Here is a 115,343-nt window from a genome sequence, read left to right as displayed (position 1 = left end):
GTCCTCACGGACCTCTACCTCATCTATGTAACGGCGTCCTCCCCATGGGTCGACCCAGACAACGGTGCCCCCGCCCGGTTCATCGGGCAGTCTGCCGCTGCAGAGCGCAGCATCGAACAGCAGCACTCCATTCGTGCCGGGGCCGCCGAGAAATTTGTGAGGGGAGAAAAAAACAGCATCGAGCTTCTCCAGCGGAGAGGAGGGGTGCATATCGATATCCTCATAAGGGGCGCTGGCGGCAAAATCCACAAAGCATACTCCGCCGTGGCGGTGCATGGCGGCAGCAAGCTTAGCGTAGGGGGTCTGAATCCCCGTTACGTTGGAGCAGGCGGTGAAGGAGCCGATCTTATAGCGGCGGTTCCGGTGGAGACGGAGCAGATCCTCAAGCGCATGCAAATCGATGTTGCCGTCCGCTCCGGCCGGTACCGTAACCACATCGCCTATCCCCTCCTGCCAAGGCAGCAGATTAGAGTGATGCTCCATATGGCTGGTGAAGATCACCGGACGTTCCTCCGGGGTACAGCGGAAATTCCGGCGCTGCCATTCCGGCAGCTTCAGGCCCATCAGCCGCTGCAGCTTGTTGATCGCACCGGTCGTGCCGTTACCGCAGAAGAGCAGGACATCTTCCGGTCCCGCGTGTACATGCTTTCTTATAATATTTCGTGCCTCGGTATAGGCCAGGGTCATGGTCAGCCCGGTAGTATTCGACTCGGTATGCGGATTGCTCACATAAGGGCCGAATACCTCCTGTACGGTTCGTTCAATCGGCTCGTATAAGCGGCCGCTGGCTGTCCAGTCGGCATAAAGCAGCGGTTGCCGTCCATAAGGCGTAGTGATTTGATGCCGGATGCCGATGGTGTGCTCCCGGAAAGCAGCGAAATGTGCCTCAAGTGAAGCCGGCGCCTCTTCTGAAAAGGCATGGTTGATGCTTAGCACAGACAATCCCTCCAGCCGGTTAGTTCTCGCAGACACGGGTACTGGTAACGAAGAAAACAGGCGATAAGGAGTATCGCCGCATCCTTTTTCACACAGCGGTGTCTTCCTGGCTCAGTATATGCCCGGCGGAGGGAATAGGTTAAAGCCCATCAGCTCTTATATGAACAGCTGCATATCACTTTCCAGCGCATCCTTCAGATAAGCGGAGGCATCTATAATCTCAACCTCCGGCAGGAATTCCTCCGGCTTGAACCCCATAATCTCTACAGACAGCTTGCAGGCGTAGAATTTGATGTTCTTTTTGCGGGCGCCCTTAAGAAAATGAATCAGCTTCGGCGCGTTATTGTCCTCCATCATTTCCTCCAGCATCATCCGTCCCAGGCCGCTGAAATTCATCCGTGAGAGCGGCAGCTGCTGCGGGCCTTTCGGGGTAATGACGTCCATCAGCTTCTCATAGATCGTTTTGTCCTCCAGCGTCATTTTTTCTGGATCCCGAACCAGAAATAATCCCCAGAAGGCGAAAAACATCGTAACCTCCACCTCAATATCCCGTGCCGCATTGGCCAGAATCAGCCCCGCCATCGCCTTGTCGTATTCACCGCTGAACATCAGCAGGTTCAATTTCTTAGCCATCTCTGCATTCCTCCGTCATCTCGTAGAATGTAATTAGTATGGTTGTGGCGGCGAGAAGTATGCCTGCTGTCACAAAGATGTACCGGGAGAGAACGGGCGGCTTAATACATTAACTTATCGTTGATATAAAAAAAGGCAAGCTTCCTCTTCACGGGAAGCTTGCCGCTTACGTAAACCTAATCTAACACGGCTGCAGGCGGTATAACACCGCGCCGTGCGGAGCAACTACGCTAGCCAAACCGTCCCCGGTAAGCGGCACTTCTTCTCCGCTCCACAGCTCCTTGACGGACAGCGGGCCTTCCAGATTCAGCACTGCCAGCTGCACGGAGACTGTTTGCGCCGCTTCGCCTGTATTGAACAGCGCAATGTACTTCACGCCGCCGGTACCCTCCGCCGACCATACAACCCGGTCGTTCTCACGGCTGACGAGCCGGGCGCCGGTGCTGTTGCTGTGCATATCCAATACATCACTGTTAGTCAGCAAGCCCAGGGTCCATTCGTCATTGTCGCGCAGCTCCCCGCCGAAGAACAGTGGAGAACGGAAGATGCTCCACAAGGTCATCATCGTAGTCTGTTCGTCTCGTGTAAACCGCGTCCAGCGGTCTGCCCCGCCGCCGTCTACCGAGCGGATGCCGATATGGCCGAGCGGCAGCATATCGCAGTCCGGCCAGCTACCGTCCCCGGCTTTGCCCTGCCAGCGCTCGCAGCGGTCGAACATATCCAGCAGCAGCTCCCAGTGATCCCAGAAGTCATCGGTGATCCGCCACATATTGGCGTGCCCGCCGAAGAAGTCGGCGTACTCTACCGGTGCCGGTCCGGGCGAGAGGCTGAGCACCATCGGGCGGCCGCAATGCTCAATCGCGTTATGGATCAGTGCGATCTCCGGCTGGTGGGTATCGTATAGTCTTGACGCTGCGATATCATCGACTTTCACGAAGTCTACACCCCACTCGGCGTACAGCTCGAACAGCGAGTTGTAATAAGCCTGTGCGCCTTCCGCAGCGGCATCAACCCCGTACATATCCGTATTCCAGGGACAGATCGAGTTCTGATGGGCAATATCGCGGGCGGTAGCCTGGGAGCCTTTGATAGCGGATGCCGCATGAGCGGCTTGCCTTGGAATGCCGCGCATAATGTGAATCCCGAATTTCAGGCCCAGGCTATGCACGTAATCCGATAACGGGCGGAAGCCCTGCCCGCCTTCAGCTGAGGGGAAGCGGTTCACGGCCGGCATCAGCCGGGAGTATTCATCCATCTCCAGCGGAACAAAGGCCCGGTACTGTGAGGAAACGGCTCCCGGCTCATACCACTGAATATCTACAACGACATATTCCCAGCCGAATTGCTGTAAATTCGCCGCCATATATTCGGCATTCCCGCGGATTTCCTGCTCGGTAACGGCTGCCCCGTAGCAGTCCCAGCTGTTCCAGCCCATCGGCGGTGTCTTGGCATACTGTAAATGATTCATTAAGATGTCGTCTCCTTAAAGCCCCTTAACCGGAGCGATAAAATAAAGTTGCTGTTATAGAGACATCATAATTCCTTTGTACATACAGTTCTACAGTAATATAGGCATATGAATAGCACTAAATTGCTGTTTGCACAGGTTCTAATCAAAAAACAGGCGGTTATAGTGCAGACTGCCGCTCCCGGAACGGAAAGCGCCAGGTGTTTGTCCGGTCAGCTTCTGAAAGACCTTAATGAAATAGCTGCCTGAGGAGTATCCGAGCTCGGCAGCAATGGCTTCAATGCTCCGGTCGGTGGTTCTCAGCAGTTCTACCGCATGCCGGGTCCGCACCCGGTTTAAATATTCATTCGGGGTCACACCGACATGTTTGCTAAAGATGCGGAGCAGATGGAATTTAGATAGTCCCACCTGCTCGGCCAGCTGTTCCTGGCCAATCATCGAATGGTAGTGTGCTTCGATGAAGCTGACGGATTGCCGGACTGCCGGCGGCCATTCCGCCGTATGATGCGGTCCGCTTGCGGCCAGCCGGCCCAGCTCCATCAAGAACTGGTAGAGCAGTGAAGAAGCGATATACGGGTCGGTTATTTTGCCGTCATGAGCTTCACGGGCGATGTCGCGCAGCAGGCGGATCGGAATACTTCCCGGGTCAATGGCCGGAGCAGGGCCGAGCTTGGACTTGATGTCTTCCCACAGCGGCAGGGCCAGCTGCGGCCGGAACAGGATGAAGTAGAACTCCCAGGGCACCGCTCCGCCGGGATGGTAGTACCGGTGGTTGCCGGGAATTTCAGCCAGGAAGCCTCTTCCGGGGCCGATCCTGAAGCTCTCGCGTTCCGTATCGAATATGCCTGTGCCCTCTGTCGTATATTGAAAAAGCAGCAGCGGTCCGTCACTGCGCTCCATTCCGTTCCAGGAATACGCCGGACTCGTCTCCAATTGATGTCCCACGGCGAAGAGGCTGAGCAGCGGCAGCCGCTCAGGCTCATTGAAACGGAACCCGTAGACCCCGTAACTGTGGTCATGTTTCACGATACCCCTCCTGACGGTCGTCCCTGATTAGTAAAAAAGCTCCCCTAAGGGAGCTTGAGATGGTGTGGTCTAAGGCCTGGGCCATGCGGTTTATTCGCCCGGGGTATCCTGCCCGGAGGAATCTGCTTCAGGCGGACGGCGCATGTCATAATACCGGGCAGCCCACCAGACACTGCCGGTAAACAGCACGATCAGCCCCAGGATGATTGCAAACCGCCAGTCGCCGGCCTTGAAATTCAATTGGAGGACGGTCAGCACCAGTGCAACCTGAGTCCACACCAGAGTTCTTTTACGGAAAGCGGTAATATTTCCTTCCATCTTCGGCATGCCGCGGATAATCCGGTAGGCGAGAATAGCAAGAATCAGCGCAAAGACGGCTGTTCCGATTAATTCTGAGGTGGAAAACGCATTCATTTTCTCGAAATCCTTTCGGTTTAACATCATGTTCTTGTTTATTATAGCGGTCCGCAGCAGTTTTACCAAGCGCGGGCCGCATTTTTGAGAATCAAAGTTCAGGATAGCCGGGAGCTGCTCAGGAAGCCAGCTTGATGATCTCCTCTGCCGGCAGCGGAGGGAAGAAGTAGAAGCCCTGAATATGCGGGCAATCGTGTTTGACCAGGAACTCCAGCTGTTCGACGGTCTCGACGCCTTCTGCAATCAGATCATAGCCCAGCTGCGAAGCGACAAACACAATCGACTTGATAATCGTCTCGTCAATCGAGCTGATGCCGATGCCGGTAATGAAGGTTCGGTCAATCTTGATCTTGTTGACAGGGAAATGCTTCAGGTAATTGAGCGATGAATATTTAGTACCGAAATCATCAATAGAAACGATAATTCCATGGTCGCGCATCTGCTGAAGCAGCGGATAATGTTCTTCCAGCAGTGCCGTGCTTTCCGTGATCTCGAACTCTAGCACATTCGTGCCCAGCCCGTAATGATCAAGCACAGACAGCAGATTCTCGATCAGGTTGCGGTTATAGAACCAGCTGTTGGAGATGTTGATGGAAGTACGCAGCAGCGGTATACCCATATTTCTCCATTCGCAGAGCTGCCGGCAGACCTCGCGGAGCACCCAGTCTGTCAGCTGAATCATCAGGCCAGCTTCCTCTACGGCGGCGATGAAGGTACCGGGCCCGATCAGCCCCTTCTCCGGATGGTTCCAGCGGATCAGCGCCTCCATCCCGATCATTTTGCCGGTAACGGCGTTAATTTGCGGCTGGTAATGAAGCACGAACTCCTCACGCTCCAGCGCAGAGTGCAGATACTTGGCGATCATCGTCTTCTGTTCCAGCTTCTCGCGCAGCTCCCAGTCGAATATAAAGTAATTGCGGTCCTCCTGGGATTTCGCCTGGTACATCGACATATCAGCAAATTTCAGCAGATCGTCTTTATTGAGAGAGTGTTCGGGATACAGCGAGACTCCAATGCTTGTAGACAAGCTGAGGTGGGCACCGGCAATCAGCAGGGTCTCAGAGATCAATGCGCTGATTTGTCCGGCCAGCTTCGGAATCTCCTCCTGGGCCAGATCGGAGAATATCATGACGAACTCGTCGCCGCCGGTACGTGCGAACAGCTTGAAGGGCAGAGGGCTGTTTTTGAGCCTGCCCGCCAGTATTTTGATAACCTGATCGCCTGTAGAATGGCCGAGTGTATCATTGATTTCCTTAAACCGGTTCAAGTCGAAAAAGAACAATGTATAGGTCTGCGCCGGATCTGAACTTTGCAGGAGGCGCTCAAATTCATCCATAAAGTACAGCCGGTTTGGGATTTCAGTCAGGCTATCATAATGAGCGAGCTTCTCGTACAGCCGCTTGGAGACACGAAGATCACGGGTGCGGATATTAACCACACGCTCGAGTTCAATGTTAAACCGGCCCTGGTGCCAGAAGTAATATAGAATAAAGGCGAAAATAAGTAAAAATGCAATGTCAATCCAAAGGACGCTGCGGAACACTTCCCACTTTTTTTGTACCGGAAAAGGGGTCCCCATCAGCCAGTGCTGATTATACACTTCAATGGGAGCGGTAACCTGCTCGCCTGCTATTTTTGTATGATTGCTGAACAGCAGCGTGTGGTCCTGAGTCATTACATAGACCGGGGAATCCTGAAGCTGCAACTGCTCTGCGATGTCATCCGCCCGAACGGTAACCGAGACAATGCCGGCAAAAGTGTTTCCGTTATAAATAGCCTGTCTGATCACCATCCCGTAATCGCCCTGGGCGAGTGTCTTGGGACCGTCAATGGTAATGCCGCGTGAGCGGATCGTTTCTTGAATCATCCCGGGTGAGGACAGAACAGGATCGAGCAGCAGGCTTTTATTGAGAATGGAAGTATTGCCGGTGAGCGGATAGAGATAACGGATGGTTCCGCCCGGCGCGATCATGATATTCATAACCGTTTGACTTGAGTTGTTATAGGCGGTGATCAGGTACTGGTTAATAATAGAGGGCGTTGCATCAAACCCTACTGTTTGAATAAAGGAACTTACGCCTTTGACAATCGATACTTTCTCTTCAAGGTTCGATGTGAGTGTGACTGCATGTGAGGACAGATCGGCTTTTTCAGCCCGGTATTCCCGGTCTACCGATAAGGAGTAGTAATAGAACAGAGAGAGTTGCAGCGCGACTAAGAAGCCGAGGATGATCGTTAAAGGCTTTTTATTAATGAAAGCCATGAAGTGCCTCCGATATCAAAAAATTCAACATTATATTAGCAATTTGACCAAAAGTGGTTCCTGCCCACCGAAAAATGTCGAGATATGTCGTAGGTGTCTCTATAGCATGTCATTTTTAGCGTCATTGCGCAAGGGAAAACCTTATAGCGGGCGTGAAAAAAAGAAAAACGGATAGACACATTCCGCCAAAGGGCAGCTTGTGTTTATCCGTTGCTCTTGCAGGTGTTGCTTTATGGATTTTTACATAGGTTGCGTAGGTTTATTTCTTGAAAATACGCAGTGGTGCGCCGATCGGCAGGAAGGTGCGTCCGAAGTGAGCGTTAAGCACAGAAGCACCGCAGCCATAGAGTGAAACGATACCGATGGCCATTTCCGAAACGGCAGCCAGCTTGTGGAAGAACTCAGCAGCGACGCCGAAAGCATCCATAGACAAGCCGAGGAAGAGGAAGTCAATCAAGGTAAAGATGATCAGCAGTACCCGGTTGGCTTCGACAGCACCGAGGGTCATAAATAAGGTGAATACCAGATATCCCAGAAAAACAAATCCAAGCTGCTTGGGATCCACGCCTTCGGCCAGAACTGTACCGAATACGCCGAGCTTGATCAGCCAGCTTGCACCCATGCCGAACCAGAAGAAGGCATATGCGCCAAAAGCAGTCATGCCGAACGTGTTGTTGTGTTTGGCATCCTGAATGGAAGCGAACAGCTGGGCGAAGGCTCCGAGGAAGATGGCCCAAGGAATACAGTAGCTGAGACCTGTTGTAATTTCGAGCTTTTGTGAAGAAGCGACCAAGGTGACGATAGCAAGTCCGAATAAGCCGATGGCGCTGGGGTCGGCAGTGACGATTTTGACGGATTGCGTTGTTTGCGGTTGCGCTGACATAGCAATAAATGCCTCCAATTTTCAAAAGTGTTCGCATAGGATAACAGCACCCGGAGCGGGTGCTGTTATCAGCTTGCCTATCATATCATATCGTCAAGAGCTTGCCTATAAAAGAAGTAGTCATTTTTTGTCGTTAAACAGATAATTTTGTGATAAAAAAGTAGGGATATGGATGGCCCGGATCGGCTTGCTGATGAAGTAGCCCTGCAGCTCATCACTGCCGAGCCGGCGGAGCAGGTCAAACTGCTCCTGAAGCTCTATACCTTCGGAAACCACCTTCAATCCGAGGTTATGGCTCAGCTCAATAATGGAATTAACGAGTACGTCGCCCTGCGGCTCCAAGGTCATCTCGGAGATAAAGGAACGGTCGATCTTAATCACATCTACCGGGAAGCGGCGAAGGTAGCTTAGGGAAGAGAAGCCTGTACCGAAATCATCGAGGGAAATGCGGAACCCGCAGTTCCCCAACTCCTGTAAGGATAAGAGAATGTTGTCCCCTGAGACCAGCACGCTCTCCGTTATTTCCAGCTCCAGGCTGGAGCTTGGCAGCTTATACTCTTCAAGCAGCCCGAGCAGCAGCCCGCGCAGGTCTGACTGCATCAGCTGCACAGCAGAGATATTGACCGCTGCCGTCAGCTCAAGGCCGTTCTCACGGAAGCCCTGCAGGTCGGAGCAGACCTGCCTCAGCACCCAGCTGCCGATGTTTATAATGGAGCCGCTGGTTTCGGCGAGCGGGATGAACTCAGCGGGAGAGACAGGGCCGTAAGTGGGGCTGGTCCAGCGCAGCAAGGCTTCAAGCTTCGAGACCTTCAGGTTGTCTGAACTTAGAATCGGCTGGTAATGAACCTCGAATTCATCATTGTCTGCGGCGGACAGCAGCTGCTGGGACAAAGTTTTTCTGCGTCGGATGCTTTCCTCCAGAGCCTCCGAGTAGTGAAGGATACTGTTGCGGCCCGACTCCTTCACATGAAACATCGCCAGATCGGCCTGCTTGACCAGATAATCTGCGTCTCCGCCGTTCTCCGGATAAATGCTGACGCCGATGCTTGCGGTATTATAGAGTAAATGCCCCTGAATACGATGCGGCAGCGAGAGAGCCTCCTGTATTTGTGACAGCTGCATTGACATACTGGCGGCATCGGGAACGTCGGATAGCAGAATGGTGAATTCGTCACCGCCTAGCCGGGACACCACATCATTCCTGCCGATAACCCTGGAGATCCGTAAGGCAATTTCTTTGAGCATATCATCCCCGAAATCATGCCCCAGTGTATCGTTAACGGTCTTGAAATGATCCAAATCAATAAAGACCAGTACAATCTGTTTGCCGGCGCCTGATGCGGAGGCTATGGCTTCATTGAGCCTGTTGAAAAAAAGCGAGCGGTTTGGCAGCTGGGTCAGCGGATCGAGCATCGCCTGCTGCTGCAGCTCTGCCTGAGCCTGCTGCAGGGAATCTATCATCCGGTTGAATTCATGCTCGACATCGCCGAATTCATCCCTGCTTGAACTTCTGATTCTTATGGATAAATCTTTGCTGTTGCCGATAGCGCGGATATTCCTCATGAGTGCATACATTCTTCCCAGAATGAACCGTCTGACAAAAAGAAGGCTGGCTATGCACAATACCAGCGTGAAGGCAAAGAAGAAGCGCCTGAAGTTTAGAATCGACTCCATTCCGCTCTCATAAATCTGCCGCGGATGCTTAAGGGTAATCATCACTCCGGGATCGCCGAACAGGTCGTAGATCACGGTGTGAATCGACATCATCCGGCTGGAGCCGGAGCTCATCCAGACTGGCTGGCCCTGGCTTTCGGCAATTGTGCCTGAGGTGATGCGGGTCATCTGGAGTGAAGAGGTCGTTTCGTCCCAGATACGGGTCACTTCCTCCTGCTGCAGCATTCTTCCGGCGATTGCCGTCCCGATTACAGGCTTGTCTTTGTTGTTGTTAACTATAGGAGTAAGGGTAATCAGCATGGGGCCTTTATCCAGAAGGACTACGCCGGCCTTGCTGTCCTCTGCGCCCGAAAACTCCGGGAGCCTGCGGTTGATAAGATTAAATAGGGTGAGGTATTCAGATTTTAGCGGAGATACCTTGCCGGAGTCCGGATGATATTCGCCGCCATATAGCGGAAGTCCGGATGAATTCAGCAGGGCCATTATATCGAAATGATTAATTTCATAGGTTACCGGGCTGAAATTTCGGTTTAGATAGGCTTGGCCGATTGGATCCGCACGCCCAGCTGGCGCAGCCGATTCCATGAACTGATAGGTTTCATCCCAGATCGAATATTTTAGCAGGCCTGTCTTCATATTCATCAGCTCGCTCTGATAAGAAGAGACTACATCATCCATCTTGTCCCTTAATGCTTCTTGATCCAGCTTCTCGAAACGGTTCAACAGAATGAGGTGCAGGAGGAGATAGGTGACTCCTAATCCGAGCAGGGCTACAACACTTATGAAGATCATTATTTTTCTGCTCAGCTTCATGATGCTCCCCTTTTAGTAGTTATAGACTTTTATGGGAAATAAGTACCACCTAATCCAGTGTACCATGATTAGGTAATATTTTGCAGCGGATTTCTCTCCAAAGTGTCGAATTTTGATGTATAATAGTTGTGCAATAATATTAATCACAGGAATATAGAGAAGGGGATATCTCTCGGCATGGATAATTGGAAATTATTTAAGAAGATCACACGGTTTGGAACGATTCCCGTGATGCTCATTCCGGTTGTTTTGGGAACGGTTGGGGCATATGTATGGGAAGGGAGTTTCCATCCTTTTTTGTTTGTTATCACAATTATCGGTGCAGTTGCAGCCCATTTGTTCTCGAATATGGTGAATGATTTATGGGACTTCCGTAATGGAACCGATACTGAAGCGAAGAATACGCCGGGAATGATATCGACGAATTCCGGCTTTTTATCAGGTGGGCTGATGTCGGAATCCCTTTTTGCTTCATTGACGTGGGGGCTCCTAGCTGTAGCTGTGGCCTGCGGCCTGTTTCTCAGCATTTCCAGCGGCTGGGAGACACTCTGGTTCGTCGCAGCCGGCGCACTGATTGCCTATTTCTATGTCGCTCCGCCGCTTCGCTTCGGATACCGGGGCAAGGGCTACAGTGAGTTTGCGATCTTCGTCGCCTTTGGCATTATGCCTGTGCTGGGCTCTTATTTCGTGCAGACCGGTGAGTTCAGTCTGAAGCCCGTGCTGCTGTCGGTGCCTGTAGGCCTACTTACGACCCTGCTCTTATTCAATCATCATTTCCTGCACTGGAGAGCGGACAAGCAGGCCGGAAAACGTACCTTGGTTGTAGTCTGGGGCGAACGCAGGGCGCTGGTGTTCTCGCAGATCCTGCTGCTTATTTCCTATGTATCACTGATTGTATGCGTGATGTTTGGCGTGCTGCCGGTCTATGGCCTGCTTGCGCTGCTTACCGCAGTTGCACCGGTGCATGTGTACCGCGGACTGCAGCCGCAGAATGCTTCACCGGCATACCTGCCGCTTATGGGAGCTTCACAGCAGGCTTCCGTGCGCTGCGGTGCGATCATGGCGCTGGCTCTGCTGATTCAGGGCTTCATCTAACATTTAACCGCTTAGCATATCCTAATAAATACAGAAAGAGAGCGCGATTATGGACAAGAACAAAGAAATAACCGGAGAAGTACAGCCTATCTTAAACGGTCAAACTGTAATTGGAGATTTCCATACCATTCTGACGGAAGGGAAAGTGTGGAAGACCGGCGGATTCACGTTGCCTGACGGCTCTTTCTGGGCTTACCGTGAGCCTGAGGCTGTAGTGATTGTGCGGAACGGCTTCCTGTATGTCCGGGCACAGCTAAGCCGCCAGCATAACCATGTCCAGATTCTCGACAATGCGAAGCATATGTATTATTCGGCTAAGCCGGTAGAGGTGCCGGAGGATGGGGAGATCAGCTTCGAGCTGCAGATCCGCGCCCGTACACAGGGGACAGCGCCGGGGGATCTGTATGACGGATACGTCTCGCTGAATCTGCTCGATTTCACGACAGGTGCGGCGCTTGATTTTTTTGCCGGGAATGACAAGTATGCCAGTGTGTACGGTGTGCTTCCCTTCCCTGGCGTTACGGTTCCTGAGACAGGCGGTACGAAATATTTCTGTATTTTTAAAGAGGCTGCCGATTTCAAACCGCGGGAGTTCAACACGTATAAAATCACGTATCACCGCGGCAAGGACGAAGCTGTGTTCTACGTAAACGGCCAGGAGGTGCGCCGCGAGCAGAATGTGCCAATCAAGTTTAACAGCTTCACCATTGCCCTCGGCATTATGACAGAGAAGGATCTGACTCCGGAGGGCAGCGTATCGGCACATGGGCAGACGGTGATCGCCGAATGGTCACCGATGACCGTAACAACCACCGCAAAATAAGGTGCATATTTGATGAATAAGGGTGATTTGCGGTGAATGTAAGGAGCTTCCTGAGGTTTGTCGAGCTGCCGACCAAGGTGGCCAGTGTTATCCCGTTTCTGCTGGGGACGCTGTATGCCTTATACCGGTTTGAGGATTTTTATGTTCTGCGTTCGATCCTGATGTTCGTGTCCCTGCTGAGCTTCGATATGGCGACAACGGCCATTAACAACTATTACGATTTCAAAAAAGCGGCCAAGAAGCATGGCTACGGCTATGAGACTCATAATGCGATCGTTCACTATAAGCTGAAAGAAAGCACCGTGGTAGCGACCATTGCAGTTCTGCTCCTTCTGGCTGTCGGGTGCGGAATTGCTCTCGTGGCCCAGACCGGGCTGATTATCTTTTTGCTGGGCGGACTGTCGTTTCTGATCGGCATTCTGTATTCATTCGGGCCGATTCCGATCTCGCGGATGCCGCTGGGCGAACTGTTCTCGGGTCTCTTTATGGGCTTTGTGATTATCTTTATCTCCGCCTATATTCACTCGGATCAGAGCTTGGTCACACTGCTGCTGCGGGACGGCTGGATCGATCTGCACATTAACTTCATTGAGGTTCTGTATATCTTCTGGTTCTCCGTACCGGCCATTCTGGGGATTGCGGGAATTATGCTGGCCAACAACATTTGCGACATCGAAGATGATCTGGAGAACCGCAGGTATACCCTGCCGGTCTACATCGGGCGCAAGAATGCGCTTCTCCTGTTTAGAATGCTCTATTATGTCTCATATCTTGATTTGATTGTTCTGCTGATTATAGGTGTGAATCCGGTGCTGGTAGCGCTGCTGCTGATTACGCTGGTTCCGCTGCGCCGCAATATTTCCCTGTTCTATGAGAAGCAGGAGAAGGCTGTAACCTTTATTCTGGCGGTCAAAAACTTCGTACTGATGAGCACGGCGCGAATTGTTGTGCTGGGTATTGCCGTTGTACTGAGCAGCCTGGATCTTTTGACGTAAACGCATAATCCTCTAAGTATATTAGCAGCGCCCTGACGGAAAGAAGCCCAGGCGCTGCTTTTTTGGGTTATCACCGGCGGCATCAAAAAATAGAGTAGCGGCGTTTTCTGTGATATGGTGTCAATAGATATAATGACAATCTTATATAAGGAAGGTGTATATCTATGACGCAGAAACTCCGGTGGGGAATTATCGGATGTGCCCAGATTGCGACGGGTTCTGTCATGCCGGCCATTCAGGAATCAGAAACCGGTATTATCGCAGCGGTGGCGAGCCGGGGACTTGAAAAAAGCAGTGCTGTAGCCGCGGAGTTTGGCATCGGGAAGGCCTACGGCAGCTATGAGGAGCTGCTGGCCGATGAAGAGATTGACGCGGTCTATATTCCGCTTCCGAATCATCTTCACCGGCAGTGGGTGATCCGTGCGGCGGAGGCGGGCAAGCATGTGCTCTGCGAGAAGCCGATTGCCCTGAACAGCACCGAAGCCGCGGAGATGGTAGAAGCCTGCCGCAAAGCGGGTGTGCATTTGGCAGAAGCTTATATGTACCGGCATCATCCGCGGATTGCCGAACTGCGGGAGATCATATCGCGGGGGGATATAGGTGAGCTGCGGTCGATCCGCGGAACATTCACCTATAATGATGCCGGAGATACTTCGAATATCCGCTTCAAGTCGGCATGGGGCGGAGGCTCGCTGTACGATGTCGGCTGCTATCCGCTCAGCGCGGCGCGCTTACTGTTTGGTGCAGAGCCGGAAGCGGTAACAGTGCAGGCGATTTTTTCACCAGAGCATGACAATGTGGATATGATGGCCTCGGGCCTGGTCGAATTTCCCGGCGGAGTGAGCTTGATCTTCGATTGCGGCATGTGGGCCTATAACCGCCAGCTGCTGGAGGTCCTCGGCACAGAGGGGCGGATTGAGATTCCTATGCCGTTCAATGCCAGATTCGAAGACGCCGAGTTCTTCGTGCATACCGGTGGGGAAGTGAGCCGTTTTGCGACTACCGGAGCCAACCCGTATGTCCGTCAGGCTGATAATTTTGCCGCTGCCGTCTTCGGGGACAAGCCTCTAGTTGCCGATGATGACCCGGTGCAGAGTATGAAATTGATTGAAGCCTGTCTAGAATCTGCCCGCCGCCGCGAGCGGATCAGCCTGCTGTAGGGTATTGTCACTACAAAACCTCCATCTCCGCATGTGCTTGCGGGTATGGAGGTTTTTTGTATTCTGCCTTATAAGGTATAAAACCTAATAGATATATAGAGTTAAATTTTGATAATATAGTAATACTATTGAAGAAATTTCTATAAAGTTTCCTATTACAGATTCTGAGAGGAGCTTCTCTAATGAGCCTTGCGGAAGAACCGGTGATATCGATTGCCGGCCTATGGATGAACTACAGTGACAGGATGGTGCTGCGGGGCATCGATCTTGCGGTCTACCCCGGACAAATTATCGGGTATATCGGTCCCAACGGGGCAGGCAAAAGCACGACCGTCAAAATTATGCTCGGCCTGGTAGAAGGGTACACCGGCACGGTGAGTATTTTTGGCAGGGATATCGCAGACGGTGATGCTGCTTACAAAAAACGGATCGGTTACGTCCCTGAAGTTGCCGAGATGTACGACAGCCTGACCGCCAGAGAGTATCTGACCTTTATCGGCGAGCTCTATGGAATGAAGCGGGCTGAGGCAGATGCCAAGGCGGAGAAGCTGATGGGACTGCTGAACCTGGAGAGGGCATACGATATGCGGATCGCTTCCTTTTCCAAGGGAATGAAGCAGAAGGTGCTGCTGATCTCCAGTATGCTGCATGATCCTGATATTTTGTTTCTGGATGAGCCGCTGAGCGGGTTGGATGCCAACAGTGTAATGATCGTTAAGGAGATTTTTGCCTCCCTTGCTGCAAGGGGCAAAACGATCTTTTACTCCTCGCATATTATGGATGTCGTTGAGAAGATCAGCAGCCGGATTATTCTGATTGACGGCGGTGATATTGTGGCGGACGGAAGTTTTGCTGAACTCAAGGAACAGAGTAAGGAAGGGTCACTTGAAGGGATTTTCAATGAACTGACCGGATTTGATAAATACCGGGATATTGCCGGTGAGTTTGTTGCGGTCATCGGAGAAGGTGCCCGGCATGAATGATTTTTTCGTGCTGAGGCTGTTGGACCGGCTGCAGGGCGGCTTTCGGAGAATGGGAGTCGACTACCCGGTACTACGCAGTATTCTCCAGCTTAAACTGACGATGGACGGCAGGCGGACACCAACCGTGCTTGCAGGGGGGAAGGAGAGTAAGCAGAATACGGACGGATCTCCTTTTCGGATACAGTGGATCTATTTGCTGCTCGGGCTGGCGCTGATCGCCTTTGTGGTGCCGGAGGGTAATTATCTATTTTCAATGAGCATCGCCTTCGGGATTGCAATGTTTATGATATCCACTACGCTAATCTCGGATTTCTCGTCGGTCATGCTGGATTTACGGGATAAAAATATCCTGTTTGTAAGACCGGTGAACCGCCGGACATTAAATATGGCCAAAAGCTTACATATAATGATCTATCTGTTTACGTTAACGCTGACCATCATGGGGCCTTCGCTCTTAGTCTCCTTGTTCAGGCAGGGGGTGCTCTTTTTTCTCATCTATGCCGCAGAAGTTATCCTGATGGACTGCCTGATACTGGTGTTTACGGGCCTCATTTATCTGCTGATTCTACGGGTATTTGACGGGGAAAAGCTGAAGGACATCATTAATTATGTACAGATCATTCTGTCCATCGGGATTACGGTGGGGTACCAGCTGATCTCCCGGCTGTTCGATATGGCGGATCTCAGCATTTCCTTTAAACCGGCCTGGTGGCAGTATTTCCTTGCACCTGTCTGGTTTGCGTCCCCGTTCGAACGTTTGCTGGGCGAGACCCGTTCATCCAACCTCACGGTAATGGCGGTTCTGGCGCTTGTGATTCCGGTACTGCTGCTTGCGGTTTACATTAAGCTGATGCCGCTGTTTGAGCGAAGCCTGCAGAAGCTGGCGGAACAGGGGGTTGGCGGAAAAGACAGCGGGCGCCTGCCGCGCCGGTTGTCAGAAATCGTCTGCCGGAGTAAGGAGGAGGCCATGTTCTTCCGCTTCACCTGGTCGATGATGCGTAATGAGCGGGATTTCAAGCTCAAGGTATATCCCACCTTTGGGCTGTCCCTAATTCTGCCGTTCATCTTCATCTTTAACTCGCTGAGCAGCGGGAAAATGGATGCCGTCCGCAACTCCAGAGCCTTTTTGTTCATCTATTTCAGTGCTCTGCTGATGATGACCGCTGTGCAAATGCTGCGATATTCAACAAGCTACAAAGCCGCCTGGATTTATAAGGCTATTCCTATACGTGAGACGGCTCCGGTCTACCGCGGCATGCTTAAGGCTGCTGTTCTCCGTCTGCTGCTGCCGCTTTTTGTTATAGAGTCAGCAATATTCCTGTGGCTGTTCGGAGTACGGCTGGTGCCGCATCTGATTATTGTGCTGCTCTCCCTGCTTGTGTACTCTGTACTGTGCTTCCGTCTTTTACCGAAGGCACTTCCTTTCTCGGAAAAGTACAGTGCGGCCAGACAGAAGGATTTTACAGGGAGCGCGTTTTTGCAGCTGTTTATATTGATACTTTTTGCAGGACTGCATTATCTGGTCACCCTGATACCGTTCGGAATTTACATCTATGCTCCAATTCTGGTGATCGCCAACTGGTGGATCTGGAGTGTTTCTTTCTCGGATGCAGTCTCGGAGCCGCGGCAGATTCCAACCTTGCGCTTGTAGGACCTGGACAAATATGGACAATTATTGCCTTCGGCAAAAAAAGGGTCAAAGTTCCAGTATTTACTTAGACAGTATAGCAAATACAAGGTAGAATACAGCTAAAGTCACTTCTTATGGAACTCTATAATCTTTCTACACTCTTCCATTTATCTGATATTCGTAAATAGGTTTTTATACTTGAGAATGAGCTGCGGCGATAATGATAATATAACCGGTGAAGAGGTCAACTATGGATCAGATGGGAACCCACTATAACACATGGATTGTTTTACTATCTTTTGCACTTGCTGTAATAGCGGCTTATTCAGCGCTTAACCTGATTTCTCAGGTTTCCCATTCCAACCGTAAAATCCGCAGGTTCTGGCTTGCATTGGGTGCAGTTGTGCTTGGGGCCGGGCTTTGGGCGATGCACTATGCCGGCATTTCCGCTCTGGAGACAGAAGGCGATTTCCATTATGATCCTGTTGCCCAAGGTATCTCCGTAATCGTCACCCTGCTGGCATCTTATGTCGGTATATTTTTATTCAGGAAATTCAGGGGACAAGGGAGTTTTAATTTCTGGAAGCTTGGCTCCGCATTGTTCATCGGATTCGCTGTTACAGGCATGCATTTTATCAGTCTAAGAGCGAGCAGTTTGGAGCTTGACAGCTGGCTTGGAACAAAGCCATTTGCCATGGAGAATGTTATCCTGCTGACCGGAGTTTCACTGGTTGCCCTGTTTATGCTTGCTATCTCCGGAGGGGCTGTTTTCCTCGATCGTCATGTGCTGGAAATTATGGCCTATAATGATCCGCTGACGGAGCTGCCGAACCGGCATGGCCTGGAGCGTTATTTCAAGGATGAGTTTTTCGGGGTGAATTCAGGTGCGGTGTTTTTTGTGGATCTGGACCGCTTTAAGTCGATTAATGATACGCTCGGACATGATATCGGTGATTTGCTGCTGCAGGAGGTCGCAGACCGGTTAAGAAAATGTGTCTCCCTGAAAGGCAAGGTCTTCCGGCTCGGCGGTGACGAATTTCTGATTGCTCTGCCCGATTGCGATATGGAGGATGCCCAGGAGGCAGCACAACATATTCTGCGGGAGATTAAGAAATCCTACAGCGTCGAGGGCAACGAGCTGTATGTGACAGCCAGCATCGGGATCAGCATGGCTCCGGTGCACGGCACGGACCGATCTGCGCTTATGAAAGCCGCTGACACGGCACTGTACACTTCCAAAGACTCCGGCAAGAATAAATTCAGTGTATTCGACCAGGAGATGAACCGTCATCAGGTGCGGCGGATGTCACTGGAGAAGGATCTGCGCAGGGCACTTGCCCGTTCTGAATTTATGGTAGTCTACCAGCCTAAGTGGGATTCACTCATGAATGTCACTGTCGGTCTTGAGGCACTGCTGCGCTGGAGACATCCGGAGCATGGAATTATCTCGCCGGCGGAATTCATTCCGATTGCCGAGGAGACGGGACTGATCGTGCCGATCACTTACTGGATGCTGCACGAAGTATGCGGCCAGAATATGCTGTGGCACCGGGCAGAGGTAGCGAACGTGCCTGTATCCATCAACATGTCGGCGCGGATGTTTGAGGGCGGCAGCCTATATGATGTAGTAGAAGAGGCGCTCATCCGCTCAGGGCTGGAGCCGCATTTCCTGGAGCTGGAGATCACCGAATCGATTGCCATGAACAATATGGAAGAGACGGTTGCCCAGCTCTCCAAACTCCGGGCCCTTGGGGTACGGGTCTCGCTGGATGACTTTGGTACCGGCTTCTCGTCACTCGGCAATCTGGATGAGATTCCGGTTAATACGCTGAAGATTGATCAGGTCTTCATCCGCAAGAGCAAGATGCACTCCAAAAAAGCGATTATCAGCAATATAATCGCCATAGCCAGCAACCTCAATATGGAGGTCGTGGCCGAGGGTGTGGAGACACCGGAGCAGATCGAGCTGCTGCAGTCCTTGGGCTGCCGGGTCATGCAGGGCTTCTACTACGGCCGTCCGATGCCGGTGAATGAGCTGGGCCAGTGGTTTATTGAGAATACGGCTTAGACTAAACTATTAATATTCCTGTTTTTGTCTTTGGACATTAGGATAAGGGACGGTTTGGGGTGGATCATTCACCTTCAAGCTGTCCCTCTAATCTTTAATCTGAGGCTGCCCCGTGCGTGATCCATTCATGCGCGGGGCAGCTTTGTTGTTTATAAGCACTAAAAAAGCAGCCAAGTCCGATGAAATAGGACTTGCTGCTTTGGTGTTCCCCCTCTTTAAAAAGGGGGATTCTTTATAAATCTTATACTAAAAAAAATCATTGGTGGTAGCGGAGGAGGGGGAGTTTGGAACTGTAGGAGCGGTAGCGTCCGCCTTTGTCCCCGGATTTCTACCGCTCAGCGGTATAATGAAAGAAATGGGGGGACAACAGCGGCCGGAAGTCCAAACATTCCCCGCAGCTGCGTCCTTCACCTGAAATTGTTTTTAAGTATTTTTATAACAAATCCTAAATTTTAAAGTTCTCGACAAGAACCTGCAGCTTCTCCGCAAGCGAAGAGAGAAAGGCTGCGGAGGACTCCACTTCCTGCATCGCTGCAAGCTGTTCCTGCGAGGAGGCGGACAATGTCTCTGCACCCTCGGCGGTTTGGTTGGAGACGGCCACAATGCTCTGGATCGCTTCTACGAGGCCCTCGGAGATCAGCGCCAGCTCGCGTACGGTTTCCGAGATCTGCCGGCTCTGCGAGGACATATCCGATACAGAGTCTTCAATCTCGGAGAATGACTGTCCAGCGGCCATAATCATTTCTCTGCCTTCCACCATTTCACCGGTAGACCGTTTCATCGTCTCTCCGGCCTTGTCCATTTGGGTGACAATGAGGCTGACCAATTGGCCGATCTGGCCGGCGGACTGAGCGGAGCGTTCTGCCAGCTTGCGTACGGATCCGGCAACTACGGCAAAGCCTCTGCCTTCTTCTCCGGCACGGGCAGCTTCGATGGCTGCGTTCAGAGACAATAGATTCGTCTCTTCCGCGATGCCGGCGATCGTGCCCACAATGTTCTCGATCTCCTTGGAGTGACTGCCGAGGGATTCGATGATTTCGGACAGGTCAGTGATGCTGTCACTGACAACCTGCATCTGCGAGGTGGTGGAATCCATAGATTCCCGGCCTGAACGAGCCTTAAGGGCATTGCTGGCAGCCGTATTCATTGCGCTGTCCGCATTATTGGCGATCTCAGTGATGAACCGGGACATCTCCTGAACGGACCGGTAGCTTCCCTCCAAATTCCGCAGCTGGGTATGAGCCCCGTCGGCTAATTCGAGGGTTACATTGACACTATGCTCACCGGCGCGGTTCGTCTCCTGTGCACTGGCGGACAGCTCCTGTGATGAAGAGGCTACCAGCATGGAAGTGTCGTTGACCTGAGTGATAAGAGTGCGCAGGCTCGTTGTCATCTCATTGAAATCACGGGCCAGTGTGCCAATTTCGTCCTTGCTGTCAAACAGGAGCGGATCATGGGAAAGATCACCCTTAGCTACGGTGTTTACGGAGCTGGAGAGCTTAGTCAGCGGACTTACCAGGCGGCGGATGAACAGGTATGCGGCAAGGATCGCCACGGCCAGAATAGATATACCGATAATGAAGGGCTGAACAATGATATCCTGTGTCCGTTCCTGAATTAGAGAACCGTCGAAATTGATAGCCATGAGTGCAATGATAGGTTTGGTTGGGTCGTGATCCTGGTAGATGGGGCCGTAACCGGTTTTAAGAGAGGTACCTTGATATGTATAAACTTCGGAGTATGCGGAATGCTTCATGGTAGTAATCATATCTTTATCTTTTTGTGAGAAGTAAAAGGAGTCTCCTGCTTTATATCCCCTCTTTTTGAAATTAGCATCTGCGGCAAGAACTTTGCCGTCCAAGGAGAGGATGAATGCTTCCTTGAAAATCGGTTTATGCGCATTAATCCAGCCAATACGATCCTCGATGGCGGAAAGTTTACTGTTGTCTCCTGCGGCAAGAGCCGCTATGTCAACGGGGTCAACGAGGCCGGTTGTGATATTGGCGCAGCCTACCAATTCAATACCGGCGGCTTCATCTAATTGATTGTACGCAGCGCGGTATCCGAAGAACCCGATGGATGATCCGACAAGAAGTAATACAATGAGCATCATCCAAGTTAATTTTGTTGCCAATTTCATTTTTAGCACCACCAACCCTGACTATAGTTAATTTTATGTGATAATTGCTATCACTGCTAAGATTATAGCGCATCGCTGGGCCCATAGAATGTAGTTTTTTTGTGTCGAAAAAGAACGGATTTGTCTGAAAAAAGCAGCCTTGCAATGATACTTGTCATACCAAAGACAAAAAGCATTGAATCATAACCTGTAAAAATGATACGCTAGATGCAGGACAAACGGACTGGGAGTGAAAGGAATGCCGCAGCAAATTGATCCGTTGGTAGAATCCTTGGGATTATCCATGTGGAGAGTACAACGCAGAATCACATCACAGATGTCTTTGCATAAAGAAATAGGTCTTACTGTTCCGCAGTTTCACCTGCTGCATATCATTGCACAAGAGAAGCAGGCGAGGGTCATCCAGCTTGCCGAGAAGCTTGAGGTGAAATCGAGCGCGGTTACCGTCATGCTGGATCGTCTGGAGCTGCTGGAGCTTATCGCCCGTGTTCCGGATGAGAATGACCGCAGAGCCGTCAGTGTGACGCTTACCACGAAGGGCGAGGAACTGCTCAAAGAAGCACAATACCGGTCGCTGCTTCTCTTGACCGAACACTTATCGATTTTAAAGCCGGAGGAATTGAAGAATTTTGCCGAGTATTATACCTTGCTGGAGAAGCAGGAACGATAACCGGCCGGCTTATACCCGTTGAAATGATAAACAGCCACGCTCCAACAAAGGAGCGTGGCTGTTTGTGTAATTATTACCTAAGCTTATTCTTTGTCCGGCGCTTTATCCGGCAGCTGTGTAACATAGCTGTCCGACAGCTGGCGTAATCTCAGCGCACGGGTGTATTCATCTTCGGTTCCGGCAGGGGATTTCCCTCCGGCTGCCAGGGTGTACTGCGTGTTGTCCTCAAAGCTGTTGCCGGGGATGAGCAGTGCGGAACTGGCGATAAAGGACCCGGTTGGCAGATAGTAACGTTGCGGCAGCAGATTGTATGTCTGGGCGGTGATATCCTGGCCAAAATGAATGGTGTCAGCCATTGGTACACCCAGGAGGCTGGCTGCTGTCGGCATAATATCGACTTCTCCGCCGACTTGTTCGAGTGTCTGCGGTGTAAGGCTGCCCTGTTCATGGATAATGAGCGGAATGTTAAGCATGTCGGCATACCCGTATTCATGCCCGTAAATTTCCTCCATTAATTGCTTGTCGTCATGATCCAGTGAATATATCGGCAGCCCCATATGGTCTCCATATACCATGATCAGACTGTTATCCCAGAGGCCGTTGGCTTTGAGCTCCTCAACAAATTGTCCAAAGGCATAGTCGGCATAATTTTGGGACCGGACATAGTCACCGACAAAAGTGCCTTCATAACGCTCCGGCAGCTTCATCTGGTATTTCTCTGCAGGAATCGTAAACGGATGGTGGGCAGACATCGAAATCACTTGAGCGTAGAACGGTTTGCCGTCCCCTTCCATTTCTTTGAGCTTATCAGCCGTTTTGCGGTAGAGTACTTCATCGGATGCCCCGAAGAAGAAGGTATCCTCATTACCGAAGAACTTATGGTCATAATAATGCTCCCAGCCCAGCGCACTGTATAGCTCGCCGCGGTTCCAGAATTCCACATCATTCGTATGGAAGGTTGCTGTCTGATAACCGTTTGCCTGCAGGAGACGGGGCAGACTCGGCAGCTCTTTATCGACATAAGACATCGTTGCCGCACCTTGCGGCGGAATATAGAAGGAAGAGTTGACTACGAATTCAGCATCGGATGTATTCCCCTGGCCTACCATCTGATAGAAGTTAGGGAAATACAGGCTGTCTTTCATCAGGCTGTTCAGGTTCGGTGTAATTTCCTTACCGTCGATCGTGAGCCCCAGCAAAAAGCTCTGGAAGGATTCCAACTGGATAATAATCAGGTTCTTGCCTTTGGCCGTACCCTGGAACGGGGAGACCGCAGCCGTATCGATGCCCTTGACCTGGTTAATGACATCCTGGGTAATCTCGCTGGCCTTCACCAGTTCCGGTTTGTCTTGAGCAAAAATGGTATAAGCCTCATAATTGAGGAGACCCATTTCCTGGGCTTTCTTGATTTCATTCATGCTGGCCTTATTGGGCAGAATATTGAACAGGCACAGCCCGAATGACACCGCGAACAGCAGGCTGTACGAGAACTTTGAGGTTCCGGTGCGGCGATTGATGTTTTCCTTTTTATAGTCACGGCCTTTTTTATTAAAGAAGAAGTACACGCCAAGAAGAATGATATCGGCAAAAATCAGCAGATAATACGGGTCCATTAATGAAAATACACTGTTGCGCACAGCGGTGACCTGATTCACCTGCTCGGCTGCATGGTATGTGACAATGACACCATAATATTTGAAATACATAATGGCTGCAAAAAAGATAGCGGTAACTAGCAGGTTCACCAGCATGTAATACCCGAGCTTCCGTTTGGAGGCGAAGGCCTCAATAAGACAAAAAAGGGCCCAGACAAAAGGGATTTCAGTAATTATAGATTTCCAGGACAGCAAATCGCCGAAAATAACGCCCCAGGCCAGGAAACTTTTGAGGATAAAGATGATCGTGAAAAAGATGAATGGTTTGACCAACCACCGTCTAATTGTTAAAGATGACACAGCTTCGCCTTCTTTCTACGGGATGAAACGCCGCTTCCCGGCTGGGAGGATGCAGCGTAAAGACAAGAAAATTCCATATTAATAGAACTTATTATGCAGCGCTGGTCGTTGAATGTCAAAAAACAGAATTGCCGTATAAGCCCCGTGGAATGCGTAAGATCAGATGCGCATCTATGCAGCGGAGATTATCGTACTCAAATGAGGGTATACAGGGGAAAAAGCATGAAAATGACTGCCTGCGCCAAAAAGGGCAAGGCGGATAATGGAGGTGGACTCTATATATGCAATACGCGGTGTTTTCCCTTTCGGTAAGGACTTTGGTGGAATATGTGTTCAGCAGCGGCAGCCTGGAGCCGGGATTCCGCAGCGGTGCGGCCATGGCAGAAGGGACACGTATTCATCAGCATATCCAGAAGCAATATAAGGAAGGAGACCGCAAGGAGGTCTACCTTAAGACGGAGATTCCCCATGAAGGGCTTCTATTCGTCATCGATGGGCGGTGTGACGGCCTGTTAACCGGAGAGAATGGGGCCATTACGGTGGAGGAGATTAAATCTACGGCCGAACTGCTGGAGCCGGATTTCGCAGGACGGGATGTTCACTGGGCGCAGGCGCTTATGTATGCCTACATGATTTGTCTTGAGCAGGAGCTATCCGGTATAGAAGTGAAGCTTACCTATGTCCGGCGCGGCGGTGAGGAGCAGCAGAGCCTGTACAGGAATGTTACGCGGGAGGAACTGGTCGCTTTCGCTGCGGATACAGTTGCCAAGTACGCTCCTTATGCAGAGCTGATGGTCCGCCACGGGAACAAGAAGGATATCAGCATCCGGCAGTTGTCGTTTCCTTTTCCCGCTTACCGGGAGGGACAGCGGCATTTCGCTGCTGCAGTCTATAAGTCGGTTTCGGAGGGCGTCAATCTGTTTGCACAGGCACCGACGGGCATCGGCAAAACCATGTCTACGCTCTTTCCGGCGCTGAAAGCGCTGGGGGAAGGCAAAGCGGCCGGGCTGTTCTATCTGACGGCCAAGACGGTGAACCGGCTGGCTGCCCAAGCGGCGATAGCTATGCTGGTCGATCAGGGGCTGCATCTGCATGCCATTACACTTACCGCCAAGGACAAGGCCTGTTTCCGTGAGGAGGGCCTCTGCAGCAAGGAATTCTGCCCCTATAGAGAAGGTTATTATGACCGGATTAATACGGCGCTGCTGGATATGCTGGAGCATGAGACCCTGATGACACAGGAGGTTATTGCTTCGTATGCCAGGAAGCATGAAGTCTGCCCGTTCGAGTTCTCGCTCGATGCAGCCTATGCCTGCGATGCTGTCATTTGTGATTACAACTATATCTATGATCCCAGGATCAGCCTTAAGCGGCTGCCGGAGGAACGGAAGAAGAAAACGGTCCTGCTGGTGGATGAAGCGCATAATCTGGTAGACCGCGGGCGTGAGATGTATTCAGCCAGCCTGTCCAAGGCGCCGTTTCTTGCGCTGCAGCGGCAGTATAAATCGGGCAATAAAGCCCTCAGCACAGCGGCCAAAGCCGTCAATGCCTTCTTCATCGCCTTGCGCAAAAGCTGCAGTGAAGCAGGCGAAGGGGAATGGAGCACCTATCCGGAGGAGCTACCGGCCTTACTGGAGACCTTTGCTCTGGAAGCGGAAGCGGAGCTACTATCCCCCTCTCCGCCGCTTATGGCACCGCCCGGGGAAGACGAAGACGGAGACGGGCTGCTGGATACGTATTATGCGGTACAGGGCATGCTGCGCACATTTAAAACCTACGATGAGCGGTACATTACCTATGCCGAGGTTCAGCGCGGGGATGTATATCTGAAGCTGTTCAATCTGGACCCTTCCTACCTGCTGCAGCAAATGGGCAAAAGCTTCCGCAGCCAGATTCTGTTCTCGGCAACGCTGTCTCCCCTCTCGTATTACAGGGACATGCTGGGGGCGCGGGAGGAGGATTACAGCCTAATGGTTCCTTCGCCTTTTCATAAGGAACAATGGCAGGTATCCGTGCTTCCGGTGTCCACCCGTTACCGTGACCGGGAGGATTCCCTGTTCCCGCTCTGTGATGCGCTGAAGGGAATGACAGCCCGTAAAGGCAACTATCTCGTGTTTTTTCCTTCCTATGCTTATCTGCAAAATATATATGCGCTGTTTGCCGAGAAATATCCGGAGGTCCCCACGCTTGTGCAAAGCACCGGTATGAGCGAACCGGACAGGGAGAGCTTCCTCGCCGCCTTCCGCCCGGATAATCCGCAGACCCTGCTTGGCTTCGCCGTGCTGGGCGGGATTTTCTCGGAGGGGGTTGATTTGCCGGGCGACCGCCTGAACGGTGTAATGGTCGTGGGCGTCGGGTTGCCGCAGGTGGGGCTTGAGCGTAACCTGCTGCGTGCGTATTTCCAATCCCAGGGTAAGAACGGCTTCGATTATGCCTATGTCTACCCGGGCATGTGCAAGGTGCTGCAGGCGGGAGGCCGGTTGATCCGCAGCGAGAGCGACAACGGAACGATTATACTGGCGGATGACCGGTTCCTCCAGCATCCCTACCGGGCGCTGCTTCCTGAGGAATGGCGGGACTACCTTGTCATAACGTAAGCGCTTATAATTGTTTATATAATTATAGGAAACGCAAACTATAATAGGCTGTAAAAGAGGCAGAAAAAAATCGGCTATATAAACTGGGCTTTTGAAATTCACCTGAATGGGCAGCAGAAACGGAGGGGAAGTTTGGAACTGTAGGAGCGTCAGCGGCCGAAAGTCCAAACATTCCCCGCAGTTTCGACTGAAGCCTATTCATTAGATTTTCAAACCACCTTATATAGAACCCAGGAGGGAATAATATGACACTTAATATCGGAATCGTAGGCACCGGCTGGTTCTCCAAAGTACATGCGGATTTGCTGGCGGGAATGGAGGATGTGACGCTCAAAGCCGTATGCGGCAGCAGCCAGGCCAAGGGGGAAGAGATGGCCCGCCCTTACGGGGCTGAAGGCTATGGGGAAATTACGGACATGCTGGATGCCCAGAAGCTGGACGCAGTCTATATTTGTGTGCCTCCGCAATCGCACGGGGCGATAGAGCGGGCGCTGATTAGACGGGGGATTCCTTTCTTCATCGAGAAGCCGCTGGGCTCGAGCACGGAAATTCCGGCCAGCCTTTTGCAGGATATCAAGGAGCATAATCTGCTGACCTCGGTGGGCTATCACTTCCGCTATCAGGAGAATATCCAGCGGCTGAAGGCGGCGCTGGAAGGCGATAAGGTAGGCATGATCGTCGGACAATGGATGGGCGATATGCCGGGCGTAGCCTGGTGGCGCAATCAGGAGCAGTCCGGCGGACAATTTACGGAACAGACCACTCATATCGTGGACCTGCTGCGGTATCTGGCCGGTGAAGTAACGGAGGTCTACGGGCTGTTCGGCAACCGGATCATGCATGAGCGGCATGAAGGAGTGACCGTGTCCGATGTGGGCACAGTATCGCTGAAGCTGGCAAGCGGTATTATCGCGAACATCTCCAATACCTGCGTGCTACCGGGCGGGGTGGGCCACTGCGGCATCAGCTTCTACAATGACAACGGGCTGCTGGACTGGAATCCCGAGCGTCTGCTGGAAACGCGTAGCGGTGACAGTAAAGAATATGCGAGCACAGGGAATCCTTACCTTACGGAGAGCGAAGCGTTCCTGCATGCGGTACGGACCGGAGACCGTTCGCGTATTCTGAGTGATTATGAGGACGGCTATAAGACGCTGAAAGTGACCTGCGCAGCTTTTGATTCAGCGCAGAGCGGGCTGCCGGTTAAGCTGTAACCGAGCCGAAACGGCTATACCGTCCTTTAAAGACGGTAACGTATACTTTCTTATATTTAGAAAAAAGCCCTGCTAATCCGTATTACGGATCAGCAGGGCTGTGGCCCAAGCGGGGTCGGCCTAGTGGAGGAAAACAGAGAGCAGCGCAGGCGCAAGGCCGATGGAGAACAGCGCTGTTAGAATCATAGCGATACTTGAGATGGTGCCGGTCAGGGAGCTGAACTCGAAGGCCTTGGATGTACCGGTACCGTGCGCAGCGGTTCCCAGCGATACACCGCGCGCAATTTCATTGTCAATGCGGAAGAGGCGAAGTACGGAAGGTCCCATCATCGTTCCCAGTACACCGGTCAGGATGACAAAAACAGCCGTGATGCTCGGGACGCCGCCGATGCTTTGCGAGATGCTCATGGCGATCGGTGTAGTTACCGACCGGGGCACAAGACTGGTAGCCAGTTCACCGCTTAAATGCAGCCATTTGGCCAGCATCATGGAAGAAAGAACGGCAATTACCGTACCTGACAGCACGCCAGCCGCAATTTCGGCGGCGTGCTTTTTGAGCACCTTGAAGTTTTTATGTAGTGGGATCGCAAAGGCGATAGTCGCCGGCTGCAGCAGCTTAGTCAGCCACTGGCCCCCCGCATTGTAAGAGTCATAAGGAATTCCCATCACCAGCAGAATGCTGATAATAATCAGCGGGGTGATGATGAGCGGAGAGAAATACATTTTGCCGCTGGAAGTATAAATCCGTTTCGCCAGCAGATAGACCAGCAGCGTGAGGCCGAGCAGAAGCATTCCTGTAATCATGAGTCTCTACGCTCCTTTACTTTATAAATTGCGCCGGTAAGCAGTCCGGAGCCAGCCATGACGGCAAAGGTTCCGACAAGGACCACCGCCAGCACCTGAAGGCCGTCCGCCTCAAGCAGTCTTGAATATTTCATTACTCCCACAGCGGAGGGAATAAAAAACAGCAGCAGTTCGGCAAGCAGCCAGGAGGCACCGACCTCGACCCAGTTCAAGCGGACCGTACCGGATTCCAGCAGCAGGAACAAAATGATCATCCCGATGATACTTCCGGGAATGGGAATATGCAGCATAGGAGTTAGGGTATTAATAAGCATGGAGAAGGCCGTAAGTCCGGCAACCTGCAGCAAGCCTAGAGTTATTTTTTTCATAAGGCTTCGCTCCTTTCATTCTAATGAAAGTTTACAACAATTATTTTCATAGGTAAAATGAATATAACGAATAAGTGACATTCCTTTTGTCTATACATGAGGTGAGGATATGGAAATCAGACAGCTGCAGTATTTTGTGCAGGCGGCAAGGTTGAACAGCTTCTCCAGAGCGGCGGAATCCTTGTTTATTACCCAGCCAACGATCAGCAAAATGATCCGCAATCTGGAGGAAGAGCTTGGGGCAGACCTTTTTTACCGTGAAGGCAAAAGCATAAGATTAACCGATGCGGGTGAAATCCTGCTGGCAAAAGCGCAAAATATTGTAGAGTCCTTCGTCAGCCTCTCTTCCGAGTTGGACGGTCTGCGCAATCTGCAGCGCGGCCATATCCGTATCGGTCTGCCGCCCATGGTGGGGGCAAGCTTTTTCCCTGCGGTCATCGGGGAGTTTCACCGGCGTTATCCCGACGTGACCATCCGGCTGCATGAAGACGGAGCCAAAAAAGTAGAAGATGACGTGGAGACGGGCCTGTTGGATATCGGGGCCATTGTGCTTCCTGTAAATACGGCTAAATTTCACTGCTTTACTTTTGTGGAAGAGAAGCTGGAGCTTCTGGTGCCGGTAGGGCACCGTCTGGCAGGTGCAGACTTTGTTGCCCTGAAGGAGCTGGAGGCGGAGGAGTTTGTGCTGTTCCGTGAGGATTTTGCCCTGCATGACCGGATAATCACCGAATGCGTGAAGGCTGGTTTTCAGCCGAAGGTCGTATATGAGAGCTCGCAATGGGACTTAATCAGCCGGATGGTGGCAGCCGGAATGGGGATTGCCTTGCTGCCGGAGACGATCTGCCGGGATATGGACCGTACACGGATTGCGGTTATTCCGTTGACAGAGCCGGTCATTCCCTGGCAGCTTGGCATGATCTGGCGCAGAGACCGCTATTTGTCCTTCGCAGCGAAGGAATGGATTGCTTTTGCGATGCGCGTGCTTGGGGAACGTTACCTTCCCCCGGAACAAGCGGGAAAAAATGAATAAATGTAAATTTACACTTGTAATATCTTCGACAATTTTTTCTTTTTTTTCAAAATATGTTTTTTGGCATCATGCCTTATGATAGTGGAGAAGTTGATAGAGGGCAGGTGACTAAACGTGAATTTTTACCGGACTTCCCATGAAGAGCCTAGAAGAGATTATAGAGAAGATGAGTTATTTATTACTATAGAGAGCCTTAGAAGCGAGCTGCTGGAGGTAGCGCAGGAACGCAGCCTCAGCGACCATACGGTTGTGGAGCTCAGCCAACGGCTGGACGGATACATTGTCCTGGCCCAGAACAAAATGATGGAGAGTCTGCGGAGCCGTCAAAATGAAGACGCCCCGTACGGGAAAATCACCAAAAGCAAGCGGGTTAGAAGCAAAGCAGCCTTCCAGCAGTAGTGCTTACTGCAGCTGCAGCCTTAATTCTGTAATAGAGATATAAGGTGCCATTCCTTCACTGCTTTACCAGGATAAACCATTAAATTTAATTGAGTTTTTATAATTAAGGTCCTGCTGCCGCAGGGCCCTTTTGTTGTGCTTTCTATAGTCATCCCCTATAATGGCAATTAATAGAAGAGTCTATTTAAGCTGCTGAGGAAGGTGCCGGGTGGAGATGAAACTGACAACATTACGCTCCGAAATCGAGAATAATCTGTTCCGCTCCGGGTATAACCTCGCCTCATTTGCGAAAGTATCCGGCCTCAACCGGGGGAGTCTGAGCGCCATTCTTCACGGTAATCCGCCTAAGCCGGTTTCCCTGGGACAACTGGATGCGCTCACGAAGGCCTTTGGATTCCCGGAGGGATGGTTCTATACACTTTATGTAGATGAATGCTTCAGTGAAGACAAGGTCTCGCGCCGCAGGGTGGAGCCCTTTTTAATTCGTTGTGTGGAGACCGGTAAACAGCAGTGTGTCGATGAAATTATAAACAGAATCATGGAATTTCCCAAACCGCTGGATGTGGTCTACTCGGTAGCGGAGAAATTATTTGCCGGCGGGAAGATTCAGGAAGCAAAGGCCTTTTATAAAATCATTGTTGAACATGAGCAGGACAGCTCTTCCGAACGTCTGGCCATCAGCCAGTACCGTATCTTTAAATCGCTGGAGTCTGTTGTGGATATGGAGGAAATGCTGCGGGCGGTCATCACCTTTGAGCCGTTCCGTGGCCGTATTCCAGATCATCTGCAGCTGGACGGGCTGCTTAAGCTGGCAAGTGTCTGCTTCACGCTGCACCGGTGGTCAGATATGGAGAGATACACTGATGAGCTGAGGGCACTGGCCGACGGGATTTACCGGGAGCAGCTGCGGAAGAAGACGGGCAGACGTACGGAAGAGTTACATCTGCTGCGGCCGCTCGTGCTGTATTACGCCCATGGACATTTGATGAAGGCGACAGCGCTCACCAAACAGGGGAAATATGAAGAAGCCCAAAAGTTTACGGCTATGTATGCTGACCTGGGCTGGTTTGAACTCCTGGATGAAGAGGGGCTGCGCATTGTCGATGCCTTCCGTTCCTTTGCCGTTGGCAATAGCTTTACCCTGGAAATGCAGGTGGGGAATTTTGCGGTTCTGCCGGAGTATACAGCATATATGGCGAAGCTGCCCAGTGAGATTCTGCCCGGCCTGGTGAGTATTCTGGAGGCTGCCAACCGTTTCGGTTTTTCTGTAGATCATGTACTGGAACAGTTTTCGGCGGAAATGCCCCGGTTTGAACAGCTTCAGGATCCCCTCAACATCGAACGGATCTACCGGCTCGGGTATCAGCTGGCTTTATATTATTCAGAACGCGGACAATATACGCGGGGTATCGATTATATTTTGCAATGTCTCAAGGCAGCAATTCAGCTTAACAGCGCCAAAGACATCCTCGAGTGTGTAACGTTATTTGAAGAGAGCCGTGAGAGTGCGGGCGGACAGCAGCTGCTGCGGTACGGTGAACTCCTTAAAGGACTAAGAAAAAATCAGGAGCTGGCTGCGAACAGGGAGCGGCGTTCTGCCATGGCGGAGCGTTCCTTCTAAGCGGGTCTCTTATATGAAACAAAGCGCTCCTCCGCCCCCGGCGGGGGAGTTTTGGCGTGCTGCAGCGCTGCTGATTTGTTCGTCATTCCGTAATATTTGATAGCGCATTCAATGTTTGACAAAGATTTGTATTGAAAATATAATTAGGTTGCCTAATTAATATTGTATTTAATTATTAGTTAACCTAAGTAAAATAAGGGGATGGGAAGCATTGGGATAAACAATGAAAATCCAGTCGCACAAAAGCTATTTATGGCTCTGCGGCAGCTGCGAAAAGCACATGTGCATCAGGCTGTTGAGGGGCATAAGCCAAGTGAAATGACTTTACTGATATGCCTTGCAAGAAAATCGCGTTCTGCCGAGGAAGGGCTCAAAGTATCCGAAATCAGCCGTTTGCTGGGGATAACGCCTCCCACAGTTACGCAGCTTATCAACAGCCTTGAGGCCAAGGACATGGTCGAGAGACAGCCGGATCCTTCTGACCGGAGAGTGGTGCGCATCCGGCTGACGGAGCAGGGCAGAGTGATCACAAGAAAAGCGAGAGAGCATATGGATGCTTCCCTGAACAAGCTGGTGGAGTATTTGGGTGAAGAAGAGAGCACCCTTCTGGCGGATCTCTTGCTGAAGGTACATGGGTTTATAGAAAATAATCCGCGGCCTGACTTAGACCGGTTACAAATGAACGGAGATGAGAAACTTGATTAAATTGTTAAAAGGACTTAAGCCCTTTCGGTGGGGCGTTGCAGCTGTATTAATTCTAATCTTTCTGCAATCCATGGGCGATTTGTATCTTCCAACCCTGATGTCCGACATCGTGGATAAAGGAATCGTACATGGCGACCGCGACTATATCTGGCGGATCGGTGCCTATATGCTGCTTGTGGCAGGCGGCGGTGCGCTTTGCTCCGTGATTGCCAGTTATTTGTCGGCGAAGGTAGCCGCAGGCTTCGGGAAAAACACCCGCTCGAAAATGTTCAAACATGTAGAGAATTTTACGCTGCATGAATTTGACAAAATCGGTACAGCTTCACTGATTACACGCACAACTAACGATATTACACAGGTACAAACCGTATTGACGATGATGCTCCGCATGATGGTCGGTGCTCCGATGATGATGATCGGGGGGATTATTATGGCGGTGTCGGAGGATGCCAAGCTGTCCCTGATCTTTGTAGTTGTAATTCCGGTGCTCGTAGGAGCGATTTTCTTCATCGGAATGAAGGGGCTGCCGCTGTTCAAAGCGATTCAGGTCAAGCTGGATACCTTGAACCGTGTGCTGCGCGAGCATTTGACCGGTATCCGTGTCATCCGTTCATTTAACCGGATCGATCATGAGAACAGAAGGTTCACTGCAGCCAACCAGGATCTGACGGGAACTGCCATTAAGGTTAACAAGATCATGGCTGGTCTAATGCCTGTAATGATGCTTGTCATGAACTTCTCAATGATCGGCATTCTGTACTACGGCGGTATCCGGATTGGCGACGGCGACCTGCAGGTCGGTTCGCTGATGGCGTTTATTCAATATGCGATGCAAATTATGTTCTCCCTGATCATGGTATCCATGATGTTCGTGCTGATTCCCAGAGCTTCCGCTTCCGCACTGCGGATCAACGAAGTGCTCGATATGCAGCCTGAAATCAATGATCCGACTAGAGGAGAGCTTCAGACTACAGCTACAGCCACCAAAAAAGACGGACGCGATGGAATGCATGGCTTTGTCGAATTCGACAACGTGTCCTTCTCCTATCCGGGAGCCGAGCAGCCGGCGCTGTCTGGTATCAGCTTCAGTGCCCGCCCCGGCGAGATCACAGCCATTATCGGCGGTACCGGATCGGGTAAATCTACGCTGCTCAGCATGATTCCGCGCTTCTATGATGTCATTGAAGGCGCCGTACGGGTGGATGGTGTGGATGTCCGTGAGATGACACAGGAGGATCTGCGCAGCAAGATCGGTTATATCCCGCAAAAGGCGGTGTTGTTCACCGGAACGATCAGCGAGAATATCCGCTACGGTAAAGATGACGCTACCGATGAAGAGGTTATTCATGCAGCTAAGGTAGCGCAGGCGTATGACTTCGTCTCGGCGATGAAGGAAGGCTTTGGCTCGGAGATCGCCCAAGGCGGCAGCAACGTCTCCGGCGGCCAGAAGCAGCGGCTCTCCATTGCCCGGGCTCTGGTAAGAAAACCGGAAGTATATTTGTTTGACGACAGCTTCTCCGCACTCGACTTTAAGACGGACGCTAAGCTGCGGGCTGCACTTAAAGAGGAGACAACGGAATCAACGGTGCTGATTGTCGCCCAGCGGGTCAGCACGGTTATGGATGCCGACCGGATTATTGTTCTGGATGAAGGCACCATTGCCGGAATCGGCACTCATCGCGAACTGATGGAGAATAGTGAAGTGTACCGCGAGATCGTATCCTCGCAGTTGTCAGAGGAGGAAATAGCATGAGTGAGCAAAATCGGCAAATGAAGCCTCCGGCCCGCCGCCATGGCGGCATGGGCCCCGGTCCTGGCGGACCCGGTATGAGAATGCCTGCAGAGAAAGCCAAGGATTTCAAAGGCACGCTCCGCCGGCTGATCCGCTATTTGCGGCCACGCCAGGTACAGCTGCTAATCGTGTTTATTACGGCCATAGCCAGTACGGTATTCAGCATTTTCAGCCCGAAGGTCATGGGTAAAGCTACAACCAAGCTGTTCGAAGGAGCTTACGGGCTGCTGATGGGGGTCCCGGGTGCTGCGATTGATTTTGATTATGTGAATAAAATTCTGCTCATTCTGGGCGGCCTCTACCTGTTCAGCGCTTTGTTCAGCTATATCCAGCAGTATGTGATGGCTGACGTTGCCCAGAAGGTCGTGTTCGATATGCGTGAGCAGATCAACAGCAAGCTGGAGCGCCTGCCGCTGAAATACTTCGATTCCCGGACCCATGGGGAAATTCTCAGCCGCGCAACCAATGATGTGGACAACATCAGTACAACGCTGCAGCAGAGCTTAACCCAGCTGATTACGTCCATCGTGACCATTATTGGCGTTATCATCATGATGCTGACGATCAGCCCTTGGCTGACTCTGATCACCATAGTTACCCTGCCGCTTAGCTTTGTAGTTATTATGGCGATCACCAAACGTTCCCAGGGATATTTCATCGGCCAGCAGAAATCGCTCGGCCAGTTAAACGGTCACGTGGAGGAAATGTATACCGGTCACCGGATTGTAAAAGCCTTCGGCCGTGAGCAGCAGTCGCTTAACGAGTTCAACAAAATTAATGATGATCTTTATAACTCCGGCTGGCGCTCCCAGTTCATGTCCGGAATGATCATGCCGCTAATGATGTTCATCGGTAATCTGGGGTATGTGCTGGTCTGTGTGGTCGGCGGGATTTTTGTTACCAAGAAGGTTATTGAAGTCGGTGATATTCAGGCCTTCATTCAATATTCGCGCCAGTTTACAATGCCGATTACCCAAACAGCGAATATAGCCAACATAATACAATCCACGATTGCTTCAGCAGAGCGTGTCTTTGAACTGCTGGATGAAGAAGAAGAAGTGCCGGAAACCTCAGTCTCTCTGGCAAAGCAGGCTAAAGGTGCAGAAGAAGGTGCTGTGGAGTTCCGCCATGTGAAATTTGGATACAAACCGGATGCGATTCTGATCGAGGATATGAACATTGATGTCAGTCCCGGACAGACGATTGCAATTGTAGGACCGACCGGTGCCGGTAAAACGACGCTGATCAACCTGCTGATGCGGTTCTATGAAATTAGCGGCGGAGAGATTATCATCGACGGCGTGAATATTACCGACATGAAGCGCAGTGAGCTGCGCAGTAAATTCGGTATGGTGCTGCAGGATACCTGGCTGTTTAATGGTACCATCCGCGACAATATCGCTTATGGCCGGGAAGGCGCGACCGAAGCCGATGTTATCCGGGCTGCCAAAGCTGCGCACGCGGATCACTTTATCCGGACACTTCCGCTCGGCTACAACACGATCCTGAATGAGGAAGCCTCCAATATCTCACAAGGACAGAAGCAGCTGCTGACCATTGCCCGGGCAATTTTGGCCGATCCTTCGATTCTGATTCTGGATGAAGCGACCAGCAGCGTAGATACCCGGACTGAAGTGCAGATTCAGAAAGCGATGAAGACGCTGATGACCGGCAGAACAAGCTTTGTTATTGCCCACCGTCTGTCAACCATCCGCGACGCTGATCTCATTCTGGTGATGAATCAGGGCAGTGTGATTGAAAAAGGTACGCATGTCGAGCTGCTGGAACAGGGCGGATTCTATGCCGATCTCTATAACAGCCAATTCTCAGGCGATGACCTGCCGGATGCAGGCTAAAGATAGAGATGCCTAACCCGATTAATTAGAATAGTTATCACAAAGGACGAACGCCCTTCTGTTTACAGTAGACTTATACTACTAAGAACAGAGGGGCGTTTCTTGTATCAGAATAAAAAAGATTTGCTTAAAAATTTTAGGGTATATATGATAAGGTTAGTAAAATGACCCACGGCTCATTTTTGAGGGGCCGGGGTAAAGAGAGGATTGATTAAATGTCGGGCTACGGGAAATGGGTGGCAGGCCGTACTACCAAATGGATCACTCTGCTGATATGGATTGTGCTGGTGGGGATACTTACAGTTCTGTGGCCTTCCGTAAATTCACAGGTGCTGAACAATGCGCAAAATCTTCCCGAAACCGCTCAGTCCGTGCGGGCAGCTGCTGTTGCAGAGCAGGAGTTTCCAGGCGGTAGCGGTGTGCCGGCACTGCTGGTGTGGCACCGGGAAGGCGGATTATCAGAGGAGGATTTAGTACATATCATCGCGGTATACGGCAAGCTGGAGCAGCAGCCGCTTCCGCATCAGAATTATGTGCCGCCGCTCGGACAGCTGCCGCCGCAGGCGCTGCAGGCTTCACTGTCGGAGGACCGCAGTACCCTGGTCACACCGGTGCTCTTTGACAAGTCCGCAGACAGTGATCAGCTTGGTGAAGCTATTAAGGAAATGAAGTCAGTTATTCATACGGAGACCGGTGGTGACCCGGCGGCGGCCAAGGTGGACGGCAGTGAACTCAGCCTCCGGGTGTCCGGACCTGTAGGAATCTCCATTGATGCAACCGGTCTGTTCAAGGACGCGGATGTCTCCTTATTGATTGCGACAGTCGTTCTTGTGCTTGTATTCCTGCTGCTAATCTACCGTTCGCCGATTCTGGCGCTGATTCCGCTTATAGCGGTAGGATTTGCCTATGGTGTTACCAGTCCGCTGCTTGGACTTATGGCCCGGGAGGGCTGGATTACGGTCGACTCCCAGGCCGTGTCGATTATGACGGTGCTGCTGTTCGGCGCGGGAACCGACTATTGCCTCTTCCTGATCTCGCGGTTCCGTCAGATGCTTAAAGTGGAAGAGAACAAAGGGCGCGCACTGCTTAGCGCGATCACCCATTCTTCCGGAGCGATTGCGATGAGCGGCTTCACGGTCGTGCTTGCGCTGTTTGCATTGCTGCTGGCGAAGTATGGAGCCTATCACCGCTTTGCGATTCCGTTCAGTGTATCGATTCTTATCATGGGTATCGCTAGCCTGACACTGGTTCCGGCACTGCTGGCGATCTTCGGGCGGATGTCGTTCTTCCCGTTTGTGCCGCGTACACCGCAGATGGAGGCAGAGCGCGCAAAAGCCAAAGGCAAACCGGCTCCAAAGCCCAAAACCCGCAAAAAGGGGATCGGCGGCCTGGTGGTCTCCCGTCCATGGACGATTGTGGCGGTAACCATTATCGGTCTTGGCATTCTGGCCTCCTTCTCCAGCGGGATTAAGTTCACCTATGATATTCTGTCTTCTTTTCCGGAGGATATGGAATCCCGGCAAGGCTTTGATCTGATCGGCACGCAATTCTCCCCCGGAGAGCTGGCACCGGCCAAACTGATCATTGATACACAAGGAAAAGTAAGCGGAGAGGATTTCAAGTCTGTTTTGGGCGGGATATCCTATATAGATACGGTATCCGACCCGCAGCAGGGTGCGGTTAATAAGGATATTGTAGGCTTTGATATTGAGTTCAAGAGCAATCCGTATTCCCTTGAGGCAATGAGCCATATTCCGGCGCTGCTGAAAACAGCTGAGCAGGCGCTGGCTGAATCAGGCCTGGATCATGCGGAAGACAGTGTATGGATCAGCGGGCAGACGGCAACCCAGTATGACACCAAAGAGCTGGGTGAACGCGATACCGACCTGATCATACCGGTGGTCATCGGAATGATTACCCTGCTGCTGCTGATCTATCTGCGGTCGGTGACGGCAACCGTCTACCTGGTGGCAACCGTCATTCTGTCCTTCTTCTCGGCCCTTGGGCTCGGCTGGATTATCATTCACTATGTAATGGGCGCCGATGCGATTCAGGGATCGATTCCGCTGTATTCCTTCGTCTTCCTGGTTGCACTCGGTGAAGATTATAATATCTTCATGATCTCTAACATCTGGAAGAAGCGCAAACGGATGCCGCTGAAGCAGGCGATTGCCGAAGGGGTCAATGAAACCGGATCGGTCATTACCTCCGCCGGGCTTATCCTGGCAGGAACCTTCGCTGTCCTTGCCAGCCTGCCGATTCAAGTGCTGGTGCAGTTTGGCATCATTACCGCGATCGGGGTGCTGCTAGACACCTTCATTGTCCGGCCGTTTCTCGTGCCGGCAATTACCGTGCTCTTTGGCCGCCTGGCATTCTGGCCCGGCAAGCATCAGGAGCTGGAGAAACCGCTGCCTGCGGGCGCCGATGAACATTATTAAGGCTGCAGCTTAAGCCTGAACAACAAAACAGGGATGCCTTCGCTTAGACCTTTAAGGTCTAAGGCTGGCATCCCTGTTTCTGTATTCCCGCTGCGGTATGCAGGGGGGAATTTATTGCTCCGGCTGGCGGCTGATCACAAGCTCGTATTTGTCGAGCGAAGCGCCCAGGATGACCTCATTTCCGCCTGCCCCGCGGTGCGATTCGCGGAAGGCGGGGCTGGCTGTCCAGCCCTTGAACGCTTCCTCGTTCTCCCATACGGTGCAGACTTTCAGCTCTTCCACGCCTTCCTTGGCGGCACTATGCCATACTTCCAGCCGGACAAAGCCGGGCATGGCCTGTACACCGTTTGCCCCGCCAAAACGTTGGGCCAGGGTTGCCCCGTGGCCTTCCTTGACCTTTATTGTATTGGTGACGACCAGCATAATAGCAGTTCCCCCTCAAAGTCAAAGTATCGTAAAGTATCAGCTAAGGCTAAGCTCATTTATTGCGGATTAGTCGTCCAGATGCCTGCGGTTTTCAGGAATACGCGATCCGGCAGCTTCAGTGCCGCTAAGGTCAGCTCGGCTACATCCTCCGGCTGCATCATCCGGTCTTCATCGCCGATCTTGAGGCCGGCATTTTCGGCCAGACCTGTATTAACCGTGCTTGGCGTCAGCGCTACGACCCGGATATTGTGCTTACGCACCTCCTGGGCGAGCGCTTCAGTCATGCCCATGAGGGCAAACTTGGAGGCACAGTAGGCCGAACCGGTGGCAAAGCCGCGTTCACCGGCCGTAGAGGAAATGTTGATGATGTTACCGCTGCTGCGCTCAATCATGGCCGGCAGAGCTGCACGGGTTACATAATAGGTACCGAACAGATTGACCTCCATGTGCTTCTCCCAGTCAGCCGGATCCATCTCCAGGAAGGTGCCGAATTTGGCGATCCCGGCATTATTAATCAGCGCATCGAAGGCGCCAAGCTCATGCTGCAGCGAGACAACGGCCCGCTCCGCCTCTTCACGTACAGAAATATCGGCTACAGCAATGCTTACCTTAACATCATAGACTTCGGTCAAGGCTGATTTCAGTGCCTCCAGATCCGCAGATGTTCTGGAGATCAGGCCCAGGTTTGCACCCTCCTTGGCTAATGCCATCGCTAATGCTTTGCCGATTCCTTTGCCGGCACCTGTGATCACAATGCTTTTTCCTCTTAAATCCATGACTGTTCTTCACGCTCCCATTCGCTCTATTATTGAGGTTCCTTTACAACCTTATTATACCTGAGCGGAAGCGGACAATCACTTTTCCGGCGTAAGCTTCGTAAGCGCCACTGTAGCCGGGCCCTCCAGCACCTTACCCTCATAGGAGAAGCGGGAGCCGTGACAAGGGCAGTCCCAGGAACGTTCGGCGTTATTCCACTCGCATTCACAGCCCATATGGGTGCAGGTCCGGTCGACCAGATGCAGCTGTCCTTCAGGGTCACGGTAAGCCCCGACGCGTTTGCCGTCATGAAAGACAACCGCGCCCTCATCCGGTTCAAGCTCGCTTGTCTTTTTGTGGATAATCTCCACCTTGCCGGCTACCAGCTCTTTGGCGACATTGGCGTTCTGAACAATGAAGTTTTTGATACCTGGGTTCGCTTTGAAGTGGGAAGGATCGTACAGGCTGCTGTATGGATTCGTCTTCCCCTGAATCTGATCCGCGATCATACGTGCAGCCAGCGTCCCGCTGGTCATACCCCATTTACCGTAGCCGGTGGCGATATAGATTTCTTCATCTTCTGCTGCCCGCCCGATGTAAGGGACTCTATCCAGTGTAACGAGGTCCTGTGCTGACCAGCGGAAGGGGATTTGCTTAATCCCCAGCAATTCTCCAGCGAATAGCTCCAGCTTCTCATAGTGGCCAAAGGTGCAGATCCCCTGTCCGGTCTTGTGGTTCTCTCCGCCTACAATCACAAGTCTCTTGTCGCCCCATTCCACGGCACGCAGAGAACGTTTAGGATTTCCGGCGCTGAGGTACATGCCGCCCTCAAAGTCCGTTTCCGGCTCGATTGCCAGAGCGTAGGAACGGTCAGCATGCAGGCGTGTGAAGTATAGCCCGCCTCCGTCATAGAACGGGAAATGGGAGGCGGAGATGGCGTGACGGCAGCGGATTTGATGCTCGCTGCCTTCGGTGTACAGCGTGAGGCGGTCGCCTTTGTCCACCTTTTCGCCGATCGTGGTGTGCTCGTAAACAACGCCGCCTTTGTCGAGGACAGCCTGCAGCATCCCCTTAAGGTATTCCAGAGGATGGAAACGTGCTTGCCCTGCCAGTTTGATGGCTCCTCCGGCCATCAGCGGGAGCGGGACATGGTCCAGCCATTCCCCTGGCAGACCGAGCTTCTCGTAAGCCTTGAACTCCTTTTCCAGCTGCTTCAGCGTTTTTTCGTCTCCCTGATCGGCATAAAGATAGGCGGACTCATGATGAATTCCGCAGGAAATATCCAGCTCTCCGGCTGTAGCAAGGATCCACTCCAGCGATTCACTATGAGATTGGAAGTAAGCCCGCGCCTGCTCCTCACCGAAATGACTCAGCAGATCATCATAAATCATTCCGTGCTGTGCAGTGATCTTGGCCGTGGTAAATCCGGTAGTTCCGGTAAGAATCTCTCCTGCTTCCAGCAGCGTGACCTTATAGCCAGCATTACTAAGGAGATAGGCCGCCGTAATCCCCGTTATTCCCGCACCCACGATTGCCACATCTGTAACATGGTCTTCCGCAAGCCTCGGAAAGGAAGGCAGTTCAGTCGTACCTCTCCATAACGATTCCGGAAATTGGGGAAGACCTTGTGAGTTAATATTCGATGTATTCATTATCCGATCCCTCCATATGCAATATTTCATTTCATTTATTACCACATTACTGGTAAAAGAAACCTGGCAGCGCCAGGTGCATGAAATAAGAACTGCTGTGCCAAAATAAGGTTTAGCTTCCGGAGAATTAGGCAGAGGAGGATAATGATGCCTGCGCAGCAGATCGTGGAGGAAGTATCCGTACAATGGATCAAAGAGCAGCTGGACCATTTTGCGGACCTGGAGGAAAGAATGCTGACGGCGCCTTCGGGGAAGGCGGGCTTACTGTATATCAAAAGCATCACCGACCCGCAGATCATTAACCGCAGTATTATCGCGCCATTTTACGAGATAGATAACACGCAGGTCTATTCAGATTATCTGAGCTCCTATCCCGGCAGCGAAGAGGGAAAGACAGGGCAGCATGCACTGGAGCTGATGCTGGGCGGTTATGCCTGTGTCCACATCGAGGGGAAATTATGCTTCTTCGATGCGCTGAAGGCGGAGACCAGAAGTGTCAGTGAGAACATGACGGAAAGTGTAACACAGGGTCCATCCGATGCGCTGACCGAAAACCTGGCTGTGAACCTGAATCTGATCCGCCGGCGCTATCAATCCACCGAACTTAAAATGGAGTCGATGCTGATCGGAAACATTTCAAGAACAAAGGTAGCGATCCTCTACGATGACAGCCGGGTGAACCATCAGGTGCTGGACGAGCTGCGGGAGAGGCTCGGGACTCTGAGAATAGATATTCTGCAGGCTTCAGGAGAACTTGAGAAATATATCAGAAGCGACAAGCTGCGTATCTTCCCAAAAACAATAGTGACTGAAAGACCGGACCGGGTTGTATTCAATCTGGCCGAGGGGAAAATTGCGGTGATGCTGGATACTACAGGCTACGCGATCCTGTTGCCGGTAATCTTCAATGATTTTTTTGTGGCGATGGATGATAAGATCCAGCTTCCTTTTGTAGGACGGTTCTTGAAGCTGCTGCGGATCACAGGCGTAGCCATGACGTTGTGGCTGCCGGCGCTGTATGTAGCCTTTACCTCCTATAATCCGGAAATTGTACGTGTGCAGATTGCGCTGCTGATTGCCGGGAGCCGGGCAACCGTCCCTTATCCTTCCTTTGTGGAAGTGCTGATTATGCTGGTCATGATGGAGTTTCTGACAGAGGCGAGCCTGCGGCTGCCCCGTGCGATCGGACCGACGGCAACGACAGTCGGCGGTCTGATTCTTGGGCAGGCCGCAACGGCGGCAGGACTGGTCGGTAATATTATGATCATTCTGGTGTCTGTGGTGGCGATCTCCAATTTTATGATTCCCCTGAATATGATGAGCTTTTCGATCCGTGTGCTGAAATATTTATTTATCATAGCCGCAGCTGCTCTCGGCCTGGTCGGCGTCGTGGTCTGCCTGGTCGGATTCACGATGTATCTGTGCAGCCAGCGTAGCTTCGGCCAGCCGTATTTCAAAATGTTCTTCCTGGACAGCCTCGGAAACTCAGGCAAGCAGAAGGGCGGCGGGCGCTGATGACTCAGAACCGCTATTTTTACTGGCTTTTTATAATGAACAGCCTGATCAATATTATCAATTTTGTCCCGAGAGAACTAATGGATACACGCTTTAAGGGAGCACAAACCTCGATCCTTGCGGCAGTAGTGCTGGGAACAGCGTTTGTCTATCTTTTCACCGCACTCATGGCAAAGTTTCCGGGCAAAGGCATTCAGGAGATCCTGGACACCGCCTTTTCCAGAGTGTTCATTATTCCGCTGATGGTTATTTTTGCTGCTCTATGGTGTGCAGCCGGACTGATTACGATCCTGTCGTTTATCGATATTACGCTGCGTTTTATCAGTCCGGATACCGGCCCGTATCTGGTAGTGCTCGGCTTTCTGGTGGTTGTCTTTTTTTGCGCCCGCATGGATTCTCTGTCCCTGCTGTACGGGCTGGAGGTGATGCTGGGAATCAGCGTGCCGTTAATTTTATATACGCTTTTCAAAGCGGTGACTAATCCGGATTTCAGCTGGGATGCGGTTCTGCAGATCATCACTTATTTTCCTCATGCACCGGATGTCAAAAGCATGGCCGCAGCCACTTTTTCCTTCAGCGGTTACATCAATATGGCTGTATTCAACCGGGTGTTACCCAAGCTTCGGCTGAAGCACCGCTGGATCTTGGGGGTTCAGGGACTGGCAGTGCTGCTGCTGACCTTCTATGTTCCAATAGGATATTTCGGCACGGTTGCGGTGGAGAGGCATGTCTATACGTGGTTTTCTACGGCCGACAGTATCGGGATTAATACCTTTATAATTGAGCGGATGCTGTTTATTTTTTATTTTGCTTATCTTAATCTGTCGCTGACCAGTGTGATTATCCATTGGCATGTAGGCAAGGAACTGCTGACCGGGCTGTTCCCCTCCCCCAAAAACCCAAAGTCCAAGGCGAAAGTATGGAGGGAGCTAGCTATACTTGGCTTGTTCAGTGCAGTCACTCTGATCTTAATGAGGCTTGATCAATACCAGCTCAATGCTTTGGGTATATGGTTTCTGCTTGCCCGCTGGTTAGGGGAGTTACTGCTGATTATGCTGCTGTTCTACTGTTACACCGTGCTGAGGAGGCGGAATCCGTGAGGAGATTGCTGTTAGGGATCGGTCTCCTGCTATTGTGTCTGACAACAGGCTGTGAATACAAGGATATTGACCGGCGGATATTTGTGGTGGCGATTGGCATTGATCCCGGGGAGAAGGCGGGTAATTTCAAGGTTAGCCTGAAGCTTGCGATCCCCCAGGGAGATGTGACCAAGATTGACGAAAAGATGCAGATTCTCACCGAGGAATCCTCCAGCATTTCCGAGGCGCTGCGCAGAATGAAATCCAAGGTCGAGAAGGAACTGGACTACGTGCATTGTAAATCACTGATCGTAGGGGAAAAACTTGCGGCGGAGGATATTAGGCATGTCCTGGACTGGGCCGTGCGCCGCAGGGATATCCAGCTTATTCTTAATTTTGCCGTTGGCCGCCCGGAGGCACTTCAGGTCATTGAGGTAAAACCCCCGTCAGAGCGGATTCCCTCCAATTCGCTGATCATGGCCATGAGCGGACAAGGAACAGAATCCCCCTTTATTGCCAGTGTATATGCCTATCAGCTGATGAGGGATATCTATGAGAACGGGAAGAACCCCATTCTGCCGGTTATTGAAGCACAGGGCAAAGAACAGTTTTTGATTAATAAAATCGCCCTGCTGGATAAACAAAAAATCCGGCTGGTGCTGAGTGCAAATGAAACCAGGCTGTTTAATCTGCTCACCCGCTCAAATCTGCGTACTAATTTTCCGGCTACGGTGGATGACGGGAAATACCAGTACTATACAGAGAGCAGCTCCTCCAGCTACCGGATTATCACCACTAAGGAAGGCGAGCCTGCTATCCGCTACAAAATCAAAATCAAAGGCATTCTAGAGGAGAGCAGCACGCAGGAGATCGTCACCCACAGCCTGCTGCGGCAAATATCTGACGCCGGGGCGGAAGCCCTGAATCAGGAAGTCGGAGCCTTGCTGTATAAAGTACGGGACAGCGGACTTGACCCTTTCGGCTGGGGGATCCACTACGGAGCCCGTCACTGGAATAACAGCACAGAAATGAGGGATTGGGAGCGGTTGTATCCCCGGCTGAAGTTTCAGGTGGAAGCTGACGTGGGGGTGAAATATTCCGGAATGATCAGATAGGCGGTAGAATGGATTGACGCTGGGGTATTCAGGATTTATACTTGATCTAAAAATAAGTTAAAGGATGATAAAGATGAGAAACCTGAATTTGACCTCACAGCGGCAAGCCGTTTATGATATCGTCCGTAATTCGCATGACCATCCGACTGCCGCAGAAGTGATGAACCGGCTGGTAGAGCAGGGACATAACCTGGCCTACGGCACGGTGTATAACTCGCTGCGTTATCTTACCGATAAACAGATGATCCGTGAGCTGAAGCTGGGTGAGGCCGCCAGCAGATACGATGCCCGCCTGGACGATCACCAGCATATCCTTTGCGATGTTTGCGGTGCTGTGGATGAAGTAATGACCCATGTGCCGGAGGAATGGATGAATACAGTGGCTGAGGAAACCGGGTATACGATATCCCATGCCCATGTAGTATTCGGAGGCGTATGCCCGGCCTGCAAGAACAAGACGGTGAATTAAGAGCGGAACAGGACCTGCAGAATTTATTACGTGCGCAGGAAGGTTAATATATAACAAAAGACCGTTTTCATATGAACGGTCTTTTTTTGCTTTTCTATCAAAATTCTCAGATATTATAGGAATATAAGAATAAATAATGCTCAAAAAAAGGGATTCCACGTGCGATATATAATTATATATATCCTATACTAAACCACTCGTACTTAAGACCCAGAGGAAAGAGAGCGTGAATCCCCATGACTAAAAAATTCAACATAAACATCCGTATGAAGCTTATTCTTACATACCTGCTTGTCCTGCTGGTTCCCAGCATCATCATCGGCTGGCAGACCTATCAATCCGCAAGCAGCAGGGTAGAAGCACAGCTGATGAATAATGCTGCGGAGAGCGTAGCGGCGGTCAATGAGATCATCAATGCCAACATCCAGTCTAAAATAAACGATATCAATTATTTCGCTGCACAGCTTACTGCAGATGCAGTCAATGCAGAAGCGGGAGGAGCCCCGGCTGACATTACTGCCCGGTTGAAGGAATACGCAGCGCTGCACCCCGACGTACTTGATATTTATGTTGGAACGAGCCGGGCCGGTACGTTACATGCATCTGAGGCTAAACTGCCGGACGGGTATGACCCGCGCAAGCAGAATTCCTATGTCAGCGCCCTTAAGCACGGCAAGGGTATCGTAATTTCACCGGCGTTTGAGACCGTAAATAAGGTGACAGCGATCGCTATCTCGGCTGTGCTTGAAGGGGGTAACGGCGTGGTGGCGCTCGACCTTGATCTGTCGGCACTGGCTGATCTGACCAATATTAAAGTGGGCGAGCAGGGGTATATCTTCATTGTCGACAGCAGCAAAAAGTACCTTGTACATCCTACAGAGACGCTAGGACAGGAATCCTCAGAGGATTTTGTGAAGAAGATGTTCGAAGCCGAAAGCGGCTCCTTTAATTATGTCTACAAGGATTTACCTAAAAAAATGACGTATAAGCTGAATGATCTAACCGGCTGGAGAATCGGGGGCACCATCAGTAAAAGTGAGGTATCCAGCGCGACTGCCGACATCCGTAATACCGCTATTCTTGTAATCGGGATCTCGGTCTTGCTGGCAATGGTACTAATCTACCTCAATGTGGAGTCCATTCTGCGGCCGCTTAACAGGCTCCGCAAAGCTACCGCGGTCATTGCGAAGGGAGATCTTTCAGAGGATATTGGAGTATTCCGCCGGGATGAGCTCGGCATGCTCGCCGACAACTTCCGGTCAATGGTCGCGAGCCTACGTGAAATGATTATCGGTGTGCAGGAGATGACCGACGATGTGTCCTCTTCCGCTGAGGAGCTTGCAGCCGGCGCTGAGCAGACAACCAGAGCCATTGAGCATGTTACTCTGGCGATTCAGGAAGTAGCGGCAGGCACAGAACGCCAGGCGGACAGTGTGGAAAAAGGAATGGAGAGTACAGCAGCCACAGCTGGTGAGGTTCAGAATATTTCCGGCTTCATGGAGCAGGTCTCTGCAATGATGGACAAGACGTCGCAGTCTGCTTCCGAGGGTAATGATTCGGTAATCAGTGTGGTGGATAAAATCAATGGCATTCAAGAGACCGTGGAGGAGCTGGGCGGGGTAATCGATAAACTGAATGAGCGCACCGAGCAGATTCACGGTATTGTCGGCGTAATCACGGGAATCTCGCGTCAGACCAATCTGCTGGCACTGAATGCCTCCATCGAAGCCGCCCGTGCGGGTGAGCAGGGGCGCGGTTTTGCAGTGGTCGCTTCTGAAGTACGCAAGCTGGCGGAAGAATCGGAGAAGTCGGCCCGGCAGATCTCGGAGCAGATCTTCTCCATTAACGAAGAGATGAAGCAGGCAACAGTGACGATGGAAAGCGCGAAGAGCAAGGTGTCGGACGGCATCCTGGCTGTGGATACCACCGGCCGTTCGTTCTCGCGGATCCGCAGGGCAGTTAAAGGTGCTGCGGAAAAAATCGAAGCCATGGACGGGGCCGTACGCTCCCTGACGGCCGAAGCCGTAAGCATGGAACGGGCAATCGGCGAGATTGGCGGCATTTCCAGAGAGGCTGCCGGGAATACAGAGACGATCTCTGCCGCTGCTCAAGAACAGCTCGCTGCCGTAGAGGAAATTTCATCTTCGACGATGAACCTGAGCCATCTGGCGGAAGAGCTGCAGAAGCTGGTAGGCCGCTTCAAGCTTTATCCTGAGCAGGGGGGTTCCGCTGCAGTTCAGGTCAAGTCTGAGAATACCGGCAGTGCTTCTGGTCAGGAATAACCCGTCAGGCACTTTTCTTTTCCCGCTCTTTGCAAGTATACTGATAAACAATAATGCAGGGTTACGAGGGGAGAGGAGTTCATGGCAGAGCAATTAAAGGGGATTACTGTCGCTCTGGCAGGTCCGCGCAAATCAGAGGAAATGGCCAAGCTTGTGGAGAATATGGGCGGCACCGCAGTGTATCGTCCGGCCCAGGGCACGGTGTTTCTGGATGATGAGGCGCTGCGTCAAGGGCTGACCGCCTGGACCTCACAGCCACCGGATTGGGTCATTCTGACAACAGGAATGGGGCTGGATGCGATATTCGGCATGGCTGAGAACATGGGAATCGCCAGCCGGTTTCTGGAGATTCTGGCCGGATCACCTATTGCTGCGCGGGGCTACAAAACGGTCAATGCCCTGAAGAAGCGCGGACTTGTCCCGGCTGTCCGTGACGACGACGGAAGCACCAGCGGACTGATCCGCGGGCTGCAGGAATTCGATTTGCAGGGCAAAGAGATCGTGCTGCAGCTGCATGGCGAATCCGCCCCCAGGCTCACAGCCTGGCTGGAAGCGTCCGGAGCAAGGGTCCGTGAGGTGCAGCCTTACCGCCATACCCCGCCGGAGCCGGGAGCGCTGGATCTGCTGCTGGCCGACATTCTGGCGGGCAAAGTAGATGCTGTAGCTTTTACCAGTGCGCCGCAATTCCGGTTCCTGTCCGGGCACGCACGGGAGCAAGGCAAGCTGGAAGAAATGGTACAGGCCTTCGAACATGGAGTGCTGGCCGTTTCTGTAGGGAAGATTACTTCCCAAGCCCTATTAGAGGAAGGCGTGCAAAGGATCGTGATGCCCGAACATGAACGGATGGGGAGTATGTTCGTTGAACTGGGGCGTTATGTAGCCGCGAGGCGCTGAGTCAGGCGAAGAAATTCATTCCCGCCCCTGGGCGGGTTTTGTTTTTATGCCTGAGCATGGACATCCTGAGCAGTTTTACTTAGAATAGTAGCAACATGTGCGACGTTTTAAACCGAAGAACCTTGAAGGAGGATACCTATGGACAAGAGAAAATGCCTGCTGCTGGGCGATTATACCCATCCCCGTTTCCACCCGCTGCAGGGCGTGGACAAACAAATCAGCGAAATTCTGAATGACCTGCTGACCGTACAATGCTCAGAGAATAAAAAGCTGCTGCTCGGAGAGCATTTAGCCGGCTATGATCTCTGTATTTCCTATAATGAGTTGTGGAACGAGACGGTTTCTCCCCAGCAGACCGCAGGTCTGCTTAGTTATGTGAGCGGAGGGGGAGGACTCATTGTGCTGCATACCGGCATATCATTAGCCAAACGCTATGAGTTGGCCCAGCTGATCGGCGGCAGATTTACCGGCCATCCGCCGTATACTTCCCTGAACTTTAAAGTGCACGAGCATGATATTACCGAGGGCATTGAGGACTTTCAGCTGGATGAGGAGCCGTACCGCTTCGAGTTTGACCCCTTTACAGAAAAAACCATCCTGCTTGAATACGAAGCGGACGGCGAAACGCACCCGGCAGCGTGGTGTCACAGTTACGGGCAGGGACGCGTAGTGTTCCTCATGCCCGGCCATCATGAGCCCTCCTTCCGCCATCCTGCAGTCCGTGAATTGATTCTACGGGCGGCAACTTGGGCAGCCCGCATTCCCAGATAATCTCATATTGTCATTAAACCTGCCCCTTGCAGCCTGAATTTTGTGAAATAGGCCGACAAGGGGTATACTTTATCCATAACTGGAATCTTTGGGAGGAAAGTGCCATGAGTGATCTGTTCAAAAAAGCAATCTCTTTAGGAGTAGGCCTCACCATTGTCAGCAAAGAGAAGGTCGAGAAGGCAGTAGATGAGCTGGTTAAACGCGGGGAGCTCGCTCCCTCAGAATCCAAAGCGCTTGTTGACCGGCTGGTGGAACGCGGCGAAGAAGAACGCGGTGCGTTCAAGAGCGCCGTACAGGAGCAGGTTCAGCGTGTGCTCAAGGAGCTGAAGATTCCTGCACAGAGCGATATTGCAGCACTGGAAACACGGATTGCCGCACTTGAGCGGCGTGTAGCCGAGCTGGAGGGCACCTCTCCCCAGGAGGATACTATGACGGATAACGTTACGGATTAAATGGCAGTTCGAATCAGACATGCCGGGCGGTACCGGACCATTGCCATGGCGCTTATGCGTCATGGCTTCGGCTATATGGTGGAGGAGCTGGGGCTCTACCATCTGCTGTCATTGCCGCGCCGGATTATGACGCAGGAGGTCCATACGAGTCTGACAGTTGGGGAGCGCATACGGCGCGTGCTGGAGGATTTAGGACCGACCTTTGTGAAATTGGGCCAGCTCGCCAGTACCCGTTCTGATTTGCTGCCCGAGCCCATTATAGCGGAGCTGGTCAAGCTGCAGGACAATGTGCCGCCGTTTTCGGCGGAGACCGCGCGGAGTATTGTGGAGCAGGAGCTGGATCAACCGCTTCATGAAATTTTTGAAAGGTTTGAGGATACCCCTATCGCTGCGGCCTCGATTGGCCAGGTGCACCGGGCCATTCTGCATGGCGGCCAGAGCGTAGCGGTTAAGATACAGCGTCCGGGTGTGACGCGCACGATGAACCGGGATCTGGAAATCCTTCAGGATTTGAGTGCCTTGGCCGAAAGACGGCTGGACTGGGCGAAGCAATATGGACTGACCCGGATGGTGGAGGAATTCTCACGCTCACTGCTGGCCGAGCTGGATTACGCCCAGGAGGGCCGTAATGCCGAGCGTATTGCAGCCCAGCAGCCGGAGCAAGCTAAGGCCAAGGTTGTGATTCCCGCGATCTATTGGGACTACAGCTCGGCCAGGGTGCTGACAATGGAATTCGTCAGCGGGATTACACTGAACCGCCGGGATGAGCTGCTCGGACGGGGGATGAAGCTGAAGACCATTGCGCAGCAGCTGGTAGAGATGATGCTGGACCAGATTTTTATTCACGGCTTTTTTCATGCCGATCCCCATCCCGGCAATGTGATGCTGCTGGAGAATGGCAAGCTGGCACTGATTGATTTCGGGATGGTCGGGCGGCTCAGTGAAGAGATGAAGGACAGCCTGTCTGCACTGGTCATTGCGCTGATGCGCAGGAATACCGATTCGATGGTACGGGCGATTCTGCGTCTCGGGGTTATTCCCGAGGATGCCGACCGTGCCGCGCTGCGGGACGATATGGACCGGATGCGGGAGTCCTATTATGACATCCCGTTCAATCAGGTCAGTATCGGCAAGGCGTTGAACGATTTGTTCGGCATTGCCCGTAAGCACAGGCTGGTCATTCCTCCGGACCTGGCGATGCTGGGCAAAACGATGCTGACGCTGGAGGGGATTGTGGCGAATCTGGACCCTTCCTTCAGTATTGTGCAGATGGCTGAGCCCTTTGGCAGGCAGCTGGTGAAGCAGCGCTTCAGTAGCAGCCGGGTGCAGCGCAAGCTGCTCGGCGGTGTCGCTGATCTGGCTGAAAGCCTGGTGGAGCTGCCTTCACAGGCCCGCCAGCTGTCAGCGCTGATCAGCAGCGGTAAGCTGAAGGTGGAAGTGGTGGTTCCCGAGCTGAAGGGTCTGGAGCATAAGTTCAGCCGGGTCGGCAACCGCCTGTCGTTCAGCATTGTGCTGCTTGCCTTCAGCATCATTATGGCCGGGCTGATTATCGGCTCATCGCTGCGCGGCGAACCTTCTGTGCTGTGGGATTTCCCCACCGTGGAGATCGGTTCAGTCATAGCGCTGCTGATGGTGATCTGGCTGCTGCTGTCGATTTTTAAATCAGGCAGATTCTAGATGCAGCAGGTCCCGGAATAATTATTCTCGCGCAGTTACACACAAATGCCCTGATATCAAGTACAATAAGAAGGATAACTTTCTAAGCTTACTGTTTCCGTGCGCCAAAAGCCGGACAGACTATTGTATAGAGTGTAATGGAACGCAAAAGGAGTGCCGTCATGAATGTCCGGTGGATCGCTGCTGCCCTAGAAACCGAACTTTGACCGCACACCTGCAGGGCAAGAGGCGGCAAAGGGACGGAAGGACCTGGGTAGACGGGTTCTTCCGCTTTTGTTTGTCCCTTAAAGAGGGAATATGAACGTACATTACTCCGAACATGGATGCCTATAAGTTATGTAAGCAGAATAAATCCAAGAATTTAGTGAGGTGGAGCAATTGTCAGGTTTTAAGGGATTAGGAGTTTCTGAGGTATTGACTGATCTGCTAAAAGGACAAGGCATCGTCAAGCCGACGCCGGTCCAGGAAGAATCCATTCCGCCGCTGGTGCAGGGTCTGGATGTCATTGCCAGAGCAAAGACGGGTACAGGGAAGACACTGGCCTTCCTGCTGCCGATTATGGACAAGATCCGCGTAGAGGCGGCTTATCCGCAGGCGCTGATTCTCGCGCCGACGCGCGAGCTGGCACTGCAGATTACCGAAGAGGCGCGCAAGCTGGCGCGTCATACGGGTGTGAAGATTCTGGCTGTATACGGCGGGCAGGATGTAGAGAAGCAGCTGCGCAAGCTGGAAGGCGGCAGACATCTGATTATTGGTACGCCGGGAAGAGTGCTTGATCATATGCGCCGCGAGACGCTGGATCTGAACGGAGTGAAGATGCTCGTCCTCGATGAAGCAGACCAAATGCTGCATATGGGCTTCCTGGAGGATGTGGAGACGATTATCACGGCTGTGCCTTACCGCCGTCAGACGATGCTGTTCTCTGCGACGATGCCGGATCCGATCAAACGTCTGGCTGCGAATTATATGAAGGAGCCGCTTGATATCATCATCAAGAGCGGCTCGCCGATCCCGCTGGACAATATCCGCCAGCAGGTCGTTGAATGCTCAGACCGCAATAAGGAAGAAGCGCTGCAGGCACTGATTGAGCGGGACCGTCCGTACCTCGCGATTATTTTCTGCCGGACCAAGCGCCGGGTCTCGAAGCTGAATGAAGCGCTGCAGGCAGCCGGCTATGACTGTGACGAGCTGCATGGCGATCTGTCCCAGGGCAAGCGCGAAGCGGTCATGAAGCGGTTCCGCGATGCCAAGCTGCAGCTGCTGGTGGCAACGGACGTTGCCGCCCGGGGCCTTGACGTGGAAGGCATTACCCATGTTTTCAACTATGACCTGCCGCTGGATGCGGACAGCTATATCCACCGGATCGGCCGGACCGGCCGGGCCGGCGGCAAAGGCCTGGCGATCACCCTCGCCTCGCCGCGTGAATACAACCTGCTCGATCTGATCGAGCACGGGATTTCCCAGCGGCTGGACCGCCGCCGCTACGAGAAGGATGAATTCGGCGTAGGCGAATTCACCGCTGTGCAGGGCGGCGGCTCCCCGCGGGGCGGCCGCCGGAGCGGCGCGCCGGAACCGGCGCGTGCCGGCCGCGGCGGGCGCGGCCAGGGACGCAGCGGCGGAGCGCCGCGTGCGGAAGCCGGTGCACGTCCGGGCGGACGCGCACGCGGCAAGGAAGCAGGCAGCTGGGACGCGCCTGCTGAGAACCGCGGCCGCAAGGAAGCGGCCGGGGGCAAGCGCAGCGCTTATGGCGCAGCTGCGCCTAGAGGCGGGGAATCCGCCGGCAAAGGCGCGGCGAAGCCAAGACCGGGCGGCGGCTACGGCAGCTTCGACCCCCGCAGTAACAGCACGGCTGCAGGCTCTGCAGCCGGAGCGAAAGCCGCCGGCCAGCGCGGCGGCAGAGGGGCCGCCGGTTCAGGCGGCGGCCCGAGCAGCGGCTACAGCACCAATGTAGCCCGTGGCGCGGAAGCCGGCGGCTTCAGCTACGGCGCTTCCAAAGGTGCAGGCTCCGGCAGCGGCTACAACCCGGGCGGGGCTCAGGCCAGCCCTAAGCATAGAGCCAACGTGGCCCGCAGCAATGAAGCAGGTGCCTGGAGCTCGTCCGCACCGGCTTCGAAAGGCGGCGGTTCACGCGGCGGCTCCAAGGGCGGCAAAGGCGGCTTCGGCTCCGGCGGACGCAGCGGCGGAAGCGGCAGCCAGTCCCGTGGCGGCAGCCGCGGCAAGAACGCTGGCGGCTCTCGCGGCGGACGCGGCTCATCCAGATAAAGGCGCTGGATCTCATCTTTAAAACTTGTTACCATAGGGCGGTCTGCTTGCAGCTGACGTTCTGTGGTAACATTTTTTTTCGTCTGCTAAGCAGGTGCGGGAAGGTTTTTAAGAATTTGAAACATTTTGGACGCAAAGCTTGTCTATAATGTACAGCATGAAGCATTCATAACTTACTTGAGAGGAAGCAACAGCATATGTCTAGGACTGTCAAAATCGTTATCTTGTTTATCGCCGTGATTGCCGTGGGCTGGGGGATCGGTAAATACACCTCTCCCTCTCCATCGGCTTCCATAGAAGAAGGCGCGTCCGCAGGGGCGGGAAGTGATCTTCAGGCTCCGCCTAAGTCATCGTCCGAGCCATCCGTCGAGCCATCGCCCGAGCTATCGCCTGAGCCTTCGGCTGTAGCCTCGGACGCTCCAGAGGCACCCGGCACAGGAAGCGAGCCTACAGCTGCACCATCGGACAAGCCGGACAATTCCGGCAGTCAGGCTAGCGCGGAGCCTTCGCCGGCCGCAACCGCTAAGCCCACTGACGCGGGCAGCAGCGGTTCAGGCGACCCTGCGGCGGAGCAGACTGCCGCAGAACCGGACAGTATGACGGTTATGGTCAACAAACAGTATCAGCTGCCGGACGGGTACAAGCCTGCAGATCTGGTGTATCCGGATGTGCCGTTTATTTTCTCGGAAAAGATTGAGAAGCGGATGATGCGCAAGACTGCAGCCGGGGCGCTGGAGCGGATGTTCGCAGGTGCGAAGAAGGACGGTGTCTATCTGGCAGGTGTGTCCGCCTACCGTTCCGAGAAGACGCAGACCACGCTGTTTAACAACTATGTAGCCAGAGACGGCGAAGAGAAGGCCCGCACATACAGTGCAGTGCCCGGACACAGTGAGCATCAGACAGGTCTGGCGATTGACGTATCGGGCAGTGACGGCAAATGCGCCGCTGAGAGCTGCTTCGGGGGAACGAAGGAAGCCGACTGGCTGGCTGCCCATGCGGCCGAATACGGTTTTATTATCCGCTATCCGGAAGGCAAGCAGGGAATTACCGGTTATATGTACGAGCCTTGGCACATCCGTTATGTAGGTCAGGAGATTGCCAAAGAGATCGCTGCCAAAGGCATTACCCTGGAAGAATACTACGATGCCGTTCCGGTATCGAAATAACAGGCAGGCGGTTCCGGATAACGGGCCGCCTGTTTTTTTGTGTACAGCTGGCGCTGAAGCTGGTTGAAGGGGATCTGCAGGTGGTTCACCCCGGAACCGGCTGGTTAAGTAGTGGGAAACCCTATTCTTGGAGAGCGGGAGGCGGCAATATGTCCGAACATAATCATGTGGTCAGCAAGGACGGAAATGTCAGCATTAACCGGGTGAATGATGCCCTGGAGCGGATTGAACCGGAACAGAAAGAGCGGATTTTGAATAACTTTGAGGATTTTAAAGGTTATTTGAGTAAGCGCATTCAACTGGCGCAAAAAATCGGACTGGACGAAGAACAGCTCGCTGTGGCAGCCGAAAAAATCGCTGATTATCTGGCCGCTCACGAGGAGCCGCGCAATAGTGAGGAGAAGCTCCTGCTGGAGCTGTGGAAGGTCGGCAGCAAAGAAGAAAGACACCGGCTGGCGCACATGCTCGTGAAGCTGGCGCAGCAGTGAAGCATGGCCTGATTTTGTATTCATGTGCCTGCTTACGGTATGATGTGGTGGACACATGAGGCAATGGAAAGGATGAAGAGCGAATGTCGATCTACAGTTTTGCCGGAGTGACCCCTTCGGGTAAGGAAGTGCCGCTTAAGGATTATGAAGGTAAAGTGCTGCTGATAGCCAACACGGCCAGCAAATGCGGACTTACACCGCAGTATGGCGATCTTCAGAAGCTTTACGAACAGTATGGCGATCAAGGACTTGTGGTTCTGGGCTTTCCCTGCAATCAATTCGCCGGCCAGGAGCCGGGTACGAGCGAGGAAGCAGAGGAATTCTGCCAGATCAACTATGGTGTTAAATTCCCTATCTTCGCCAAAATTGATGTGAACGGACCGGAAGCCAGCCCGCTGTTTCAATATTTGAAGGGGCAGCAGCCGGGTGAGGGTGAAAGCAGTGACATCCAGTGGAATTTCACCAAGTTTCTTGTGGACCGCAGCGGTAACGTGACAGCACGGGTGGAACCGAAGGAGTCACCGGAAACGATGAAGGGGCTTATTGAATCTTTGCTGTAACCTGCTGCTTATCCTGGTAATTCCCGGAGAAACGGATACCGTCCTACAAGGACGGCTATGCCGTTTCTTTTTGTTTGGGGATCTGAAGGCTACACTAAGGATACACAGTGAAAATAGTCCTTGAAACTTTTCAGGGACACTGTATTCTTTGAAAGAGGAACATTAACGCTTAGGATGACATTCGGGTATAAACAGGGAAGCTGAACAGGATAATAACGGCAGGAGGGTTTTTAAAAAGTTATGAGGTTAATTACAGAGGTGGCATCGGCAGCAGGGATCAATGAGGAGCACTTGGAGCTATACGGTAAATATAAAAGCAAGCTCGCCCCGTCCTTATGGGAGGAACTCAAGCATAAGCCGGATGGCAAGCTGGTCCTGGTTACCGCAGTTAATCCTACCCCCGCAGGGGAAGGCAAGACGTTAACTACCATCGGGCTGGCCCAGGCGATGAATGCGACAGGAGTTAAGACGGTAGCCGCGCTCCGCGAACCTTCGCTCGGGCCATGCCTGGGGATGAAGGGTGGAGCTACCGGCGGCGGCAAAGCGCAGATTGTTCCGGCCGATGAGATCAATCTTCACTTTACAGGCGATATCCACGCGGTTACATCTGCGCATAATCTGCTGTCGGCGATGATTGATAACCATATTTTCCAGGGCAACAGTCTGGGGCTTGATCCGCAGCGCATCGTCTGGAAACGTGTCCTGGACATGAATGACCGGAGCCTGCGCAGCATTGTGACCGGGCTGGGAGACGGCAATGGTCCGGTACGCGAGAGCGGATTCCAGATTACAACGGCTTCTGAGATTATGGCCGTGCTCTGTCTGTGCAACGATCTTGCCGACCTGAAGCAGCGGCTGAGCCGGATGCTGGTCGGCTATGACATGCAGGGCCAGCCGGTGACGGCCAAGGATATCGGCGCGGTGGAGGCCATGACTGCGCTGCTAAAAGAAGCGGTGAAGCCTAATCTGGTGCAGACGCTGGAAGGAACGCCGGTGATTGTCCACGGCGGGCCTTTCGCCAACATCGCCCACGGCTGCAGCAGCGTCATCGGTACCCGCTATGCACTCAAGCTGGGCGAGGTGGTCGTGACGGAAGCCGGCTTTGGAGCAGATCTGGGTGCAGAGAAATTCATGGATATCAAATGCCGCCAGGCGGGCCTTGCCCCTTCGGCAGCCGTGCTCGTTGTTACGGTGAAATCGCTGAAGTACAACGGCGGTGTGCGCAAGGAAGAGCTGTATGCCGGCAACCGGGCCGCGCTGCTCTCGGGAATTGCGAACATGGAGCGCCATATTGAGAATCTTGGTAAATTCGGTGTGCCGGTACTGGTGGCGCTGAATCACTTTGAGGGCGATGCGCCGGATGAAGTGAGCGATGTGCTGGAGGCCTGCCGCCGCTTGGGTGTACCTGCTGCGGTCTCTAAGGTATGGGCCGAAGGCAGTGCGGGCGGGCAGGAGCTGGCAGCCGAACTGAAAAAGCTGCTGGGCCAGGATCAGGCCGTAAAGTTCGCTCCGCTGTATGAGGATCACCTGGACATTCCGTCCAAGATCAACAAAATCGTCACCGAAATCTATCACGGCTCAGGGGTAGCCTTCTCACCGGCGGCGAAACGCAGTCTGGCTGTCATTGAGAAGCTTGGCCTGCAGCAGCTTCAAGTATGTATGGCCAAAACCCCGTATTCCTTCTCTGACCAGCCGAGACTGCTTGGCGCCCCTGAGGGCTTCACAATGGGCATCCGGGATATTACATTGTCGCTGGGTGCCGGCTTTGCTGTTGTGATTACAGGCAATATCGTCACCATGCCGGGGCTTCCGGCCAAGCCGGCAGCTGAAGGGCTGCGGGTGGACGAAGACGGTGTACTTCACGGTCTGGAATAGTCTTATTATTATAGAGTGCATATCCTGTAAATTCCCAGTGCTAAGCGAAGTCCGCTTGGCACTGTTTTTATTCACAACTGAATTCCCCTCCGCTTCCTCCTGCTCCCTGCTGCATAAGGACATAAACTGCGCCCATCCGGAGAAACTAAGGCAATCGAAGCAGGGCACAGGCTGCAGCTAACGCGGCATCAGACGAACCTATTTGTGAACAATGTGAGAAAAATCACAATTATACTTGTAATGTGATAAAAATCACAATATAATCAGTGTATAAAGTGAAATTAATCACAAACGAAAACAAATAAATATGCTTGTCAATTTGGAGGAGGAAGAAATCATGAAAGTAGCAGTCATTGGATGTACCCATGCCGGAACCGCCGCAATTGTTAATACCGCACAGCTTTACCCGGACGCCGAGATTACGGTTTACGAACGCAATGATAATATTTCCTTCTTGTCGTGCGGTATTGCTCTATATGTGGGCGGAGTCATTAAAGATCCGCAAGGCCTGTTCTATTCGTCACCGGAAAAGCTTGCTGAACTCGGTGTTACAACTAAGATGCGCCATGAGGTCATCAAGGTAGACACAGCCGGCAAAACACTGCGCGCCCGCAATCTGGCGACCGGTGAGGAATTCAATGATTCTTATGACAAGCTCATCATGACGACGGGTTCATGGCCGATTGTTCCGAAGCTGGAAGGCATGGAGCTGGACGGCATTCTGCTCTCGAAGAACTATAACCATTCCAATACCATTATTGAGAGAGCACAGCAGGTCAACAGAATTACGGTTGTTGGTGCCGGATATATCGGTGTAGAGCTGGTAGAAGCTTTCCAGATGAACGGCAAGCAGGTAACGCTGATTGATGGCGAAGACCGCATCCTGAGCAAATACCTCGATGAGGAATTCACCACTCCGATCCAGAAGTCGCTTGAGGATCATGGTATTAAGCTGGCTCTCGGTGAAAAGGTCAGCTCGTTTGCCGGAGAGAATGGTAAAGTAACCAAAGTGATTACGAGCAAAGGCGAGCATGAGACGGATCTGGTTATCCTCTGCATCGGCTTCCGTCCGAATACAGAGCTGCTGAAGGGACAGGTTGATATGCTTCCTAACGGCGCAATCATGGTCAATGATTATATGCAGACCAGCCTGCCGGATGTCTTCGCTGCCGGTGACAGCTGTGCAATCCATTATAACCCGACCGGACAGCATGCCTATATTCCGCTTGCAACGAATGCGGTCCGTATGGGAACACTGGTTGCCCGCAATCTGGTGGAGAACACTATTCCTTACATGGGAACACAGGGAACTTCGGGAATCAAGATCTATGAGGATAACATCGCCGGCACCGGCCTGACTGAGGATGCAGCGAAGCATGAAGGTATGGATGTAGAAAGTGTAATGATTACCGACAACTACCGTCCGGAATTTATGCCAACCTTTGAACAGGTGCAGTTGAAAGTAGTCTATGCCCGCGGTACCCGCCGGATTCTCGGTGCGCAGATTATGTCCAAGATGGATCTGACCCAATCGATCAATACCGTATCGGTCTGCATTCAGAACCGCATGACCGTGGACCAGCTGGCCTTCATTGATTTCTTCTTCCAGCCGCATTACAACAAGCCTTGGAACTTCCTGAATACAGCGGGCCTTCAGGCCTTGCCGAAAACTATCGAACGTAAAGAACCCGTAACAGTATAATAAAAAGCTGAAAACCGGAGTGGTAGGCTCCGGTTTTTTTGTGCTGTCTGCACAGGCCACGAAAAAGTGACCCCGTGTGTTTTTTATCCTATGCACCTTCTCCTTACTAAGGTAAATTTGACATGTCAGTGAAAACTTTCACGAAGTCTTTCTTGAGGTGACATTTATCACGTAAATGTGATTGGGATCACGCTACAATGGCATAAAGGAACAAATTTTAAGTAAATAGAAGGGGATAGGAATCATGGCTTATAACAAACCGCAGCAGATCGCCGAGGTCACGGTAGAGAACGGGATCAAGAAAGCCCACAACCCGCTTGCCGCCGTACTCATTCTCGGTTTTCTGGGAGGAGCGTTTATTGCGCTCGGATTTTTACTGGATATTCGCGTCATTGCCGGCGCTCCGAAGGAATGGGGCTCCATCGCTAACTTTATCGGGGCTTCCGTCTTCCCGGTAGGGCTTATTCTGGTGCTGCTGGCCGGAGGGGAACTTCTGACAGGCAATATGATGGCAGTACCGCTGGCGTTCATGGCGAAGAAGATTTCGTTCTGGGAAGTGATCAAGAACCTGGTGCTGATTACGCTTAGCAATCTGGCAGGTGCATTGTTCGTTGCTTATTTCTTCGGTCACGTGGTCGGTCTCACGGCAGATGGAGTATACCTGGATAAACTGGTCGATATGGCCGGACATAAGATTGATGCAACCTTCCTGCAGGCTTTTGTCTCGGGGATTGGCTGTAACTGGCTGGTAGCACTGGCAGTTTGGCTCTCCTACGGAGCAGATAATTTCAGCGGCAAAATTCTCGGGATCTGGTTCCCGACGATGGCCTTCGTAGCTATCGGCTTCCAGCACGTTGTAGCTAACATGTTCCTGATCCCTGCTGCAATATTCGAAGGACATTTCACCTGGGCCCAGTATTTCGGCAACTTTGCTCCGGTCTGGCTCGGCAATCTTACCGGGGGAGCCATTTTTGTAGGGGCAGCCTATTATATGGCTTACCTGCGCAAAGCGCCTGCGGCTGTTCAAGCGGTAGAAGGCGTAGCTGCTTCCGGTGTGAAGAAACACGCTTAAGTTACAGACTCAGGCAGCCTGAAATGAACTTATAAGATACACTTACTGTCATAGACATTCCTTACGCTTGTTTATCTCCAGTCCGGTTAATGCGGATATGTGGGGATAAACGCTTAGGGAATGTCTTTTTATTATGGGGATTTATCAACTACGGACAACACAAAATTCGCCGTGCATATCCGACTCGGGGGAACGAAATCGGGCTCACGGCGAATAAATAGGGAGTGTTTCATATGCTCTATTACCCGGGGATTCTTAGAACGAAACAGGGCGTTTACAGCTATTTTCTTTACGCCCGGAAGAGCTGGGCTTACAATGAAAAAACAAGCAATTTTATGAATTCAGTGAATATCAAAACCAAAGATAAAAGGGAGGACTATAGCCTTGAAGCATAGCAAGGACGGTATATTTCCAGCGGTATGTCCACTGGATTGCCCAGACACCTGCGGACTGCTGGTGCATAAACAGGACGGAAAAATTGTAAAAGTAGAAGGTAATCCCGAGCACCCGGTGACCCGGGGAGCCATCTGCAATAAAGTGCGGAACATGGCGGAGCGCGTACACCATCCCGAGCGTCTGATGCATCCCCTCCGCCGCACCGGCCCGAAGGGCAGCGGAGCCTTCGAGCAGATCAGCTGGGATGAAGCAATCACGGAAATTGCCGGACGCTTCAAACAGCTGTCGCAGGAATACGGGCCGGAGAGCATCCTCCCGTACTATTTTTACGGCAATATGGGCGTGCTCAGCGTGGGCGGCATGGACCGGCGCTTCTTTAACAGACTGGGCGCAAGCCAGCTGGATGCCAAAATCTGCAGCGCGGCCGGCACGGCCGGCTGGGTGTACACTATGGGAATGGACGGGGGAGCCAGCCCGGAGGATACGGTAAATGCCGATCTGATTATCGTCTGGGGCGGCAATATTGTGAGTACCAACATGCATCAGGTCGTATTCGCGGAGCAGGCGCGTAAGCGCGGAGCGAAGGTAGTAGTCATTGATGTGCACCGCAACCGGACAGCCCAGTGGGGGGACTGGTTCCTTCCGCTCTACCCCGGTACAGATACCGCACTGGCGCTGGGACTGATGCATATTCTGTTCCGGGACGGGCTGACGGACGATGCCTTTCTCGAAAAGTACACCGTAGGACATAAGGAACTGCGTGAGCAGGCGCTGGGCTATCCGCCAGAACTGGTATCGCAGATTACCGGCGTGGCCGTGCAGGATATCGAACAGCTTGCCAAGCTGTACGGCGAAGCGAAGGTGCCGTATATCCATATCGGCAACGGTCTGCAGCATCACGACAATGGCGGGATGAATGTCCGCAGCATCGCCTGTCTGCCGGCGCTGGTCGGCGCGTGGCTGAAGCCGGGCGGAGGGGCGGTCAAGTCTAACGGCGCCTATTCCTCGACCAACGGCCGGGCGCTGGCCCGTCCCGATCTACGGAGCAATCCGCGGGCGCGTAGCATCAATATGAACCGGATCGGCGAGGCGCTGGAGCAGAAAGAGCAGCCGGTTATGAGCCTGTTCGTCTACTGCAGCAATCCGCTTGTGGTTGCCCCTAATGCCGATAAGGTAAAGGCAGGCTTTGCCCGTGAGGATCTGTTCACGGTTGTGCATGATCTGTTTATGACCGACACGGCGCTGTACGCCGATATCGTGCTGCCGGCAACTTCCACTTTTGAAAATACGGATTTATTCGGTTCTTACTGGCATCATTATATGCAGCTTCAGGAGCCTGTTCTGGAGAAGCAGGGCGAGTGCAAAAGCAATGTGGAGCTTTTCTCGCTGCTTGGACAGGCCATGGGCTTTGAACCGGAAATCTTCGGCCAGTCCGAGCTTGAGATGATCCGTGAGACACTTGACCATCCCCGCAATCCGTATATGAACGGGGTCACGCTGGATCGGCTGATGGCGGAACGGTTCGTCAAGCTGGACATGACACCCAAAGAGCATTATTTGGAGAACCTGCCCACCCCTTCAGGCAAAATCGAGCTTTATTCCAAAGCGATGGAGCAGGCAGGCTTGCCTCCGCTGCCTCAGTATACCCCGCTGAAGGAAGGGTATGACGGGATGCGGCGTCCCGAGCAGGGCGCAGCGTATCCGCTGATGTTCATCTCTCCGCCGAACCATAATTTCCTGAACTCGACGTTCGGCAATGTGGGCAAGCATAAGAAGATGGAGAAAAAACCGGCACTGCAGATTCATCCGGAGGATGCGGCGGCACGGGATATAGCGGACGGTGATGATATAACCGTGTATAACGGCAGAGGTATAGTAGAACTCACGGCTATGGTGACGGAGAAAATGCTGCCGGGTACAGTGATCAGTCAGGGGCTGTGGTGGGAAGGCCAGGGGACAAGGCAGCGGGTGAATGTGCTTACGCCGGACCGGCTGAGTGACATGGACGGCGGGGCGACTTTTTTCTCGGCCACCGTTGAAGTGAAGAAGCGGGAGCAGGCCTTGGCTTCACCCGATCCTATGCAGCTTTAGATCAGGAGGCATCAATAATTCTGTGTTTGTGTGACGCGTCAGAACGTCAATGCATAAGCTTGCCCTTCACCCTGTTTTGGGCGGATACTGGATGGAATTAAGACATATATGTAACAGGGGATGAAAGACAAGTCATGAAGTTTCTGCAAGACTATCCGAAGGAAGTCAAAGTATTTTTGATCGCAAGTCTCGTCAATGCGACCGGCAGTGCACTCATGTGGCCGCTTGTGACGATGTATGTATTCGATGAGCTGGGGCGCAGCATGAAGGATGCTGCACTCGTTATTGTTATTCAATCGCTCGGGGGAATCGCCGGACAATTGTTGGGCGGATCGCTCTATCATAAGGTCGGTGTGAAACAGCTGATTGTCGGCGGTCTGGCCATGAATGCCCTCGCTTTGTTCGCCCTGCCTGCGGCAAGCGGAAACTGGCATATGTTCATGGTGGTTATGGGTCTCGTGGGGCTATTCAACTCCATGTCGCAGCCTGCGATTCAGGCCTTTGTCGGCTTCCGCTTTGCAGAGCGGCGGGGGGAGCTCTTCAATGTAATCTATGTTGCGAATAATATCGGGGTGGCGCTGGGCACGGGGCTCAGCGGGGTGCTGGCTGATCTTTCCTATAAGCTGAGCTTTGTGATGAACGGGCTAACCTCGGCTATATTCGCTGTGTTTTTTCTGGTCTATCTGCGGAAAATCGGTAATGCTCCGGCTCATAATGAACTGCAGCAGAGGTCCCGTCACCGGGACCAGTCCGGCTGGAAGCTGATGGGGAACACCCGGATCTATTTGTATATGGCGCTTGGCTCCATGTTCCTCCTGCTTGGCAACTCGGTCTGGAATACAGGCGTATCGCCGTTTATTATTTCGGAAGGCTGGTCTAAAAGCCTGTACAGCTTTCTATGGACGCTCAACGGTATCCTGATCTTTGCCGCACAGCCGCTGGTCAGCCTCATCAAACGCTGGTTTGCCCGAACTTCAACCGCCCAGATGACGGCAAGTGCCGTATTCTATTTGAGTGGATACGCAGTTATTCTGTTAATGCCGAGTTATCCCGGCATGGTGCTGGCGATGGTGCTGGCAACGCTGGGCGAGATGCTGATTTCACCGGCAACCCCGGCCTTTATCTCGGATTATGCCGGACGGAATGCCCCTTTCTATTTAGGCCTCAGCGGGGGCATCGGTGCTGCCGGCAGAGTTATCGGGCCGTATCTAATGGGCAGCCTGTATGATACCGGCGGGCTTGCGCCCACCGCCTGGCTCGCCTGCGGAATGGCAGTACTTGCGGTAGGCTTCTTTATCATCCATGCATATGTTAACCGTTCAGCCCGTACACTGGAACAAAATACGGTATAATGGATGCAAAGGGAATGAACTGCGGAATGGTGAACCTAGAGATATTTTAAAGGTAAGGCAAGGGGTGGAAGAGCTATGCAACAAATTAATGGAGGCCAGCTTACGATCCGGCCCTCCGAAATCAAGGATGCCCGGGAGCTGATCGTGCTGGACAACATGATCTGGACGGAGGATACGACGCCGGGCCCTTTGATGTGGCGCTCCCGTGAGGATTATCTGCTGCATGCGCCGCCAGGCTCCCAGCTGGTCGCCCTGCAGGGAGGGGAGCTTTGCGGGTATGTCGGTTTTGGCTGTCCGAGCGGCATGGAGAGTAACCGGCATGTGTGCGAGGTGAATATCGCCGTGCATCCGCGGTTTCAGCGGCAGGGCATTGGCGGCATGCTGATCGAAGCTATCAAACGTCATGCGGCAGCGCACGGAATCCGCAAGCTCCGTCTGCGGGTGTTGTCGAGTAATGAGCCGGCCTTAGTCTTTTACCGTAAATGCGGGTTTCACGAGGAGGGCCGGCTGAAGGATGAGTTCTATCTCAGCGGACATTATGTGGATGAAGTCTTTATGTGCTGTATGCTGACTGGAGGGAATGAGGATGGAAGTCATTTCGCTTAATGTAGGTAAGCCGGTAAAGGTGGACTACCGCGGTAAGCCACTGGAAACGGGGATTTACAAGCTGCCCGCGATGGGGCCGGTTCGTCTTCATACCGTGGGTTTCGACGGGGATGGACAGGCTGATCTGGTCAACCACGGCGGTCCGGACAAAGCGGTTTGTGTGTATCCGGTTGAGCATTATGCTTACTGGGAGGAGCAGCTGGGCAAGAAGCTGGAGTATTCCGCCTTCGGTGAGAATCTTACAGTCAGCGGACTGCTGGAGACGGAGGTCTGCATCGGGGATGTATACGAGATCGGCTCCTGTCTGCTGCAGGTCAGCCAGCCCCGGTTCCCCTGCTTCAAGCTCTCTCAGAAGCATGGTCCGGCCGATATGCCGGCCCAGGTGCTGGCTACAGGGTACAGCGGCTTCTATTTCCGGGTACTGCGTGAGGGCATGATTACTGCAGGTGACGCGATCGTTAAGCGGGAGTTCGGTGCAGGCAGCTTTCCGGTCAGACGGGTACTGTACCTGATGGAGCACGGGCGCACGGACCGGTCCGATTTGCCCGAACTCTCGGAGCTGGAGACTCTGTCTTTGGTAACCCGGGAAAAGTTCCGGAGATGGCTGGGTACAGAAGAGAGTTAGGTCAGAGGTAGCTGATTCCTGAGGTCTGTCAGGAAATAATTAAAAATGCCTGGAGTGACAAAGCCTCCAGGCATTTTTGTGCGCTGCTCAGCCGAGCAGCTTCCACTCGCTACGCAGCAGGCCATATACGGCGTGGTTCACATAGCCACCCGGAAGCTTTTCAGCTTGGCGCAGGACACCTTCGAACACAAAGCCTAGCCGTTCGGGGATCGCCCGGCTGGCTTTATTGCCGGTCGCACAGCGGATTTCGATCCGGTTCAGCTCCATTTCCAGCAGGGCGTAGTCAATGAAGGCCCGGCAGGCGCTGGTCATGTAGCCGTGACCCTCGTAGCCTTCGCCCAGCCAGTAGCCGATGCCGACTGAACGGCTCTGCCAGTCGATCTGATGATATCCGATAATGCCGGCCAGCTCATCCCGGACCCACAGTCCGGCGGTGAAGCCGCCATTTTCGCTGCCCTGCTTGACGGCATTTTGAATAAATGATGCGATATGGGCTTGTTCGGTTACTCCGTCGACCCAAGGCAGCCATTGCCGCAGCCGCAGCCGCGAGCGTTCGACCAGGGCGAACATCTGGCGGGCATGCTCCGGCATCAGCAGCTTCAGCACAAGCTCATCATCTATCACATAATTAAACATGCGGCTGCCTCCTTGTACGGCACAAGGCCGGTATGGTGCTTAACGCTTTTTCCATTCGAGGGCGTAAATGTCCTCCTCCAGTGACTGCATCCGTTGTACTGCAAGGGTGCGGCAGTCGCTGAGTGCGCCGTTATAGATGGCCGGTCCCAGTTCTTTCAGGAAGAATTCGAGCAGGTTATCCGCAGCGAGATGGCCGATCGTCTCTCCGCGTTCGGCTTCGAAGTAGGCACGGATATTTTCTGTAATCAGGTCGCGCTGCTCTTTAGGCAGCTTAATTGGCTTCATTGCGATAAGTCCCCCTTTTTAAATATCAGAAAGTATAAATGAGCAGATGAATGACAAAGCTTTATGATTTCCATGCTACTCCATCGCCTCGAGGGAAGTCAAAGGGCTATCCGGGATGGCTTAATTCCCCATTTCATTGATCATTCTACGGTTAACGGGTATATTAATAGGAAACATGTTCATACAAGGTAGAAGTAATATTACAGAACGAGAGGTTGATAGCTGTGGAGAACCGTGGAACACCCTCCAATTTCATCAAGAATGTCATTACCGAAGATTTGAGCTCAGGTAAAGTAAAGGAAGTGGTTACCCGCTTTCCGCCGGAGCCGAACGGTTATTTACATATCGGACATGCCAAGGCGATCTGGATTAACTTTACACTGGCTGATGAATTCGGCGGCAAGACCAATTTGCGCTTCGACGATACGAACCCGCTGAAAGAGGATACGGAATATGTAAATTCGATTCAGGAGGACGTGAAGTGGCTCGGTTACGAATGGGATGAGCTGCGGTTTGCCTCTGATTATTTCGGGGAAATGTACGAACGCGCTGAACTGCTGATCCGGAAGGGCAAAGCCTATGTGGATGACCTCTCGGCCGATCAAATCCGTGAGCTTCGCGGCACATTGACGGAGCCCGGCAAGAACAGCCCGTACCGTGAGCGAAGTAGCGAAGAGAGCCTGGATCTGTTCCGGCGCATGCGTGCAGGCGAGTTCAAGGACGGCGAGAAGGTGCTGCGCGCCAAGATTGACATGGCTTCGCCAAATATCAATCTGCGTGACCCGGTGATTTACCGGATTTCGCACTCCCACCACCATAATACAGGCGATACCTGGTGCATTTATCCAATGTATACCTTCGCACATCCGCTGGAGGATGCCATTGAAAGTGTGACCCACTCCCTGTGTTCCCTGGAGTTCGAGGATCAGCGCCCGTTCTATGACTGGGTTATTGCAGAATGTGAGATGCCGGCTGTGCCGCATCAATACGAATTCGGGCGCCTTAACCTCGCCCAGACGGTAACAAGCAAACGCAAGCTGAAGCTGCTCGTGGATGAAGGCCATGTGGACGGCTGGGATGATCCCCGCATGCCGACCATTTCCGGACTGCGCCGCCGGGGATATACTCCGGAAGCCATCCGCAGCTTCGTGCATGAGACCGGTATTTCCAAAAGCCAGGGCCTTGTGGACCTGCAGATGCTGGAGCATTTCATCCGTGAGGATCTGAAGCTGACCGTGCCCCGGACGATGGCCGTGCTGCGGCCGCTGAAGGTGGTTATCACGAATTATCCGGAAGGCCAGACGGAATATTTTGAGATTGAGAATAATGTGGAGAACCCTGAAATGGGCAACCGCCAGATTCCATTCTCCCGGGAAATCTATATTGAGCGTGATGATTTCATGGAGATTCCGCCGAACAAATATTTCCGCCTGTTCCCGGGCAACGAAGTGCGCCTGAAGAATGCCTATTTCATCAAGTGCAACGAGTTCATTAAAGACGAGAACGGTGAAGTTGTGGAGCTGCACTGCACGTATGATCCGGAGACGCGGAGCGGCAGCGGATTTACCGGCCGTAAGGTCAAGGGTACCCTGCACTGGGTGGATGCCAGCCAGGCCGTTCCGGCGGAATTCCGCCTCTACGAGCCGCTGATTTCCGCTGAAGAAGCCGATGCAGAGGCCGAAGTTGAAGGTCTTGAGCCATCCGCCGACAAGCCGGAGCCAAGCTTCCTGGATCAGCTCAACCCAAAATCCATCGAGATCCTGCAGGGCTTCGTGGAACCGGGGCTGAAGGACAGCGTACCACAGGACAAGTTCCAATTCTTCCGCCACGGTTACTTCAACGTGGACAGCAAATATTCGACCCCTGGACATCCCGTGTTCAATCTGGTCGTTTCGCTGAAAAGCTCGTTCCAGCCCGCTAAATAAGGCTGAATTATTAGAGGCTGTCTCCCCATTTATCAATGGTGGGGACAGCCTCTTTGTTTGCTCTCAGCACGTGTTCTGGTCACTAACTGCGGCTGAAGTGGCGGTATAAGGGCCACGGAATCCGGCCGGATAGGGGGCGGCGGGTAGGAACGGAGGTATAAGTGCCTCTGATTCGGCGCCCTAGCCCACTTTCCTTAAAATCAGAGGTATAAGTACCTCTGATTCGTCCACCCAGCTCACTTTCCGTAAAATCAGAGGTATAAGTACCTCTGATTCGGCGAGCTGGTCCACTTTCCGCGAAATCAGAGGTATAAGTGCCTCTGATTCGTCCAGCTGGCCCGCTTTTCGTAAAATCAGAGGTATTAGTACCTCTGACCCGCCGACTAGCTACAAATTACCATATCTCATTATCCAATAATGAGTGAATATACTCATACCGGCAGATCCTATTACTGCCCTCGGCTGGTAGAGGTCTGAATTTCCCCTTATTACACAGCTGCTTCATGAATTTTCTTATTGTACGCGGATTGACTCCAAGCTCATTTACCAGATCAACAGGGCGGATCAGCCCGTTAGAGTGTGCCGCCATGCGCAAAATGTCCTTTTCCAGCCTTGTATACTGACTCCTCTCACCATCTGGATTTTTCAGCAAATATGGAATTAGCAAAGATTTAAACAGGGATATCGTCAGCTCCGGCATGGATTCCAGATCATCGTATGGAACCGAAACAACGCGATATCCGGCGATTTGCAGATAGGTTTCTCGATTTAATTCCTGCCGGTACCGGGTCCGGTCCGTGTGCTGCACATGGGGCCCATAGCCTTTTATCTCGATGGCAAACTTCACTTGACCCGGTTTCCACACCAAATCAACAAAATATGGCCGCCCCCGCCAATCTGAAACCTCATACTCCGGGTGCAGATCGTCCAGATGACCAAAAATGGGCCACCACACCCGCTCCACAAACATTCGCTCACCATGACCATGCCCACGTTCCAGCCGGTCCAGACGTTCCCCGGTTCTCCGCCGTTTATGGCGGTCCAGCCATTTCTGATGTTCTTCGGTAAACCCCATTGCGCATCTTCCTCCTCTGGCACAAAAAAGTCCCGCACCCCAATGAAGCATGGAGTACGGGACGTTCTTCGTCCGTTTTTTTTGATTATAGGTCGCAATATTTGCTGGCGTCAATGACATACGGCCAAGCATGCTGCTCTAGATATTCATCCGTGCCAACGAAATAATCCCTTAATTGTGAGGGGGGATTAAGCGCCTAAGTAACTTTGGGTACTACCTTCTCCCATTCCACGTTTTTACACTCCGCATTATGTCTCTGGATGAGCGCTATATAGGCTGTTATACTGCAGCCGGCCGCACTCCGTTGACTCTCAATGCTCGAAATCCGATAATTCATCCTCGTGCTCTGCCGGAGGCCGGTAACCCCCGCGGCTGACGAATAGACCCATTATGCCGAAGCCGAGTGTTCCGATGAAGGTAAGGAATACGCCGGACTGATACATGCTTTGCGCCCCGAGGTTCTGGTACAGCCATCCGCCCAGCACGCCGCCAAGAATGCCCGAAATCCCGCTCCAGGTCAGGGTGTAAAGGGCCTGTCCCGAAGAACGGTACGGCTTCGGGACGAGCAGCATCGTGAGCTGTGTGCCGACATAGAAGAATCCGCCGAAGGTAATGCAGTGCAGAATCTGGATCATGGCTACCTGAAGCGGCGTTGTCGACCCGGCCATCAGCCACCAGCGTACAAGGAACAAGGCGCTTACCGCGGCCAGCAGGCCGAGCAGTACAGAAATTTGGCGTTTCAGGAAGCGGTCGCACAGCACCAGAACCCCAATTTCAAGTATGGCGGAGAGGAATACGGCAAGTCCGATCATGGTTTTGCTACCGCCAAGCTCGGTGATGTACAGCGACACAAAGGTGTTGTTCATTGTATTGGGGATGGACACCAGGATGCCGAAGAAGATGAAGCACAGAAAGAACGGATTATAAAAAATTTGCCGGAAGCCCTTAAACGGCAGCGGGGCAATCCCGATCGAGTGGTTCAGCCTCGGCAGCGAAACCAGTGCGAGCATGGCCAAACATAGCAGTGCCGCGAACAGATAGGACAGCACGGAAACACCTGCCCATTCGATCACCGGACCAGCCAGAATCGCGGTCAGCGCCCAGCCGAGCGATCCCCACAGCCGGAAGGAGCTGAAACGGTGACTGGTGCCTTCGATATAGCTGAGAATCATCGTGTTGCTCTGGGCGAACAGCGGTCCCTGAAAGAAGTAAAAGAAAAGAATGGAGATATAAATCATCTCATATGTATGCGCTTGAAACACAAGCTGCGATAAGACCAGCGTTCCTGTCAGCATGACGAGGACGATCCGCCGGATATTCTGATACTTGTCACTCCAAATGCCCCAGAACGGGTTGGCCACAATGGAAACCAGCGCGCCTACGGACATCAGGCTTCCGATCTCGACCTTGTTCATTCCGACATCCTGCAGGTAGAGCGGAAAGAAGCTGGTAAAGAGCACAACAGTCCCGTACACAAAGAAGTTAAACCATTTCAGAGAGGTGAACGATTGCTGCTTATTAAAATTCTCCCGCAAATTTGGCACTCCTTTCCCGCCAGATGCCTTGCATTTATTGACAGCGCTATAGAATAGGCCGCTTCTATCACTGTAACATTTGTTGAAAAGGGATACAAACCAAGTTTTTGGACGCTTTTCTGAGAGGGAGTCTAATAGTCGAATTACAGCTCCCGGCAGTCTTTGATGTCCGCCCGAAAGGGCATTAGACAACGATCTGTCTTCACACAGCAAAGTCTGATACGATAACCCTAGATGGGAATGGGATTGTTAAAGATTGGACCGTTCTACAAAAATAAAAAATTCCAGCAGGAGGACAGGACAGGATGCCACAGTATACGGGAATTCTTTTGACAGGGGGGGCCTCGAGGCGGATGGGCAGTGACAAAGCGCTGCTTGAGCTTGCCGGAAGACCCGTGATTGCCAGGCTGGCAGACGAGCTGTCAAGCCTGGCCGGCAGCACGGTCATTGCCTGCGGCCCCTGGGAGCGGCGGGAGTACAGCTTCCTCGGGCTGCCGCAGATTGCCGATGAATATCAGGGCTGCGGCCCCCTGGCCGGATTACATGCAGCGCTTACCCATTCCCAGAGTGAATGGAATCTGGTCGCCGCCTGTGATCTGCCGTTTGCTTCTGCGGAGTTCCTGCAGTATATACTCCGCTATCATGCACAGGCTTATCCGCAGGACAACGGAAAAGCGGGCGGACACGGGGCAGATGCTGCTGTTGCTGTATCCTGCCAAGGCCGGGTACAGCCCCTGCTCGGTCTGTACCATAAGCGGGCGCTTCCGGCACTCGAAGCCGCGCTTAGCGCCGGGAATTTCAAGGTGATGGATTTTCTTGAGAAGCTGGATGTTCTCTATGTGCCGGAAACTGGCTTTTCGTCAGCCCCGCAGGAACCTTCCCCTTTGTACAACATGAACACACCGGAGGATTATGCCGCCGCCCTGCTGGCGCATCGTCCTGCAAACGGGTAGTATTTTTCGGATATCCGTTTAACTTCAGTTTAAATTGCAAGCCTATTATAGTGGCCAGGCGGAGAAGCGTGTAATGGCTCCCAAAGATTAATCCGCCAGAAAAGAGGATTCCGATGGAGAATACTAAATCCCGGCAGAAACGGCAGGGTGCGGCGATGAAGCCGTTCCTGAAGCTGCTGCATCAGACGAAACCTTCCTACGGCCTGCTTACGCTCGCTGTGCTGCTCAGTATGATCTCAACCCTGGTTGGCCTTGTCATCCCTATGTTTACTAAGAATCTAGTTGACGGCTTCTCCATTTCGTCGATCAGCAAGCTGCAGATTGCCGGAATCGCCGGTGCTTTTATCGCCCAGACGATTGCCGGGGGTATCTCGATCTATTTGCTGAACTATGTGGGGCAGAAGACTGTAGCTGCGCTGCGCGACCGGCTGTGGCGCAAGTTCCTCGTCCTGCCGGTGTCCTATTTCAACGATAACCGCACAGGCGAAAGCGTCAGCCGGATGACGAATGATACCGGGATTCTCAAAACGCTCATCTCAGAGCATCTGGCCAGCCTGTTCACCGGCGTCATTTCGATTGTCGGCTCGATTTCCGTGCTGCTGTACCTGAACTGGAAAATGACGCTGGTGCTGTTCACGGTGCTTCCGTTATCCGCACTCATTCTTATCCCGCTGGGCCGGCAGATGTACAAGATTTCCAAAGGAACGCAGGACGAAACGGCCTCTTTTACCGCTACGCTTAGCGGGGTACTCTCGGAAATCCGGCTGGTGAAATCCTCCGGGGCGGAACAGCGGGAATATGAGGCCGGACGGACCGGAATTATGAATCTGCTCTCTTTTGGCATCCGGGAAGGTAAAATCAGTGCGATGATCAGTCCGCTAGTCTCGTTCGTGTTCATGATGCTGCTGGTGGTGATTATCGGCTACGGGGGGATGCAGGTATCTTCCGGCGCTTTGACCGCAGGGGAACTGGTCGCTTTTATCCTGTATCTGATCCAGATTGTAATGCCGCTTACCCAGCTGACCCAGTTCTTTACCCAAATCCAGAAGGCCAAAGGCGCTTCGGAACGGATCATTGAAACGCTGACAGTGGAGGAAGAAGTATATGAAGGGGCAGAGGAAGCCGTTCAGGTGGAAGCTCCTATTATTATAGAAGACCTAAGCTTTGGATATAAGTCAGGAGAGCAGGTGCTGGATAAACTCAGCTTTACGATGCAGCCGGGCCAGGTTACAGCGATTGTCGGCCCGAGCGGCGGCGGGAAAACCACTTTATTTTCACTGCTGGAGCGGTTCTATCAACCGGATCATGGTGGTATTAAACTGGGCAGTAAGCCTGTATCCACGTTCTCACTGCGTTCCTGGCGGAAGCTGATCGGGTACGTCTCCCAGGAGAGTCCGCTGCTCGCCGGCACGATTGCTGATAATCTCGGCTACGGGCTGGACCGGGAGGTTAGTGAGGCGGAAATGCGCCGCGCGGCGGAGATGGCTTATGCCGACAAGTTCATTGAGGAGCTGCCGGACGGATATCAGACCGATGTCGGCGAGCGCGGCGTGAAGCTGTCCGGAGGTCAACGCCAGCGGATTGCCATTGCCCGGGCGCTGCTGCGTGATCCGCAGATTCTGATGCTGGATGAGGCGACCTCCAGTCTGGACAGCCAGTCCGAGGCAGTGGTACAGAAGGCCCTGTCGAATCTGATGAAAGGCCGGACGACGATTGTCATTGCCCACCGGCTGGCAACGGTCGTGAACGCGGATCAGATTGTTTTTATGGAAAAAGGCCGGATTACCGGCAGAGGCACCCATGAAGAACTGCTGCGCAGTCATGAGCTGTACCGTGAATTCGCGGCGCAGCAGCTGCAAATGAACACACCGGAGCCGGAGAATGGCCTGGCAGAGGAGGTATCAGCTGATCATGCCCAAAATACTGGTGGTAGACGACGATCCGCACATCCGCGAATTGGTGGAAGTCTTTCTGAGAGCTGAGGGAATCGACGAAGTATACAGTGCTTCTGATGGCGTAGAGGCTATGAGGCTGCTAGAGGACAAGAGTGCAGATTTGGCCATTATTGATGTAATGATGCCGAAGATGGACGGCTGGGAGCTGTGCCGCGAGCTGCGCAGACGCTATGATTTTCCGATTCTGATGCTAACGGCCAAAGGGGAGACCTCGCAGATCGTCAAAGGCTTTGAGCTGGGCACGGATGATTATCTGGTCAAACCGTTTGAGCCGCTGGTGCTGATAGCCAGAGTAAGGGCGCTGCTGAAGCGGTATCAGATTTCCGCCGCGCAGAGCGTCATGGTCGGCCGCTTACGGATGAACCGCAAAACCTATGAGGTGTCTTCGGAGTCGGGCGAGCTCACCCTGCCGCTTAAGGAATTCGAACTGCTGTTTAAATTGGCCAGCTATCCCGGCCAGACGCTGACGCGCGACCGGCTGATCGAAGAAATCTGGGGGTATGATTTTGAGGGTAATGAACGGACGCTGGATGTGCATGTGGGACGGCTGCGCGAGCGGTTTCCCCGGGAAACTTGCGGGTTCACCATCCGCACGCTCCGCGGGCTGGGCTACCGCCTGGAGGTGGATAAATAGATGAGGGATAGCAGAGCCGGGGAGATTATAAAAGCGATTATGGGAATCCTCGTGATGCTTACAGGCTTCTATCTTTCCTGGAACGTCGGGTATTTCGGGCTGAAGCTGTTGGAGAAGCATTTTAACTGGTCCCTTACGCCATATAAGTCCCAGCTGCTGACCATGGTGCTGCAGCTGCTCATTCTGTTCCTGCTGGCCGGAACCGCAGCGCTGATCGGACGCCTGAGAGGGGACGAAAGAGCCTTTTATATCCCGATCATTACCGCGATGCGGCAAATTTCCAAGGGAAATTTCAAGGTGGAGCTGGAGAACAGCAAACGCTACGGGCAGTTCGGCAGCATCGTGGAGGGAATTAACGAGATGGCCAGCGAACTGAGCCGGATGGAGATCATGCGCCAGGATTTCATCTCCAATGTCTCGCATGAGATCCAGTCACCGCTGACCTCCATCCGCGGCTTCGCCCGCGCGCTCCAGAATGAGGAGCTGAGTGCAGAGAGCAGGCGGCATTATCTGGACATTATCGAAGCGGAGGCCAGCCGCCTGTCGGGACTCAGCGACAACCTGCTGAAGCTGTCTCTACTTGAGGCGGGCAGCTTCCCGTTCGAAGGAAAGCCCTACCGGCTGGACAAGCAGCTGCGTGAGATGGTTCTAGCCTCGGAGCCGCAGTGGCTGGACAAGGATATCGAAGTGGAAGCTGAGCTTGAGGAGACGGTTGTCTATGCCGTTCAGGATCTCATGAGCCAGGTGTGGACCAATCTGCTGCATAACAGCATCAAATTCACTCCGCAGGGCGGGCGGATTGCTGTCCGGCTTAAGACGCTGGAGCAAGGGATTGAGGTTGAGATCCGGGACAGCGGAATCGGCATCACCGAGGAGGAGCTGCCGCGGATTTTTGAGCGTTTCTACAAGGTAGACAAAGCCAGGAGCGTCAGCGGAGGCGGAAGCGGGCTGGGACTGTCACTGGTGAAGAAAATTGTCGATCTCCACGAAGGCAGCATTAATGTAACAAGCCGCCCCGGTGAGGGGACGGCTTTTGTAGTCCGGCTGCCGCAGCAGCTTAAATAGTATGTCACAAGACATCAAATGACCCATAGGGTGCAGTGCCAGCCCTATGATTGTCAGTTGATGTTTTGTTTGATTATGCCTGCTAAAGCCGGTAAGCCGCGGCTTAGCTCTTCAGGCGATGCATAGGCGTAAGACAGCCGGAGATGCCGGCTGTCCCCACGGTCGTACAGATCCCCGGTATTCAGCAGCAGTCCGGCCTGAAGCGCTGCTGTAAAGAGCCGGCGAAGCGGCATCGGCTGGTGCAGCGAAAGCCAGATATAGAAGCCTCCGGCCGGAATGCTCCATGTGGCCAGCTCTGTGAAATGGGCCTGAAGCAGCTGCAGCATGAATTCGCGCCGCTCGCGCAGCTTGCCGCGCAGCACCATCAGATGCTCCTCGTGATAACCCCCATCAAGCCACCGTGCAGCGGCGAGCTGTGACAGGGAGCTTGCGCCGTAATCGGTCTGCATCTTAATGTCGGCGAGCCGGCGGATGACCGGCTCCGGGCCGACGATCCAGCCGATGCGCAGGCCCGGACTGGCTGCTTTGGAGAGTGTGCCCAGATGCAGCACTCTTCCTTCACGGTCGAGTGCCTTCAGCGGCGGTGGCGGCGGGGAATCAAGCCACAGCTCCTGATAAGCTCCGTCTTCGAGAATGGGCAGTCCAAGCCCGCCTGTTATCTCCATTAACGACTGCCGCCGCTCTCTATCCATGACAATCCCTGTAGGATTATGGAAGCTGGGAATGGTATAGAGCATTGCCGCCTTAGTACGCAAGGCTTCCGTTGCGATGTGCCTGGTAAGCAATCCGCCCTGATCCATAGGCAGGCCGCTGAATTTCACGCCTGCAGACTGAAAGGCATGAATGGAATACAGGTAGGACGGCTTCTCCAGCAGGATGGTTGAGCCGCGGGGCAGCAGGCCCAGCGCGATCAGCTGCAGGCCCTGGAGCGCGCCGGAGGTAATCAGAATGGAGGCGGGGTCCGCTGTAATTCCGCTTTTGAGCAGCTCTCGGCTTACGGCGCGGCGGAGGGAGGAGCTGCCCAGCGGCTCCTCATAGGACAGCGGCGGCAGTGGCCCGGCGGCCAGCACCCGGGTCATGGCCGCTCCGGGCAGCAGCCCGGGCGCAGGCTCGCCGGTGCCGAGCCGGATCAGTCCCGGCTCATACTCCAGCCGGTTGATGGCCTGTACTGCAGGCAGATTGGGGTAGTGGGTGCCCTCCTCCAAGTAGTCATTCCAATTGCCGAAGAGCTTAGCGCCTTCAGCCTTCCCGTCAGCCTGCACAGCGGTGACCCGGGTTCCGCCGCCGCGTCTGCCTTCAATGAGTCCCTGATCAGCCAGTACCCCCAGCGCAGTTACTAAAGTGCTGCGGTTGACACCAAGCTGGCGGCAGAGCTCGCGCTGCGGGGCCAGCCTCATGCCTGGAGGCCAGGCACCGCTGCTGATTTTGGCCATGAAGAAGGCAGAAATTTGCCTGTGCAGCGGCAGGGGCGAAGCCGGATCGGGCGCCCATTCTCTCTGTGTATCCGCAAGCGGGGAAGTTGAAGCCGGACGGTTTGACGGATGTTCAGGTCTCAATGAACAGGCTCCTTTTTGGTAAGATAAATAACGGGTCCGCGACCGGACACTTATAACCGGAGTATATCATGCATTGAAGGCATTTCAGAATTTGGTCGGGTGTTTCCTCGGAGTTTGGATGGTTACCTGAGTATAGGCGCGGGTGTAAGATCAGTACTGCCGCGGAAGGCTGAAGCTGACCGCGCACAGTCAAGCGTATGCGCAGATGAAAGGAAGCCGGAAGGATGACACATGCTATTGTACACGGAATACTCTTGGCCTTTGGACTGATTTTACCACTGGGTGTGCAGAATATATTTGTTTTCAACCAGGGAGCATTGCATCCCCGGTTTCGCAGTGTACTCCCTGTGGTTATAACCGCGGCTCTGTGTGATACGCTGCTCATCGGTGCTGCTGTCGGAGGGGTCTCACTGCTGCTTCTGACACTGGAATGGCTGACACCTGTTGTTTATGGTGCGGGGGTTCTTTTCCTGATGTTCATGGGCTGGCAGATATGGTCGGCTGCTCCAGCTGCAGGGAACATGAAACGCCTCTCCCCTAAAGGGCAGATTGGCTATGCCTTGTCCGTATCTCTGTTGAACCCGCATGCCCTGCTGGACACAGTGGGTGTCATCGGTACAGGCTCCCTCGGCTATGAGGGAGTGGAGCGCTGGGGGTTCGCCGCAGCAACCGCCGGAGTGTCCTGGGTATGGTTCCTGGGCTTGGCGGGAGCGGGAAGGATGCTTGGACGGGCGGATACCTCAGGCAGGCTGATCCGGCTGATGAATCAGGGGTCGGCTTTGCTGGTCTGGGCCATTGCGATCTATATGAGTCTTCAGTTGTGGAAAACATTGTAGGCGTGGATGTAACTTGGGTAATTAAATAATCAAAACAGATCCCCTCCTGATGCAGGAGGGGATCTGTTTGCTCTGCGTATATACCAGCGTTATCCGCCGATCTGCGACATGCGCCGCGCGGTCGGAGTATGGCTTTGTGCCTTTTTCTCCAGTGCCAGCGCCATCTCGTGATTATGGGGCTTGTTGCCGAGCGCCTTGCGGAATAATGCCTGCACGGCGGCAGGATCCTGAACGAGTGGGCGGACATTGTATTCATCCGCCCAGTACAGGCAGGCCTTGATGTGGCCGTCAGCCGTCAGCCGCAGCCGGTTGCAGTTGTCGCAGAAATGCTCGCTGACCGGATGGATCAGCCCGAAGGTGCCGCGTGCCCCGACGACACGCCGGTTCTGCGAAGGGCCGTTCCCGGAAGGCATGTCTGCTTCCTCGGTCTCCCAGCCTGCAGCGGTGCATGCCTCAACGACAGTCTCCAGCGGCAGATAAGTCTGCCGCCAGGAGTCGCTTGCGCTGCCGATCGGCATGTACTCGATGAAGCGCACGTTCAGCGGGCTGTTCAGGGTGAGTGAGATGAAATCCTTGATTTCATCATCATTAATGCCTTTCATCAGCACGACATTCAGCTTGATCGGAGAGAGTCCGGCAGCCTCGGCAGCCTCGATGCCCTTCAGGACCTTGGCGACATCGCCTCCGCGCGTAATCATCGAGAAGCGGTCCTGCTTCAGAGAGTCCAGGCTGATGTTCACCCGTGACAGTCCTGCCTGCTTCAGAAGTAGGGCTTTTGCGGGAAGCATCAGGCCATTGGTGGTCAGCGATATATCATCAATGCCCGGTATGGCGGCAATCATGGCTACAAGCTGCTCCAGATCCTTGCGGACCAGCGGTTCTCCGCCGGTGAGCCGCACCTTGCTCAGCCCGAGGGGCGCCAGCGCCTCCACCACAGCGGTAATCTCCTCATAACTCAAAATCTCGTCCTGCGGCTGGAATTGCATTCCCTCCGCCGGCATACAATAAATGCAGCGCAGGTTGCAGCGGTCGGTAACCGAAATGCGGATATAGTCATGTAAACGTCCAAAAGGGTCCGTCAGCGGTTCCATAGGCCTCTCCCTTCAGTTGTTGCATTTTTATTTAAATTTTAAAGATTACCATGGCTCCCGTCAATCTATAACCCATCTAAATAATAGGGGACAGAAGCAGAAAGGCACAGGCTAATTTTGACAGAAGTGCGACAATTTAAGTTATTGGTCATAGAATGCTCACTGAAAGCGCTTAACATTTTCGATATAATAAAGGTGCCCAAGAATTAGGGCTTGGCGATGATGTTGACCTTATGCGAAAGAATACAGCTATGATACCGGAAGCGCGGCAGTTATTAAGCTCCTTAAAGGCTTGCGCCTCGGTCAAACCAATAGGGAGGTTTTACAAATGACGATACCAACTGTTCCAGCGCTTGTCGTTCCGGAGGTTTTTAGCCGCTGGCTGGAGAGCCGGGGATTAATATATCAGATCTTAGTTGATTTTTACGGCCGTAAACCATCGCTTTCACTCGTTGCCCGGTGGAGTACCAACCGCCAAATGGCCGTGGCTGCTGAAATGACGGAGGGTGGACGGGAATTGAAACGCTACCTGTGCAGCCAGAACCCGTCAGAGCTACCGATGATCTGCGAGAAGGAGACCCTTGAATACACCCGGCTGATGAATGAGCGTCCGGTAAGCCTATTTGTTGCACGCGAAGCAGCGGAGCTCGGCCGTGAGCAGGAGTTCTGCAATGTACTCTCCGATGTCTATGCCTCGGCGGGGATTGTCTTCAAGAAATGCAGCGGGGAAGCGGATGACCATATTGCGATTGAGCTTGAATTCATGGCGGTGATGCATGAGCGGATGCTGTTTAACAGCTTCTCCATCCGCAGCGCCATGGAGCTGCTGGACATTCAGGAACGGTTCCTTGAAGAGCATTTGCTGAAATGGACACCGCAGTTCTGCAGCCGTTTTAACGCGGCAACGGACAGTCCGCTCTATCTGGGCCTCAGCCATATGCTTGAGGAATTCCTGCCGCAGGATCTGCAGATGCTGCGGGCCTGGAGAGCTTCACTGGAGAGCAGCGCGGCAACGATGGCCTAAGCCTGAGAAGATAAATAAGCTGGCAAGCACAGTTCTGCTAGAACTTAAAAGGCGCCTTTCCATTTATGGAAAGGCGCCTTTTTTGAAAATATAAGAATTTTAAATGCTATTCCTCAACCCGCTTGCTGCGGAATTTCATCAGGAATTCATAGACCACCGGCACAACAACAAGTGTCAGCAGGGTGGAGCTGACCAGACCGCCGATAACGGTCACGCCCAGACCCTTGGAGATAATGCCGGCGCTGTTCTCCAGCCCGGTTACCAGCGGAAGCAGAGCCCCGATGGTCGCGAGTGCGGTCATCAGAATCGGACGAAGGCGGGTACCGCCGGCCTCAAGCAGCGCTTGGCGGGTAGACAGGCCTTCTTTTTCCTTGTGAATAACCCGGTCGATCAGAACGATCGCGTTGGTGACGACGATACCGATCAGCATCAGTGCGCCCATCAGCGCGGAGACGTTCAGCGTTTCTCCGGCCAGGAGCAGAGCGACGAGAGCTCCGATTACTGTGAACGGCAGGGAGAACAGGATCGCGAACGGTGCGAGACCGCCGCCGAATGTCACGACAAGCACGAAGTATACGATGGCAATTGCGGCTGCCATAGCGATTCCGAGCTGGCCGAAGGTTTCGTTGATCTGTTCTGTCACACCGCCGAAGGAAACCGTTACTCCATCCGGCAGATCCAGTGCTTCAACCTTCTCCTTCACACTGTTCGAAGCGCTGTTTACATCGCTGGCGATAATATCGGCTGTTACATCAACGCTCATCTTGCCGTCAATGCGGGTAATGGTATCGGGCGATGTGCCTTTTTCAATGGTTGCCACCTGGCTGACCGGTACCGTAAATCCGAGGGGGGAGGTCAGCGTGGCAGCTTCCATTTCCTGAATACTGCTGTATTTGTTAGTATCGGCTTCAATGTAAACATTGTAGTTCTTGCCGTCAACAGCCACCTCTGTCAGTACCGGACGGGTATTGACCGGACTCAGCTTCATGGCAATTTGTCCTGCGGTCAGACCGAGCGAGCTAAGCTTCGCCTGATCGGCAACAACAGTGTATTGCTCATACGATTCGGAGAGGCTGGTCTCTCCATCCTTGAAGTTTTTGGTGTCGGCATTCACGATGCCGGCAATCTCATCGGCTACTGGCTTCAACTGATCCAGAGTATCGCCAAAAATGTTCACAGTCAGCGTATTGCCGCCAAGCCCGCCGCCCGCCATGCCGGACATATCGCCCCACACGCCATCCGGCACTTCCTTCGTCAGATTTTCAATCAGCTCTTCTTTGACGGTTTCGAAATCAGGCGTATCGCTGTCATAGGTGATATAGAAAAGGCCGGAGTTGTTCGAGCCCATTCCCATGAACCCGCTGCCCCCGATGGAATACTGCATGTTCACTACATGCTCTTGGGCCAAAATGAATTTTTCTGCCTTCAGGCCTTGCTGCTGCACATCCTCAGCCGTCTGTCCGGCTTTTGGCGAGAAGGTCATAATTACACTCTTATCTTCCTGGGATGGCATAAAGCTCACGCCGATCGGTTTGATCAGGAACAGGCTGCCTACAAGTAAAAGAACAGCAACCCCAAATGTAATCAGCTTGTGGGAAAGACACCAGTTCAGGATCTTTTGGTAGCCTACAGCCATTTTGCCCGGCTTCTCGACATGATTCTTCTTGCCCTTCTTCAGGCCGTTACGGAATAGCGAGTGTGCCAGTGCAGGCACCAGGGTAATGGCTACAACCAGTGATGCGATAAGCGAGAAGACCATGGTCAGTGCGAAAGGCAGGAACAGCTCGCCTACCATACCGCTGACAAAAGCAAGCGGCAGGAACACCGCGATCGTAACAATGGTGGAGGACATAATCGGTACGAACATTTCACGTGTAGCCGCGCTGATCAGTTCTCTGCCGCGCAGCTTCTCACCGGACAGCGTCATGCGCCGGTAAATATTCTCAATAACAACGATGGAGTCATCGACGACGCGGCCGATGGCGACGGTCATTGCCCCGAGGGTCATCATGTTAAGGGTAATATCCATCTGGCGCAGGCACAAAACGGCGATGAGCAGTGACAACGGGATGGAGATGATGGAAATAATGGTTGAACGGATGTTACGCAGGAACAGCAGGATGATGAGCACTGCGAACAAGGCGCCGAAGGCGGCCTTGGACAGCATAGTGTTCACGGAATCCTCAATCGGCTTACCTTGATCGAGCAGAACAGTCAGTTCCAAGTCCTTATATTGCTGCTTCAATTCTTCGGTTTTGTCCTTAACGCCATTTACAACTTCAACGGTATTGGCGTCATTGGCCTTTACGATCTGAATTCCGATCGATTCTTTGCCGTTTGTGCGGGAGATGGACTCTGATTTACCGGTAACTTCAATGGCTGCCAGTTCTCCCAGCTTCACTGTCGGCAGTCCTGGAGCGGCTGCAGCGCCAGCCGCACCGGCACCTGCAGCACCTGCTGCTCCGGCTGCACCCGTTCCGGGAGCTGTACTTCCAGCTGATGGCACCAGCGGAATTGATAGATTCTTAAGGTCATCTACGGTGGTGATATTGCCATCCACTACTACGGCCTTCTGTGATTTTTCCATTTCGAATAAGCCGAGCGGCACCCGGAGGGAGGAGGCCTGCACAATACCCTTGATCGTATCTTCAGTCAAGCCGTATTGTTTCAGTTTGGCTTGATCAAACTTAAGGGAGACTTCCTTCACATATTGCCCGGCGATGGATACGGAAGCTACGCCTTCGATATCTTCCAGGGCAGGACGGATGTCGTTCTCGGCAATGCGAGTCATTTCTTCCAAATCAGCTGAGCCGTTATCCGTCAAACTGAGCGAGATGACCGGAAGTGAGCTGAGACTGAACCGGGAGATAGTCGGCTTCTGGGCCTCATCCGGCAGTGTTACGTCATTGAGAGCCTCGCGTACCGCTGCTGTGGCATTATCCAGATTCGTGCCGTAATCAAACTCGATTTGAATGCTGGAAGCATTCTCGAGTGAGGAGGAGGTAATCATTTTGACGCCGTCTACATTGCGCAGCTTTTGTTCCAGCGGTTTGCTGACATCATTTACGACACCCTCAGGCGCTGCACCCGGATAGATTGTAGTCACGCTGAGGTAAGGGATGCTGATATTAGGCAGTGTCTCCTGCTTCATGGTAAGTCCGCTGTATAGACCCGCGAACACGATAATGATCGTCAGAAGCCAAATCGCGAATTTGTTTCTGAGGGAAAAATTAATCAAGCTTTTCATAAGTATGATTCTGCTCCTCTCGGGCTTTCCTGCTGGAAAACCCTGAATTAATGTTGTGCTGCCTGCCTATCCGTTATTTCTCTCTGCTTCCACTTCCATTTGCTTACGCGGTTAGTGAAACCCGCATGAATTTGGCATATAGGGTGATATCAATTTTTGCAGGGCCGCCAGCTTCTCGTGTAGGACAGGATGTTCCTGAAGGTTGGCCAGCATCCCGCGGATGATAACTTTGCGGGGATTCGGCATGAGAAATTCACTCTCCAAAACAGCCAGTGATTCCAGGCCTTCTTCCACACTCTGCTGCTCTGCTGCCGGAACACTTGCGAGCAGCGCCTTCATCTCTTTGATCAGCTGCAGCGGATTTCTGCGCTGGGTGTCCTCCTGCACGTTCATCCAATTCTCCAGAATGGCGGGGGGAATCAGCGGCTCCTTACGTCCGGTGAGCAGGCCGGCTGCAACGATGTCGAGCAGGTCCACCAGATGATCGGCCAGCCGGGAAATGGCAACCGGAGACTCCTGATTGAAGATAAGCCGTATGAAGGCATGAATCATCCCGTCTGCGAACAGGAATAAATCTCCGGTGTACGGAAGGATCTCCCGGCCATAGAGAATCTCCAGCTTGTTCTGGAACCAGAGCAGCAGGGGAGCACTGGACTTGCGGATCCATTCCGGAACCTCCGTTCCGCCCTTTCCGGCGATTTCCTGGAATTGACGCTGCAAAAATTCACGCAGCTCGTATACATGGGTGAGCAGGATTTCAACCTGGTTGCGCAGCTTTTCTTTTGGGGTACTGCGGCTCTGCTGCTCCTCACGCTGCAACGGATCACGGATCATGCGGAAGCAATATATATAAATGCTGCGCTCCAGCTCTTCCTTGGACTTGAACACCAGATATAGACTGCCCTTCGATATTCCGCAAAGCTCGGCAATCTCCTGCATGGACGTGGAGGACGAGCCTTTCACAGCGAATAGCTGCATTGCTGTCTTGATAATCTGCTCTTTTTTATTTGCATTTTTATCAGCCACGAAACAGTTAGACTCCTTTCTGACTTGTTGGTTCTATTATTGACTCTAAGGTCAAAGTGATTATAGTATATAATCCGGAACAATACAAATCCCGTTGCAGCAGAGGTTACAGTATTGTTGTAATTTCATTTTTGCAGTGCTTTACAGTAGGAAGAAACGTATTCTTCAGGTAATATATAAATGTGACATTTTAGTGATCGAAGGTAGAAAGAGAAGGTAGGTTACCAATGAGAAGAGGATTGCAGGCTATAGTCATTATTGCTGCATTACTGGCATTTTATTATTTTGGTTTCGGTATTTTCGGCAGTACCGCCGGGACAATCATCAGTATTTTCTCCACGCTGACCGTCATCTCCATCGGTCTTGGCATTTTCATGGAAAACCGCAATCCCTCCACAACTATGGCCTGGATTCTGCTGCTAGCGCTGATTCCGGTACTCGGGCTTGTATTTTATTTCCTCTTTGGACAAAACGTGTTCAAGCGGCGCAAATATGATAAGAAGGCACAGCGCGATCTGATGGCTTACGAGCGGATTGAGAATGATGCACTGCGTACGCATCAGGACTGGTCTATTTTTGAACCCTCCCGCCAAAAGCTGTTGGGGCTGTCACAAAGGCTGGCCCGGACACCGGTTTCCTTCAGTTCGGAAACGCGGATTCTGACCAACGGCGAAGAGACATTCGGCACCTTGCTGCTGGAGCTGCGGCAGGCACAGCATCATATTCATATGGAATATTATATTTTTCGGGCAGACCACATCGGAACACGCATTCAGCAGATTCTGATTGAAAAGGCCCGGGCAGGCGTCACGGTCAGATTTATGTATGACGCTGTCGGCAGCATCCAGCTTTCCAAAGCCTTCCTCAAGGAATTGACCGATGCAGGGGTACAGGTTGCGGCTTACGGCAATTCTACTTCCTTTTTCTCCAGCCGGGTGAATTACCGTAATCACCGCAAGATCGTGGTCATTGACGGCGATGTCGGCTTTATGGGCGGACTTAACGTTGGGGATGAGTACCTCAGCCGCAGCAAGACGTACGGGTTCTGGCGCGATACGCATATGCTGCTCCGGGGTGAGGCCGTGCGGACGATGCAGATTATTTTCCTGCAGGACTGGATGCATACGACGGGGGAGAAAATACTGGAGCAGGATTATCTCTCCCCGCAGCTGCGTTTTACAAATGGGGACGGGGCAGTACAGATTATTGCCAGCGGACCGGATAATGAGCGCCGGGCACTCAAGAATATTTTCTTCTCCATGATTACTTCCGCGGAAAAATCAGTGTGGATCGCCAGCCCCTACTTTATCCCGGATGAGGATATCCTCACCGCACTGCGGGTTGCCGCGATGTCCGGCCTGGATGTTCGTCTTCTGTTTCCGGCCAAACCGGATAAATGGCTGCCGTTTCTGGCTTCCCACTCCTATTTTCCGGCGCTGCTGGAATCAGGAGTGAAGATTTACGAATACGAGAAGGGCTTTATCCACTCGAAGCTGCTGATTACAGACGGGGAGATCGCCACCATCGGCACGGCGAATATGGATATGCGCAGCTTCCATCTTAATTTTGAAGTGAACGCGTTGCTGCTGCAGACCGAGAGCGTATCCCGTATTGTTGCTGATTTTGAGCGCGACCTGCTGTCGACACGCCAGATTGTGCATGAGACCTTCATGAACAAAAGGCTGCTCGAGCGGCTGCTGGAATCAGCGGCACGGTTGATGTCGCCGCTGCTGTAAGACAAGAAAACCGCCGGAAGCTATGGAGCTTCCGGCGGTTTTTTGCTGTTTTAAAATGTGGTAAATCCAAGGCTTACCTGTATCCGGAAGATGACATATTTCAGCCAGGTCACATCGCTCTGATATTCCTCAAGCGGCAGACTGTATTCTGCGCCCTCGTTAGTCCACAGCCGGTTGAAATAGCCGGATATCTCAGTGTAAAGCGGCTGATCCTGCGGGACAGCCACCCAGAGATCATTCTCCAGATTGTAATCGTCCAGGTTGCGGGCCGTGAAATTGGTTGAACCGCCAAGGACAACCGATTTGCCTGAGGCCTTGTCAATAAACATCAGCTTGGTATGATATTGCTCTTTGCCGGTATTGTACCAGCGGATACCGACTTTTCCGTCTGAACGCCGGTTCAGGTCCATGGCGACCGGGCGGTTCGGGATACCGATCTTTTCCCGGCCGAAGGCATTCTGATTCGGGTCCAGCAGGAGGCGTACCTCCGCGCCGCGCTCTGATGCCTCCAGAAGGGCATTGATAATGGCATCATCGGCAAGATAGAACATTCCCATCCAGATGACATCGCCCTGCTCAGCCCCGCGGATCCCTTCAAGTGCGTACTTATATACTTTGCCCTCTGTTAAATAACGCACCTCCAGCGGACCACCGGCAGCTTCAGCCGTCTGCGTGAATTCAGGCGTCTTGCCCAGCAGCGGGCCAGCATCCGAGAGGTCGGCCGCAGCCTGCTCAGACCGCAGGATATCGGCGATAACCGGGCCCTGTACCTCCAGCGCTATATTGGAATGGTAGGCGCTGGCATCATGCACGTTGCCGGAGGAGATGAGTGCGGTATTCTCACTGACCACAACTTTGCGGTGATTGGCTTTTACATTGAGCAGCTTTAAATAAGAACGGGCTGTAATATCCGGCCCTTCGCTGGCCATAAGATTCGGAATCCAGCCGTTGCCGGACTGTCCGAACCACTGGATGAAGGTGCGCCATATGGCGGAGTAGGCAGGCGTCGAATCGCGGAGTGCATCTACGTCTGTAATCACTACCTTGATGCCTGCCGACTTCAGCTCTTCCAGCAGATGATTGGAGGCGGAGCCGTAATTGGTGTTGACCTCATCCGTAATGAAGACGATATCCATGGCAGGATAAGCGGCTTTGTGGGCGATAAGCTTATCGGCAAGCTTCCGGCTGACCGCAGGGTACTGCTGGTCTTTATGGGTGTAGTCGTTGAACAGGAACAGATCAATTACCAGAAACTGCCGGGACTCATCGACAATCTGCAGAATTCTAGGCAAAATTTGCTCCTCACGCTCTTCGTTCCCATTGCCGGCCGGATACGTCAGATCGTGTAAGAAGCTCACGTTGTCAGCATGATAAACAGGGCTCTCATAGGAGATGCCTGGCGGCAGCGGTTTATGGGTCTGATAGATCATGACGGCGACCAGCCACAGAATGAGCAGGACAGCGGCAGCCAGCCATAGGCGCCGCCGCGGGAATTTCCTTTTTTTAGAGGCAAGGGATGAACCGGTCATGGAGTTACTGGATTGATACAGCCGTTCCTGCGGACTGGGTGGTTTGCTTGAATTCATAGGGCGATCCTCCTGGGTATGCTCCGGCTTTGTAACAACCTATTACCGCTCTGGAGGGAGAAGTGAAGCAGATAGATGGCAAATATCTGATGCTATAGTGTTGCTGAATTAGTATAAGGTTATTCCTGTCTCTCTCATGTTGGGATAGCCTATAACCTCTGATGACATAATACTTATGCATATGTATAATGAGTGTAGACAATTTGTATAAGGTTTAAATATTCAAAATCATGCAGCGGGTATAGGGAAAGAGAGTGGGATGCTACGTGTACTCTATCAAACAGGTCGTCGAAATGCTGGATATTCCGTCTGTCACGCTGAGGGCCTGGGAAAACAGATATCAGGCAGTTACCCCTGAACGGACCGAATCCGGCTACAGGCTGTATAGCCAGGAGAACATCGAAGATCTGCGCTGGCTGAAGGAGCAGACCGAGAAGCAGGGCATCAGCATTTCGCATGCAGTCCGGCTGCTGAGAGCCCGCAAAGAGAAGCCTATAGAGGACCCGCATGCAGGAGCGGGCGGTACGCCCCAGGAAGCTTTTGAGAAGATGAAGCAGCAGATTTACACGGCTCTGCTCGAATTCCAGGGGGAACGGGCGAATGCGCTGATCGACTTTGGCTTCTCGATGTACGGGTATGAGGCGATGTTTCATCAGGTGCTCGTACCAGTGCTGGTCAGGGTGGGTGATGCCTGGGAAGAGGGTACGGCAACAGTAGCACAGGAGCATTATATGACCCACATGGTCTCAAACCGCTTCTATCAATTCTTCCATGTGTTTCCGGTCCATGCCCATTTACCGAAGGTATTGGCTTTTTGTCCGGAGGGGGAGCATCATCAGGTAGGACTGCTGCTGTTCTCGCTTTTCCTGCGGAAGAACGGAGCCGAGGTCATTTATCTGGGGGCCAATACGCCGGAAGAAGGGGTCATGGCGATGCTGGAAAACCAGAACCGGATCGGGGCGATTTGCCTGTCGCTTACTGGCAAGGAGCTGCTGCCCTATTGCGAGGGTCTCATTAAGCGTTTGAGTGAAGCCTGCCCGGGGGTGCGGTTTATTCTGGGAGGCAAAGGTTTTGAGGGGGCTGAGTTCCCCTCGTCTGAAGCCGTTGCTATTATAAATGAGCCTGCGGAGCGCTGGCAGGACTGGTTTGATTATCTGTTTACAGGAGTAAAGAGCAGGCCCTGAACCGGGCAGGAGAGAGAATCCTTAGGTATCACTTTCGGGTGATATCGGAGGGTTCTTTTTTTTGAAATATAAGGATTTATATGTTTTACGCTATCAATCATCCTTCTATTTTTCGCAGAAACGATCACCGTCCCAGAGAGGACGGCGAAGCCGTTTCTTCTTAGTTATTTACACAGACCCATAAAGTATGTATGATATCTGTATAAGCAATGTATAGTTTTTGTATAACGTTTGTAAGGGATGTCCTTATCGTATAGAAATCGTATAGAAGCAGAGCAGAGAAGAGGGAGTGGAGCAGATGATTGGAAAAAGCGCCGCAAAGGTTGCTGTAGTCGGTGCAGGCCCCGGAGGTCTAGCCGCGGCTATGCTTCTGGCTGCCGAGGGCTACGAGGTAGAGGTTTATGAGAAGCAGGAGGTCGTTGGCGGAAGGTCGGGGGAACTCCGGCTGGGGGAATACCGCTTTGACCGCGGGGCCACCTTTCTGATGATGCCGCATCTGCTGGAGGAGCTGTTCGCTTCAGCGGGGCGCTCCCTGCATTCCTATGTATCTCTGCAAGAGCTGGATCCGCTCTACTCCTTGCATTTCGGAGACACCGTATTCCGGCCCTCGACGAACCAGGACCAGACTGCGGAGGAGATTGAGCGGCTGTTCCCGGGGAATGGGGCAGGCTACCGCCGGTTTATGGCTGATGAAGATGATAAGTTCGGCAGAGTGATGCCGCTGCTGCAGCGCCCCTTTCAATCCCCCCGCGATTATGTGAAAAAAGATGTGCTGCACGCGCTCCCTAAGCTTCATGCCACGGATACGGTGTATAACCGTTTATCCCGCTATTTTGATGATGAGCGGCTGCGCTATGCCTTTACCTTCCAGGCCAAATACCTCGGCATGTCACCATGGGAATGCCCCGGAACCTTTACCATATTGTCTTATCTGGAGCACCGCTACGGCCTTTATCATCCGATTGGCGGCATTAACCGGGTGCTTCAGGCTATGGGGGAGGTCATTAAGGAGCATGGCGGCCGTATCCATACTTCCTGTGGAGTAGAGCGAATCTTGGTCAAGAACGGCCATGCAGCGGGGCTGCTGCTGGAGAACGGAGAGAGAGTGGACGCGGATTATATCGTCATCGGGGCAGACTTCGGTTCGGCAATGACCCGGCTGTTTGAGCCGGGCGTACTCAAGAGATACACACCTGCCAAGCTGGAGCGCAAGCGTTACTCCTGCTCGACGGCGATGCTGTATCTGGGGGTGGACGGTGCTGTAGACCTTGGGCATCATTCCGTTCATTTCGCGGAGGATTACCGGAGAAATGTAGATGAAATTACAAGGCTTGGCACGTTGTCGGAGGATCCTTCGATTTATGTGCATAATCCTTCGGTTATAGATCCAACCCTGGCTCCTGCAGGAAAATCCTCACTGTACGTGCTGATGCCGGTCCCCAACCTTCAGGCCGGGATTGACTGGAACAAGGAGAGCGCCATCGTTGAGGAAGAGATGATGGAACGGCTAGAGAGTATTCCGCAGCTTAGGGGATTGTCCTCCAGAGTGGAGGAGAGCCAGTTCTTCTCGCCGCTCGACTGGCAGAACAAATTGGATGTATATAACGGGGCCACCTTTAATCTGGCCCATAACCTCGGGCAGATGATGTATCTGCGCCCGCATAATACCTTCCAGGAGGTCCGCGGCATTTGGCTGGTCGGCGGCGGTACCCATCCGGGCAGCGGGCTGCCGACGATCTTCGAGTCGGCTAAGATCAGCGCCCGCCTGCTGCAGGAGCATGACCGCGCAGCCCGCAGTAAAGCCGCAGTCCAGACCGGCGTTGCCGGCACGGGAGCTGCGCTGTGAGCAGGTTGGCCATTGTCGGCGGCGGCATCGGCGGGCTGACGGCCGCATTACTGCTTAGCCGTCAGGGGCAGGAGGTTGTGCTGTATGAGCGTGCCCCGCAGGTGGGCGGGCGCGTTGCCTTCGAAGAGAAGGGGCCGTACCGGATTGACCAGGGACCGACGATCGTGCTGCTTCCCGAGATGCTGCTGGGCATTCTGGAGGAAGGCGGGCTGCCGGCCGGGAGCCTGGAGCTGCTGCACTGTGATCCGCTCTGCCGGATTCACTTCAAGAGCGGGCGTGTCCTGACTAAGTATGCCGATATTCAGGAGCAGGCTGCAGAGATTGACCGTAATTACCCGGGAGAAGGCGCGGGGTTTATCCGCTTCATGAAGGAGATGTCGGAGCTGTATCCGCGGGGTAAGGCTTCCTTTCTAGAACGGGGCTTTCGGCGTAAACGCGATTTTTTCAGTCCGGGCAACCTGTCGCTGATGGCCCGGCTGCGCGCCTATAAGAGCCTGCGGTCAGCAGTGGGACAATATTTCAAGAGTGAAGAGCTGAAGGATGCCTTTTCACTGCAAAGCTTATACATCGGCGGGGCCCCTTTCCGGACACCGGGGATTTACACTATGCTGCCTTACGCCGAGCATGCCTTTGGCATCTGGATGCTGAAGGGCGGATATGGCCGTCTGCCGCAGATTATAGAACGAGAGCTGGTAAGGCGGGGCGTACAGATTCATACAGATACCGAGGTTGAAGCGTTGACCGTAAGCGGCGGACGCTGCCGCGGAGTTGTTATTCAGGGTGAAGCGATTCCTTACGATGCTGTATTGTATAACGGAGATTTCCCGCATCTGGAAGGGCTGCTGGGTGGGGCTTCAGAAGGAACCGGGAGATCGGGGAACAGCAGGTTCAAGCCTTCCTCGGGCTGTCTGCTGATCTATGCGGGAGCGGCCAGAAGATGGCCTGATTCACAGGTGCACCAGTTTTTCCTGCCGGAGAGTCTCAATGACAATCTGCGTGAATTGTTCGATCACGGGAAGCTCTCCCATAGCCCTTCTTATTATGTATTTAATCCGGCGGTACTCGATGAACACGCGGCTCCTCCCGGCGAAAGCGTATTGTATTTTCTTATCCCTGTTCCGGCAGACCCGGACCTGGATTGGGCGGGCCTGGCCGGACCGCTGGCCGACAGGGTGCTCGCGGATGCGGAAGCCCGCGGATTTCCTGGGCTTCGCGGGAGTATCACGTGGCGTAAGCTCCGTACCCCCGCTGACGCGCAGGAGGATGGCCTTTTCGGCGGAGGCAGCTTCGGGATAGCGCCTGTGCTGGGGCAATCGGGCGTCTTCCGGCCACAGCCGAAGCCTTATCTTTTACATGGATTATATGCAGCCGGCGCATCCGTGCATCCCGGGGGCGGGGTACCGATTGTCATGCAGGGAGCAAGGCTGGCTGTACATGAAATGATGAAGGAGATGAGTATCCATGAATGAAACGATTTTGCTGCAATGCGGGGAACTGATGAGAAGAGGATCTTCTTCCTTCCATAAAGCGTTTGACGGTCTGCCCAGCCCGCGCCGCGAAGCGGTGCATGTTATTTATGCGTTTTGCCGGATCATTGATGACAGTGTGGATGAGCCGGAGAATTCACCGTACACCATTCATGAGCTGCGCAGCATGTTCTTGAAGCTGGAGGAGGCCGAGGGGCATTTCATCTGGCCGGCCTTGCGCTGGCTGTTCAGCAGCTTTCCCCAATTGAGCCAGGAGCCGTTTCTGCTGCAAATGGAAGGCCAGCTGACAGATCTCACCTTTACGCATTATGAGACGATGGAGCAGCTGGAATCTTATTGTTATCTTGTAGCGGGGACCGTTGGAGAGATGCTGCTTCCTGTTCTGCGGGATGACGATAATGAAGAGGCGCGGTCAGCGGGGATATCGCTTGGAATGGGCATGCAGCTTGTGAACATTATACGTGATGTCGGTGAGGATTTAAGGCGCGGACGCAGGTATCTCCCCCTTGAAGTGCTGCAGAGAAACGGTTACAGCGAGCAAGAGCTGGCTCAGGGCGAAGTCAATGAGCGTTTTATTGCCGTACTTCAGGAATTGAAAACAGAGGCATTAGCTTATTTTAGGCGGGGGCTGGATAATGTCAGGACGTATCCTCCCCAGAGCGGAATGGCCGTAGAGCTGGCTGCCGCCTTTTATGCCGCAATACTCGATGCCGTGGCAGCCCAAGATTATAATGTGTTCCACAAGCGGGCTTACGTCAGCGACGAGGCGAAGGTTCTAATGTTCCGGCGCACGGCTGCGCGGTATCCCTTGGTGCACTGATGATCAGGACTCTATTCTGGATATGGTATGCCATCGGGGCATTGCTGCTGATCCTGTTCAGTATTCCCAAGAGCCTGGAGTTTTCCAGTGGTTTGTTTCTGATTCTATATGCGGTTTATGCCGTGGATTTGATGGCCGGGGGTCATGTACGCCCTTTTATGTCCGACCGGTCAGTCATTTTTTTAGCTGAGAAAAGCTACCGCCCGCTCTGGCTTCCTGCTGTTCTGATCTGGGCCGGCGGGATGGCTGTGGAATGGTTTGGGGTTCACACCGGGCGTCTGTTTGGCAATTATGAATATTCCTCTGCCCTTGGACCGCTTGTCTACGGCGTGCCGGTTACGCTGGGTTTTGCCTGGATAGCTGTAGTGTGCAATGCTGTGCTGTTAAGCTATGACTTTGGCCAAACCGGGCTCCGTTCGCGGGGGGTAAAGGCAGTTCAGACCGGCTTCTGGAGCGTGCTGCTCGATCTGGTGCTTGATCCCGTCGCTCATGCCAGGAATTTCTGGCACTGGGAGGATGGCGGCGGATTATATAGTGTTCCATGGAGCAATTTTGCCGGCTGGTTTGTGGTCGGAGGACTGTTGTCTCTGTTCCTGCCCAATGTACAGCTGTCCTTGCGGGCAGCCCGCAGAGGGACCCGTTTATACCAGGCGATTCTGATTATGTTCGGGCTTATAGGAATGCGTGAAGGACTGATGCTCTGCACGGGTATAGCCGTACTCGGGGCCGGTCTGGCGGAAGGGAGTCTGCGTTATGCTGGAAGCCGCCAAATCCAGAAGCTTTGACCGATGGTTTTACCGTTACAATTCATTGTATTTGCTCCGCCGGCATTTTCATTTCATTGGACTCTCGGGGGAGCTGCAGCCGCCAGCTGCCGCCGGCCGGCCTGTGCTCTACCTGATGAATCACAGCTCGTGGTGGGACGGACTTCTGGCTTACCATGCTGCCGGCCGGCTGAGTGGTACCCGGCATTATTTCATGATGGAAGAGGAGCAGCTGCGTAAATACGCCTTCTTCTGCAAGCTCGGAGCGTATTCCATCAACCGCAGCAGTACCGGGGATGTCAGCGCCTCTCTACGGTATACGGCAAGGCTGCTGCGTGAAGGCGGCAGTGTCTGGATCTACCCCGAAGGGGAGATTCTGCCGCTCGGACACCGCCCGCTGGTTCTGAAGGAAGGGGCTGCGCTGGTGCTGCGGATGTGTCCGCAGGCTGCCGTCGTTCCGGTCACCCTCTACCACGGCCTGTTCCGCCATACCAGACCGGAGGCAACTCTTCTGGCCGGGCTGCCGCTTCTGCATCCCTGGGGGGATATGGACCGGCGCAGTATTTCCCGGGTACTTGAGGCAGCGCTTGGAGCACAGCTGGAGGCCCACAGCGGCCAGATTCTTAACCATAAAGGATACATGCCGGAGAGCTTCAGGCCGCTGATGAAAACCGGAAGATCCACGAATGAGTGGCTGGATGCCCTGAAAGGGAGGACTAGACGATGATAAGCCTCCTACAAGGGATCACCGTCATCCTGCTGTTACAGCTGCTGTTTGCAGTATGGAATGCTGCGCAGCTTCCGAAGCTGGGAAGCAGGCTGAAGGGGAAGACTCCATCAAAAATGCCGCATATAGCTGCTATGCCGGTCCGAACAGTATCTGTACTGGTCCCCGCACGTGATGAGGCAGAGGGGATTGCAGCCTGCCTCTCCTCCGTGCTGGATTGCGATCCCTCAGCAGGCTGGCGGACGGAAATCCTGTTACTGGACGACCGCTCCAGTGACGGTACGGGAGCGATTGCCGCTGCAGCCGGACAGGGCCGCGTCCGGGTGCTCCCGGGCCGTGAGCTGCCGGCGGGCTGGCTGGGCAAGTCCCATGCCTGTGCGCAGCTGGCGGAAGCTGCCGGCGGAGAATGGCTGCTGTTCCTGGATGCCGATGTTCGGCTGCGTCCAGGAGCACTGCAAGCAGCCCTTGCTGCAGCAGAACAGCAGGGGAGCGGACTGATCACCGGCTTCCCCCGGCAGATTACAGGCTCCTGGCTGGAGCGCCTGGTTGTTCCGCTAATGGGCTTCACAGTAATCAGCCATCTGCCGGTTATGCTCGTCCGGGGATCGCAAGATCCCCGCTTTGTGGCCGCCCACGGCGGCTTTATGCTGATACGCCGGGACAGTTACGCCCGGTGCGGAGGGCATGCAGCAATCCGGGGCGAGCTTGTAGATGATATGGCTCTGGCCCGTGCCGTTAAGCATGCGGGTGAACCGGTGCTGCTGGCTGACATTACGGAACATGCTGAAATGCGGATGTACCATAATGCAGCGGAGGTATGGAATGGCTACCGTAAGAACATCTATGCCGGCCTGGGCCGCAGACCCTCGCTGCTGCTGGGCATGTTGCTGCTCTATATGCTGCTATATGTGCTGCCTTATGCGGCAGCCGTTTACTTTGGCCTGACCGGACAGGGGCAGGGTCTTCTCTGGTCTGTTAGCGCGTGCGCGTCGGGCATAGCTGTCAAAAGAACCAGCGATTCCGCAGGCAGACAGCCCCTCTGGTTCTGTTTCCTGATTCCTGCGAGCATCCTAAGTCTGAGCGCAATCGCAGTAAGCTCCTGGCGCGGCAGCTATTCCGGCCGGGGCTATGAATGGAAAGGGAGGAAATACCGATGAAACCGGAGGCAGTCATTATCGGTGCCGGATTCGGCAGCTTATCCTGTGCGGTGACACTGGCTGCAAAGGGCTGGAAAGTGACCGTGCTGGAACGCCAGCCCCAGCCCGGAGGCAAGCTGCAGCGTATAACGCAGCAAGGTTATACCTTCGACAGGGGACCCAGTACGATAACGATGCCGCATGTATTTCGTTCCCTGTACGAGCTGGCCGGCGAAACCATGGAAGACTATGTCCAGCTCTATGAGCTGGAGCCGCGGACACGCAACGTGTTTGCCGACGGCACCGTGGTGGATTTCTCGAAGAATACCGGGTTTATGCAGGAACAGATTGCAGCTTACAGTCCCGCCGATGCTGCCCGTTATCCGGAGTTTATGAGCGAAGCTGCCGCATTGTACCGCCTCAGTGAACAGCAGTTTCTGGGCAGACTGCTGCTCTCCTGGAAGGACAAATTATCCCCCGCCCTTATGCGCGGTCTCGTGCGTGTACGTCCCTTTCTCTCTCTGCATTCCCTGCTGGGCCGGTACTTTAGCCATCCTCACACCCTGGCGATGCTGGGCCGTTATGCTACTTATGTCGGCTCATCGCCCTTTCAATCACCGGCGATTTTTGCCATGCTGGCACATCTGGAGAGCCGGGAAGGGGTCTATGGAGTTCACGGCGGAACGTATAAGCTGGTAGAGGGACTGGTTTCCCTGGCTGAAAAGCTGGGTGTTCAGGTGGTAACCGGGACAGAGGTTACAGAAATCTCTGTGAAGAACGGTGAGGTGGAAGGTGTAGAGACAGTGAACGGCTTCTATCCCGCAAAGACCGTAATTGCCGGCGGGGATGTGCTCAGCATCAACCGGATGCTGCTGCCCCGGCACAGCCGCCGGGGAATGAGTGACCGCCAAATAGCTTCCTATGAACCGTCGCTGTCCGGCCTGGTTACTCTGGCAGGCGTGCAGCGTAAGTATGAGGCTTTGCTGCATCATACGGTATTTTTTCCCGAACAATATGAGCCGGAATTCAAGGATATCTTTAGACGCAGGCGCCCTCCGGTCCAGCCCGCAGTCTACGTATGCCACTCGGGTTATTCTGAGCCGGGCATGGCACCGGAAGGTGCAAGTAATCTCTTCATTCTCGCTAATGCCCCCTATTTAAGCAGTGCCTGTGACTGGAAGGAAGAAACCGCAGTTTACGGAAATAAGGTACTGGCGATGCTGGATGCACACGGAATTTCCGGCATTGGTCAGGCAGAAGTGTTGCAGCATTATACGCCGCAGGATATCGCTGATGATACCTTAGCTCACCGCGGAGCGATTTACGGCATTTCCTCTAATTCCGTGCGGCAGACATTTTTCCGGCCGGGAAACCGTTCGAAGGATGTCAAAGGACTGTGGTATGTTGGTGGAACAACACATCCCGGCGGAGGTACGCCGGTTGTATCACTTTCAGGTAGGCTCGTTGGTGAAACCATTGCGAGGAGCCTATAATTCAGGTCTGGTGCAAGGCTGGTAAAATGACGTGCGGTGATATGCTATAATGAAGCAATGCTTGTGAAGATGAGGCCATAGGGAAGGCTGCCGGGGCCTTCGCGTGTATATAGAGAGTGTGGAACAGGAGGAACGAGCATGAATCAGATGCCGCCGGGCAAACAGGAATTTAGCGGTTTAAGTCAAAGCGCAATACCGCAGGCTGCAGACAAAGACAATACGCAGTCTGCGCCGCTGCTGCCTGCCTCCGGCACGGGGGAGCGCAAGCTTGAGCATGTGCGCCTCTGCCTGAATGAAGAAGTGGGCGGCAGCGGCATTACCACCGGATTCGAGCAGTACCGGTTCCGTCATAATGCGCTGCCGGAGCTGAACTATGAGGACATTTCACTGCGTACCGTTTTCCTGGGGCGTGAGCTTCAGACACCGCTGCTGATCAGCTCGATGACTGGCGGCAGCAAGGCGACCGGAGCGATTAATGCCCGGCTGGCCAGCGCAGCGGGCCGCCGCGGCTGGGCGCTTGGTGTCGGCTCGGTCCGGGCTGCGGTAGAGCGTACGGAGCTGGCGGAGACCTTCCATGTACGAGACAAGGCTGCGGGAATTCCGGTCATTGCCAATATCGGCGCCGTGCAGTTATCCTACGGCTTCGGCGCGGAGGAATGCCGGAGAGCCGTGGACATCGCAGGTGCGGACTGGCTGGTGCTGCACCTGAACGGGCTGCAGGAAATTTTTCAGCCCGAAGGCAATACCGGGTTTGCCTCCTTGCTCGCACAGATCGAAAAAGTGTGCCGGGCGCTGGAAATCCCGGTCGGTGTGAAGGAAGTCGGCTGGGGGATCGACGGCGACACAGCGCTCCGGCTGTATAATGCCGGTGCAGCCTTTATCGATGTTGCCGGTGCAGGCGGCACCTCCTGGAGCCAGGTCGAGAAGTTCCGCAACACCGATCCGGTGCGGCGGGCGGCGGCGGAGGCCTTCGCGGACTGGGGCATCCCAACCGCTGAATGCATCCGGGAGGTGCGGGCCGTGGCCCCGCACGGCGCGCTGATCGGCAGCGGCGGGCTGAAGCACGGCGTAGATGCCGCCAAGGCACTGGCGCTCGGTGCGGATCTCGCCGGCTTCGGCCGGAACCTGCTGGGACCGGCTGTGGAATCCGAGGAAGCGCTAGACCGGGCGCTCGCCCAGGTAGAGCTGGAGCTGCGGACGGCAATGTTCGGCATCGGCGCACCGGATCTGGCGGCTTTGCGCGGCAGCCAGCGGCTGATCCGGCGATAGAAGCAAGACGACATTTTAAGGAAGTAAGAGGGCGAAAGCTAATGATTAAACTGGTCCAAATGGACGAACCGACATTTCAGTTTTTTTTACAACAATCTACCCGTGACTATGCGGAGGATAAAATCAGAATCGGTGCATGGGAAAAAGAGACGGCAATGAAGCTGTCACAGGAAGAAATGACCCGTTATCTGCCCCACGGTCTCTACACAGAAGGTGCATACTTATACTCCATTGTGGAGACAGAGAGCGATGCCCAGGCCGGATACATCTGGTTCAACGTGATTGAAGGACGCCAGGGCAAAGAAGCCTTCATCTATGACTTCTATATCTTTGAGCCCTATCAACGGAAGGGATACGGATCTATGGCGCTGACCGCCCTGGATGAAGAAGCCCGCAAAATGAATGTGACGCGGATTGGTCTGCATGTCTTTGGGGACAATGACCGGGCCTTTAAGCTGTATCAAAAAATGGGCTTCCAGATCACCGACATCACTATGTCCAAAAAACTGTAGAATGACCGCCGTACTAATGGCATATCAGACTCCTTCGGGGGTCTTTTTGGTGTTTGGAGCTGGCCGATTCTGATTAGCCCGCGGCCAGCGGCCGCCTTTTATTTGGCACACCATCGGGACATCCGCTGTTGCTGGAGGTTTTGTTCTAATATATAATGGTTTAGATCAAGTCGGTAATTATGCGGTGGATCAATACAACCGAAAATAGGAGTTGTCATATAAATGGCTTTGAAAGCTGGTATCGTTGGACTGCCAAACGTGGGTAAATCCACATTATTTAATGCAATCACCCAAGCGGGAGCGGAATCCGCTAACTATCCCTTCTGCACCATTGACCCGAACGTCGGTGTCGTGGAAGTGCCGGACGAACGTCTCGACAAGCTGACCGAGCTGGTGCAGCCAAACAAGACGGTTCCGACCGCTTTTGAATTTGTTGATATTGCCGGACTCGTACGCGGCGCAAGCAAGGGTGAGGGCCTTGGCAACAAGTTCCTGGCCCATATCCGTGAGGTTGATGCGATTGTTCACGTTGTACGCTGCTTTGTGGACGAGAACGTAACGCATGTAGACGGTAAGGTGAATCCGATCAGCGACATCCAGACGATTAACCTGGAGCTCATTCTGGCTGACCTGGAGAGCATCGAGAAACGGATCGAACGCTCCCGCAAAAACATCAAGGGTGGCGACAAGAAATACGCCCAGGAAGTTGAAGTTCTGGAGCGCGTCAAGGAAGCTCTTTATCAAGACCAGCCTGCGCGCAGCGTGGAATTGTCCGATGACGAGCGTCTGATTGTGCGTGATCTTCACCTTCTTACCCTGAAGCCGGTGCTGTATGCGGCCAATGTGGGCGAGGATGAAGTAGCCAGTGCCGAAGAGAACCCTTATGTTCAGCAGGTACGCGAATTCGCAGCTGGCGAGAACGCTGAAGTGGTGCCGATTAGCGCCAAAGTGGAAGCGGAGATTGCTGAGCTGGAAGGCGAAGACAAAGCCATGTTCCTCGAAGAGCTGGGCCTGCAGGAATCCGGGCTTAACCGCCTGATCAAAGCGGCCTACAAGCTGCTGGGCTTGTACACTTACTTCACTGCTGGTGTGCAGGAAGTCCGCGCTTGGACGATCCGCAAAGGTACCAAAGCGCCTGGAGCAGCCGGTGTTATTCATACGGACTTCGAACGCGGCTTTATCCGTGCGGAAGTTGTGGCTTATGCCGATCTTTTGGCTGCCGGTTCCATGAACGGTGCCAAGGAACGCGGACAGCTCCGTCTGGAAGGCAAGGAATATCTCGTACAGGACGGCGATGTTATGCATTTCCGTTTCAACGTATAGACACTTCTGCTTATAACGCTTGAAGATAGAGAGGCCATTTCGTGGCGGGTTTCCGCTCCGGAATGGCTTCTTTTTTACAGGATGAATGGAATATCATCGCTAAAGGTATGCATACTAGAATACAGGGCGGTATGTTCAGGGGGGTAAGAACCCTTTTATCAAAAGATTTGCTGTCTATGGACTATGCACTGTAGCCAATAAGCAGAATCGGTGATATAATATAAAGTCGTATATCTATTGTTACTGTAATCCATAATTTTAAGTATTTTATCGAATATATTGAACCAGGAGAGGTGAATTCCCTTGTTGTTGGACCGATTGCAATCATTGGCGGACCGCTATGAGAAACTCAGTGAACTGCTTTGTGACCCGGATGTTGCAAACGACAGTAAGAAACTGAGGGACTATTCCAAAGAACAATCTGATCTGCAGCCTGCCTTTGAGGCTTATGCTGAATATAAAAATGTAATGGAAGAGCTTGAGGCAGCCAAGATGATGCAGGCCGAGAAGCTTGATGATGAAATGAAGGAAATGGTCAAAATGGAAATTGACGATCTTTCCTCACGCCAGGTGGAGTTGGAGGAGAAAATCCGCATCCTGCTGCTGCCGAAGGACCCGAATGACGACAAGAACGTAATCGTCGAAATCCGCGGCGCGGCCGGCGGAGATGAAGCAGCTTTGTTTGCCTCTGACCTGTACCGGATGTACACCCGTTATGCCGATGCCCAAGGCTGGCGCGTTGAGTTGATGGATGTGAATACGAATGACCTGGGCGGCTTCAAGGAAGTTATCTTCCTTATTAACGGCCGCGGTGCGTACAGCAAGATGAAATACGAGAGCGGCGCACACCGTGTTCAGCGTATTCCGGCCACAGAATCCGGCGGACGGATTCATACCTCTACTTCAACCGTAGCAGTTATGCCGGAAGCGGAGGAATTCGAAATCGAAATTCACGATAAAGACATCCGTGTAGATACCTTCTGTTCCAGCGGAGCGGGCGGACAGTCCGTTAATACAACCAAATCTGCAGTCCGTGTAACGCATGTGCCTACAGGGATTGTAGCCACCTGTCAGGACGGCAAATCACAGAACTCCAACAAAGAGAAGGCGCTGCAGGTACTGCGTGCCCGTATCTCCGACCTCAAGCGTCAGGAAGAGGAAGCGAAATATGCCGGCGAACGCAAGAGCAAAGTCGGCACAGGCGACCGCAGTGAGCGGATCCGCACCTATAACTTCCCGCAGAGCCGGGTAACGGATCACCGTATCGGCCTTACCCTGCACCGTCTGGAGCAGGTAATGAACGGAGAAATCACCGATATTATTTCGGCACTTTCGATTGCGGAACAAGCGGAATTGATGGAAAAAGGAGAATAATGCTTTGAAACACGACTTCTATGTCATGTCGGAATTGCAAAGCATCCGGGAAGCCTTTGCGGAGGCTTCTTCTTTTTTGGACAAAAGCGGGTGCAATGAGCCGCAGCGCAGCAGCCAGCTCCTGCTGGAGCATGTGCTGGGCTTGTCCGGTGCCGCCTATTATATGGCGCTGGCGGATCCTTTTCCGGCTGCGCTAAAGGCGGCCTGGGAGGCCGGAGTGAACCGCCGGGCGGCCGGCGAACCGGTGCAGTATATCATCGGCGAGCAGGAATTTTACGGCCGGGCGTTCGAAGTGACGCCGGACGTGCTGATTCCGCGGCCGGAGACGGAGCTGCTCGTCGAGGCCATCCTGAAGTACGGCGCAGAGCTGTGGCCGGACGGGCTTGTTCCCGCCGCCGCAGGCGACGCGCGCGGGGCAAGACCGCTGACCGCCGTCGATATCGGCGCCGGCAGCGGTGCGATCTCCGTCACGCTGGCGGCGGAAGCGCCGGCGTGGCGTGTCTGCGCAGGCGACATTTCGCCGGGCGCGCTGGCCGTGGCCGGCCGCAACGCGCAGTGGCACGGCGCGGCGGTGGACCTGCGGCTCGGCGACCTGCTCGAGCCGTTTGCGGGGATGGAGACGGATATTCTCGTCTCCAACCCGCCGTATATTCCCGGCGGCGACATCGCCGGGCTGCAGCGCGAGGTGCGCGACCATGAGCCGCGCACGGCGCTGGATGGCGGCGATGACGGGCTGGACCCGTACCGCCGCATGATGGACCAGCTGCCGCTGCTGCCGGCAGCCCCGCGCCTGGTCGGCTTTGAGCTCGGCCAGGGCCAGGCCGGACAGGTGGCCGCGCTGCTGCGCGCGGCGGGCCACTGGAACGAGATCGTCACGATCGACGATCTCGCGGGAATTCCCCGCCATGTGCTGGGCATCGCCCGGTAGCGGGTCCCGGTACGATACCGCCGCTGTGTTAGACGAACAGACTGCGGTGAAATTGTATTTTTGCTGCCCCTTCCTTTACAATAGAATTGACGGGACTTCTAACTAAGCGTGAACTGGAAGCTCCAGTACTGAGTAAGGAGACAGAATATGCTTCAGAAGATTAAAAAGATTGACGGTGCTATCGTAATTGTCCTATTACTGCTGATGGTCATCAGCATTTTCTCTATATACAGTGTGACCCATGGAAGAAAAGACCTGGATGGCATGCACATCAAGATGATCAAATTCTATATCCTCGGCATGGTTGCCTTTCTCGGACTGACGTTCATTGATTACCGGCTGATCGTCAAATATGCGCTCTATATCTATATTACCGGGATCGGGATACTGGTCCTGGTCAGCTTTATCGGTAAAACGCAGAACGGCGCCCAGGGCTGGTTGAAGTTCGGCGGATTCAGCCTTCAGCCGGCGGAACTGTTTAAGCTGATTTTGATCCTGTTTCTGGCGGCTGTGCTGGTCCGTAAGAACAAGAACAGGCTGCTCTTCTGGAAGGATGTCGTGCCGCTGGGTTTGCTTACCATACTGCCTTTTCTGATTGTCATCAGTCAAAATGACCTGGGTAATGCGCTCTCCTATATCGTAATTCTGGTGGGGCTGCTGTGGATCGGGAATATTAAATTTTCGCATGCGCTGATTGGTCTGCTGATTATAGCCAGTACGGCGACTGCCGGAATTATGAGCTATATACACTATCATGATCAGATCAAGACCTTTCTTACAGATATCGGGCGCTCCCACTGGGTGGAGCGGTTTGACCCCTGGCTGGTTCCTGACGAAGCGACGGCCAAGGCCAGTTACCATACCAAAAACGCCAAGCTGGCCATTGCCTCAGGCGGCATGAGCGGGGAAGGTTATATGGAGGGCAGCTCGGTGCAGACCGACCGGGTACCTTACACGTATTCCGACTCGATTTTTGTGCAGATTGCCGAGGAATTCGGATTTGTCGGCTCTGCGCTGCTGCTGCTGCTGTATTTTATCCTGATTCACCGGATGATTCTGATTGCGCTGGAGTGTAAAGACCGCGGCGGCCCGTTCCTGATTGTCGGCATCGTGGCGATGATTCTGTACCAGATTTTTGAGAATATTGGTGCGTTCATTGGACTGATGCCGCTTACTGGTATTACGCTGCCGTTCATCAGCTTCGGGGGGACCTCGCTCCTGATCAACATGGCCAGCATCGGGCTGGTGATGAGTGTGCGACTCCACGGACGGGAAGTTGAAGAGAATCTGCCGGCTCCTGCGGCTTATCCCGCAGCTGCGAAACAAGGCTGAGATATGAATGTTAATAAACCGCTGGCTCCATCAGGGATGGGGACTGGCGGTTTTTTCTTTTGCGTGAGGGAATTTCTGGAGAGGGAATAAAAAATTGTATTCGCCCCTCCAGTTGCTTTAAAATGGAAAATAACAGCTTATCCTGGTTTGGTGCAAAGAGGCGGCAAGTCAAATCCCAATATAGTCAGGAGTTCTTCCCATGCTGCAGCGAGTCAAAAAGATAGACGGTGTGATTGTTGTTGTGCTGCTTATGCTGATGGCTGTCAGTATCTTATCGATATACAGTGTGACGCACGGGCGGGATGAAGACGGGATGCACCTGCAGATGATCCGGTGGTACGGGCTGGGGTTTGTGGCTTTTTTCGGATTGTCTTTGTTTAATTACCGCCTGCTTGTTAAACTTGCGCTCTACATTTATATAGGAGGCGTAGGGATTCTGGTGCTTGTGAGTCTTTTTGGGACGGTGAAGTATGGGGCGAAGGGCTGGCTTAGTGTGGGATCCTTCAGCTTTCAGCCTGCCGAACTGTTTAAGCTGGTGCTCATTCTGGCGCTAGCCTCTCTGCTGGTCCGTAAAAATAAAAGCCAGCTCCTCTTTTGGCGCGACGTTGTGCCGCTGAGTCTGGTGGCTCTGCTGCCATTCGCGGTGGTTATCAGCCAGAATGACCTGGGCAATGCGCTTAGCTATATGGTTATCCTGGTGGGCCTGCTGTGGATCGGCCGGATTAAATGGACCCATGCGCTGATTGGCCTGATGATTGCCGGGTTTGCACTCTTGGGCTTCATCTACAGCTATATCCATTATCACGAGCAAGTGACTGATTTTATGAGTACAACCATCGGCCGCGAGCATTTCATCAAACGCTTTGACCCTTGGCTCGTGCCCGAGCTGGCAAGCAGTGATGACAGCTATCAGACACGCAATGCCAAAATAGCGATCGCCTCAGGCGGAATGAGCGGGGAAGGGTATCTGCAGGGTGGATCCGTCCAGTCGAATAAAATTCCGGTGATCTACTCGGATGCGATCTTTGCACAGATTGCGGAAGAGTTCGGGTTCATCGGGGCCTCGCTGCTCCTGCTGCTGTTTTTTATTCTGATTCACCGGATGATTCTGATCGCCCTGGAGTGTAAAGACTGGGCAGGCCCGTTTCTGATTATCGGCATCGTGGCCATGCTGCTGTATCAGATCCTTGAGAACATCGGCGCATACATCGGACTTATGCCGCTGACTGGCATTACACTTCCGTTCATCAGCTACGGAGGCACCTCGGTTGTCATTAATATGGCCAGCATGGGCATTGCCATGAGCGTGCTGCTTTACGGACAGGATGTTGAGGAGGAACTGCCGGCACCTGCCTTGCATTTCTAACCGGCCCTAAGTCCACTGGCACCTTAGTAAACTTTTAATAGATTGCTAGGTTTGCAGTCTCTCTTCTCCGGACATACTGAAGACATAAGAGGTTCAGGGAGAGGGGCTGCAGGAAATGAGATTCATATCGCAGGAGAGACAGGATTCCTTACGGGTAACTTTTAAGTATACTGCTATTTTATTTTCTTTTTTGATGGTACTTATGATGGTTTGGGAAGGACAAAAGAGTGATGCTGCTGTAGCGGAGGTTACGATTCCGCAGGAATCCATCCGCCTGCGTATTCTGGCGAATTCGGACGGAGCTGCAGACCAGCTGGTCAAACGCCAGATCCGCGACAAAATTGTTGAACAGATGAACCAGTGGGTCTCCGCTCTTGAAGATCCTCAGAGCCTGGAGCAGGCACGGGCCTTGATCAGACGCCATCTGCCGGAGCTGAATGAACTCGTGGCCGGAGAACTTCAGAAGAGAGGCATCGGGTATGATTATAAAGTTGAGCTGGGCGTTGTTCCTTTCCCGACCAAGATGTACGGAGGAACCGTGTATCCGGCAGGAGATTATGAGGCTGTGCGCGTTACCCTCGGCGCAGGGCAAGGACAGAATTGGTGGTGCGTGCTTTTCCCGCCGCTCTGCTTCATCGATGCAGGATCCGGTGATGCTGCTGCTAAGGGAACGGAAACTGCTTCTGCCGCAGCGGCAGAGGATGGCAGCAAAGGCGGAAAGATAGCTGCTTCAGACAAAGGGACTGTCCAAACCGTTTCTGCCGCTGGAAAAGCTGCGGACGGGGAAGCAGAAGCTCCTAAGGTGCGATTCTTCCTCTGGGAGATGCTGCAGAATCTGTGGAACTGGATCAGCGGGTTGTGGGCTTGAGTCACCGTTAATATAGTTGTGGTGCAGAAGGGAGTGGCGGTTCCACCTGGTGGAGCCGTTTTTACGTTGCGCCCCTAAGACATCGTATCCTCTCATGTTCAGTCATGATTGTCCCCTTGTCCGCATATCGTTGTTGTACAAGACTTTCGGACTTTGGGGGTATGGGCATGGCGGGGGTTTATGCTGGGTGGGGCCAGATTGTAACAATTGCCATTATGGCAATCGCACTGGGGATGGATGCATTTTCCCTCGGCGTAGGGATCGGGATGAAAGGCATCCGTCTTTTGCATGTGCTGCAGCTCAGCCTGCTGATTGCTTTTTTTCATGTGCTGATGCCGCTGCTTGGCTTGTTTACCGGCAGTTATGTAGGCCACTTGCTTGGACAAGTCACAACGTATGCCGCAGGCGGGTTGCTTCTGCTGTTGGGCGGACATATGGTGTTTAACTCTTTTCGGAGAGAGGACAGCAGCAGGGCGATAGATCACGGGACGTTCTGGGGAATGCTGCTCATTTCGCTTAGTGTGAGTGTGGATTCCTTCTCCGTGGGTGTGTCCCTTGGAATGTTTGTGAATAGCATAGTTCTAACTGTATTAGCATTTGGGTTATGCGGCGGCGTTATGTCCATTACCGGTCTATTGCTGGGAAGGCGGGTCAGCCGCGGACTGGGCGATTACGGGGAAGCGCTGGGCGGGGCAATTCTTCTGGCGTTTGGCTTGCTGTTCATCTTCTGATACAATAACGGCAAAAGATTTTTTAATTCATCCTTTCATGGAGGTGGAAAGCATGCTGCATATTTTATTCGTCTGCACCGGAAATACGTGCCGCAGTCCTATGGCCGAGGGACTCTTGCGGAAGCTCGCGAAGGAGCGGGGAATCGAGCTGGAAGTGCGGTCTGCAGGCGTTTCAGCCATTTCCGGCACTTCCGTATCCAGACATGCCGCAGCCATTCTGCGGGACGAAGGAATCAATGATCATATGAGTTCTACCCAGCTTAGCGCGGAGATCGTGAATTGGGCTGATCTGGTGCTGACGCTGACTGGCGGTCATAAACGGCATCTGCTTCAGTATTTCCCGAGCGCAGTATCTAAGACGCATACGCTCAAAGAATATGTCTATAATGAAGAAGCTGTGAATGGTGATATCAGGGAGCTGGACAGCCTGTATGCAGAAGCAGAGCTGAACCTGGCACTGGGCAAGGAGCCGAAGTCGGCCGATTTGCAGCGGATCATCGAAATCCGGCAGCGGATTCCAAGCTTCGATATTTCGGATCCGTTCGGCGGCTCCCGGGAAGATTATGAACTTACGGCGGCTGAGATCCGTACTGCATTATATAGTCTGCTCGACAAGCTGGAGTCCTTACGCCGTTTGTAAAGATGGTTGATTTTTCACGGGCTATCCTTTAAGATGTAATAAATATTACCCGGTTCCAGTGTAACTGGCGACAAGTGTGGATGAAACCACGATGGAGCACTGGAATAAACGGCCGGTCGCCTGGGCAAAAGAGCACATCCGCAGTTTGCTGCGGACTGCTCTTTTTTGTTTAAAATGTGAGTGTGTATGCGCTGAGGGAGGCGGAAGTGATGGAAGAAGTCATGAAGCAGGACTCTTGGGAAGAACGTGCAGCCGGTGGAATACCGGAACAAACGGAGGCTCCGGCGGGTGCGGAGCTTTCCTTGGCGGCGGCAACCGCTGCTGTAGTGGCTGAGCTTGCTGAAGCCGGTAAGCTCGGACCCGGCAAAATTCTGGTGGTCGGTGCCAGTACCAGTGAGGTTGCCGGTGTGCGCATCGGCACCGGAGGCGCTCTGGAAGTGGCACAGCAGCTGCTGCAGGGGATACGCCAGATTGCGGAGGAACGGGGATTTCATACGGTGTACCAGTGCTGCGAGCATTTGAACCGTTCGCTGGTTATGGAACGTTCCCTGCTGGAGTCCCTTGGACTGAGAGAGGTATCGGCTGTACCCGTGCCGGGTGCCGGGGGCTCGATGGCCGCTGCCGCCTACAGCTTCATGGCTGATCCGGTTCTGGCTGAGACCATCGAGGCCCATGCCGGGATCGATATCGGCGAGACGCTGATCGGCATGCATCTGCGCCGGGTTGCAGTACCCTTCCGGCCGAGCCTGCGCTACATCGGCTCCGCCAGAGTGAATGCAGCCTTTAGCAGGCCGCCCCTGATCGGCGGAGAACGCGCTGTATACCGGACGCAAGAGACAAGCGGTTCCAGACAGTGTGATTGAAGGAAATAGCGGAATTCAGATTGTTAAGAATTATAAAAACTAAGAGCTACTCAGGGAGGAAATAAGAAATCATGGAACAATTGCGCAAGAGTGACCCGGCAGTACTGGAAGCGATGGGGCTGGAGCTGAGCCGTCAGCGTGCTAACATTGAGCTTATTGCTTCGGAGAATATCGTCAGCGAAGCTGTAATGGAAGCCATGGGTTCTGTTCTTACGAATAAATATGCTGAAGGCTATCCGGGCAAACGCTACTATGGCGGTTGTGAAGATGTTGATATCGTAGAGAACCTTGCCCGTGACCGTGCCAAGCAGCTGTTCGGCGCCGAACATGCCAATGTTCAGCCGCATTCCGGTGCCCAGGCGAATATGGCCGTTTATCTGGCCGCTCTCAATCCTGGCGACACTGTTCTTGGTATGAACCTTGCTCATGGCGGTCATTTAACGCACGGAAGTCCGGTAAATGCCTCCGGCCTGCTGTATAACTTCGTTGCTTACGGCGTGCAAGAAGATACATTCCTGATTGATTATGATGAAGTGCGCAAAGCGGCCTTCAAACATCGCCCTAAACTGATTGTTGCCGGTGCAAGTGCATACCCGCGGACCATTGATTTCGAAGCGCTGGGTTCGATTGCTAATGATGTTGGTGCGTTGTTCATGGTGGACATGGCCCATATCGCCGGTTTGGTTGCTGCCGGTCTTCATCCGAGTCCGGTGCCTCATGCCCATTTCGTGACCACAACGACTCACAAAACTTTGCGCGGACCGCGCGGAGGGATGATTCTGTGCAGACAGCCTTGGGCTGCTGCCATTGATAAAGCGGTATTCCCGGGCTCGCAGGGCGGACCGCTGATGCATGTGATCGCGTCCAAGGCAGTATCGTTTGGCGAGGCACTGCAGCCGTCCTTTAAGACATATGCCCAAAACGTAGTGAAGAATGCCAAGGTGCTGGCAGAAACACTGATCGGTGAAGGGGTCAACATTGTTTCCGGCGGTACAGATAACCACCTGATGCTGCTCGATACCCGTAATCTGAACATCACAGGGAAAGATGCGGAAAAGGTACTCGATTCCATTGGCATCACTGTGAACAAAAACGCAATTCCATTTGATCCTACCAGCCCATTTGTAACGAGTGGCATCCGGATCGGAACCCCTGCGGTTACTTCCCGCGGTATGGACGAGCAGGCCATGGTAACCATTGGCCGGATTATTGCAAATGTTCTTAAGAATCCTAAGGATGAAGCGAAATTGGCTGAGGCTGCCCGTGAGGTAGCCGCGTTAACAGAGCAATATCCGATCTACCCGGGCTTGCAGTACTAAAATTCTGCCTGCGTCATTTAATGAAGCTGTATCTGCCTCCGCAAAGACTGTTTCTGGCAGTCTTTGCGGAGGCTTTTTGCTTTTCTGTGTGGTGTGCTGCATTCCCTGGGCAGGATGCAGCCGATTTTACACCGTACACCGGAATTTCCGTGCATAAAAGTTGCATAATGTTCACAATTAAAGCACAAAAAATGTCGAGAAATATTTTGAAATATCCATGAAAGTTCATGGAATTTTCATCAATAACGGTGAAAAAAGTGTGAAAAGTATTAAAAGTTCAAATCAGTACAAACTAAAGGCAGTTTATAACCAGAGGGATGGATGGGTTTCCTGAAATTTACTATGAGGGCCTGTTCGATTAAAGTTGCCTTTTCCCAGGCGTTACTTTCCCTTCGGAGGTGAAATACGCACCGGGTGATGATATAATAGACAAGATTTAGCCATGGAAGAAGCAAAAGCGCTTTCTACAGCTAACAAGACTTATAATTACCGGAGGGACAAGAATGGGAAAATTGGTGATTTGCGATCATCCTTTGATTCAGCACAAACTGACATTTATCCGCGATGTGCGGACCAACACGAAAGAGTTCAGAGAACATGTGGATGAAGTGGCTACACTCATGGCCTATGAGATTACACGCGATATTCCGCTGGAGACAATTACTGTACAGACGCCAGTGGCTGAAACACAGAGCAAAGTAATTTCGGGAAGAATGCTGGGTCTGATTCCGATTCTCCGCGCCGGCCTTGGAATGCTTGAAGGGGTTCTAAAATTGCTTCCTGCAGCCAAAGTGGGACATGTCGGCCTTTTCCGTGATCCGGATACGCTGCAGCCGGTAGAATACTACATTAAGCTTCCTACGGATGTGCAGGAGCGTGAACTGATCGTCATCGATCCAATGCTGGCAACCGGGGGCTCGGCCATTGCGGCAATCACCTCGCTGAAGAACCGCGGATGCACCCAGATCAAGATGATGAACCTGATAGCTGCTCCTGAAGGTGTTGCTGCTGTACAAGCTGCCCACCCTGATGTGGATATTTATGTGGCTGCGCTCGATGATCATCTGAATGATCATGGATATATTGTTCCGGGACTTGGGGATGCAGGAGACCGTTTATACGGAACCAAGTAATTAGCGACATAGTATTTATAGAACAAACGCGATAGATTGCTTATCTAGTAGAAGAGAGGTTAGGGGTTTATGTCCAAAATTAAAGTGATGACGATTTTCGGAGTGCGCCCTGAGGCGATCAAAATGGCGCCGCTGGTGCTCGAGCTGAACAGACACCCTGAGCATATTGAATCCGTGGTATGCGTAACCGCGCAACACCGTGAATTGCTGGACCAGGTGCTGGAAGTTTTCAAGATCGTTCCCGACTATGATCTGGACGTGATGAAGGACCGCCAGACGCTGAATGAAATCTCGATACGCGTGCTGGAGGGGCTGGAACCTGTACTTCGTGAAGCTAAACCTGATTTGGTGCTGGTGCACGGGGATACGCTGACGACTTTCCTGGCCAGCTATGCCTCCTTCCTGCAGCAAATTCAGGTAGGACATGTAGAAGCAGGACTTCGGACCTGGAACAAACTTTCCCCATATCCTGAGGAAATGAACCGCCAGCTGACTGGAGTTTTGGCAGATTTGCATTTTGCTCCAACCGATTGGTCAGCCGGCAATTTGAGACACGAGAACAAAAAAGAGTCAAGTATCTATATCACAGGCAACACCGTAACCGATGTGTTTCAATATACCGTACAGCCGGATTACCGGCATCCTGTATTGGATTTTGCAGCAGGAAAAAGACTCATTTTAATGACGGCGCACCGCAGAGAGTCTCAAGGCGAACCGCACCGTCATATTTTCCGTGCTGTCAAAAGAATCGCTGATGAATTTGAAGATGTAGCCATTGTTTATCCCGTGCATCCTAGTCCTGCAGTTAAGGAACCGGCTCATGAGATTCTGGGCGGGCATCCGAGAATTAAGCTGATTGATCCGCTGGATGTTGTTGACCTGCACAATTTTTATCCGCATACCCATCTGATATTGACCGATTCCGGCGGCCTGCAGGAGGAAGCTCCCTCCTTTGGAGTTCCCGTGCTTGTGCTGCGTGATACAACCGAGCGCCCGGAAGGGATCGAGGCCGGAACATTGGAACTGGTGGGGACGGACGAGGAGAAGGTGTATCAACGGACACATGCTCTGCTGACTGACCAGGATTTATATCAGTCGATGAGTCGGGCCGCCAACCCGTATGGAGACGGCAAAGCCTCCGAGAGAATTGTCAATGCGATTTTACACCATTTCGGAGCCGTTGAAGAACGTCCGGAGGAATTTCACAGAATGTTCACAAAGTGAACGTTGAGGCTGTGAAATGATATTTTGAAATGACCAAAATCAACATACAGTAAAACTGTACGGTTTATATGGTTTTGGAATGTTTTGCTGTGATTATTTTCATACTTTCATCCGAAAAACCCCCGATTTTCGCTGGATTGACAAACTCTTGTAACATTCAGTAAAATGAATGGGACTTCTAAGGATGTGTTCAAATGAAGGGTCCTGAACCCCCCTCAGATCCGCAGAAACAAACGGGAAAAGCACTCAAAGCCATGAGTCTCGTCAGTGCCGTCGGCATTGATTTGGCCGCCTTTACTTTAGGGGGCTTTTTCTTGGGGAAATGGCTTGACAGCAAGTGGAACAGCTCCGGAATTGGAGTGGCGCTGGGTGTCGTTTTGGGTGTTCTGTGTGGAATAACAGGTATCGTCTTCATTATTAAAGCTGTCATGGAGGAAAGTGATGGATGATTTGTCCCGGTACCGTAAGGTATTGGCGTTGGCAACACTTTGCTTCGTGGTTGTTTGCGTTCTGGCTGCGGCTTTATCCCCGGATGTCCGGAGTATAGCTTTGGGTTTGGCGCTTGGCGGAGCGATTGGCTGCATCAATGTGACCTACCTCGGCTATAAAGTCCGGCAAGTGGCGGATACCATGGCTGGCGAAGGCAAGAGGCGTGTAAGCCTGGGTTTTATGACCCGCGCTGCACTGAGTCTCTTAGGTGTAATGGTAGCCTTTAAAGCGCCGCAGGTTTTCAATATGATTGCGGTGGCTGGTGGTTTGCTCTTGGCTCCAATTCTTCTTATTATAATAGGGATTGGGTTTTCGCGTAGAGAAAGATAAAGGCTGCAACGGAGAAAGGGGTGAGAAACATGCATAAATCACCAGTTATTATGCTAGGCGGCTTACATATCGACCTTTCTATCGTGCTCATGCTATTAGTAACTTGTACCATTTGTTTAGTACTCGGACTTTTAGCTACGCGCAACTTGTCGGTCGAGAATCCCGGTAAGCTGCAGAATTTCCTGGAGTGGGCAGTTGAATTCGTTCAAGGACTGATTTCCAGCACGATGGATTTGAAGAAGGGCAGACCTTTTCTTTCTTTGGGTCTTGCGCTGATTATGTTCCTGTTTGTAGGTAACTTGCTCGGACTTCCGCTAGGTGTGGTTACGGATTATCATGATGCGGAACACGCCAAGATTTTTGGCAAGCAAATCGAGCCGGTCGTGAAGGAGCTTGACAGGCTTCACGCAGCTGCAGATCCTGCTTCCCATGAAGAAATCGAAGTGGGGGTTGCCTGGTGGAAATCACCGACAGCTGATCCAGCCGTTGCTATGGGGCTTGCGGTAATGATCTTCCTGCTCTCGCACATTCTGGGGATTACCCGCAACACCAAAAATTACTTCAAACACTATTTCGAGCCTTACCCGTTCTTCTTCCCAATCAATCTGATTGAGCAGGTGTCGAAGCTTTTGACACACGGTATGCGTCTATTCGGTAACATCTTTGCCGGAGAAGTACTGATATCGGTTATCCTCAAATTGGCTGCGCTTGGTGTAGGAGGCTGGATTGCTTCTGTGCTCGGCTTGATTGTGTGGCAAGGCTTCAGTTTGTTCATCGGTACTATTCAGGCGTTCATCTTCGTTATGCTGACCATGGTGTATTTCTCGCAAATGCTGGAAACCCACGACGAGCACTAACTTAGAGAGGCGCAAAGAGTTAAGATTTATGCCAAGGCGGAAGCATACTTCAGGTTTGGCTCATTAATACACACTAAAACATATCTTTGAGGAGGATTTACACAATGGGAGTTATGGCTTATTTGGCAGCTGCAATTGCAGTAGGTTTGGGAGCACTTGGTGCCGGTATTGGTAACGGTCTGATTGTCAGCAAAACAGTAGAAGGTATCGCCCGTCAACCGGAAGCGAAATCCACTCTGCAGACTACAATGTTCATCGGGGTCGCACTGGTAGAAGCCCTGCCGATCATCGGTGTAGTACTTGCTTTCATGTTCTACATTGGAGCTTAAGATTTACAAATGTTTGGCGGGGAAGGCAACAGCCCTCCGCGCCTTCTTTTTAGGCTATAAGAATGTATAAGTTTTCACCTTGAACGTGCAACGGAAAGGAGTGTCTAACATTGTCTTTTGTATGGGAATCTTCCGTGTTGGCTATCATTGCCTTCGGGATTTTATACTTTTTGCTGAACAAGTACGCTTTCGGGCCGCTGTTTTCCGTTATGGAAAAACGGCGTGAACTTGTGCTGCAGCAAATGGATGAAGCGTCCAAAACCAGAGAACAGGCTGTTTCTTATGTAGAAGAACAGAAGCAGGCTCTGCAGCAGGCGCGCCAGGAGGCACACAACATCATTCAACAATCGCAGGCTACGAGTAGCAATCAGGTTGACCGTATTCTGGAGCAGGCCAAGGCAGAAGCTAACCGTCTTAAGGACGAGGCTGTCCGCGATATTGAAAGCGAGAAAAACAAGGCGGTGGAAGCACTGCGCAGCGAGCTGGGAACAGCATCGGTTCGAATCGCTTCCAAGCTGCTTGAAAAAGAAGTTAAGGCTGACGGTGAACAGGAACAGCTTGTTGATCAATACCTCAAAGAGGTAGGAGGCCGATCATGAGCCGCGATACGGTAGTTGCCAAACGATATGCCAAAGCTTTGTACAGTGCAGCGGTGGAAAAAGGCATTACGCTTGAAGTGGAAGAACAGCTTAAAATGGTAGTTGAGGTGCTTCATCTCGACCTGGAAGTGAGACGGTTCATTCTTGCACCGCGGATCTCACAATCCGATAAGCTGAATGTACTGCGTACAGCGCTTCAGGGTAAAGTCTCTCCGACGGTGATGAACACGGTAGAGCTGCTGGTAGAGCGGGGCAGAACCGATATTTTTGCTGATCTGCTGGAAACGTACATCAAAATAGAAGGAGACGCCCTCGGCATTGGAGATGCAACCGTGTACTCCACATATGCCCTGAGTCAAGAAGAGCAGGACAGTGTTGCTGCAGAATTCAGCCAGCTTACGAACCGCAAAATCCGGGTTACGAATCTGATTGATAAAAGCCTGCTGGGCGGATTGAAGGTCGTGATCGGCGATACGCTGTATGACGGCAGTCTTTCCGG

At 53.0% G+C, this 115,343-nt stretch carries 97 protein-coding genes and 1 riboswitch (2 of these 98 running past the window's edge); of the genes, 73 read left to right on the top strand and 24 right to left on the bottom strand.

Going from position 1 to position 115,343, the window contains the following annotated elements:
• The 8 genes from L6H70_RS16875 to L6H70_RS16840 all read right to left on the bottom strand — a co-directional run.
• Positions 1 to 936 carry the 5' portion of an aminotransferase class V-fold PLP-dependent enzyme gene (locus tag L6H70_RS16875; RefSeq protein ID WP_236335052.1) on the bottom strand. Its footprint begins 576 nt before the window's first position, so the window shows 936 of its 1,512 coding nt (coding positions 1-936); the start codon lies at positions 934 to 936; its stop codon lies off the left edge, out of view.
• Between the two features lie 156 nt (positions 937 to 1,092).
• Positions 1,093 to 1,569, bottom strand: coding sequence for a DsrE/DsrF/DrsH-like family protein (locus L6H70_RS16870; RefSeq protein WP_054942370.1), 477 nt, complete (start codon positions 1,567 to 1,569; stop codon positions 1,093 to 1,095).
• 181 nt (positions 1,570 to 1,750) lie between these two features.
• Positions 1,751 to 3,037, bottom strand: coding sequence for a glycoside hydrolase family 27 protein (locus L6H70_RS16865; RefSeq protein WP_236335051.1), 1,287 nt, complete (start codon positions 3,035 to 3,037; stop codon positions 1,751 to 1,753).
• Between the two features lie 141 nt (positions 3,038 to 3,178).
• Positions 3,179 to 4,063 carry a helix-turn-helix transcriptional regulator gene (locus L6H70_RS16860; protein ID WP_236335050.1) on the bottom strand — a complete coding sequence of 295 codons (885 nt, stop codon included), beginning with the start codon at positions 4,061 to 4,063 and terminating at the stop codon, positions 3,179 to 3,181.
• Positions 4,064 to 4,153: 90 nt separating this feature from the next.
• Positions 4,154 to 4,507, bottom strand: a complete 354-nt coding sequence (locus L6H70_RS16855; RefSeq protein ID WP_236335049.1) for a hypothetical protein — start codon at positions 4,505 to 4,507, stop codon at positions 4,154 to 4,156.
• An 88-nt stretch (positions 4,508 to 4,595) separates the two neighbouring features.
• Positions 4,596 to 6,740, bottom strand: a complete 2,145-nt coding sequence (locus tag L6H70_RS16850) for a bifunctional diguanylate cyclase/phosphodiesterase (protein WP_236335048.1) — start codon at positions 6,738 to 6,740, stop codon at positions 4,596 to 4,598.
• Positions 6,741 to 6,999: 259 nt separating this feature from the next.
• Positions 7,000 to 7,623, bottom strand: a complete 624-nt coding sequence (locus tag L6H70_RS16845) for an acetate uptake transporter (RefSeq protein ID WP_236335047.1) — start codon at positions 7,621 to 7,623, stop codon at positions 7,000 to 7,002.
• Positions 7,624 to 7,743: 120 nt separating this feature from the next.
• Positions 7,744 to 10,110, bottom strand: a complete 2,367-nt coding sequence (locus L6H70_RS16840; RefSeq protein WP_236335046.1) for an EAL domain-containing protein — start codon at positions 10,108 to 10,110, stop codon at positions 7,744 to 7,746.
• A 177-nt stretch (positions 10,111 to 10,287) separates the two neighbouring features.
• Between L6H70_RS16840 and L6H70_RS16835 the strand changes: the two genes are divergently transcribed.
• The 7 genes from L6H70_RS16835 (at position 10,288) to L6H70_RS16805 (ending at position 18,864) form a co-directional block, all read left to right on the top strand.
• On the top strand, positions 10,288 to 11,205 hold the full coding sequence (locus tag L6H70_RS16835; protein WP_236335045.1) for a prenyltransferase: 918 nt from the start codon (positions 10,288 to 10,290) through the stop codon (positions 11,203 to 11,205).
• 49 nt (positions 11,206 to 11,254) lie between these two features.
• A complete protein-coding gene (locus L6H70_RS16830; RefSeq protein ID WP_236335044.1) occupies positions 11,255 to 12,028 on the top strand; it encodes a DUF6081 family protein in 774 nt (257 codons plus the stop codon).
• Positions 12,029 to 12,060: 32 nt separating this feature from the next.
• Positions 12,061 to 13,023, top strand: coding sequence for a prenyltransferase (locus L6H70_RS16825; RefSeq protein ID WP_236335042.1), 963 nt, complete (start codon positions 12,061 to 12,063; stop codon positions 13,021 to 13,023).
• A 164-nt stretch (positions 13,024 to 13,187) separates the two neighbouring features.
• On the top strand, positions 13,188 to 14,183 hold the full coding sequence (locus L6H70_RS16820; RefSeq protein ID WP_236335041.1) for a Gfo/Idh/MocA family protein: 996 nt from the start codon (positions 13,188 to 13,190) through the stop codon (positions 14,181 to 14,183).
• 182 nt (positions 14,184 to 14,365) lie between these two features.
• Complete coding sequence (locus L6H70_RS16815) at positions 14,366 to 15,166, top strand: ABC transporter ATP-binding protein (RefSeq protein ID WP_236335040.1); 801 nt, start codon at positions 14,366 to 14,368, stop codon at positions 15,164 to 15,166.
• A complete protein-coding gene (locus tag L6H70_RS16810; RefSeq protein WP_236335039.1) occupies positions 15,159 to 16,817 on the top strand; it encodes a hypothetical protein in 1,659 nt (552 codons plus the stop codon). The genes L6H70_RS16815 and L6H70_RS16810 overlap by 8 nt, the downstream gene beginning before the upstream one ends.
• Positions 16,818 to 17,046: 229 nt before the next feature.
• Positions 17,047 to 18,864, top strand: coding sequence for a putative bifunctional diguanylate cyclase/phosphodiesterase (locus L6H70_RS16805; protein ID WP_236335038.1), 1,818 nt, complete (start codon positions 17,047 to 17,049; stop codon positions 18,862 to 18,864).
• 445 nt (positions 18,865 to 19,309) lie between these two features.
• Here the strand turns inward: L6H70_RS16805 and L6H70_RS16800 are convergent, their stop codons facing one another.
• Entirely contained in the window at positions 19,310 to 21,004 is a 1,695-nt protein-coding gene (locus L6H70_RS16800) for a methyl-accepting chemotaxis protein (RefSeq protein ID WP_236335037.1), read from the bottom strand.
• A gap of 238 nt (positions 21,005 to 21,242) precedes the next feature.
• Between L6H70_RS16800 and L6H70_RS16795 the strand changes: the two genes are divergently transcribed.
• Positions 21,243 to 21,674 carry a MarR family winged helix-turn-helix transcriptional regulator gene (locus L6H70_RS16795; protein ID WP_236335036.1) on the top strand — a complete coding sequence of 144 codons (432 nt, stop codon included), beginning with the start codon at positions 21,243 to 21,245 and terminating at the stop codon, positions 21,672 to 21,674.
• An 83-nt stretch (positions 21,675 to 21,757) separates the two neighbouring features.
• Here the strand turns inward: L6H70_RS16795 and L6H70_RS16790 are convergent, their stop codons facing one another.
• A complete protein-coding gene (locus L6H70_RS16790) occupies positions 21,758 to 23,602 on the bottom strand; it encodes an LTA synthase family protein (RefSeq protein ID WP_236335034.1) in 1,845 nt (614 codons plus the stop codon).
• Between the two features lie 308 nt (positions 23,603 to 23,910).
• Here L6H70_RS16790 and L6H70_RS16785 point away from each other — a divergent pair, with 308 nt between their 5' ends.
• Positions 23,911 to 26,226: a helicase C-terminal domain-containing protein gene (locus L6H70_RS16785; protein ID WP_236335033.1), complete on the top strand. Its 2,316-nt coding sequence runs from the start codon at positions 23,911 to 23,913 to the stop codon at positions 26,224 to 26,226.
• Between the two features lie 245 nt (positions 26,227 to 26,471).
• Complete coding sequence (locus tag L6H70_RS16780) at positions 26,472 to 27,440, top strand: Gfo/Idh/MocA family protein (protein WP_236335031.1); 969 nt, start codon at positions 26,472 to 26,474, stop codon at positions 27,438 to 27,440.
• Positions 27,441 to 27,560: 120 nt separating this feature from the next.
• On the opposite strand, the gene L6H70_RS16775 is transcribed toward L6H70_RS16780, so the two are convergent.
• Together L6H70_RS16775 and L6H70_RS16770 are read right to left on the bottom strand one after the other, a co-directional pair.
• Entirely contained in the window at positions 27,561 to 28,244 is a 684-nt protein-coding gene (locus L6H70_RS16775) for a CidB/LrgB family autolysis modulator (RefSeq protein WP_236335028.1), read from the bottom strand.
• The gene (locus tag L6H70_RS16770) at positions 28,241 to 28,612 is read right to left on the bottom strand and encodes a CidA/LrgA family protein (protein WP_054942351.1); all 372 of its coding nucleotides are present in this window, start codon (positions 28,610 to 28,612) and stop codon (positions 28,241 to 28,243) included. Before L6H70_RS16770 ends, L6H70_RS16775 begins: the two co-directional genes overlap by 4 nt.
• A gap of 109 nt (positions 28,613 to 28,721) precedes the next feature.
• Between L6H70_RS16770 and cidR the strand changes: the two genes are divergently transcribed.
• The 7 genes from cidR (at position 28,722) to L6H70_RS16735 (ending at position 38,453) form a co-directional block, all read left to right on the top strand.
• Positions 28,722 to 29,642 carry a cidABC operon transcriptional activator CidR gene (gene cidR / locus L6H70_RS16765; RefSeq protein ID WP_236335027.1) on the top strand — a complete coding sequence of 307 codons (921 nt, stop codon included), beginning with the start codon at positions 28,722 to 28,724 and terminating at the stop codon, positions 29,640 to 29,642.
• 114 nt (positions 29,643 to 29,756) lie between these two features.
• Positions 29,757 to 30,041 carry an aspartyl-phosphate phosphatase Spo0E family protein gene (locus tag L6H70_RS16760; RefSeq protein WP_054942349.1) on the top strand — a complete coding sequence of 95 codons (285 nt, stop codon included), beginning with the start codon at positions 29,757 to 29,759 and terminating at the stop codon, positions 30,039 to 30,041.
• A gap of 214 nt (positions 30,042 to 30,255) precedes the next feature.
• On the top strand, positions 30,256 to 31,662 hold the full coding sequence (locus L6H70_RS16755; RefSeq protein WP_236335198.1) for a DNA-binding protein: 1,407 nt from the start codon (positions 30,256 to 30,258) through the stop codon (positions 31,660 to 31,662).
• A gap of 252 nt (positions 31,663 to 31,914) precedes the next feature.
• The gene (locus L6H70_RS16750) at positions 31,915 to 32,367 is read left to right on the top strand and encodes a MarR family winged helix-turn-helix transcriptional regulator (RefSeq protein ID WP_236335026.1); all 453 of its coding nucleotides are present in this window, start codon (positions 31,915 to 31,917) and stop codon (positions 32,365 to 32,367) included.
• Positions 32,360 to 34,120 carry an ABC transporter ATP-binding protein gene (locus tag L6H70_RS16745; protein ID WP_236335025.1) on the top strand — a complete coding sequence of 587 codons (1,761 nt, stop codon included), beginning with the start codon at positions 32,360 to 32,362 and terminating at the stop codon, positions 34,118 to 34,120. Before L6H70_RS16750 ends, L6H70_RS16745 begins: the two co-directional genes overlap by 8 nt.
• Positions 34,117 to 36,015 (top strand): ABC transporter ATP-binding protein, encoded by a 1,899-nt coding sequence (locus L6H70_RS16740; RefSeq protein WP_279306766.1) that lies wholly within the window; start codon positions 34,117 to 34,119, stop codon positions 36,013 to 36,015. The genes L6H70_RS16745 and L6H70_RS16740 overlap by 4 nt, the downstream gene beginning before the upstream one ends.
• A 215-nt stretch (positions 36,016 to 36,230) precedes the next feature.
• Positions 36,231 to 38,453, top strand: a complete 2,223-nt coding sequence (locus L6H70_RS16735) for an MMPL family transporter (RefSeq protein ID WP_236335024.1) — start codon at positions 36,231 to 36,233, stop codon at positions 38,451 to 38,453.
• Positions 38,454 to 38,564: 111 nt separating this feature from the next.
• Here the strand turns inward: L6H70_RS16735 and L6H70_RS16730 are convergent, their stop codons facing one another.
• The 3 genes from L6H70_RS16730 to L6H70_RS16720 all read right to left on the bottom strand — a co-directional run bounded on the left by L6H70_RS16730 (position 38,565) and on the right by L6H70_RS16720 (position 41,287).
• Positions 38,565 to 38,876: an antibiotic biosynthesis monooxygenase gene (locus L6H70_RS16730; protein ID WP_236335023.1), complete on the bottom strand. Its 312-nt coding sequence runs from the start codon at positions 38,874 to 38,876 to the stop codon at positions 38,565 to 38,567.
• 59 nt (positions 38,877 to 38,935) lie between these two features.
• On the bottom strand, positions 38,936 to 39,655 hold the full coding sequence (locus tag L6H70_RS16725; protein ID WP_236335022.1) for a 3-ketoacyl-ACP reductase: 720 nt from the start codon (positions 39,653 to 39,655) through the stop codon (positions 38,936 to 38,938).
• A 78-nt stretch (positions 39,656 to 39,733) separates the two neighbouring features.
• Entirely contained in the window at positions 39,734 to 41,287 is a 1,554-nt protein-coding gene (locus L6H70_RS16720; protein WP_236335021.1) for an FAD-dependent oxidoreductase, read from the bottom strand.
• 147 nt (positions 41,288 to 41,434) lie between these two features.
• Here L6H70_RS16720 and L6H70_RS16715 point away from each other — a divergent pair, with 147 nt between their 5' ends.
• From L6H70_RS16715 to L6H70_RS16620, 20 genes are all read left to right on the top strand, one after another.
• Positions 41,435 to 42,802: a spore germination protein gene (locus L6H70_RS16715; RefSeq protein ID WP_236335020.1), complete on the top strand. Its 1,368-nt coding sequence runs from the start codon at positions 41,435 to 41,437 to the stop codon at positions 42,800 to 42,802.
• On the top strand, positions 42,802 to 43,902 hold the full coding sequence (locus tag L6H70_RS16710; RefSeq protein WP_236335019.1) for a GerAB/ArcD/ProY family transporter: 1,101 nt from the start codon (positions 42,802 to 42,804) through the stop codon (positions 43,900 to 43,902). The genes L6H70_RS16715 and L6H70_RS16710 overlap by 1 nt, the downstream gene beginning before the upstream one ends.
• Entirely contained in the window at positions 43,899 to 44,996 is a 1,098-nt protein-coding gene (locus L6H70_RS16705) for a Ger(x)C family spore germination protein (protein ID WP_236335018.1), read from the top strand. The genes L6H70_RS16710 and L6H70_RS16705 overlap by 4 nt, the downstream gene beginning before the upstream one ends.
• A 73-nt stretch (positions 44,997 to 45,069) precedes the next feature.
• Positions 45,070 to 45,465 (top strand): Fur family transcriptional regulator, encoded by a 396-nt coding sequence (locus L6H70_RS16700; protein ID WP_236335017.1) that lies wholly within the window; start codon positions 45,070 to 45,072, stop codon positions 45,463 to 45,465.
• Positions 45,466 to 45,701: 236 nt separating this feature from the next.
• Positions 45,702 to 47,747, top strand: coding sequence for a methyl-accepting chemotaxis protein (locus L6H70_RS16695; protein WP_236335016.1), 2,046 nt, complete (start codon positions 45,702 to 45,704; stop codon positions 47,745 to 47,747).
• Positions 47,748 to 47,828: 81 nt separating this feature from the next.
• On the top strand, positions 47,829 to 48,641 hold the full coding sequence (locus L6H70_RS16690; protein WP_236335015.1) for a uroporphyrinogen-III synthase: 813 nt from the start codon (positions 47,829 to 47,831) through the stop codon (positions 48,639 to 48,641).
• Between the two features lie 138 nt (positions 48,642 to 48,779).
• Positions 48,780 to 49,412: a ThuA domain-containing protein gene (locus L6H70_RS16685; protein ID WP_236335014.1), complete on the top strand. Its 633-nt coding sequence runs from the start codon at positions 48,780 to 48,782 to the stop codon at positions 49,410 to 49,412.
• A 104-nt stretch (positions 49,413 to 49,516) separates the two neighbouring features.
• Positions 49,517 to 49,864, top strand: coding sequence for a phasin family protein (locus tag L6H70_RS16680; RefSeq protein ID WP_236335012.1), 348 nt, complete (start codon positions 49,517 to 49,519; stop codon positions 49,862 to 49,864).
• The gene (locus L6H70_RS16675) at positions 49,865 to 51,541 is read left to right on the top strand and encodes an ABC1 kinase family protein (RefSeq protein WP_236335011.1); all 1,677 of its coding nucleotides are present in this window, start codon (positions 49,865 to 49,867) and stop codon (positions 51,539 to 51,541) included. It abuts the gene before it with no gap.
• A 378-nt stretch (positions 51,542 to 51,919) separates the two neighbouring features.
• Positions 51,920 to 53,803 (top strand): DEAD/DEAH box helicase, encoded by a 1,884-nt coding sequence (locus L6H70_RS16670; RefSeq protein WP_423802841.1) that lies wholly within the window; start codon positions 51,920 to 51,922, stop codon positions 53,801 to 53,803.
• A gap of 197 nt (positions 53,804 to 54,000) precedes the next feature.
• Complete coding sequence (locus L6H70_RS16665) at positions 54,001 to 54,969, top strand: D-alanyl-D-alanine carboxypeptidase family protein (protein ID WP_236335009.1); 969 nt, start codon at positions 54,001 to 54,003, stop codon at positions 54,967 to 54,969.
• A gap of 149 nt (positions 54,970 to 55,118) precedes the next feature.
• The gene (locus L6H70_RS16660) at positions 55,119 to 55,457 is read left to right on the top strand and encodes a DUF3243 domain-containing protein (RefSeq protein ID WP_236335008.1); all 339 of its coding nucleotides are present in this window, start codon (positions 55,119 to 55,121) and stop codon (positions 55,455 to 55,457) included.
• 83 nt (positions 55,458 to 55,540) lie between these two features.
• Positions 55,541 to 56,017, top strand: coding sequence for a glutathione peroxidase (locus L6H70_RS16655; RefSeq protein WP_206102335.1), 477 nt, complete (start codon positions 55,541 to 55,543; stop codon positions 56,015 to 56,017).
• A gap of 240 nt (positions 56,018 to 56,257) precedes the next feature.
• Positions 56,258 to 57,892 carry a formate--tetrahydrofolate ligase gene (locus L6H70_RS16650; protein WP_236335007.1) on the top strand — a complete coding sequence of 545 codons (1,635 nt, stop codon included), beginning with the start codon at positions 56,258 to 56,260 and terminating at the stop codon, positions 57,890 to 57,892.
• A 337-nt stretch (positions 57,893 to 58,229) separates the two neighbouring features.
• Entirely contained in the window at positions 58,230 to 59,594 is a 1,365-nt protein-coding gene (locus L6H70_RS16645; RefSeq protein WP_236335005.1) for an FAD-dependent oxidoreductase, read from the top strand.
• A 244-nt stretch (positions 59,595 to 59,838) separates the two neighbouring features.
• Positions 59,839 to 60,666, top strand: coding sequence for a formate/nitrite transporter family protein (locus L6H70_RS16640; protein ID WP_236335003.1), 828 nt, complete (start codon positions 59,839 to 59,841; stop codon positions 60,664 to 60,666).
• 384 nt (positions 60,667 to 61,050) lie between these two features.
• Complete coding sequence (locus tag L6H70_RS16635) at positions 61,051 to 63,153, top strand: molybdopterin-containing oxidoreductase family protein (protein WP_236335001.1); 2,103 nt, start codon at positions 61,051 to 61,053, stop codon at positions 63,151 to 63,153.
• Positions 63,154 to 63,287: 134 nt separating this feature from the next.
• Positions 63,288 to 64,505, top strand: a complete 1,218-nt coding sequence (locus tag L6H70_RS16630) for an MFS transporter (protein ID WP_236334999.1) — start codon at positions 63,288 to 63,290, stop codon at positions 64,503 to 64,505.
• Positions 64,506 to 64,580: 75 nt separating this feature from the next.
• Positions 64,581 to 65,111 carry a GNAT family N-acetyltransferase gene (locus L6H70_RS16625; protein WP_236334997.1) on the top strand — a complete coding sequence of 177 codons (531 nt, stop codon included), beginning with the start codon at positions 64,581 to 64,583 and terminating at the stop codon, positions 65,109 to 65,111.
• Entirely contained in the window at positions 65,092 to 65,736 is a 645-nt protein-coding gene (locus tag L6H70_RS16620; RefSeq protein WP_341482750.1) for an MOSC domain-containing protein, read from the top strand. Before L6H70_RS16625 ends, L6H70_RS16620 begins: the two co-directional genes overlap by 20 nt.
• An 87-nt stretch (positions 65,737 to 65,823) precedes the next feature.
• Here L6H70_RS16620 and L6H70_RS16615 read toward each other — a convergent pair whose 3' ends face one another.
• Together L6H70_RS16615 and L6H70_RS16610 are read right to left on the bottom strand one after the other, a co-directional pair.
• Complete coding sequence (locus L6H70_RS16615) at positions 65,824 to 66,372, bottom strand: GNAT family N-acetyltransferase (protein ID WP_236334992.1); 549 nt, start codon at positions 66,370 to 66,372, stop codon at positions 65,824 to 65,826.
• Between the two features lie 39 nt (positions 66,373 to 66,411).
• The gene (locus L6H70_RS16610) at positions 66,412 to 66,657 is read right to left on the bottom strand and encodes a DUF2164 domain-containing protein (RefSeq protein ID WP_206102326.1); all 246 of its coding nucleotides are present in this window, start codon (positions 66,655 to 66,657) and stop codon (positions 66,412 to 66,414) included.
• 224 nt (positions 66,658 to 66,881) lie between these two features.
• Between L6H70_RS16610 and L6H70_RS16605 the strand changes: the two genes are divergently transcribed.
• Positions 66,882 to 68,582 (top strand): glutamine--tRNA ligase/YqeY domain fusion protein, encoded by a 1,701-nt coding sequence (locus L6H70_RS16605; RefSeq protein ID WP_206102325.1) that lies wholly within the window; start codon positions 66,882 to 66,884, stop codon positions 68,580 to 68,582.
• Between the two features lie 394 nt (positions 68,583 to 68,976).
• Here L6H70_RS16605 and L6H70_RS16600 read toward each other — a convergent pair whose 3' ends face one another.
• Positions 68,977 to 69,657, bottom strand: coding sequence for a hypothetical protein (locus L6H70_RS16600; RefSeq protein WP_236334990.1), 681 nt, complete (start codon positions 69,655 to 69,657; stop codon positions 68,977 to 68,979).
• Between the two features lie 311 nt (positions 69,658 to 69,968).
• Positions 69,969 to 71,192, bottom strand: a complete 1,224-nt coding sequence (locus tag L6H70_RS16595) for an MFS transporter (RefSeq protein WP_236334986.1) — start codon at positions 71,190 to 71,192, stop codon at positions 69,969 to 69,971.
• Positions 71,193 to 71,497: 305 nt separating this feature from the next.
• Here L6H70_RS16595 and mobA point away from each other — a divergent pair, with 305 nt between their 5' ends.
• From mobA to L6H70_RS16575, 4 genes are all read left to right on the top strand, one after another.
• On the top strand, positions 71,498 to 72,145 hold the full coding sequence (mobA, locus tag L6H70_RS16590; RefSeq protein ID WP_236334984.1) for a molybdenum cofactor guanylyltransferase: 648 nt from the start codon (positions 71,498 to 71,500) through the stop codon (positions 72,143 to 72,145).
• Positions 72,146 to 72,258: 113 nt separating this feature from the next.
• Positions 72,259 to 74,127, top strand: a complete 1,869-nt coding sequence (locus L6H70_RS16585) for an ABC transporter ATP-binding protein (protein ID WP_236334982.1) — start codon at positions 72,259 to 72,261, stop codon at positions 74,125 to 74,127.
• Positions 74,057 to 74,734 carry a response regulator transcription factor gene (locus L6H70_RS16580; protein WP_279306765.1) on the top strand — a complete coding sequence of 226 codons (678 nt, stop codon included), beginning with the start codon at positions 74,057 to 74,059 and terminating at the stop codon, positions 74,732 to 74,734. Before L6H70_RS16585 ends, L6H70_RS16580 begins: the two co-directional genes overlap by 71 nt.
• Positions 74,735 to 75,799, top strand: a complete 1,065-nt coding sequence (locus L6H70_RS16575; RefSeq protein ID WP_236334979.1) for a sensor histidine kinase — start codon at positions 74,735 to 74,737, stop codon at positions 75,797 to 75,799. It begins immediately after the preceding gene.
• Positions 75,800 to 75,852: 53 nt separating this feature from the next.
• Here L6H70_RS16575 and L6H70_RS16570 read toward each other — a convergent pair whose 3' ends face one another.
• Positions 75,853 to 77,355, bottom strand: a complete 1,503-nt coding sequence (locus tag L6H70_RS16570) for an aminotransferase-like domain-containing protein (RefSeq protein ID WP_236334977.1) — start codon at positions 77,353 to 77,355, stop codon at positions 75,853 to 75,855.
• Positions 77,356 to 77,579: 224 nt separating this feature from the next.
• Here L6H70_RS16570 and L6H70_RS16565 point away from each other — a divergent pair, with 224 nt between their 5' ends.
• A complete protein-coding gene (locus L6H70_RS16565) occupies positions 77,580 to 78,191 on the top strand; it encodes a LysE/ArgO family amino acid transporter (RefSeq protein WP_236334976.1) in 612 nt (203 codons plus the stop codon).
• A gap of 89 nt (positions 78,192 to 78,280) precedes the next feature.
• Here the strand turns inward: L6H70_RS16565 and moaA are convergent, their stop codons facing one another.
• A complete protein-coding gene (moaA, locus tag L6H70_RS16560; protein ID WP_236334975.1) occupies positions 78,281 to 79,282 on the bottom strand; it encodes a GTP 3',8-cyclase MoaA in 1,002 nt (333 codons plus the stop codon).
• A 328-nt stretch (positions 79,283 to 79,610) separates the two neighbouring features.
• Here moaA and L6H70_RS16555 point away from each other — a divergent pair, with 328 nt between their 5' ends.
• Positions 79,611 to 80,306 (top strand): TorD/DmsD family molecular chaperone, encoded by a 696-nt coding sequence (locus tag L6H70_RS16555; protein ID WP_236334974.1) that lies wholly within the window; start codon positions 79,611 to 79,613, stop codon positions 80,304 to 80,306.
• A 106-nt stretch (positions 80,307 to 80,412) separates the two neighbouring features.
• On the opposite strand, the gene L6H70_RS16550 is transcribed toward L6H70_RS16555, so the two are convergent.
• The gene (locus tag L6H70_RS16550) at positions 80,413 to 83,553 is read right to left on the bottom strand and encodes an efflux RND transporter permease subunit (RefSeq protein WP_236334973.1); all 3,141 of its coding nucleotides are present in this window, start codon (positions 83,551 to 83,553) and stop codon (positions 80,413 to 80,415) included.
• A 111-nt stretch (positions 83,554 to 83,664) separates the two neighbouring features.
• Complete coding sequence (locus tag L6H70_RS16545) at positions 83,665 to 84,579, bottom strand: TetR/AcrR family transcriptional regulator (protein ID WP_236334972.1); 915 nt, start codon at positions 84,577 to 84,579, stop codon at positions 83,665 to 83,667.
• 227 nt (positions 84,580 to 84,806) lie between these two features.
• On the opposite strand from L6H70_RS16545, the gene cls reads away from it, so the two are divergent.
• Positions 84,807 to 86,315 carry a cardiolipin synthase gene (cls, locus tag L6H70_RS16540; protein ID WP_236334971.1) on the top strand — a complete coding sequence of 503 codons (1,509 nt, stop codon included), beginning with the start codon at positions 84,807 to 84,809 and terminating at the stop codon, positions 86,313 to 86,315.
• A 50-nt stretch (positions 86,316 to 86,365) separates the two neighbouring features.
• Here the strand turns inward: cls and L6H70_RS16535 are convergent, their stop codons facing one another.
• On the bottom strand, positions 86,366 to 87,844 hold the full coding sequence (locus L6H70_RS16535) for a phospholipase D family protein (RefSeq protein WP_423802845.1): 1,479 nt from the start codon (positions 87,842 to 87,844) through the stop codon (positions 86,366 to 86,368).
• Positions 87,845 to 88,167: 323 nt separating this feature from the next.
• Between L6H70_RS16535 and L6H70_RS16530 the strand changes: the two genes are divergently transcribed.
• The 28 genes from L6H70_RS16530 to L6H70_RS16395 all read left to right on the top strand — a co-directional run.
• Positions 88,168 to 89,085: a MerR family transcriptional regulator gene (locus tag L6H70_RS16530; protein WP_236334965.1), complete on the top strand. Its 918-nt coding sequence runs from the start codon at positions 88,168 to 88,170 to the stop codon at positions 89,083 to 89,085.
• A 298-nt stretch (positions 89,086 to 89,383) separates the two neighbouring features.
• Positions 89,384 to 90,931, top strand: coding sequence for a phytoene desaturase family protein (locus tag L6H70_RS16525; protein WP_236334964.1), 1,548 nt, complete (start codon positions 89,384 to 89,386; stop codon positions 90,929 to 90,931).
• Entirely contained in the window at positions 90,928 to 92,400 is a 1,473-nt protein-coding gene (locus L6H70_RS16520; RefSeq protein ID WP_236334963.1) for a phytoene desaturase family protein, read from the top strand. The genes L6H70_RS16525 and L6H70_RS16520 overlap by 4 nt, the downstream gene beginning before the upstream one ends.
• The gene (locus tag L6H70_RS16515; protein WP_236334962.1) at positions 92,393 to 93,238 is read left to right on the top strand and encodes a phytoene/squalene synthase family protein; all 846 of its coding nucleotides are present in this window, start codon (positions 92,393 to 92,395) and stop codon (positions 93,236 to 93,238) included. Before L6H70_RS16520 ends, L6H70_RS16515 begins: the two co-directional genes overlap by 8 nt.
• Positions 93,238 to 94,023 (top strand): carotenoid biosynthesis protein, encoded by a 786-nt coding sequence (locus tag L6H70_RS16510; protein ID WP_236334961.1) that lies wholly within the window; start codon positions 93,238 to 93,240, stop codon positions 94,021 to 94,023. Before L6H70_RS16515 ends, L6H70_RS16510 begins: the two co-directional genes overlap by 1 nt.
• A complete protein-coding gene (locus L6H70_RS16505) occupies positions 93,992 to 94,729 on the top strand; it encodes a lysophospholipid acyltransferase family protein (protein WP_236334960.1) in 738 nt (245 codons plus the stop codon). Before L6H70_RS16510 ends, L6H70_RS16505 begins: the two co-directional genes overlap by 32 nt.
• On the top strand, positions 94,726 to 95,886 hold the full coding sequence (locus tag L6H70_RS16500) for a glycosyltransferase family 2 protein (protein ID WP_236334959.1): 1,161 nt from the start codon (positions 94,726 to 94,728) through the stop codon (positions 95,884 to 95,886). The genes L6H70_RS16505 and L6H70_RS16500 overlap by 4 nt, the downstream gene beginning before the upstream one ends.
• Positions 95,883 to 97,358, top strand: coding sequence for a phytoene desaturase family protein (locus L6H70_RS16495; protein WP_236334958.1), 1,476 nt, complete (start codon positions 95,883 to 95,885; stop codon positions 97,356 to 97,358). Before L6H70_RS16500 ends, L6H70_RS16495 begins: the two co-directional genes overlap by 4 nt.
• A gap of 138 nt (positions 97,359 to 97,496) precedes the next feature.
• Positions 97,497 to 98,627 (top strand): type 2 isopentenyl-diphosphate Delta-isomerase, encoded by a 1,131-nt coding sequence (gene fni, locus L6H70_RS16490; RefSeq protein ID WP_423802840.1) that lies wholly within the window; start codon positions 97,497 to 97,499, stop codon positions 98,625 to 98,627.
• Positions 98,628 to 98,668: 41 nt separating this feature from the next.
• Positions 98,669 to 99,139, top strand: a complete 471-nt coding sequence (locus tag L6H70_RS16485; protein ID WP_236334957.1) for a GNAT family N-acetyltransferase — start codon at positions 98,669 to 98,671, stop codon at positions 99,137 to 99,139.
• Between the two features lie 222 nt (positions 99,140 to 99,361).
• Entirely contained in the window at positions 99,362 to 100,462 is a 1,101-nt protein-coding gene (gene ychF, locus L6H70_RS16480) for a redox-regulated ATPase YchF (RefSeq protein WP_054942308.1), read from the top strand.
• Between the two features lie 306 nt (positions 100,463 to 100,768).
• Positions 100,769 to 101,836 carry a peptide chain release factor 1 gene (gene prfA / locus L6H70_RS16475; protein ID WP_054942672.1) on the top strand — a complete coding sequence of 356 codons (1,068 nt, stop codon included), beginning with the start codon at positions 100,769 to 100,771 and terminating at the stop codon, positions 101,834 to 101,836.
• A gap of 4 nt (positions 101,837 to 101,840) precedes the next feature.
• Positions 101,841 to 102,764 (top strand): peptide chain release factor N(5)-glutamine methyltransferase, encoded by a 924-nt coding sequence (gene prmC, locus L6H70_RS16470; protein ID WP_236334955.1) that lies wholly within the window; start codon positions 101,841 to 101,843, stop codon positions 102,762 to 102,764.
• A 147-nt stretch (positions 102,765 to 102,911) separates the two neighbouring features.
• Positions 102,912 to 104,096 carry an FtsW/RodA/SpoVE family cell cycle protein gene (locus L6H70_RS16465; protein ID WP_236334953.1) on the top strand — a complete coding sequence of 395 codons (1,185 nt, stop codon included), beginning with the start codon at positions 102,912 to 102,914 and terminating at the stop codon, positions 104,094 to 104,096.
• 199 nt (positions 104,097 to 104,295) lie between these two features.
• Positions 104,296 to 105,462, top strand: a complete 1,167-nt coding sequence (locus L6H70_RS16460) for an FtsW/RodA/SpoVE family cell cycle protein (protein ID WP_236334950.1) — start codon at positions 104,296 to 104,298, stop codon at positions 105,460 to 105,462.
• A 115-nt stretch (positions 105,463 to 105,577) separates the two neighbouring features.
• Positions 105,578 to 106,330 (top strand): stage II sporulation protein R, encoded by a 753-nt coding sequence (gene spoIIR / locus L6H70_RS16455; RefSeq protein WP_236334949.1) that lies wholly within the window; start codon positions 105,578 to 105,580, stop codon positions 106,328 to 106,330.
• Between the two features lie 167 nt (positions 106,331 to 106,497).
• A complete protein-coding gene (locus L6H70_RS16450) occupies positions 106,498 to 107,061 on the top strand; it encodes a manganese efflux pump MntP (RefSeq protein ID WP_423802839.1) in 564 nt (187 codons plus the stop codon).
• A 52-nt stretch (positions 107,062 to 107,113) separates the two neighbouring features.
• Positions 107,114 to 107,701 (top strand): low molecular weight protein arginine phosphatase, encoded by a 588-nt coding sequence (locus L6H70_RS16445; RefSeq protein ID WP_054942304.1) that lies wholly within the window; start codon positions 107,114 to 107,116, stop codon positions 107,699 to 107,701.
• Between the two features lie 50 nt (positions 107,702 to 107,751).
• Positions 107,752 to 107,834, top strand: a riboswitch (ZMP/ZTP riboswitch).
• Positions 107,835 to 107,910: 76 nt separating this feature from the next.
• A complete protein-coding gene (locus tag L6H70_RS16440; protein ID WP_206102300.1) occupies positions 107,911 to 108,564 on the top strand; it encodes a TIGR01440 family protein in 654 nt (217 codons plus the stop codon).
• A gap of 68 nt (positions 108,565 to 108,632) precedes the next feature.
• Positions 108,633 to 109,883, top strand: coding sequence for a serine hydroxymethyltransferase (locus tag L6H70_RS16435; RefSeq protein WP_279306768.1), 1,251 nt, complete (start codon positions 108,633 to 108,635; stop codon positions 109,881 to 109,883).
• A 503-nt stretch (positions 109,884 to 110,386) separates the two neighbouring features.
• Positions 110,387 to 111,016 (top strand): uracil phosphoribosyltransferase, encoded by a 630-nt coding sequence (gene upp, locus L6H70_RS16430; protein WP_036699222.1) that lies wholly within the window; start codon positions 110,387 to 110,389, stop codon positions 111,014 to 111,016.
• Between the two features lie 69 nt (positions 111,017 to 111,085).
• A complete protein-coding gene (gene wecB / locus L6H70_RS16425) occupies positions 111,086 to 112,240 on the top strand; it encodes a non-hydrolyzing UDP-N-acetylglucosamine 2-epimerase (protein WP_206102298.1) in 1,155 nt (384 codons plus the stop codon).
• 194 nt (positions 112,241 to 112,434) lie between these two features.
• Positions 112,435 to 112,689: an AtpZ/AtpI family protein gene (locus L6H70_RS16420; RefSeq protein WP_236334946.1), complete on the top strand. Its 255-nt coding sequence runs from the start codon at positions 112,435 to 112,437 to the stop codon at positions 112,687 to 112,689.
• Positions 112,682 to 113,059, top strand: a complete 378-nt coding sequence (locus L6H70_RS16415) for an ATP synthase subunit I (RefSeq protein ID WP_236334945.1) — start codon at positions 112,682 to 112,684, stop codon at positions 113,057 to 113,059. The genes L6H70_RS16420 and L6H70_RS16415 overlap by 8 nt, the downstream gene beginning before the upstream one ends.
• A 29-nt stretch (positions 113,060 to 113,088) precedes the next feature.
• On the top strand, positions 113,089 to 113,916 hold the full coding sequence (gene atpB / locus L6H70_RS16410) for a F0F1 ATP synthase subunit A (RefSeq protein ID WP_236334944.1): 828 nt from the start codon (positions 113,089 to 113,091) through the stop codon (positions 113,914 to 113,916).
• 104 nt (positions 113,917 to 114,020) lie between these two features.
• Complete coding sequence (atpE, locus tag L6H70_RS16405) at positions 114,021 to 114,245, top strand: F0F1 ATP synthase subunit C (RefSeq protein WP_019914999.1); 225 nt, start codon at positions 114,021 to 114,023, stop codon at positions 114,243 to 114,245.
• Positions 114,246 to 114,355: 110 nt separating this feature from the next.
• Positions 114,356 to 114,844, top strand: a complete 489-nt coding sequence (gene atpF, locus L6H70_RS16400) for a F0F1 ATP synthase subunit B (RefSeq protein WP_206102294.1) — start codon at positions 114,356 to 114,358, stop codon at positions 114,842 to 114,844.
• Positions 114,841 to 115,343 carry the 5' portion of a F0F1 ATP synthase subunit delta gene (locus L6H70_RS16395; RefSeq protein ID WP_206102293.1) on the top strand. The gene runs 49 nt beyond the window's last position, so the window shows 503 of its 552 coding nt (coding positions 1-503); it begins with the start codon at positions 114,841 to 114,843; its stop codon lies off the right edge, out of view. Before atpF ends, L6H70_RS16395 begins: the two co-directional genes overlap by 4 nt.

This window comes from Paenibacillus auburnensis (genome assembly GCF_927798115.1).
Taxonomy (GTDB): domain Bacteria; phylum Bacillota; class Bacilli; order Paenibacillales; family Paenibacillaceae; genus Paenibacillus_AQ; species Paenibacillus_AQ auburnensis.
Note: the sequence above shows the minus strand (reverse complement) of the source record. Positions and strands in the feature narration are given on the sequence as shown.

Excerpts from the sequence above, each read along its gene's own strand:
- L6H70_RS16555 (WP_236334974.1), top strand. The coding sequence starts at position 79,611 with ATGACGATACCAACTGTTCCAGCGCTTGTCGTTCCGGAGGTTTTTAGC.
- L6H70_RS16755 (WP_236335198.1), top strand. The coding sequence starts at position 30,256 with ATGAAACTGACAACATTACGCTCCGAAATCGAGAATAATCTGTTCCGC.
- L6H70_RS16565 (WP_236334976.1), top strand. The coding sequence starts at position 77,580 with ATGACACATGCTATTGTACACGGAATACTCTTGGCCTTTGGACTGATT.
- L6H70_RS16750 (WP_236335026.1), top strand. The coding sequence starts at position 31,915 with ATGGCTCTGCGGCAGCTGCGAAAAGCACATGTGCATCAGGCTGTTGAG.
- L6H70_RS16780 (WP_236335031.1), top strand. The coding sequence starts at position 26,472 with ATGACACTTAATATCGGAATCGTAGGCACCGGCTGGTTCTCCAAAGTA.
- L6H70_RS16420 (WP_236334946.1), top strand. The coding sequence starts at position 112,435 with ATGAAGGGTCCTGAACCCCCCTCAGATCCGCAGAAACAAACGGGAAAA.
- L6H70_RS16575 (WP_236334979.1), top strand. The coding sequence starts at position 74,735 with ATGAGGGATAGCAGAGCCGGGGAGATTATAAAAGCGATTATGGGAATC.
- L6H70_RS16510 (WP_236334961.1), top strand. The coding sequence starts at position 93,238 with ATGATCAGGACTCTATTCTGGATATGGTATGCCATCGGGGCATTGCTG.
- L6H70_RS16630 (WP_236334999.1), top strand. The coding sequence starts at position 63,288 with ATGAAGTTTCTGCAAGACTATCCGAAGGAAGTCAAAGTATTTTTGATC.
- fni (WP_423802840.1), top strand. The coding sequence starts at position 97,497 with ATGAATCAGATGCCGCCGGGCAAACAGGAATTTAGCGGTTTAAGTCAA.
- wecB (WP_206102298.1), top strand. The coding sequence starts at position 111,086 with ATGTCCAAAATTAAAGTGATGACGATTTTCGGAGTGCGCCCTGAGGCG.
- L6H70_RS16830 (WP_236335044.1), top strand. The coding sequence starts at position 11,255 with ATGGACAAGAACAAAGAAATAACCGGAGAAGTACAGCCTATCTTAAAC.
- L6H70_RS16585 (WP_236334982.1), top strand. The coding sequence starts at position 72,259 with ATGGAGAATACTAAATCCCGGCAGAAACGGCAGGGTGCGGCGATGAAG.
- L6H70_RS16855 (WP_236335049.1), bottom strand. The coding sequence starts at position 4,507 with ATGATGTTAAACCGAAAGGATTTCGAGAAAATGAATGCGTTTTCCACC.
- L6H70_RS16640 (WP_236335003.1), top strand. The coding sequence starts at position 59,839 with ATGGCTTATAACAAACCGCAGCAGATCGCCGAGGTCACGGTAGAGAAC.
- L6H70_RS16770 (WP_054942351.1), bottom strand. The coding sequence starts at position 28,612 with ATGAAAAAAATAACTCTAGGCTTGCTGCAGGTTGCCGGACTTACGGCC.
- L6H70_RS16785 (WP_236335033.1), top strand. The coding sequence starts at position 23,911 with ATGCAATACGCGGTGTTTTCCCTTTCGGTAAGGACTTTGGTGGAATAT.
- L6H70_RS16685 (WP_236335014.1), top strand. The coding sequence starts at position 48,780 with ATGGACAAGAGAAAATGCCTGCTGCTGGGCGATTATACCCATCCCCGT.
- L6H70_RS16730 (WP_236335023.1), bottom strand. The coding sequence starts at position 38,876 with ATGCTGGTCGTCACCAATACAATAAAGGTCAAGGAAGGCCACGGGGCA.
- L6H70_RS16580 (WP_279306765.1), top strand. The coding sequence starts at position 74,057 with ATGCCCAAAATACTGGTGGTAGACGACGATCCGCACATCCGCGAATTG.
- L6H70_RS16810 (WP_236335039.1), top strand. The coding sequence starts at position 15,159 with ATGAATGATTTTTTCGTGCTGAGGCTGTTGGACCGGCTGCAGGGCGGC.
- L6H70_RS16715 (WP_236335020.1), top strand. The coding sequence starts at position 41,435 with ATGCCTGCGCAGCAGATCGTGGAGGAAGTATCCGTACAATGGATCAAA.
- spoIIR (WP_236334949.1), top strand. The coding sequence starts at position 105,578 with ATGAGATTCATATCGCAGGAGAGACAGGATTCCTTACGGGTAACTTTT.
- L6H70_RS16465 (WP_236334953.1), top strand. The coding sequence starts at position 102,912 with ATGCTTCAGAAGATTAAAAAGATTGACGGTGCTATCGTAATTGTCCTA.
- L6H70_RS16535 (WP_423802845.1), bottom strand. The coding sequence starts at position 87,844 with ATGACCGGTTCATCCCTTGCCTCTAAAAAAAGGAAATTCCCGCGGCGG.
- L6H70_RS16695 (WP_236335016.1), top strand. The coding sequence starts at position 45,702 with ATGACTAAAAAATTCAACATAAACATCCGTATGAAGCTTATTCTTACA.
- L6H70_RS16500 (WP_236334959.1), top strand. The coding sequence starts at position 94,726 with ATGATAAGCCTCCTACAAGGGATCACCGTCATCCTGCTGTTACAGCTG.
- L6H70_RS16485 (WP_236334957.1), top strand. The coding sequence starts at position 98,669 with ATGATTAAACTGGTCCAAATGGACGAACCGACATTTCAGTTTTTTTTA.
- L6H70_RS16775 (WP_236335028.1), bottom strand. The coding sequence starts at position 28,244 with ATGATTACAGGAATGCTTCTGCTCGGCCTCACGCTGCTGGTCTATCTG.
- L6H70_RS16710 (WP_236335019.1), top strand. The coding sequence starts at position 42,802 with ATGACTCAGAACCGCTATTTTTACTGGCTTTTTATAATGAACAGCCTG.
- L6H70_RS16865 (WP_236335051.1), bottom strand. The coding sequence starts at position 3,037 with ATGAATCATTTACAGTATGCCAAGACACCGCCGATGGGCTGGAACAGC.
- L6H70_RS16680 (WP_236335012.1), top strand. The coding sequence starts at position 49,517 with ATGAGTGATCTGTTCAAAAAAGCAATCTCTTTAGGAGTAGGCCTCACC.
- L6H70_RS16600 (WP_236334990.1), bottom strand. The coding sequence starts at position 69,657 with ATGGGGTTTACCGAAGAACATCAGAAATGGCTGGACCGCCATAAACGG.
- L6H70_RS16460 (WP_236334950.1), top strand. The coding sequence starts at position 104,296 with ATGCTGCAGCGAGTCAAAAAGATAGACGGTGTGATTGTTGTTGTGCTG.
- L6H70_RS16735 (WP_236335024.1), top strand. The coding sequence starts at position 36,231 with ATGTCGGGCTACGGGAAATGGGTGGCAGGCCGTACTACCAAATGGATC.
- L6H70_RS16615 (WP_236334992.1), bottom strand. The coding sequence starts at position 66,372 with ATGTTTAATTATGTGATAGATGATGAGCTTGTGCTGAAGCTGCTGATG.
- atpB (WP_236334944.1), top strand. The coding sequence starts at position 113,089 with ATGCATAAATCACCAGTTATTATGCTAGGCGGCTTACATATCGACCTT.
- cidR (WP_236335027.1), top strand. The coding sequence starts at position 28,722 with ATGGAAATCAGACAGCTGCAGTATTTTGTGCAGGCGGCAAGGTTGAAC.
- L6H70_RS16655 (WP_206102335.1), top strand. The coding sequence starts at position 55,541 with ATGTCGATCTACAGTTTTGCCGGAGTGACCCCTTCGGGTAAGGAAGTG.
- L6H70_RS16665 (WP_236335009.1), top strand. The coding sequence starts at position 54,001 with ATGTCTAGGACTGTCAAAATCGTTATCTTGTTTATCGCCGTGATTGCC.
- L6H70_RS16625 (WP_236334997.1), top strand. The coding sequence starts at position 64,581 with ATGCAACAAATTAATGGAGGCCAGCTTACGATCCGGCCCTCCGAAATC.
- mobA (WP_236334984.1), top strand. The coding sequence starts at position 71,498 with ATGCCACAGTATACGGGAATTCTTTTGACAGGGGGGGCCTCGAGGCGG.
- L6H70_RS16835 (WP_236335045.1), top strand. The coding sequence starts at position 10,288 with ATGGATAATTGGAAATTATTTAAGAAGATCACACGGTTTGGAACGATT.
- L6H70_RS16815 (WP_236335040.1), top strand. The coding sequence starts at position 14,366 with ATGAGCCTTGCGGAAGAACCGGTGATATCGATTGCCGGCCTATGGATG.
- L6H70_RS16450 (WP_423802839.1), top strand. The coding sequence starts at position 106,498 with ATGGCGGGGGTTTATGCTGGGTGGGGCCAGATTGTAACAATTGCCATT.
- L6H70_RS16740 (WP_279306766.1), top strand. The coding sequence starts at position 34,117 with ATGAGTGAGCAAAATCGGCAAATGAAGCCTCCGGCCCGCCGCCATGGC.
- L6H70_RS16870 (WP_054942370.1), bottom strand. The coding sequence starts at position 1,569 with ATGGCTAAGAAATTGAACCTGCTGATGTTCAGCGGTGAATACGACAAG.
- L6H70_RS16690 (WP_236335015.1), top strand. The coding sequence starts at position 47,829 with ATGGCAGAGCAATTAAAGGGGATTACTGTCGCTCTGGCAGGTCCGCGC.
- L6H70_RS16445 (WP_054942304.1), top strand. The coding sequence starts at position 107,114 with ATGCTGCATATTTTATTCGTCTGCACCGGAAATACGTGCCGCAGTCCT.
- moaA (WP_236334975.1), bottom strand. The coding sequence starts at position 79,282 with ATGGAACCGCTGACGGACCCTTTTGGACGTTTACATGACTATATCCGC.
- L6H70_RS16675 (WP_236335011.1), top strand. The coding sequence starts at position 49,865 with ATGGCAGTTCGAATCAGACATGCCGGGCGGTACCGGACCATTGCCATG.
- L6H70_RS16515 (WP_236334962.1), top strand. The coding sequence starts at position 92,393 with ATGAATGAAACGATTTTGCTGCAATGCGGGGAACTGATGAGAAGAGGA.
- L6H70_RS16415 (WP_236334945.1), top strand. The coding sequence starts at position 112,682 with ATGGATGATTTGTCCCGGTACCGTAAGGTATTGGCGTTGGCAACACTT.
- L6H70_RS16800 (WP_236335037.1), bottom strand. The coding sequence starts at position 21,004 with ATGAAATTGGCAACAAAATTAACTTGGATGATGCTCATTGTATTACTT.
- L6H70_RS16660 (WP_236335008.1), top strand. The coding sequence starts at position 55,119 with ATGTCCGAACATAATCATGTGGTCAGCAAGGACGGAAATGTCAGCATT.
- L6H70_RS16805 (WP_236335038.1), top strand. The coding sequence starts at position 17,047 with ATGGATCAGATGGGAACCCACTATAACACATGGATTGTTTTACTATCT.
- L6H70_RS16850 (WP_236335048.1), bottom strand. The coding sequence starts at position 6,740 with ATGGCTTTCATTAATAAAAAGCCTTTAACGATCATCCTCGGCTTCTTA.
- L6H70_RS16495 (WP_236334958.1), top strand. The coding sequence starts at position 95,883 with ATGAAACCGGAGGCAGTCATTATCGGTGCCGGATTCGGCAGCTTATCC.
- L6H70_RS16725 (WP_236335022.1), bottom strand. The coding sequence starts at position 39,655 with ATGGATTTAAGAGGAAAAAGCATTGTGATCACAGGTGCCGGCAAAGGA.
- L6H70_RS16440 (WP_206102300.1), top strand. The coding sequence starts at position 107,911 with ATGGAAGAAGTCATGAAGCAGGACTCTTGGGAAGAACGTGCAGCCGGT.
- upp (WP_036699222.1), top strand. The coding sequence starts at position 110,387 with ATGGGAAAATTGGTGATTTGCGATCATCCTTTGATTCAGCACAAACTG.
- ychF (WP_054942308.1), top strand. The coding sequence starts at position 99,362 with ATGGCTTTGAAAGCTGGTATCGTTGGACTGCCAAACGTGGGTAAATCC.
- L6H70_RS16620 (WP_341482750.1), top strand. The coding sequence starts at position 65,092 with ATGGAAGTCATTTCGCTTAATGTAGGTAAGCCGGTAAAGGTGGACTAC.
- L6H70_RS16845 (WP_236335047.1), bottom strand. The coding sequence starts at position 7,623 with ATGTCAGCGCAACCGCAAACAACGCAATCCGTCAAAATCGTCACTGCC.
- atpE (WP_019914999.1), top strand. The coding sequence starts at position 114,021 with ATGGGAGTTATGGCTTATTTGGCAGCTGCAATTGCAGTAGGTTTGGGA.
- L6H70_RS16550 (WP_236334973.1), bottom strand. The coding sequence starts at position 83,553 with ATGAAAAGCTTGATTAATTTTTCCCTCAGAAACAAATTCGCGATTTGG.
- L6H70_RS16795 (WP_236335036.1), top strand. The coding sequence starts at position 21,243 with ATGCCGCAGCAAATTGATCCGTTGGTAGAATCCTTGGGATTATCCATG.
- L6H70_RS16820 (WP_236335041.1), top strand. The coding sequence starts at position 13,188 with ATGACGCAGAAACTCCGGTGGGGAATTATCGGATGTGCCCAGATTGCG.
- L6H70_RS16700 (WP_236335017.1), top strand. The coding sequence starts at position 45,070 with ATGAGAAACCTGAATTTGACCTCACAGCGGCAAGCCGTTTATGATATC.
- L6H70_RS16610 (WP_206102326.1), bottom strand. The coding sequence starts at position 66,657 with ATGAAGCCAATTAAGCTGCCTAAAGAGCAGCGCGACCTGATTACAGAA.
- L6H70_RS16840 (WP_236335046.1), bottom strand. The coding sequence starts at position 10,110 with ATGAAGCTGAGCAGAAAAATAATGATCTTCATAAGTGTTGTAGCCCTG.
- L6H70_RS16525 (WP_236334964.1), top strand. The coding sequence starts at position 89,384 with ATGATTGGAAAAAGCGCCGCAAAGGTTGCTGTAGTCGGTGCAGGCCCC.
- L6H70_RS16650 (WP_236335007.1), top strand. The coding sequence starts at position 56,258 with ATGAGGTTAATTACAGAGGTGGCATCGGCAGCAGGGATCAATGAGGAG.
- cls (WP_236334971.1), top strand. The coding sequence starts at position 84,807 with ATGAGAAGAGGATTGCAGGCTATAGTCATTATTGCTGCATTACTGGCA.
- L6H70_RS16720 (WP_236335021.1), bottom strand. The coding sequence starts at position 41,287 with ATGAATACATCGAATATTAACTCACAAGGTCTTCCCCAATTTCCGGAA.
- L6H70_RS16645 (WP_236335005.1), top strand. The coding sequence starts at position 58,230 with ATGAAAGTAGCAGTCATTGGATGTACCCATGCCGGAACCGCCGCAATT.
- L6H70_RS16505 (WP_236334960.1), top strand. The coding sequence starts at position 93,992 with ATGCTGGAAGCCGCCAAATCCAGAAGCTTTGACCGATGGTTTTACCGT.